Origin of the sequence: Burkholderia sp. BCC1985, assembly GCF_905339915.1 — a bacterium.
GTDB lineage: Bacteria > Pseudomonadota > Gammaproteobacteria > Burkholderiales > Burkholderiaceae > Burkholderia.
Genome location: NZ_CAJPGY010000002.1, coordinates 227,565 through 314,355, shown reverse-complemented (window position 1 = coordinate 314,355; position 86,791 = coordinate 227,565). Strand labels below are relative to the sequence as shown.

83 protein-coding genes (1 of these 83 running past the window's edge) are annotated in these 86,791 nt (G+C 67.9%); 44 read left to right on the top strand and 39 right to left on the bottom strand.

Translation table 11 applies throughout. The annotated features are described in order from the left end of the window. Positions 1-238: 238 nt before the first annotated feature. The 3 genes from U4Z31_RS03410 to U4Z31_RS03400 all read right to left on the bottom strand — a co-directional run bounded on the left by U4Z31_RS03410 (position 239) and on the right by U4Z31_RS03400 (position 2,787). Positions 239-1,078: a branched-chain amino acid ABC transporter gene (locus tag U4Z31_RS03410; protein WP_321809419.1), complete on the bottom strand. Its 840-nt coding sequence runs from the start codon at positions 1,076-1,078 to the stop codon at positions 239-241. Between the two features lie 270 nt (positions 1,079-1,348). Beyond that, a complete protein-coding gene (gene ispH, locus U4Z31_RS03405; RefSeq protein ID WP_044845600.1) occupies positions 1,349-2,329 on the bottom strand; it encodes a 4-hydroxy-3-methylbut-2-enyl diphosphate reductase in 981 nt (326 codons plus the stop codon). A 2-nt stretch (positions 2,330-2,331) separates the two neighbouring features. Then, positions 2,332-2,787 carry an FKBP-type peptidyl-prolyl cis-trans isomerase gene (locus U4Z31_RS03400; RefSeq protein WP_044845599.1) on the bottom strand — a complete coding sequence of 152 codons (456 nt, stop codon included), beginning with the start codon at positions 2,785-2,787 and terminating at the stop codon, positions 2,332-2,334. Between the two features lie 135 nt (positions 2,788-2,922). Between U4Z31_RS03400 and radC the strand changes: the two genes are divergently transcribed. The 4 genes from radC to nadB all read left to right on the top strand — a co-directional run bounded on the left by radC (position 2,923) and on the right by nadB (position 6,110). Further along, entirely contained in the window at positions 2,923-3,696 is a 774-nt protein-coding gene (gene radC / locus U4Z31_RS03395; protein WP_321809414.1) for a RadC family protein, read from the top strand. 238 nt (positions 3,697-3,934) lie between these two features. Beyond that, entirely contained in the window at positions 3,935-4,168 is a 234-nt protein-coding gene (gene rpmB, locus U4Z31_RS03390) for a 50S ribosomal protein L28 (RefSeq protein ID WP_004186391.1), read from the top strand. 17 nt (positions 4,169-4,185) lie between these two features. Continuing rightward, the gene (gene rpmG, locus U4Z31_RS03385) at positions 4,186-4,353 is read left to right on the top strand and encodes a 50S ribosomal protein L33 (RefSeq protein WP_006478046.1); all 168 of its coding nucleotides are present in this window, start codon (positions 4,186-4,188) and stop codon (positions 4,351-4,353) included. 170 nt (positions 4,354-4,523) lie between these two features. Further along, positions 4,524-6,110, top strand: a complete 1,587-nt coding sequence (gene nadB, locus U4Z31_RS03380; RefSeq protein WP_044845597.1) for an L-aspartate oxidase — start codon at positions 4,524-4,526, stop codon at positions 6,108-6,110. Positions 6,111-6,202: 92 nt separating this feature from the next. On the opposite strand, the gene nadC is transcribed toward nadB, so the two are convergent. From nadC to purN, 6 genes are all read right to left on the bottom strand, one after another. Further along, positions 6,203-7,084 carry a carboxylating nicotinate-nucleotide diphosphorylase gene (gene nadC, locus U4Z31_RS03375; protein WP_124523875.1) on the bottom strand — a complete coding sequence of 294 codons (882 nt, stop codon included), beginning with the start codon at positions 7,082-7,084 and terminating at the stop codon, positions 6,203-6,205. Next, complete coding sequence (nadA, locus tag U4Z31_RS03370; protein ID WP_044845643.1) at positions 7,081-8,217, bottom strand: quinolinate synthase NadA; 1,137 nt, start codon at positions 8,215-8,217, stop codon at positions 7,081-7,083. Before nadA ends, nadC begins: the two co-directional genes overlap by 4 nt. A gap of 304 nt (positions 8,218-8,521) precedes the next feature. Then, a complete protein-coding gene (locus U4Z31_RS03365) occupies positions 8,522-9,718 on the bottom strand; it encodes an acyl-CoA desaturase (protein WP_124523871.1) in 1,197 nt (398 codons plus the stop codon). Positions 9,719-9,940: 222 nt separating this feature from the next. Continuing rightward, entirely contained in the window at positions 9,941-11,323 is a 1,383-nt protein-coding gene (locus tag U4Z31_RS03360; protein WP_321809413.1) for a mechanosensitive ion channel family protein, read from the bottom strand. 18 nt (positions 11,324-11,341) lie between these two features. After that, positions 11,342-12,607 carry an RsmB/NOP family class I SAM-dependent RNA methyltransferase gene (locus tag U4Z31_RS03355; protein ID WP_044845593.1) on the bottom strand — a complete coding sequence of 422 codons (1,266 nt, stop codon included), beginning with the start codon at positions 12,605-12,607 and terminating at the stop codon, positions 11,342-11,344. After that, positions 12,604-13,266: a phosphoribosylglycinamide formyltransferase gene (purN, locus tag U4Z31_RS03350; protein WP_124663056.1), complete on the bottom strand. Its 663-nt coding sequence runs from the start codon at positions 13,264-13,266 to the stop codon at positions 12,604-12,606. Before purN ends, U4Z31_RS03355 begins: the two co-directional genes overlap by 4 nt. Before the next feature lie 122 nt (positions 13,267-13,388). Between purN and U4Z31_RS03345 the strand changes: the two genes are divergently transcribed. The 5 genes from U4Z31_RS03345 to dut all read left to right on the top strand — a co-directional run bounded on the left by U4Z31_RS03345 (position 13,389) and on the right by dut (position 19,605). Next, the gene (locus U4Z31_RS03345) at positions 13,389-14,381 is read left to right on the top strand and encodes a bifunctional riboflavin kinase/FAD synthetase (RefSeq protein WP_044845591.1); all 993 of its coding nucleotides are present in this window, start codon (positions 13,389-13,391) and stop codon (positions 14,379-14,381) included. Between the two features lie 102 nt (positions 14,382-14,483). Then, positions 14,484-17,321: an isoleucine--tRNA ligase gene (gene ileS / locus U4Z31_RS03340; RefSeq protein ID WP_321809412.1), complete on the top strand. Its 2,838-nt coding sequence runs from the start codon at positions 14,484-14,486 to the stop codon at positions 17,319-17,321. 2 nt (positions 17,322-17,323) lie between these two features. Next, positions 17,324-17,824 (top strand): signal peptidase II, encoded by a 501-nt coding sequence (gene lspA / locus U4Z31_RS03335; protein WP_044845589.1) that lies wholly within the window; start codon positions 17,324-17,326, stop codon positions 17,822-17,824. Between the two features lie 67 nt (positions 17,825-17,891). Next, on the top strand, positions 17,892-19,103 hold the full coding sequence (gene coaBC, locus U4Z31_RS03330; protein WP_321809411.1) for a bifunctional phosphopantothenoylcysteine decarboxylase/phosphopantothenate--cysteine ligase CoaBC: 1,212 nt from the start codon (positions 17,892-17,894) through the stop codon (positions 19,101-19,103). 55 nt (positions 19,104-19,158) lie between these two features. Next, a complete protein-coding gene (gene dut, locus U4Z31_RS03325; RefSeq protein WP_044845587.1) occupies positions 19,159-19,605 on the top strand; it encodes a dUTP diphosphatase in 447 nt (148 codons plus the stop codon). A gap of 63 nt (positions 19,606-19,668) precedes the next feature. Here the strand turns inward: dut and U4Z31_RS03320 are convergent, their stop codons facing one another. The 4 genes from U4Z31_RS03320 to clpS all read right to left on the bottom strand — a co-directional run bounded on the left by U4Z31_RS03320 (position 19,669) and on the right by clpS (position 24,686). After that, on the bottom strand, positions 19,669-20,439 hold the full coding sequence (locus U4Z31_RS03320) for a membrane protein (protein WP_044845586.1): 771 nt from the start codon (positions 20,437-20,439) through the stop codon (positions 19,669-19,671). A gap of 152 nt (positions 20,440-20,591) precedes the next feature. Further along, positions 20,592-21,971 (bottom strand): amino acid permease, encoded by a 1,380-nt coding sequence (locus U4Z31_RS03315; RefSeq protein WP_321809410.1) that lies wholly within the window; start codon positions 21,969-21,971, stop codon positions 20,592-20,594. Positions 21,972-22,074: 103 nt separating this feature from the next. Continuing rightward, on the bottom strand, positions 22,075-24,375 hold the full coding sequence (gene clpA / locus U4Z31_RS03310) for an ATP-dependent Clp protease ATP-binding subunit ClpA (RefSeq protein ID WP_044845584.1): 2,301 nt from the start codon (positions 24,373-24,375) through the stop codon (positions 22,075-22,077). After that, positions 24,372-24,686 carry an ATP-dependent Clp protease adapter ClpS gene (clpS, locus tag U4Z31_RS03305; RefSeq protein WP_006398529.1) on the bottom strand — a complete coding sequence of 105 codons (315 nt, stop codon included), beginning with the start codon at positions 24,684-24,686 and terminating at the stop codon, positions 24,372-24,374. Before clpS ends, clpA begins: the two co-directional genes overlap by 4 nt. A gap of 289 nt (positions 24,687-24,975) precedes the next feature. On the opposite strand from clpS, the gene U4Z31_RS03300 reads away from it, so the two are divergent. Further along, complete coding sequence (locus U4Z31_RS03300) at positions 24,976-25,176, top strand: hypothetical protein (RefSeq protein ID WP_185641051.1); 201 nt, start codon at positions 24,976-24,978, stop codon at positions 25,174-25,176. A 56-nt stretch (positions 25,177-25,232) separates the two neighbouring features. Continuing rightward, on the top strand, positions 25,233-25,436 hold the full coding sequence (locus U4Z31_RS03295; protein WP_004196460.1) for a cold-shock protein: 204 nt from the start codon (positions 25,233-25,235) through the stop codon (positions 25,434-25,436). A 178-nt stretch (positions 25,437-25,614) separates the two neighbouring features. Here the strand turns inward: U4Z31_RS03295 and U4Z31_RS03290 are convergent, their stop codons facing one another. Then, positions 25,615-27,213: a multicopper oxidase family protein gene (locus U4Z31_RS03290; RefSeq protein WP_321809409.1), complete on the bottom strand. Its 1,599-nt coding sequence runs from the start codon at positions 27,211-27,213 to the stop codon at positions 25,615-25,617. A gap of 693 nt (positions 27,214-27,906) precedes the next feature. On the opposite strand from U4Z31_RS03290, the gene U4Z31_RS03285 reads away from it, so the two are divergent. Next, positions 27,907-28,131, top strand: coding sequence for a hypothetical protein (locus tag U4Z31_RS03285; RefSeq protein WP_044845583.1), 225 nt, complete (start codon positions 27,907-27,909; stop codon positions 28,129-28,131). Between the two features lie 129 nt (positions 28,132-28,260). Here the strand turns inward: U4Z31_RS03285 and U4Z31_RS03280 are convergent, their stop codons facing one another. Next, positions 28,261-30,489, bottom strand: a complete 2,229-nt coding sequence (locus U4Z31_RS03280; RefSeq protein ID WP_321809408.1) for an NADP-dependent isocitrate dehydrogenase — start codon at positions 30,487-30,489, stop codon at positions 28,261-28,263. Positions 30,490-30,768: 279 nt separating this feature from the next. Further along, positions 30,769-32,025 carry an NADP-dependent isocitrate dehydrogenase gene (icd, locus tag U4Z31_RS03275; protein WP_044845581.1) on the bottom strand — a complete coding sequence of 419 codons (1,257 nt, stop codon included), beginning with the start codon at positions 32,023-32,025 and terminating at the stop codon, positions 30,769-30,771. A gap of 275 nt (positions 32,026-32,300) precedes the next feature. Here icd and U4Z31_RS03270 point away from each other — a divergent pair, with 275 nt between their 5' ends. The 5 genes from U4Z31_RS03270 (at position 32,301) to U4Z31_RS03250 (ending at position 37,571) form a co-directional block, all read left to right on the top strand. Then, positions 32,301-32,879: a pseudouridine synthase gene (locus tag U4Z31_RS03270; RefSeq protein WP_124486986.1), complete on the top strand. Its 579-nt coding sequence runs from the start codon at positions 32,301-32,303 to the stop codon at positions 32,877-32,879. 289 nt (positions 32,880-33,168) lie between these two features. Then, entirely contained in the window at positions 33,169-33,381 is a 213-nt protein-coding gene (locus U4Z31_RS03265) for a hypothetical protein (RefSeq protein WP_072465376.1), read from the top strand. 160 nt (positions 33,382-33,541) lie between these two features. Further along, positions 33,542-34,042: a DUF192 domain-containing protein gene (locus tag U4Z31_RS03260; protein ID WP_321799090.1), complete on the top strand. Its 501-nt coding sequence runs from the start codon at positions 33,542-33,544 to the stop codon at positions 34,040-34,042. A gap of 223 nt (positions 34,043-34,265) precedes the next feature. Further along, entirely contained in the window at positions 34,266-36,377 is a 2,112-nt protein-coding gene (fusA, locus tag U4Z31_RS03255; RefSeq protein ID WP_044845578.1) for an elongation factor G, read from the top strand. 177 nt (positions 36,378-36,554) lie between these two features. Continuing rightward, a complete protein-coding gene (locus U4Z31_RS03250) occupies positions 36,555-37,571 on the top strand; it encodes a HoxN/HupN/NixA family nickel/cobalt transporter (protein ID WP_321809407.1) in 1,017 nt (338 codons plus the stop codon). A gap of 772 nt (positions 37,572-38,343) precedes the next feature. Here U4Z31_RS03250 and U4Z31_RS37140 read toward each other — a convergent pair. Next, positions 38,344-39,282, bottom strand: a complete 939-nt coding sequence (locus tag U4Z31_RS37140; protein ID WP_415750260.1) for a hypothetical protein — start codon at positions 39,280-39,282, stop codon at positions 38,344-38,346. Positions 39,283-39,318: 36 nt separating this feature from the next. Then, positions 39,319-40,164, bottom strand: coding sequence for an aldo/keto reductase (locus tag U4Z31_RS03240; RefSeq protein WP_321809405.1), 846 nt, complete (start codon positions 40,162-40,164; stop codon positions 39,319-39,321). Between the two features lie 168 nt (positions 40,165-40,332). Here U4Z31_RS03240 and U4Z31_RS03235 point away from each other — a divergent pair, with 168 nt between their 5' ends. After that, positions 40,333-41,079, top strand: a complete 747-nt coding sequence (locus U4Z31_RS03235; RefSeq protein ID WP_044845577.1) for a GntR family transcriptional regulator — start codon at positions 40,333-40,335, stop codon at positions 41,077-41,079. Between the two features lie 37 nt (positions 41,080-41,116). Here the strand turns inward: U4Z31_RS03235 and U4Z31_RS03230 are convergent, their stop codons facing one another. Further along, complete coding sequence (locus U4Z31_RS03230) at positions 41,117-42,508, bottom strand: CoA transferase (RefSeq protein ID WP_321809404.1); 1,392 nt, start codon at positions 42,506-42,508, stop codon at positions 41,117-41,119. Positions 42,509-42,647: 139 nt separating this feature from the next. Here U4Z31_RS03230 and U4Z31_RS03225 point away from each other — a divergent pair, with 139 nt between their 5' ends. Beyond that, positions 42,648-43,880 (top strand): citrate/2-methylcitrate synthase, encoded by a 1,233-nt coding sequence (locus tag U4Z31_RS03225; RefSeq protein WP_321809403.1) that lies wholly within the window; start codon positions 42,648-42,650, stop codon positions 43,878-43,880. Here the strand turns inward: U4Z31_RS03225 and U4Z31_RS03220 are convergent. Then, positions 43,853-44,176 (bottom strand): DUF2917 domain-containing protein, encoded by a 324-nt coding sequence (locus U4Z31_RS03220; protein ID WP_321809402.1) that lies wholly within the window; start codon positions 44,174-44,176, stop codon positions 43,853-43,855. The two genes, U4Z31_RS03225 and U4Z31_RS03220, sit on opposite strands and share 28 nt — an antisense overlap. Positions 44,177-44,367: 191 nt before the next feature. On the opposite strand from U4Z31_RS03220, the gene mdtD reads away from it, so the two are divergent. Continuing rightward, positions 44,368-45,807 carry a multidrug transporter subunit MdtD gene (gene mdtD / locus U4Z31_RS03215; protein WP_044845573.1) on the top strand — a complete coding sequence of 480 codons (1,440 nt, stop codon included), beginning with the start codon at positions 44,368-44,370 and terminating at the stop codon, positions 45,805-45,807. Positions 45,808-45,987: 180 nt separating this feature from the next. Continuing rightward, entirely contained in the window at positions 45,988-47,262 is a 1,275-nt protein-coding gene (locus U4Z31_RS03210) for an EAL domain-containing protein (RefSeq protein ID WP_044845572.1), read from the top strand. A gap of 16 nt (positions 47,263-47,278) precedes the next feature. On the opposite strand, the gene U4Z31_RS03205 is transcribed toward U4Z31_RS03210, so the two are convergent. After that, entirely contained in the window at positions 47,279-47,893 is a 615-nt protein-coding gene (locus tag U4Z31_RS03205; RefSeq protein ID WP_321809401.1) for a class I SAM-dependent methyltransferase, read from the bottom strand. Positions 47,894-48,124: 231 nt separating this feature from the next. Further along, positions 48,125-48,649, bottom strand: coding sequence for a DUF962 domain-containing protein (locus tag U4Z31_RS03200; protein WP_044848582.1), 525 nt, complete (start codon positions 48,647-48,649; stop codon positions 48,125-48,127). 81 nt (positions 48,650-48,730) lie between these two features. Between U4Z31_RS03200 and U4Z31_RS03195 the strand changes: the two genes are divergently transcribed. Then, positions 48,731-49,438, top strand: a complete 708-nt coding sequence (locus tag U4Z31_RS03195) for a Crp/Fnr family transcriptional regulator (protein ID WP_124486977.1) — start codon at positions 48,731-48,733, stop codon at positions 49,436-49,438. A gap of 141 nt (positions 49,439-49,579) precedes the next feature. Further along, entirely contained in the window at positions 49,580-50,791 is a 1,212-nt protein-coding gene (gene chrA / locus U4Z31_RS03190; protein WP_321809400.1) for a chromate efflux transporter, read from the top strand. A 110-nt stretch (positions 50,792-50,901) separates the two neighbouring features. Here chrA and sodB read toward each other — a convergent pair whose 3' ends face one another. Further along, positions 50,902-51,480, bottom strand: coding sequence for a superoxide dismutase [Fe] (gene sodB, locus U4Z31_RS03185; RefSeq protein WP_321809399.1), 579 nt, complete (start codon positions 51,478-51,480; stop codon positions 50,902-50,904). A 241-nt stretch (positions 51,481-51,721) separates the two neighbouring features. Continuing rightward, entirely contained in the window at positions 51,722-53,104 is a 1,383-nt protein-coding gene (gene xseA / locus U4Z31_RS03180) for an exodeoxyribonuclease VII large subunit (RefSeq protein ID WP_321809398.1), read from the bottom strand. 450 nt (positions 53,105-53,554) lie between these two features. On the opposite strand from xseA, the gene lpxK reads away from it, so the two are divergent. The 4 genes from lpxK to adk all read left to right on the top strand — a co-directional run bounded on the left by lpxK (position 53,555) and on the right by adk (position 56,546). Further along, complete coding sequence (lpxK, locus tag U4Z31_RS03175) at positions 53,555-54,583, top strand: tetraacyldisaccharide 4'-kinase (RefSeq protein ID WP_124486973.1); 1,029 nt, start codon at positions 53,555-53,557, stop codon at positions 54,581-54,583. Beyond that, entirely contained in the window at positions 54,564-54,767 is a 204-nt protein-coding gene (locus U4Z31_RS03170) for a Trm112 family protein (RefSeq protein ID WP_124660841.1), read from the top strand. Before lpxK ends, U4Z31_RS03170 begins: the two co-directional genes overlap by 20 nt. 116 nt (positions 54,768-54,883) lie before the next feature. Continuing rightward, positions 54,884-55,675 (top strand): 3-deoxy-manno-octulosonate cytidylyltransferase, encoded by a 792-nt coding sequence (gene kdsB / locus U4Z31_RS03165; RefSeq protein ID WP_044848576.1) that lies wholly within the window; start codon positions 54,884-54,886, stop codon positions 55,673-55,675. Between the two features lie 208 nt (positions 55,676-55,883). Then, a complete protein-coding gene (adk, locus tag U4Z31_RS03160; protein ID WP_044848575.1) occupies positions 55,884-56,546 on the top strand; it encodes an adenylate kinase in 663 nt (220 codons plus the stop codon). 134 nt (positions 56,547-56,680) lie between these two features. Here adk and U4Z31_RS03155 read toward each other — a convergent pair whose 3' ends face one another. Continuing rightward, entirely contained in the window at positions 56,681-57,532 is an 852-nt protein-coding gene (locus U4Z31_RS03155; RefSeq protein WP_044848574.1) for a LysR substrate-binding domain-containing protein, read from the bottom strand. A gap of 113 nt (positions 57,533-57,645) precedes the next feature. Here U4Z31_RS03155 and U4Z31_RS03150 point away from each other — a divergent pair, with 113 nt between their 5' ends. Further along, entirely contained in the window at positions 57,646-58,302 is a 657-nt protein-coding gene (locus U4Z31_RS03150; protein WP_124666029.1) for an FMN-dependent NADH-azoreductase, read from the top strand. Positions 58,303-58,539: 237 nt separating this feature from the next. Continuing rightward, complete coding sequence (locus tag U4Z31_RS03145; protein WP_321809397.1) at positions 58,540-59,298, top strand: SDR family NAD(P)-dependent oxidoreductase; 759 nt, start codon at positions 58,540-58,542, stop codon at positions 59,296-59,298. Between the two features lie 80 nt (positions 59,299-59,378). Here the strand turns inward: U4Z31_RS03145 and U4Z31_RS03140 are convergent, their stop codons facing one another. Beyond that, positions 59,379-60,221 (bottom strand): SirB1 family protein, encoded by an 843-nt coding sequence (locus U4Z31_RS03140; protein WP_044848584.1) that lies wholly within the window; start codon positions 60,219-60,221, stop codon positions 59,379-59,381. Between the two features lie 8 nt (positions 60,222-60,229). Next, positions 60,230-61,780 carry a murein biosynthesis integral membrane protein MurJ gene (murJ, locus tag U4Z31_RS03135; protein ID WP_044848571.1) on the bottom strand — a complete coding sequence of 517 codons (1,551 nt, stop codon included), beginning with the start codon at positions 61,778-61,780 and terminating at the stop codon, positions 60,230-60,232. 304 nt (positions 61,781-62,084) lie between these two features. On the opposite strand from murJ, the gene rpsT reads away from it, so the two are divergent. Then, positions 62,085-62,357, top strand: coding sequence for a 30S ribosomal protein S20 (gene rpsT / locus U4Z31_RS03130; protein ID WP_006482211.1), 273 nt, complete (start codon positions 62,085-62,087; stop codon positions 62,355-62,357). A gap of 147 nt (positions 62,358-62,504) precedes the next feature. Here rpsT and U4Z31_RS03125 read toward each other — a convergent pair whose 3' ends face one another. After that, the gene (locus tag U4Z31_RS03125) at positions 62,505-62,825 is read right to left on the bottom strand and encodes a DUF3579 domain-containing protein (protein ID WP_044848570.1); all 321 of its coding nucleotides are present in this window, start codon (positions 62,823-62,825) and stop codon (positions 62,505-62,507) included. Between the two features lie 415 nt (positions 62,826-63,240). Between U4Z31_RS03125 and argF the strand changes: the two genes are divergently transcribed. After that, positions 63,241-64,170 (top strand): ornithine carbamoyltransferase, encoded by a 930-nt coding sequence (argF, locus tag U4Z31_RS03120; protein ID WP_124486968.1) that lies wholly within the window; start codon positions 63,241-63,243, stop codon positions 64,168-64,170. Positions 64,171-64,310: 140 nt separating this feature from the next. Here argF and murB read toward each other — a convergent pair whose 3' ends face one another. Next, positions 64,311-65,360 (bottom strand): UDP-N-acetylmuramate dehydrogenase, encoded by a 1,050-nt coding sequence (murB, locus tag U4Z31_RS03115; RefSeq protein ID WP_321809396.1) that lies wholly within the window; start codon positions 65,358-65,360, stop codon positions 64,311-64,313. A 136-nt stretch (positions 65,361-65,496) separates the two neighbouring features. On the opposite strand from murB, the gene U4Z31_RS03110 reads away from it, so the two are divergent. After that, a complete protein-coding gene (locus U4Z31_RS03110; RefSeq protein ID WP_014896235.1) occupies positions 65,497-65,982 on the top strand; it encodes a YajQ family cyclic di-GMP-binding protein in 486 nt (161 codons plus the stop codon). 105 nt (positions 65,983-66,087) lie between these two features. On the opposite strand, the gene plsY is transcribed toward U4Z31_RS03110, so the two are convergent. From plsY to U4Z31_RS03095, 3 genes are all read right to left on the bottom strand, one after another. Then, positions 66,088-66,726, bottom strand: coding sequence for a glycerol-3-phosphate 1-O-acyltransferase PlsY (gene plsY, locus U4Z31_RS03105; protein WP_044848567.1), 639 nt, complete (start codon positions 66,724-66,726; stop codon positions 66,088-66,090). Between the two features lie 182 nt (positions 66,727-66,908). Then, complete coding sequence (gene ybaK, locus U4Z31_RS03100; RefSeq protein ID WP_044848566.1) at positions 66,909-67,400, bottom strand: Cys-tRNA(Pro) deacylase; 492 nt, start codon at positions 67,398-67,400, stop codon at positions 66,909-66,911. A 9-nt stretch (positions 67,401-67,409) separates the two neighbouring features. Then, positions 67,410-67,754 carry a hypothetical protein gene (locus U4Z31_RS03095; protein ID WP_321809395.1) on the bottom strand — a complete coding sequence of 115 codons (345 nt, stop codon included), beginning with the start codon at positions 67,752-67,754 and terminating at the stop codon, positions 67,410-67,412. Between U4Z31_RS03095 and U4Z31_RS03090 the strand changes: the two genes are divergently transcribed. Beyond that, complete coding sequence (locus U4Z31_RS03090; protein ID WP_321809394.1) at positions 67,753-69,315, top strand: class I adenylate-forming enzyme family protein; 1,563 nt, start codon at positions 67,753-67,755, stop codon at positions 69,313-69,315. The two genes, U4Z31_RS03095 and U4Z31_RS03090, sit on opposite strands and share 2 nt — an antisense overlap. 46 nt (positions 69,316-69,361) lie before the next feature. On the opposite strand, the gene xerD is transcribed toward U4Z31_RS03090, so the two are convergent. The 3 genes from xerD to queG form a co-directional block, all read right to left on the bottom strand. Next, positions 69,362-70,330, bottom strand: a complete 969-nt coding sequence (gene xerD, locus U4Z31_RS03085) for a site-specific tyrosine recombinase XerD (protein ID WP_321809393.1) — start codon at positions 70,328-70,330, stop codon at positions 69,362-69,364. Beyond that, complete coding sequence (locus tag U4Z31_RS03080; RefSeq protein WP_124486964.1) at positions 70,330-70,797, bottom strand: methylated-DNA--[protein]-cysteine S-methyltransferase; 468 nt, start codon at positions 70,795-70,797, stop codon at positions 70,330-70,332. Before U4Z31_RS03080 ends, xerD begins: the two co-directional genes overlap by 1 nt. A 63-nt stretch (positions 70,798-70,860) precedes the next feature. After that, positions 70,861-72,096: a tRNA epoxyqueuosine(34) reductase QueG gene (gene queG, locus U4Z31_RS03075; RefSeq protein WP_044848562.1), complete on the bottom strand. Its 1,236-nt coding sequence runs from the start codon at positions 72,094-72,096 to the stop codon at positions 70,861-70,863. Between the two features lie 17 nt (positions 72,097-72,113). On the opposite strand from queG, the gene tsaE reads away from it, so the two are divergent. Next, on the top strand, positions 72,114-72,665 hold the full coding sequence (tsaE, locus tag U4Z31_RS03070; RefSeq protein ID WP_044848561.1) for a tRNA (adenosine(37)-N6)-threonylcarbamoyltransferase complex ATPase subunit type 1 TsaE: 552 nt from the start codon (positions 72,114-72,116) through the stop codon (positions 72,663-72,665). Next, complete coding sequence (locus U4Z31_RS03065; RefSeq protein WP_044848560.1) at positions 72,647-74,182, top strand: N-acetylmuramoyl-L-alanine amidase; 1,536 nt, start codon at positions 72,647-72,649, stop codon at positions 74,180-74,182. Before tsaE ends, U4Z31_RS03065 begins: the two co-directional genes overlap by 19 nt. A 45-nt stretch (positions 74,183-74,227) precedes the next feature. Here the strand turns inward: U4Z31_RS03065 and U4Z31_RS03060 are convergent, their stop codons facing one another. Further along, positions 74,228-75,106 carry an EamA family transporter gene (locus tag U4Z31_RS03060; RefSeq protein WP_185640843.1) on the bottom strand — a complete coding sequence of 293 codons (879 nt, stop codon included), beginning with the start codon at positions 75,104-75,106 and terminating at the stop codon, positions 74,228-74,230. A 252-nt stretch (positions 75,107-75,358) separates the two neighbouring features. On the opposite strand from U4Z31_RS03060, the gene U4Z31_RS03055 reads away from it, so the two are divergent. After that, positions 75,359-76,240 carry a pirin family protein gene (locus tag U4Z31_RS03055; protein ID WP_321809392.1) on the top strand — a complete coding sequence of 294 codons (882 nt, stop codon included), beginning with the start codon at positions 75,359-75,361 and terminating at the stop codon, positions 76,238-76,240. A 52-nt stretch (positions 76,241-76,292) separates the two neighbouring features. Continuing rightward, positions 76,293-77,141: a thioredoxin gene (gene trxA, locus U4Z31_RS03050; RefSeq protein ID WP_321809391.1), complete on the top strand. Its 849-nt coding sequence runs from the start codon at positions 76,293-76,295 to the stop codon at positions 77,139-77,141. A gap of 102 nt (positions 77,142-77,243) precedes the next feature. Here the strand turns inward: trxA and tcdA are convergent, their stop codons facing one another. Beyond that, complete coding sequence (gene tcdA / locus U4Z31_RS03045; RefSeq protein ID WP_321809390.1) at positions 77,244-78,101, bottom strand: tRNA cyclic N6-threonylcarbamoyladenosine(37) synthase TcdA; 858 nt, start codon at positions 78,099-78,101, stop codon at positions 77,244-77,246. Positions 78,102-78,229: 128 nt separating this feature from the next. Here tcdA and pdxH point away from each other — a divergent pair, with 128 nt between their 5' ends. The 3 genes from pdxH to U4Z31_RS03030 all read left to right on the top strand — a co-directional run bounded on the left by pdxH (position 78,230) and on the right by U4Z31_RS03030 (position 81,574). After that, on the top strand, positions 78,230-78,874 hold the full coding sequence (gene pdxH / locus U4Z31_RS03040) for a pyridoxamine 5'-phosphate oxidase (protein ID WP_044848555.1): 645 nt from the start codon (positions 78,230-78,232) through the stop codon (positions 78,872-78,874). 130 nt (positions 78,875-79,004) lie between these two features. Further along, positions 79,005-80,225 carry an SAM-dependent methyltransferase gene (locus U4Z31_RS03035; RefSeq protein ID WP_124486959.1) on the top strand — a complete coding sequence of 407 codons (1,221 nt, stop codon included), beginning with the start codon at positions 79,005-79,007 and terminating at the stop codon, positions 80,223-80,225. Positions 80,226-80,248: 23 nt separating this feature from the next. Further along, the gene (locus U4Z31_RS03030; protein WP_321809389.1) at positions 80,249-81,574 is read left to right on the top strand and encodes a DUF72 domain-containing protein; all 1,326 of its coding nucleotides are present in this window, start codon (positions 80,249-80,251) and stop codon (positions 81,572-81,574) included. Between the two features lie 45 nt (positions 81,575-81,619). Here the strand turns inward: U4Z31_RS03030 and msrA are convergent, their stop codons facing one another. Next, the gene (msrA, locus tag U4Z31_RS03025) at positions 81,620-82,180 is read right to left on the bottom strand and encodes a peptide-methionine (S)-S-oxide reductase MsrA (RefSeq protein ID WP_044844456.1); all 561 of its coding nucleotides are present in this window, start codon (positions 82,178-82,180) and stop codon (positions 81,620-81,622) included. Between the two features lie 563 nt (positions 82,181-82,743). Here msrA and U4Z31_RS03020 point away from each other — a divergent pair. The 3 genes from U4Z31_RS03020 (at position 82,744) to U4Z31_RS03010 (ending at position 85,650) form a co-directional block, all read left to right on the top strand. Next, positions 82,744-84,150 (top strand): selenium-binding protein SBP56-related protein, encoded by a 1,407-nt coding sequence (locus U4Z31_RS03020; RefSeq protein WP_044844457.1) that lies wholly within the window; start codon positions 82,744-82,746, stop codon positions 84,148-84,150. Continuing rightward, positions 84,147-84,812: a hypothetical protein gene (locus tag U4Z31_RS03015; RefSeq protein ID WP_321809388.1), complete on the top strand. Its 666-nt coding sequence runs from the start codon at positions 84,147-84,149 to the stop codon at positions 84,810-84,812. Before U4Z31_RS03020 ends, U4Z31_RS03015 begins: the two co-directional genes overlap by 4 nt. A gap of 328 nt (positions 84,813-85,140) precedes the next feature. Beyond that, positions 85,141-85,650: a flavin reductase family protein gene (locus tag U4Z31_RS03010; protein WP_044844459.1), complete on the top strand. Its 510-nt coding sequence runs from the start codon at positions 85,141-85,143 to the stop codon at positions 85,648-85,650. Here the strand turns inward: U4Z31_RS03010 and U4Z31_RS03005 are convergent. Beyond that, complete coding sequence (locus U4Z31_RS03005; RefSeq protein ID WP_044844460.1) at positions 85,637-86,137, bottom strand: Lrp/AsnC family transcriptional regulator; 501 nt, start codon at positions 86,135-86,137, stop codon at positions 85,637-85,639. The genes U4Z31_RS03010 and U4Z31_RS03005 overlap by 14 nt on opposite strands. Before the next feature lie 130 nt (positions 86,138-86,267). On the opposite strand from U4Z31_RS03005, the gene kynB reads away from it, so the two are divergent. After that, on the top strand, positions 86,268-86,791 hold the 5' portion of the coding sequence (gene kynB / locus U4Z31_RS03000; protein WP_321799151.1) for an arylformamidase. Its footprint extends 118 nt past the window's final position; only the first 524 of its 642 coding nucleotides appear in the window; the start codon lies at positions 86,268-86,270; its stop codon lies off the right edge, out of view.

Below are 86,791 nucleotides of genomic sequence, written 5' to 3'. Positions count from 1 at the left end.
GAGGATCTGCTGGACGAAAATATCCATTTAAAGCTCCTTGGCCCATGCTGCCGGAGGACGTTGCGCCCCGCGGGTAAGCGAGGAATCGCGCCTTCGCGGCGACACTGCGGGTACTAGTCGATACCGGTAAGGGTGGATCGCCCCGGCGCGCGCCGCCCGGCCTGTACGGCCGGACCTGCCGCCGGAACGGATACAGAAACGACACCGCACTGTTCCGGTGCCATCATGAGTCCCGTCGCTAAATCGTCACGACATCGAGGACGGTGTACTTGGCCTCCTTGAAGTCGTAGGGCAGCGTGCCGCAACGGCCGGTGTCCGGTTGCCCGAACGCCATGCCTTTTTCCGTCCGGGCCGGGGCGAACCCCGCGTCCGGGCAGATCAGGTTCCGCGCCGCGTCGCCCGCGGGCTCGACCACCTTGACGGCGCACATGCCGATGTCGCCAAGGGTTTGCGCTCCGATGCCGGACGCCGTCGCCTGCGGTGCAAGCGGGCCGTCCGCCGCCACCCGCGCGGCGCCCGAACCGGCATCGCGAAGGTGGCGCCCGACTTTCGTCAGGACTGCGTCGGAATCCGTGAAACGAAGCAGACCGCCCGCCGCGACGCGATGGGTCGCGGCGACACGCTGTTTCGTCGAATCGAAATGAAAGGGAATCAGTGACATCTGCACGTCGCCTGCGTTGCCCCGAAACCCGGGCGCCCGCCGTGCGGCGCGCCCTGCTGCTGCCGCATCATGGCCGGCGGCTCGTTGTCGGGCAATCAGCTTGCCCGTCGCCCGGTCGATGGCAGCGCCGCCGGCGCGTGCTGCCCGCCGTGCCGAATGCATGCCGATCTTCGGACCCTGCGCGTTGATTTCCTCGATCGCCAAACGTGCCCCGTTGTCCTTGTCACTGTCCGATTGCGCAATGCGGCACACCGACCGCGCCGCACGTCCGGTTCCGGCAGCGCGCACGTCGCTGGCCGCCGGTACTGCGGGTGCCGCAGTCTCCCTGCCCGCCTCGTCGTCGCTCTTTTTGCTACAGCCGGCAAGCATTGCAACCGGTGCGGCGACGGACATGGCGTCAGCCAACTTCACATGCATCGAGTAGGTCTCCCGCGCCTTGCCAAAACCCGATTTCAAAGCCATTCCGGCCTGAAAACGGGCGCATTGTAACTCCATTTATAGGCCGCCAATAATCCTGATTCGATGGGGTTTTCCTGCATTGCAACCAATTTTGAGAAGCGGCTACGCGCGGCGATAGCAACCGGGTTGCACCATTGCTGTGAACAATGGTTGCATCTCGTTTTCGCGACGCAAAAAAAAGCGCGCCGGGAGGCGCGCTTCGGGGGTATCGCAGGTGCGATGCGGCAATCAGGCGGCGGGCGGCAGGTTGAGCCCGCGCGGCAGCGGAAACGACACGTTTTCCTCGATGCCGTCGAGGGCGCGGACATTGCGCACGCCGAGCTCGCGCAGCCGCGCGATCACGGCCTGGGCGAGCACTTCCGGCGCCGATGCGCCGGCCGTCACGCCGATGCGGCGCTTGCCCGCGACCCAGGCCGGATCGATCTGATCGGGCGCGTCGACCATGTACGCGGCCACGCCGCGCTTCTCGGCCACTTCGCGCAGGCGGCTCGAATTCGAGCTGTTCGGGCTGCCGACGACGATCACGACGTCGCACTGCGGCGCCATGAACTTCACCGCATCCTGGCGGTTCTGCGTCGCGTAGCAGATGTCCTGCTTCTTCGGCTCGCGGATCTTCGGATACTTCGCCTTCAGCGCGCCGATGATCTCGGCCGCGTCGTCGACGGACAGCGTCGTCTGCGTGACGAGCGCGATGCGCTCGGGATCGGCGAGTGCGAGCTTCTGCACGTCCTCGACGCTTTCGACGAGATGCATGCCGCGCTCGACCTGCCCCATCGTGCCTTCGACTTCCGGGTGGCCCTTGTGGCCGATCATCACGATGTCGACGCCGTCCTGGCGCATCTTCGCCACTTCGACGTGCACCTTCGTGACGAGCGGGCAGGTTGCGTCGTAAATACGCAACCCGCGCACGTCCGCCTCGTCGCGCACGGCCTTCGACACGCCGTGCGCGCTGAAGATCACGGTGTTGCCGGCCGGCACTTCCTCGAGTTCCTCGACGAAGATCGCGCCTTTCTTCTTCAGATCCTCGACCACGTACTTGTTGTGGACGATCTCGTGACGGACGTAGATCGGCGCACCGTGCATCGCGATCGCGCGCTCGACGATCTCGATTGCGCGATCGACCCCTGCGCAGAAGCCGCGCGGCTGGGCCAGCAGGATTTCGGCATCGGCGGCGACGGTCTGCCCGGACAGCGTATCGGTGGTGCTCATGATTACAGGATTCCGATGATTTTCACTTCGAACGTGAGCGCTTGGCCCGCGAGCGGATGATTGAAGTCGAACAGCGCCGAGGTTTCGCTGACTTCCTTCAGCACCCCTGCATAGCGGCCGCCGTCCGGCGCGTTGAATTCGATCAGCTCGCCCGGCGTGAAATCGTCGCCGACCATCCCGTTCTCGCGCAGCGTCGACAGCGTCACGCGCTGGAGCATGTCGGGATTGCGGGGACCGAACCCCTGCTCGGGCGTTAGCTGAAAAGTCGAATGGTCACCGACCCTGAGCCCGAGCAGAATCTGTTCCAGCGAGGGCGCCAGTTGCCCGGCGCCGAGCAGCAGCGTGGCGGGCTTGTCGGAGAAGGTGTTGACGATGTCGGCGCCGTCGGCCAGTGCCAGCCGGTAATGCAGCGTGACATGGGAACCGGGCTTCACTTCGGATAGATCGATGATGCTCATGAATGACTCGTGTTCGTCGGCGCCCGAACTGGCCGAAAGGCCCGGCGCAAAGCCAATATTGTAAGTCACCTGAGCGCGCAAGGCTGAAAGTGCGACGACGTCGCGCACACGGCCGCCGCCAATGGAGTTTCGATCATGCCGTCATCCTCTCTCGCCGTCGCGCCGGCCGAATGCCGCGACACCGCCGACCCACCGGCCGCTGCGCCGGGCCGCGTCGTCCCGATCCGCCTGCGCAAGCGCCGCCCGGCCGACTGGCGCCCCGAGCGGCCGCGCGAACGGCTGCTGGAGCGCGGGCCCGCCGCACTGACCGACGACGAACTGATCGCGCTGCTGCTCGGCACGGGCAAGCCCGGGCACGATGTGTTCGTCACCGCCCGCGCGCTGGTCAGGCAGTTCGGCACGTTGCGCGGCCTGCTCGAGGCGACCTCCGGCGACTTCGAGATGCACCCTGGCATCGGTCCCGCGCGCTCCGCACGGCTCGTCGCGGTCACCGAGATCGCGCGGCGCATGCTGGAGGAGAAGGCGCACGCGCGCTTGCAGATCGATTCGCCCGGCGCCGTCGAGGATTGCCTGCGGCTGAAGATCGGCTCGCGCCCGCACGAAGTATTCATTGCGGTGTACCTCGACGCCCGCAACGGCCTGATCGACATGGAGGAAATCACGCGCGGCTCGCTGACGCGCATGGCCGTCTATCCGCGCGAGGTCGTGCGCCGCGCGCTGCAGCAGAACGCCGCGGCGCTGATCGTCGCGCACAATCATCCGTCGGGCGCGGTCCAGCCGAGCGCGGAGGACCGCCGCCTGACGCGGGTGCTGAAAGACGCGCTCGAACTCGTCGACGTGCGGCTGCTCGATCACGTCGTCGTCGGCACCAGCGATACATTTTCGTTCGCGCGCGCCGGTTGGCTGTAGACTGTGGCCCGGCGACCCGCCCCACGGGCGCCGCAACGACGATGCGAAATTGGGTTTGATTTTTCTGAACTTTTTCTGCTAGAATCGTCGTCTGTCTTTTTTCCAACCAGTTCTAGCCATCGAAGGGCCTTGTCTTTACAGGCTTCGGCGTTCTGAGTGCAGCCATGGATCACGTGGCAGTACGATGGAACCTTCATCGGCGATCGAACCCCGAATTTAGCGTATTAGGAGTGCTCTCATGGCACGCGTATGCCAAGTAACTGGGAAAGCGCCGATGAGCGGCAACAACGTTTCCCACGCCAACAACAAGACGAAGCGCCGCTTCCTGCCGAACCTGCAAAACCGCCGGTTCTGGGTGGAGAGCGAAAACCGCTGGGTGCGCCTGCGCGTCTCGAACGCCGGCCTGCGCCTGATCGACAAGAACGGCATCGATTCCGTGCTCGCTGACCTGCGCGCACGCGGCGAAGCCTAAGCCCAAGGAGCACAATCATGGCAAAAGGCGCACGCGACAAGATCAAGCTTGAGTCGACCGCTGGTACGGGTCACTTCTACACGACCACGAAGAACAAGCGCAACATGCCGGAAAAGATGGCGATCAAGAAGTTCGATCCCGTCGTCCGCAAGCATGTGGAATACAAAGAAACCAAGATCAAGTAATCTCCGGTTTCTGCCAGCCTGACGGCGACCGAAAAGCCCCGCACATGCGGGGCTTTTTGTTTTGCGCGGTTTCGCGCGCACGCTCGGGCCCGACGCGGTATGCTCTCCCCTTTCCGCGGCCAAAGTCGACGGAACGCACAAGATCTAAAGCGTAACGATGGAGATGCAGCATGAAATTCGACGTGGCGATCGTCGGCAGCGGCCTGGCAGGGCTGTCGGTCGCACTCAACCTGGCCAGCACGCGACGTGTCGCGCTGATCGCGAAACGTTCGATGATGGAGGGGGCAAGCGATAACGCGCAAGGCGGCATCGCGGCCGTCCTCGATTCGGCGGACAGCATCGAGAACCACGTCGACGACACGCTGGTCGCCGGCGGCGGGCTGTGCGACGAAGGCGCGACTCGCTACATCGTCGAGCATGGCCGCGAAGCGATCGAATGGCTGATCTCCCAGGGCGTGCCGTTCACGAAGGACGATGCGGCCGAACTCGGTTTCCACCTGACGCGCGAAGGCGGCCACAGCCACCGCCGGATCATCCACGCGGCCGACGCGACCGGCCATGCGGTGCTCGCGACGCTGTCCGACCGCGCACGCCAGCATCCGAACATCACGTTCTTCGAAAACCACCATGCGATCGACCTGATCACGTCGGACCGGCTCGGGCTGCCCGGGCGCCGCTGTCACGGGCTGTATGCGCTCGACGTCGACAACGACCGCACGATCACGATCGAGGCGCCGCACACGGTGCTCGCGACCGGCGGCGCCGGCAAGGTCTACCTGTACACGACGAACCCCGACACCGCGACCGGCGACGGCATCGCGATGGCGTGGCGCGCGGGCTGCCGCGTGTCGAACATGGAATTCATCCAGTTCCACCCGACCTGCCTGTTCCATCCGTATGCGAAGTCGTTCCTGATTTCGGAGGCCGTGCGCGGCGAAGGCGGCCTGCTCAAGCTGCCGGACGGCACGCGCTTCATGCCCGCACACGATCCGCGCGCGGAACTCGCGCCGCGCGACATCGTCGCGCGCGCGATCGACTTCGAGATCAAGAAGCGCGGGATCGACTGCGTGTATCTCGACATCAGCCACCAGCCGGAAGCGTTCCTGCGCGAGCACTTCCCGACGATCCATGCGCGCTGCCTCGAATTCGGCATCGACATCGCGAAGCAGCCGATTCCGGTCGTGCCGGCCGCGCACTACACGTGCGGCGGCGTCGTCACCGATCTCGCGGGGCGCACCGATCTCGCGGGCCTGTATGCGGTCGGCGAGACGTCGTATACGGGGCTGCACGGCGCGAACCGGCTCGCGAGCAATTCGCTGCTCGAATGCCTCGTGATCGGCCGCGCGGCGGCCGAGGCGATCGAAGCGGCCGGCTTCGACGCTGCAACGCCGGCCAAGCTGCCCGCATGGGACGAAAGCCGCGTGTCGGATGCGGACGAGGAAGTCGTCGTCGCGCACAACTGGGACGAACTGCGCCGGCTGATGTGGAACTATGTCGGCATCGTGCGTACCGACAAGCGTCTCGAGCGCGCGAAGCACCGCTTGTCGCTGCTGCGCGACGAGATCCACGAGTACTACGCGAACTTCCGCGTGACGCGCGACCTGCTCGAGCTGCGCAATCTCGTCGACGTCGCGACGCTGATCGTGAAGAGCGCGTACTCGCGCCGCGAAAGCCGTGGGCTGCACTACAGCCGCGACTGGCCGCACACGCTGCCGAAGGCGCTGCCGAGCGTGCTCACGCCCCGCTCGCGCCGCTGACCGGTACGCCCTTCCCGGCTGCCGCCGCACAAAAAAAGCCGCTGGCGTCATGCGCGCCAGCGGCTTTTTTCGTCAGACGGTATGTCGCGCGGTCAGTCGACGATCCGCATCGAGTAGTCGGTCGCGCGCACGTCCTTCGTCAGCGCGCCGATCGAGATACGGTCGACGCCCGTCTCCGCGAACGTGCGCACCGTATCGAAATTGACGCCGCCCGACACTTCGAGCACGGCCTTGCCGGACGCGATGCGCACTGCCTCGCGCATCATGTCGAGCGTGAAGTTGTCGAGCAGCACCGACTGCGCGCCATGCGCGAGCGCCGTATCGAGCTGCGCGAGCGTCTCGACTTCGACCTGCACCGGCACGCCTGATTCGAGCGCGAACGCCGCATCGAGCGCTTCGCCGACACCGCCGGCAGCCGCGATGTGGTTTTCCTTGATCAGGATGCCGTCGTACAGCGCCAGACGCTGGTTCTCGCCGCCGCCGACCCGCACCGCGTACTTCTGCGCGAGCCGCAGGCCCGGCAGCGTCTTGCGCGTATCGAGGATCTTCGTGCGCGTGCCTTCGACGCGATCGACGTAACGACGCGTCGCGCTCGCGACGCCCGACAGCAGCTGCAGGAAGTTCAGTCCGTTGCGCTCGGCCGTCAACAGCGCGCGCGCCGGCCCTTCGAGTTCGCAGACGGTCGAATCCGGCGCCATCCGGTCGCCTTCGCGATAGCGCCACTGCACGACGATCGACGGATCGATTCGCGCGATGACGGCCTCGAACCACGGCACGCCGCACAACACGGCTTCCTCGCGCACGATGATGCGCGCACGGCGCCGCTCGCCGGCCGGCACGAGCCGCCCGGTCTGGTCGCCGGTGCCGACGTCTTCGGCGATCGCATCGGCGACGTTGCGCGCGATCGCTTCGTCGAACGCCGCGCCGTATTGTGCGCGGACGGCTTCGAACAGCGGAGAGACTGCGCCGGTCATGCGGCCCCCACGTTCGCGAACAGTTGCTGATCGCGCTGCAGATCGCCGCTCGCTTGCACGCGCTTCTTGTGCGCCGCGGCGAAATCGAGCATCCGGTCGATCGGCAGACGCGCGCGCGCGCCGATCGCCGGATCGACGAAGATCTCGTTGTGACCGCGCTCGAGCACGTCGGCGAGGTTCGCGAGGCCGTTCATCGCCATCCACGGGCAATGCGCGCAGCTCTTGCAGGTCGCGCTGTTGCCGGCCGTGGGCGCGGCGATGAAGGTCTTGCCGGGCGCCGCGAGCTGCATCTTGTGCAGGATGCCGAGGTCGGTCGCGACGATGAAGTGCGTCGCGTCGAGCTTCACGGCGGCATCGATCAGCTGGGTCGTCGAGCCGACGACGTCCGCCTGCGCGACGACGTTTTCCGGCGACTCCGGATGCACGAGCACCTTCGCGTCCGGATATTCGGCACGCAGCAGGTCGAGCTCGATGCCCTTGAATTCGTCGTGGACGAGGCACGAACCCTGCCACAGCAGCATGTCCGCGCCGGTTTTCTTCTGGATGTAGCTGCCGAGATGGCGATCGGGTGCCCAGATGATCTTCTCGCCCCGCGCGTGCAGGTCCGCGACGATTTCGAGGCCGATCGACGACGTGACCATCCAGTCCGCGCGGGCCTTCACGGCGGCGCTGGTATTCGCGTAGACGACGACGGTGCGATCGGGATGCGCATCGCAGAACGCGGAGAATTCGTCGACCGGGCAACCGAGATCGAGCGAGCAGGTCGCGTCGAGATCGGGCATCAGTACGCGTTTGCCGGGGCTCAGGATCTTCGCGGTTTCGCCCATGAAGCGTACGCCGGCGACGACGAGCGTCTGCGCGTCGTGGTCGCGGCCGAAACGGGCCATTTCGAGCGAATCGGCGACGCAGCCGCCGGTTTCGTCCGCCAGTTCCTGCAGCTCGGCATCCACGTAGTAGTGAGCGACGAGCACGGCCTTTTCACGTGCGAGCAGCGCCTTGATGCGCGCCTTCAGCGCGGCGCGTTCTTCGGCGGACGGCGCCTCGGGCACTTTGGCCCACGCCTGGCCTACCCCACAGACGGTTCCCGCCGAGACCGGCCGGTCGTACTCGACGGGTTTGATCGTCGATTGCATCTCCATATCTCCTGTCGACCCGAGTTAGCGCTTTAGCGCTTACTCGGGTCCCATGCTTCGCGGTCGACCCGAGTTAGCGCTTTAGCACTTACTCGGGTCCCATGCTTCGCGGTCGGCCAGAGTTAACGCTTCAGCGCTTACTCCAGCCCCATCCCTACGCTCGCCCCGGAGCGGCACGTCAGCGCCGCCCCGAGCCTCATACGAATTCCGGGCTTCCAGTCGCCCTTCGAAAACCGGCCGCCCAAATGAAAAAACCCCGCCAACGCGGGGTTTGTGACGTCCTGAGATTCTAATCGATTTCGAATCAGGCGTAGCGACGCAGGCGCGTCGCGAATTCCTGCAGCGCCTTGATGCCGCTTTGTTCCGCGCGATGGCACCAATCCTGCAATTGCGCGAGCAGCTGTTCGCGCGAAGCGGTCGAGCGATCCCAGATCGCGGCCAGATCCTGGCGCAGCTGGAAGTACGTGTGCAGCTTCTGGCTGTTCGCGAAGATCTCCGGCAGCAGCTTCTTCTGCGGTTCGTCGAGGCCGTCGGCGTCCTTGTGGAACCACTTGCGCGCGCCGCGCATCAGCTGGTACTTCTCGCTCGAGCCGAGTTCCTTCAGGTGCGCGAGCTCCTGACGATAGGCACGCTTCACGGCCTTGCCGTAGCGCGCCATCACTTCGTAGCGGTTCGACAGCACGGCCTGCAGCGTTTCCTGGTCGAGCACCGTCTTCGGCTTGTTCAGGCGCGGCGTCGGTGCAACCTTCTTCACCTTCGCGAGACCGAATGCCGACATGATGCGGATGTACATCCAGCCGATGTCGAACTCGTACCACTTGTTCGACAGCTTCGCCGACGTCGCGAACGTGTGGTGGTTGTTGTGCAGCTCTTCGCCGCCGATCACGATGCCCCACGGGAACAGGTTCGTGCTCGCATCGGCCGAGTTGAAGTTGCGGTAGCCCCAGAAATGGCCGAACCCGTTCACGACACCCGCGGCCCAGAACGGAATCCAGACCATCTGCACGGCCCACACGGTCAGGCCGAGCACGCCGAACAGCGCGACGTCGATCACCATCATCAGGCTCACGCCGAGGATCGGGTACTTCGAGTACACATTGCGCTCGATCCAGTCATTCGGCGTGCCGTGGCTGAACTTGCGCATCGTTTCTTCGTTCTTCGCTTCCGCGCGATACAGTTCGGCGCCTTCGAGGAACACCTTCCAGATGCCGCGCGTCTGCGGGCTGTGCGGATCTTCCTCGGTTTCGCACTTCGCGTGGTGCTTGCGATGGATCGCGGCCCACTGGCCCGTCAGCATGCCGGTCGTCATCCACAGCCAAGCGCGGAAGAAGTGACTCGCGATCGGGTGCAGCTCCAGCGCGCGGTGCGCCTGGCAGCGGTGCAGGTAGACCGTCACGCCGATGATCGTGACGTGCGTGACGGCAAGCGCGAACAGCGCGACCTGCCACCACGAAAAGCGCAGGAGCCCGTGGGAAAGAAAATCGAGCAGGGAATTCAACAAGGCAGTTACCTGTGGTGAGAGCGATGCCGGCGCCGGCCGACGTCATAAAAATGAAAGCATACCGCGTGTAGACCGGAATTTTACTTCAACCGTTCCAAGTCTTTGTAAAAAATGAATATTCTCTTGTCTTGACGCAACGCAAACAGTCCATCGGCGGACCGGGAAAGGCGCGCGATCCGGTTCTGGCCGCAGGCCCCGCCCGATTCGCGCCGTCAGCCGCGTCTACGCGGCCGACGCCCGCCCGTCCACCGACAGGCCATCGGCCACGGGCATGCCCTCGGCGACCACGCCGGTCGCGGCGAACCCCTCCGGCAAACCGACCACGCGCACTTCGCGCTGCGGGAACGGAATCGAGATCCCGTGCTCGCCGAACAGCCGCCAGATGTTGCGGTTCACCGACGAACGCACGCCCGACGTGCCCTTCGCCGCATCCTCGATCCAGAAGCCGAGCTCCAGGTCGATCCCGTCCGCGCCGAAGCTGACCAGATACGGCGTCGGCGCCGGCTCAGCGAGCACGCGCGGCACGCCCTTCGCGGCTTCCGCGAGCACCGCGAGCGCCTGCTCGACGTCGCTGGTATAAGCAATCTGCACGGCGACCTTCGCGTAGCCGCGCGTCAGGTACGACGACTGGTTCTGCACGACGTCGGTGATCAGCTTCTCGTTCGGGATCAGCGTCTCGTTGCCGTCGAGGCCGCGCACGACCGTATAGCGCGTGCGGATCTGCGTGACGACGCCCTGGAGCCCGCCGACGCTGATCGCGTCGCCGAGTCGCAGCGAACGGTCGAGCAGGATGATGAAGCCCGACACGTAGTTGCTGGCGATCTTCTGCAGCCCGAAGCCGAGGCCGACACCGACCGCGCCGCCGAACACGCCGAGCACCGTCACGTCGATGCCGACGAGCGACAGCCCGATCAGGATCGCCGCGAACACGAGCAGCGCGCGGCCGATCCGCGACATCACGACCTTCAGGTTCGCGTCGAGCGTGGTGGCGCGCGCGAGGCGCTCCTCGAGCACCGAGCCGAGCCACATCGCGACCATCAGCGTCACGCACACCCACAGCGCGCCGGAGATCACCGACAGCAGCGTGAGGTGCGCATTCGCGACGCGAAACTGCACGCTGTCGAGCCACGCGATCACGTCGCGCTGGATCCCGAGCACCGTCAGCACCATCGCCGCCCACACGATCACCGACACGATCTTCTCGACGATCGACAGCCACGCATGCGTGTGGCCGTCGCGGGCGAACACGCGCCGCGCGAAGAAGAACAGCACGTAGATCAGCCCGATGCCGAACAGCGGCACGAGCGCGAGCGACAGCAGCGACGTCGACATGAACGGGTCGAACCCGAGCTGCGCGGCCAGCACGAACAACCCGCCGAACAGCGGGAACAGCGCGCGCTTCAGGCTCTGCGCCCCGGCGCCCGGCATCCGGCCGGCGGCGCGCCGGCGCGCGTCGATGCGGCCGTGCACGAAGCGCGCGGCCACCCATGCGAAACACAGCGCGCCGACGAGGATCGCCGCCTGCCAGATCATCACCGGCTGGTTGAAGTCGCGGATCACCGACGCGAGCCGGTGCGACAGCAGGCGGTTCTGCAGATTCTCCATCGTCCGTGCGCCCCGCCGTTACTGCGCGGCGCGCCGTTCCAGCACCGCGGCGAAGAAGCCGTCGGTCGCATGGCGGTGCGGCCACAGCGACAGGTAGTCGCCGGTCTCGAGTTCGATGCGCTGGTCGGCCAGCACCTTCTGTGCGGGCACCAGCACGAAGTCCGGATGGTCGGCGAGGAACTGCTCGACGATCGCCTCGTTTTCCGCGTCGAGCACGCTGCAGGTCGCGTACACGAGCCGGCCGCCCTTCTTCACGAGACGCGCGGCGCTCGCGAGGATCGACGCCTGCTTCGGCGTGAGTTCCTCGATCGACGTGCGCGTCTGGCGCCACTTGAGGTCGGGGTTGCGGCGCAGCGTGCCGAGGCCGCTGCACGGCGCATCGACCAGTACGCGGTCGATCTTGCCGGCGAGCCGCTTGATCTTCGCGTCGTGTTCGCTGTCGATCAGCACCGGGTTCACGTTCGACAGCCCGCTGCGCGCGAGGCGCGGCTTCAGCTTCGTGAGGCGCTTTTCCGACACGTCGAACGCATAGAGGCGCCCGGTCGAGCGCATCATCGCGCCGAGCGCGAGCGTCTTGCCGCCGGCGCCCGCGCAGAAATCGACGACCATCTCGCCGCGGCGCGGCGCGACCAGCGAGCACAGCAGCTGGCTGCCTTCGTCCTGCACCTCGATCTGGCCTTCCTCGAACAGCTTCAGGCGCGTGAGCGCCGGCTTGCCGACGACGCGCACGCCTTGCGGCGCGAACGGCGTCTCGCCCGCGTCGATGCCGTTCGCGCGCAGCGCGTCGATCACCTGGTCGCGCGTCGCCTTCTGCGCGTTGGCGCGCAAGTCGAGCGGCGCCGGGTAGTTCAGCGCGGCGGCGAGCTGCGCGAGTTCCTCTGCGTCGAAACGGGCCGACAGCGCCTGGTAGATCCAGTCGGGCAGGTTGGTGCGCACGCGCACCGGCAGGCTCGCCGGATCGATCTTCGACACGTGCTCGAGCCACGCGGCCTCGGTGTCGGACACGAACGGCTTCAGCGCATTGCGGCCGAGCGTCTGCATCAGGCCGAGCAGCGTCAGGCGCCGCGCGGGGCTGCCCGTGCCGCTCTCGGCGAGGTGCGAGAACTCCATCTTGCGGCGCAGCACCGCGAACACCGCCTCGGCGATCACGCCGCGCTCGGCGTGGCCGAGCTTCGGGTGCGCACGGAAGAACCGGCTCGTCGTCGCGTCGGCGGGGCCGGTGAACTTCAGCACCTCGGCCAGCAAGGTCTCGGTCTGGCCAATCAGGAATCCGTGCAGCTTCATACGCCCTCGCTCGTTTCGGTATGCGGTTGATCCGCGAAAATCCAGCGCGCCTCTTCCGGCGCGACCACTGCCCTGCCGTTCTCGAGGCGCAGGCGCCCCTCGACGAACCAGCGGACCGCACGCGGATACAGCACGTGCTCGACCGTCAGCACGCGCCGCGCGAGCGCGGCCGCGTCGTCGCCCGCGCGCACGGGCACCGCGCCCTGCGCGACGATCGCGCCGCTGTCGAGTTCGGGAATCACGAAATGCACGCTCGCGCCATGCAGCGCGACGCCGGCATCCAGCGCCTGCTGGTGCGTGTGGATGCCCTTGAAGCTCGGCAGCAGCGACGGGTGGATGTTCAGCAGCCGGCCCTCATATCGTCTGACGAAATCGGGCGTAAGGATGCGCATGAAGCCGGCAAGCACGACGAGATCGGGCGCGAAGCGGTCGATCTCGGCGGCGAGCGCCGCGTCGAAGCTGTCGCGGCCGTCGAACGAACGATGGTCGACCACCGCGGTCGCCACCCCGTGCGACGCGGCAAAAGCCAGGCCGGCCGCGTCGGGCCGGTTGGCGATCACGGCGGCGACCTCGGCCGGCCAGCGTTCCTGCGCGCACGCGCGGACGATGGCCTCCATGTTGCTGCCGCGACCGGAAATCAGGATCACGAGTTTTTTCATCCGCGAATTTTACCATTCGCCCCCGCGTTTCCCCCCTTCTCGGCCGCCGGGCCGCCCGAACGTTTATAATCTTCTGCTTTGCGGCATCCCACCGCCCATTCCCCGACGCTGCATCCGCTATCGTGAAAGTCTTCCGCGGCCTGCCCAACGCCGAGAGCCGCGCGCCGTGCGCGCTGACGATCGGCAACTTCGACGGTGTCCATCGCGGCCACCAGGCCCTGCTCGCGCGCGTGCGCGCGGCAGCGGACGCGCGCGGCCTGCCCGTGTGCGTGATGACCTTCGAGCCGCACCCGCGGGAATTCTTCAACCCGGCCGGCGCGCCGCCGCGCATCGCGATGCTGCGCGACAAGCTGGAAGCGCTGCGCGAGCATGGGGTCGACCGTGTCGTCGTCGAGCACTTCAACCATACGTTCGCAAGCCAGTCGCCGCAGGCGTTCGTCGAGCGCACGCTGGTGAACGGGCTGCACACGCGCTGGATGATGGTCGGCGACGATTTCTGCTACGGCGCGAAGCGCGCGGGCACCTTCGACACGCTGAAGGCGGCCGGCGAGCAGTACGGCTTCGAGGTCGAGCAGATGGGCACGGTCGCCGGCAGCGACGGCACGCGCATCTCCAGCTCGGGCGTGCGCGCCGCGCTCGCGGCGGGCGATCTCGACGCGGCCGCGCAGGCGCTCGGCCACGGCTACGCGATCAGCGGCCACGTCGCGCACGGGCTGAAGCTCGGCCGCGACCTCGGCTTCCCGACCCTGAACCTGCCGATCGCGCACAAGCGGCCGGCGCTCGCGGGCATCTTCGTCGTGCAGGTGCACGGCCTGGGCCCCGCCCCGCTGCCGGGCGTCGCGAGCCTCGGGCTGCGCCCGACCGTCGACGATTCCGGCCGCGTGCTGCTCGAAGTCCACCTGCTCGACTGGCACGGCGACGCGTACGGCAAGCTGATCCGCGTCGAATTCCTGAAGAAGCTGCGCGACGAGGCGAAGTTCGACGATCTCGAGGCGCTGTCGCGCGCGATCGCGCTGGACGTCGCGAATGCACGTGCGTACTTCGTCGAGCGCGACCGCGCGCCGGGCAGCCGCACGACCGGCTTCTCGACCTCGGCGACCGACCGAATTAGCTGATCCGGCCGGCGGCGCCCCGCGCCGCACCCTCGCGCCGCCGACCCGCGCGCATCCCCGATTCACGACGCACGAGCGTCCCCCGATTTAGATAGCGATCCCATCATGAGCAACAAGAAAGCCGATTCGAAACCGCAGGCCAAGTATCCGGTCAACCTGCTCGACACGCCGTTCCCGATGCGCGGCGACCTGCCCAAGCGCGAGCCGCAGTGGGTCAAGGAATGGGAAGAGCGCGGCATCTACGAGAAGATCCGCGCGGCCAGCCAGGGCCGGCCGAAGTTCATCCTGCACGACGGCCCCCCGTATGCGAACGGCGACATCCACCTCGGTCACGCGGTCAACAAGATCCTGAAGGACATCGTCGTCAAGTCGCGCAACATGGCCGGCTTCGACGCGCCGTACGTGCCGGGCTGGGATTGCCACGGCATGCCGATCGAGATCCAGATCGAGAAGCAGTTCGGCAAGTCGCTGCCGGCGGCCGAAGTGATGAGCAAGGCGCGCGCGTACGCGACCGAGCAGATCGAGAAGCAGAAGGTCGGCTTCAAGCGTCTCGGCGTGCTCGGCGACTGGGCGAACCCGTACAAGACGATGAACTTCGTCAACGAGGCGGAAGAAATCCGCGCGCTCGGCAAGATCATCGAGAAGGGCTATGTGTATCGCGGGCTGAAGCCGGTGAACTGGTGCTTCGACTGCGGCTCGGCACTCGCCGAGGCGGAAGTCGAGTACAAGGATCGCACCGACCCGACGATCGACGTGATGTTCGCGTTCGCGGAACCGGAAAAGACCGCGCAGGCGTTCGGCCTGCCGGCACTGCCGCGCGCCGAGGGCGGCATCGTGATCTGGACCACGACGCCGTGGACGATCCCCGCGAACCAGGCGCTGAACCTCCATCCGGAAATCGTCTACGCGCTGGTCGACACCGAGCGCGGGCTGCTGATCATCGCGGAAGAGCGTGTCGAAGCCTGCATGACCGACTTCAAGCTGACCGGCCGCGTCGTCGCGACCGCGCCGGGCGTGAAGCTCGCCAACCTGCGCTTCCACCACCCGCTCGCATCGGCCCACCCCGGCTACAAGCGCACCGCGCCCGTCTACCTCGGCGACTACGTGACGACCGACACCGGTACCGGCGTCGTGCACTCGTCGCCCGCCTACGGCATCGAGGACTTCCAGTCGTGCAAGGCGCACGGGATGACCGACTCGGACATCATCAACCCGGTGATGGGCGACGGCCGCTACATCGAATCGCTGCCGCTGTTCGGCGGCCTGTCGATCTGGGACGCGAACCCGAAGGTCGTCGACGCGCTGCGCGAGGCCGGCTCGCTGCTGCGCAGCGAGCACTACAAGCACAGCTACATGCACTGCTGGCGTCACAAGACGGCGATCATTTACCGTGCGACGTCGCAGTGGTTCGCCGGCATGGACGTGACGCCGCGCGACGGCGGCAAGACGCTGCGCGAAACCGCGCTCGAAGGCATCGACGCCACCGCGTTCTACCCGTCGTGGGGCAAGCAGCGCCTGTTCAGCATGATCGCGAACCGTCCCGACTGGACGCTGTCGCGCCAGCGCCAATGGGGTGTGCCGATGGCGTTCTTCGTGCACAAGGAAACCGGCGAGCTGCACCCGCGCACGCTCGAGCTGCTCGAGGAAGTCGCGAAGCGCGTCGAGCAGTCGGGCATCGAGGCGTGGCAGACGCTCGATCCGCGCGAGCTGATCGGCGACGACGCGAACCTGTACGAAAAGAACCGCGACACGCTCGACGTGTGGTTCGACTCGGGCACGACGCACTGGCACGTGCTGCGCGGCTCGCACAAGGATCAGCTGCAGTTCCCGGCCGACCTGTACCTCGAAGGCTCGGACCAGCACCGCGGCTGGTTCCACTCGTCGCTGCTGACCGCATCGATGATCGACGGCCGCGCGCCGTACAAGGGCCTGCTCACGCACGGCTTCACGGTCGACGGCGAAGGCCGCAAGATGAGCAAGTCGCTCGGCAACGGCATCGACCCGCATGAAGTCGCGAACCGTCTCGGCGCCGAAATCATCCGCCTGTGGATCGCGTCGACCGACTACTCGGGCGAACTCGCGATCTCCGAGGAAATCCTGAAGCGCGTGACCGAAGGCTATCGCCGCATCCGCAACACGCTGCGCTTCCTGCTCGCGAACCTGTCGGACTTCGACTTCGCGCAGCACGCGGTGCCGGTCGACGAATGGCTCGAGATCGACCGCTACGCGGTCGCGTTCTCCGCGCAACTGCAGACGGAACTGCTCGGCCACTACGAGAAGTACGAATTCCACCCGGTCGTCGCGAAGCTGCAGACGTACTGCTCGGAAGACCTCGGCGGCTTCTACCTCGACGTGCTGAAGGACCGCCTGTACACGAGCGCGGCCGATTCGCGCGCACGCCGCTCCGCGCAGACCGCGCTGTACCACCTGACGCACGGGCTGCTGCGCGTGCTCGCGCCGTTCCTGTCGTTCACCGCGGAAGAAGCGTGGAAGGTGTTCCAGCCGGCCAGCGACACCGTGTTCACGGAAACCTACTACGCGTATCCGGAAGTCGCCGGTGCGGCCGCGCTGATCGAGAAGTGGGCGCTGCTGCGCGACGTGCGCGGCAACGTGACGAAGGCGCTCGAGGAAGCCCGCACCGCGAACCGCATCGGCTCGTCGCTGCAGGCCGAAGTGGCCGTGCATGCGAGCGGCGCGCGCTACGACGCGCTGACGAGCCTCGGCGACGACCTGAAGTTCGTGCTGATCACGTCGGCGGCAACGATCGTGAAGGTCGACGACGAAGCGCAGGAAAGCGTCGACGTGGCCGCGTCGAAGTACCAGAAGTGCGAACGCTGCTGGCACTACCGCGAGGACGTCGGCGCGCACGCCGATCATCCGACGCTGTGCGGCCGCTGCTTCTCGAACCTGTTTGAAAACGGCGAAATCCGGAGCGCTGCGTAAATATGGCGAAAACCCTGTCGAAACCGGCCAGCGGCGCGCTCGCGCCCTGGCTCGGCATTTCGCTGATCGTGATCCTGTTCGACCAGCTGTCGAAGATCGCGATCCTGAAAACGTTCGCGTACGGCGCGCAGCATGCGCTGACGTCGTTCTTCAACCTCGTGCTGGTGTACAACCGCGGCGCCGCGTTCGGCTTCCTGTCGACCGCGAGCGGCTGGCAGCGCTGGGCGTTCACCGCGCTCGGCGTCGGCGCGACGCTCGTGATCTGCTTCCTGCTGAAGCGCCACGGCCACCAGCGGCTGTTCAGCGTGTCGCTCGCGCTGATCCTCGGCGGCGCGCTCGGCAACGTGATCGACCGGCTGATCTACGGCCACGTGATCGACTTTCTCGATTTCCACCTCGGCGACTGGCACTTCCCGGCGTTCAACCTCGCCGATTCCGCGATCACGATCGGCGCGGTGCTGCTGATCTACGACGAACTGCGTCGCGTGCGCGGCTCGCGCTGAGCGCGCATACTCGGTGGCGACGGCCGGCTTCGCGCCGGCCGTTCCGTTTGACCCTTGGAGGCCTGAGTTGGCACACGCAGAACTCGCAGGAAAACACCTCGTTCTCGGCCTAACGGGCGGCATCGCCTGCTACAAGATCGCCGAGCTCACCCGGCTGCTGACGAAGGCAGGCGCGACCGTACAGGTCGCGATGACCGAAGCCGCCACCCAGTTCATCACGCCCGTCACGATGCAGGCGCTGTCCGGCCGGCCCGTCTACATGAGCCAGTGGGACGCGCGCATCGGCAACAACATGGCGCACATCGACCTGTCGCGCGAAGCCGACGCGATCGTGATCGCGCCCGCGTCGACGGACTTCCTCGCGAAGCTCGCGCACGGGTTCGCGGACGACCTGCTGTCGACGCTGTGCGTCGCGCGCGACTGTCCGCTGCTCGTCGTGCCCGCGATGAACCGCCAGATGTGGCAGAACCCGGCCACGCAACGCAATGCCGCGCAACTGCGCGCCGACGGCGTGTCGGTGCTCGGCCCCGATTCGGGCGCGCAGGCGTGCGGCGAAGTCGGCGACGGCCGCATGCTCGAGCCGGAGGCGATCTATGAGGCGATCGTCGCGCACTTCGCGCCGAAGGTGCTCGCGCACCGCCGCGTGCTGATCACGGCCGGCCCGACGTTCGAGCCGCTCGATCCGGTGCGCGGGCTCACGAACCGCTCGAGCGGCAAGATGGGCTTCGCGCTCGCGCGCGCCGCGCAGCAGGCCGGCGCCGACGTGCATCTCGTCGCGGGGCCGGTCGCGCTCGACACGCCGTGGGGCGTGTACCGCCAGGACGTGCAGACCGCGCAGCAGATGTACGACGCGGTGATGCAGGCGGTAGCCGACGCCGACATCTTCATCGCGGTGGCCGCGGTCGCCGACTGGCGCGTCGATCAGCCGGCCGAGCACAAGATGAAGAAGACGGCCGACCGCAAGATGCCGGCGCTCGCGTTCGTCGAGAACCCCGACATCCTCGCGTCGGTCGCCGCGCTGCCCGATCCGCCGTATTGCGTCGGCTTCGCGGCCGAAAGCGGCGACCTCGACGTGCACGGCGACGAGAAGCGCAAGCGCAAGAACGTACCGCTCCTGGTCGGCAACCTCGGCCCGCTGACGTTCGGCCGCGACGACAACGAAGTCGTGCTGTTCGAGGCAGCCGGCCTCACGCGCCTGCCGCGCGCGCCGAAGGACGAACTCGCGCACGTGCTCGTCGCGGAAATCGCGAAGCGCCTGCCGGACAACCGCCTGATCTGATCACCCGCGCGGCGGCCCGCGCCGCCGCGCCCTTCCCGACCGATTCGACGACCGCATGAAACTCGACCTGAAGATTCTCGACGCGCGCATGCGCGACTACCTGCCCGCCTACGCGACCACCGGCAGCGCGGGCCTCGACCTGCGCGCGTGTCTCGACGCGCCCGTCACGCTGCAGCCGGGCGAAACGACGCTGGTTCCGACGGGCCTCGCGATCCACCTCGACGACCCCGGCTACGCAGCGCTGATCCTGCCGCGCTCGGGCCTCGGCCACAAGCACGGGATCGTGCTCGGCAACCTCGTCGGCCTGATCGATTCCGACTACCAGGGCCAGCTGATGGTGTCGACGTGGAACCGCGGCCAGACCGAGTTCGTGCTGAACCCGTTCGAGCGGCTCGCGCAGCTCGTGATCGTGCCGGTCGTGCAGGCGCAGTTCAACATCGTCGACGACTTCGCGCAAAGCGATCGCGGCGAAGGCGGCTTCGGCAGCACCGGCCGTCACTGAACGGCGCAACGCAAAAAGGGGCCTCGCGGCCCCTTTTCTTTCGTCGGTTCGGTCCGGCTTCGCTCACCGCTCGGCCGTCTGCGCGATCCGCGCGGGTACGAGTTCGCGGCGCCGCGCCTGCGCGATGCTCGCGTAGATCACCAGCGCAACCAGCACGCCGAGCAGCACCGCCGACGAGCCGACCGTGCCGAGCGCGAGTCCGCCCTTGGCGACCGGTTTCGTCAGCAGGTCGCCGACCGTCGCCCCGAACGGACGCGTGAGCACGAACGCCGCCCAGAACAGCAGCACGCCGGAAATGCGCGTGAAGTAGTGCGCGAGCACGATCGCCGCGAGCAGCCCGCCGATCAGCAGCGCGCCGCCGCCAAAGCCGAGGCCCGAGCTGTCCGCGAGGAAATCGCCGAGCGCGGTGCCGAGCGTGTTCGAGAACAGGATCGCGATCCAGTACAGCAGTTCGACCTTGCGCGTGCGGATCAGGTCGACCGACAGCGATTCGCCGCTCAGGCGCCACACCGTGAAGATCGCCAGCAGGATCGCGACGAGAATCGACGAGCCGGCCGCGTAGCCGAGGCCGAGCGTACGGTCCATGAAGTCGGACATCGTCGTGCCCGCCGTGCTCGTCGCGACGATCACGGCCCAGTAGATCGCCGGGCGATATTGCGTCGTCCTGAGCTGCGCGCCGAGCGTGACGAGAAAGAAACCGAACAGCAGGATCGAGCTCACCGCATAGCCGACGTTCAGCGTCATCGACAGCAGGTCGCCGCCGGTTTCGCCGAGCGTCGTCGCGCAGATCTTCATGATCCAGAACGCGAGCGTGATTTCGGGAAGTTTGTTCATTCGAACCCCTTTTACAGATAGCGCCGGGCTGGCGTGCGCCGGCCCGGATCGCGGACAGGTTCGAATGTAATCGCCGCCGGCTTAACGGAACCTTAGCGCGGCGGGCGTTGCGATGCCGCGCGGGCTGCAGCCCCACGGCGGGAACGCACGCGTCAGCGCGCGTGCTGGTGCCGATAGTGCAGCGCGTACGCGAGCGTCAGCAGCACGACGAACACGACGCCGACCACCATCGTCATCCGGAATTCGCGCGTGAACGCGGTCGTCAGCAGGATCGCGCCGACGAGCCCGGCACCGAGCAGGCTGCCGAACGGGTGCCCCCACATCCGGAACGCGAGCGCCGGCCCGCGGTACCGCGCGCGAAAGCGCAGGTGCGTGACGAAGATCATCATCCACGTGAACAGCGCGCCGAACATCGCGATCGCCATCATCACGGTAAACGCGGTGTCGGGCGACAGCGCGACCAGCACGGCCGCGACCGCGACGCCGCTGGTCGAGATCCACAGCGCCGCGCGCGGCACGCCGTTGCCGCCGAGCCGGCCGAACACCGCCGGCGCGAGCCGCGCGCGCGACAGGCTGAACATCATCCGCGTCGTCACGTAGAGCTGGCTGTTCATCGCCGACAGCGCCGCGATCAGCAGCACGAAGTTGATCACGCCGGCCGCATACGGCACGTGCGTCGCGGCCATCACTTTCACGAACGGGCTTTCGTCGGTGCCGGCCTGGGTCCAGGGCACGATCGCGAGCATCAGCGACAGCGTCAGCAGGTAGAACAGCACGAGCCGGAACACCGTCGAGCGGAACGCGCGCGTGACCGCGTGCTGCGGATCGCGCGCCTCGCCGGCCGCGATCGCGACCGCCTCGATGCTCATGTAGCTGAAGATCGCGACGATCACCGCGACCCAGGTGCCCCACGGCCCTTTCGGCATGAAGCCGCCGTGCGCGGTGTAGTTCGCGAAGCCGATGCCGGAAGCCGCCGGCGCCGACCACACGAGATACGCGCCGAGCACGATGAACACGACGATCGCCGCGATCTTCAGCAGCGAGAATGCGTATTCGACCGAGCCGTACAGCGTGACGCTCGCCAGGTTCACCGCGATCAGCAGCGCGGAGAAGCCGATCACCCAATACCAGCCGGGCACGGCCGGAAACCAGTACTTCATGAAGACGGCGATCGCGCTGATCTCGGTGCCGATCGCGAACACGACCGCGAACCAGTATGCATAGCGCACGAGAAAACCCGCGAGCGGGCCGACGTAGTGCTCGGCATACGCGCCGAACGAACCGGCCGTCGGATGCGCGACCGTCATTTCCGCGAGCGCGCCCATCAGCAGCAGCGCGATCAGCGCGCCGATCGCGTACGAAACCAGCACGCTGGGGCCGGCGAGCCCGATCGCGAACCCGCTGCCGAGGAACAGCCCCGTGCCGATCGCGCCGCCGATCGCGATCATCGCCATCTGCCCGGACGTCAGCGCATGGCGCAAGCCTTGTTCGCGCGCGACGATGTTGTCGAACGATCGTTGTTGTTGTGTCACTGCGTTACCACTCCCCTGCACCACCATCGCGCCACCGGCGCCAGATAAAACGAAACGGCGCGGAGAACTTCCCGCGCCGTTCGCATGAACCACGAATTATCGCTTATTCGACTTCGACCGCCTCTTCGTTCGGCTTGTGCGGCGGATTCGCCAGCTTGTCGAACGACAACTGCACCTTGTCGTTTTCGTCCACGTCGACCGTCACATGGCCGCCATTGACGAGCTTGCCGAACAGCAGCTCGTCGGCCAGCGCGCGACGGATCGTGTCCTGGATCAGCCGCTGCATCGGCCGCGCCCCCATCAGCGGGTCGAAGCCGTGCTTCGCGAGATGCTTGCGCAACGCGTCGGTGAAGAGCGCGTCGACCTTCTTCTCGTGCAGCTGCTCCTCGAGCTGGATCAGGAACTTGTCGACCACGCGCATGATGATTTCCTCATCGAGCGAGCGGAAGCTGATGATCGCGTCCAGACGGTTGCGGAACTCCGGCGTGAACAGGCGCTTGATGTCGGTCATCTCGTCGCCCGTTTCGCGGCGCGTCGTGAAGCCGATCGTCGCCTTCTGCATCGACTCGGCGCCCGCGTTCGTCGTCATGATGATGATGACGTTGCGGAAATCCGCCTTGCGGCCGTTGTTGTCCGTCAGCGTGCCGTGGTCCATCACCTGCAGCAGCACGTTGAAGATGTCCGGATGCGCCTTCTCGATCTCGTCGAGCAGCAGCACGCAATGCGGCTTCTTCGTGACGGCTTCGGTCAGCAAGCCGCCCTGATCGAACCCGACGTAGCCCGGCGGCGCGCCGATCAGTCGGCTCACCGCGTGACGCTCCATATATTCCGACATGTCGAAGCGGATCAGCTCGATGCCGAGCGTGAACGCGAGCTGGCGCGCCACTTCGGTCTTGCCGACGCCGGTCGGGCCGGAGAACAGGAACGCGCCGATCGGCTTGTCCATCTTGCCGAGGCCCGCACGTGCCATCTTGATCGACGCGGCAAGCGCGTCGATCGCCGGATCCTGGCCGAACACGACGCTCTTCAGGTCGCGGTCGAGCGTCTGCAGCTTGCTGCGATCGTCCTGCGACACGCTCTGCGCCGGCACGCGCGCGATCTTCGAGATGATTTCCTCGATCTCGCTCTTGCCGATCGTCTTCTTCTGCTTCGACTTCGGCAGGATGCGCTGCGCGGCACCCGCTTCGTCGATCACGTCGATCGCCTTGTCCGGCAGGTGACGGTCGGTGATGAAGCGCGCCGACAGTTCGGCCGCGGCCGACAGCGCGCCCGACGAATACTTGACGCCGTGATGCTCCTCGAAGCGCGACTTCAGCCCGCGCAGGATCGCGACCGTCTGCTCGACGGTCGGCTCCGTGACGTCGACCTTCTGGAAGCGCCGCGACAGCGCCGCGTCCTTCTCGAAGATGCCGCGATACTCGGTGAACGTGGTCGCGCCGATGCACTTGAGCGTGCCCGACGACAGCGCCGGCTTCAGCAGGTTCGACGCGTCGAGCGTGCCGCCCGATGCGGCGCCCGCGCCGATCAGCGTGTGGATTTCGTCGATGAACAGGATCGCGTGCGGCCGTTCCTTCAGCTCCTTCAGCACCGTCTTCAGACGCTGCTCGAAGTCGCCGCGATACTTGGTGCCCGCAAGCAGCGCGCCCATGTCGAGCGAATACACCTGCGCGTTCGCGAGGATGTCCGGCACTTCGCCGCGCGTGATGCGATAGGCGAGCCCTTCCGCGATCGCGGTCTTGCCGACGCCGGCCTCGCCGACGAGCAGCGGATTGTTCTTGCGGCGGCGGCACAGCACCTGCACGACGCGCTCGACCTCGGGCTCGCGGCCGATCAGCGGATCGATGCGGCCGTCCTTCGCCATCTGGTTCAGGTTCTGCGTGAACTGCGCGAGCGGGGTTTCCTTCTGCGCATTCGCGTCTTCGCTTTCCGCGTTCGCGTCGGACGACTTCGCGGCTTCGCCGCCGTTCGTCTTCGCGATGCCGTGCGAAATGAAGTTCACGACGTCCAGGCGCGTGACGCCCTGCTGCTGCAGGTAGTAGACGGCGTGCGAATCCTTCTCGCCGAAGATCGCGACCAGCACGTTCGCGCCGGTCACTTCCTTCTTGCCGTTCGACGTCGACTGGACGTGCATGATCGCGCGCTGGATCACGCGCTGGAAACCGAGCGTCGGCTGGGTATCGACATCGTCGGTGCCCGGGACGGTAGGTGTGTTGTCGTGGATGAAATTGCGCAGGTTCTGACGCAAGTCCTCGATGTTGGCCGCACACGCGCGCAACACCTCGGCTGCCGTCGGATTATCCAGCAGGGCCAGCAGCAGATGCTCGACCGTAATGAACTCATGGCGCGCCTGGCGTGCTTCCATGAACGCCATGTGCAGGCTGACTTCCAATTCCTGGGCAATCATGCTTCCTCCATCACGCACTGCAGCGGATGCCCGGCCTGCCGCGCATGGGTAACGACTTGCTCAACCTTGGTCGACGCGATGTCCCGCGTATAGACCCCACAAACCCCTCGCCCTTCGCGATGGACCTTCAGCATGATCTGCGTGGCCGTCTCGCGATCCTTCTTGAAATACTCCTGTACGACCATCACGACGAACTCCATCGGCGTGAAGTCGTCGTTCAGCAGCACCACCTTGTACATCGAAGGCGGCTTGAGCTTCTGCTGCTTGCGTTCCAGGACGGTGCTGTCCTGCTTGTCCGGGATAATCGCCATACACCCATTCTAAACAACTCGGACAGGCCCGCAATCCTGCCGTTACCCGACCGACCGGCCGGTGCCCTCCCTGGTTCCCGACGACCCGCGATCGTCTTCGCACCATACGAAAGCCGGCTGCGGTGCCGGCTTTCACGCGTGGCGCGGAACACGAACCGTCAGGGGGAAACTGCACCGGACGTCGCATCCGCGTCCAGTATCCCACAAGCCGGGACGACTCGATCGCGTGTCACTCGAGCCTGGTATATGAGCCGATTATGCGTCTTTTCAAGTCCGCGCGCTCGACGGGATGCTGCAAAGCAAAGCCGGAAAAACCCTGAAAATGGGTTCTTTACAACGTCCCTCTAAACGTCTAAAAATTCCCCTTGACACTCAAATAAAGAGCGCCAACAATCAAGCTGGCACTTTTTTCAACTCGCCGGTTGGCGAAATGAAAGAGGCCGAAGGTGAGCTTGTGAGGGGGGAACGGCTGTATTTTCCGGTCGTTTAGCTTTTCGAGCGTGCTCGTGGTAAGTAGCAGCGACTGTGTGACAGGGGAAGTAGGAAATGGCAACTGGTATCGTTAAGTGGTTCAACGACGCGAAGGGCTTCGGTTTCATCACTCCCGACGAGGGCGGTGAAGATCTGTTTGCGCACTTCTCGGCCATCAACATGCAGGGCTTCAAGACCCTGAAGGAAGGCCAGAAGGTGAGCTTCGAGGTCGTTCAAGGGCCGAAGGGCAAGCAAGCGTCGAACATCCAGGCCGCGTAAGGCACCGGATATCAGACGAAGAAACCCGGCATTGCGCCGGGTTTCTTTTTTTTCAGGCCGGCCACTCGTTAATTCGATTGGCCGGCCTTTTCGTTCAATCCCGATAATCGAACACGTATTGTCTTGTCGCACGCGCAGATCGAATGCCGTCATGCGCGTGAAACATATTCGATATCCGTTACACGACCTTCAGCGTGCCCATCATGCCGAGATCCTCGTGTTCGAGAATGTGGCAATGAAACATGCGCTCGCCGGGCATGTCTTGCGTGACGAGTAGCGTCACGGTCTCGCCGCTGCGCACGTTGACGGTATCGCGCCATGCGCGGAACGGTTCGCTCGTGCGCGTGCCGTCCGACGCGCGCTCGATCACCTGGAATTGCGTGCCATGCAAGTGGAACGGGTGATCCATGTCGGTGGCGTTGCGCAGGGTCCAGCGCTCGACGTCGCCGCGGCGGCTGGTCAGCGTCGTGCGATGCGGCGCGTAGGTCGCACCGTTGATCATGAAGCGCATCCCCGCCGGGCGGCCGTGTGCCGGCCCTTTCATCATCGCGTCCATGTCCATCTTTTCGCCGAACTCGATCGTCTTCTGCGCGACCGGCTCGCCGAGCGCGGGCACCCTGCGCAGCGTCGCGGGCAGCGCGCGCGCCGCTGCAGGCGCGAACGCGACATCGGCGAGCGCCAGCGCCGGATCCGGCGGCAGGCTGCCGTGGCCGCCGTCGTGCGACATTGCCATCTTGCGGCGGTCGTACTCGGCCGCCTGCAGCACCGCGCGTGACGCGCGGTCGCCGGCGCGCACCAGCAATTCCGCACGCTCGCCCGGCGCGAGCAGCAGCGACGTCACGCGGCGCGGCGCGTCGAACAACCCGCCGTCGGTGCCGACCTGCTCGAACGCGCGGCCATCGTCGAATGCGACGCGCAGGTAGCGCGCGCTGCATGCGTTCCACACGCGCCAGCGCTCGTCGCTCGCGACGTCGATCCGCGGCCGGCGCGCCCCGTTGACCAGCACGAACTGGCCTTCGCGGCCGTTCATCCAGTCCATCATGTCGTTCGGCGGGATCGTGCCGTCGCGCGCGAGCTTCAGGTCGGACACGAACAGGTTGCGCTCGGGCCAGCCGGCGAGCGGGTCATCGGCGGCGCGCACGATGAAGGGCCCCGCAAGCCCGCGGAATACCTGTTCGGCCGTCATCATGTGCGGATGGGGGTGATACCAGTAGGTGCCGGCGCTGCCCTTCGGCAGCGTGAAGCGGTACACATGCGACGCGCCCGGCGCGACCGGATCGGACGGATTGCCGTCCTGGTCGGGCGGCACCGGTAGCCCGTGCCAGTGGATCGTCGACGGTTGCGGCAGTTTGTTCACGAAGCGGATCTCGACCGTGTCGCCCTCGCGCACGTCGATCAGCGGGCCGACAACGGGCCCTTGCGTGTCCGTGCCGAACTGCCAGAACGTCGTCGGACGCGCACCGTGCAGCATCGGACGCGCGACCGGCTGCGCGACCAGCGTCGCGCGGAACGTGCCGGGTTCGCGGCTTTCGTTTGCCAGGATGCGCAGCGACGCGAGCGGCGTGCCGGCCGGCAGCGCATCGGCCGCGGCGAGCGCGGCCGGCGCCGGCTTCGCGTGCTGCGCGTGGTCCGCCATTCCCGACATGCCCGGCATGTCGTCCATCTGATCCATGCCGGCCATGCCCACGTGACCGGCATGCTGCGCCCATGCGGCGCGCGCAAACAGCGAAGCGGCCGCGACACCGATGGCGTGCGACAGGAAGGTTCTCCGTATCATCAATCGTTCCTCGTTATTCGTGCTGCATCGCGCGGCCGTCTCGACCTGCGCGCGTGCCGGCACGGGGAAGCGCCCGTGCGACGCGCAATCCGATGCCCGCGTCATCATAACCGCAGCACTCGGTCGAAACGCCGCGACACCGCGCGAGCGTCGATACGCCGCACGACGCGGCCGGCCCGACGATTCGCACGCCGCGCGGGCCGCGTTTTCGCTCATCGAATGACGGCCGCGGGCCCCGCTGCCCTCGCGCCGGCCGGGCCGATCGACGCCTTGCATCCCCCCGGTTTGGTCACGCCCGATCGAAGGCATTTGCTGCCGCTGCGCATCGCGTCGTCGACGCGTCGCGCGCCCTCTTTGCCTGAACCCCTCGATTTTTCACGATGTGGAACAAGTCTCTGCTTTATAAAAATTCGTGGTGCACGGCACAAATTCGCTGTTTCGCGATGCCAAAAAACATTCCGCAATACAAAACACACGAAATATCTAATTGTTTTAAAAGGAGAATTTTTGTTTCGAGAAAGCGTTCTACGCGCACCATCGAGCGCGCTCGCGGACGTAGACTTTGTTCCATGCACTGACGCTTCGCCACGACGTTCGATACGGAACCCGGCGCAAGCAGCCAGTCGGGCCACAGCCGGACGCGCCGGCGGGCGGCACACCAGAATCGCTTGTGATCAGAAAGGGAGAACGGAAATGAAGGGATTTCGCTTTGGTTCAGCGCTCGGGTCGTTCTACATCCTGCCGGCAAACGGCGGCTGGGAAGCGACGTTCGGCAACGCCTCGCTCGGCGCGTTCTCGTGCCCGGAAGTGGCAGCCGACCACATCTCCCGCGGCGACTGCGAACAGCCGTCCGAACTGGATACGGCCACGCTCGAAGTGCCGCACGAAATCGCCGAATGGGAAATCGTTCACGTCTGAATGGTACGCCTGCAACGAAAAACGCCCCGGGCGACGGGGGCATTTTCATTGTCGGCGGGACGGCGAGCCGCCAGGCCCGCCGCGTCGGCTGCCGCCGTTGCCAGGGCGCGCGCGGTGGCGCGGCCGGCGTCAGGCGACTGCGTCGACGATGCCGTTCAGCGTTGCGCTCGGGCGCATCGCCTGGCTCGTCAGCTCGACGCTCGGACGGTAGTAGCCGCCGATCGCCTGTGCCTTGCCCTGCGCGGCCGACAGTTCTTCCAGGATGCGCGCTTCGCTGTCGGACAGCGACTTCGCGACGCCTTCGAACTGCGCCTTCAGCGCGGCGTCGTCGGTCTGCTCGGCCAGCGCCTGCGCCCAGTACAGGCACAGGTAGAAGTGGCTGCCGCGGTTGTCGAGGCCGCCGACCTTGCGCGCCGGCGACTTGTTCTCGTCCAGGAACTTGCCGGTCGCCTGGTCGAGCGTCTTCGCGAGCACGAGCGCCTTCGGGTTCTGGTAAGCGTTGCCGAGGTGTTCGAGCGATGCGGCCAGCGCGAGGAATTCGCCGAGCGAATCCCAGCGCAGGAAGCCTTCCTCGACGAACTGCTGCACGTGCTTCGGTGCCGAGCCGCCCGCGCCCGTCTCGAACATCCCGCCGCCAGCCATCAGCGGCACGATCGACAGCATCTTCGCGCTGGTGCCGAGTTCCATGATCGGGAACAGGTCGGTCAGGTAGTCGCGCAGCACGTTGCCCGTGACCGAGATCGTGTCCTTGCCCGCGCGGATGCGCTCGAGCGAGAAACGCGTCGCGTCCACCGGCGTCATGATGCGGATGTCGAGGCCGTTCGTATCGTGATCCTTCAGGTAGCGTTCGACCTTCGCGATGATCTGCGCGTCGTGCGCACGTGCCGGATCGAGCCAGAACACGGCCGGCGCGCCGGTCGCGCGGGCGCGGTTCACCGCGAGCTTGACCCAGTCCTGCACCGGTGCGTCCTTGGTCTGACACATGCGCCAGACGTCGCCCGACTCGACCGCGTGCTCGAGCAGCACGTTGCCGGCTTCGTCGGTGACGCGCACGACGCCGTCGGCCGGGATCAGGAACGTCTTGTCGTGCGAACCGTATTCCTCGGCCGCCTGCGCCATCAGGCCGACGTTCGGCACGCTGCCCATCGTGACCGGGTCGAATGCGCCATGCTGCTTGCAGTCCTCGATCACGGCCTGGTAGACGCCCGCGTAGCAGCGGTCCGGAATCACGGCCTTCGCGTCGTACAGTTCACCGTCCGGGCCCCACATGCAGCCCGACTCGCGGATCATCGCCGGCATCGATGCGTCGACGATCACGTCGCTCGGCACGTGCAGGTTCGTGATGCCCTTGTCCGAGTTGACCATCGCGAGGCGCGGACGCACCGCGTACTCGGCCTTGACGTCGGCTTCGATCGCTTCGCGCGTGTCGGCCGGCAGGTCCTTCAGGCGCGCGTACAGGTCGCCGATCCCGTTGTTCGGGTTGAAGCCGGCCTGCGCCAGCACGTCCGCGTGCTTCGCGAGCGCGTCGCGGTAGAACACCGACACGAAGTGACCGAACAGGATCGGGTCCGAGACCTTCATCATGGTCGCCTTCAGGTGGACCGAGAACAGCACGTCCTGCGCCTTCGCGTCGGCGATCTGCGCTTCGATGAAGCTGCGCAGCGCCTTGCGGCTCATCACCGAGGCGTCGATGACTTCACCGGCCTTCACGGCCGTCTTTTCCTTCAGCACCTTCTTCACGCCGTCGGCCGTCGTGAGTTCGATCTTCACGCTGCCGGCATCGGCGATCAGCGCCGACTTCTCGCTGCCGTAGAAGTCGCCTTCGGTCATGTGCGCGACGTGCGCCTTCGACGTGGCCTTCCATGCGCCCATCTTGTGCGGGTGCTTGCGTGCGTAGTTCTTGACCGACAGCGGCGCGCGACGGTCGGAGTTGCCTTCGCGCAGCACCGGGTTCACCGCGCTGCCCTTGATCTTGTCGTAGCGGGCCTTGACGGCCTTCTCTTCGTCGCTCGACGGCTCTTCCGGGTAGGCCGGCAGCTTGTAGCCCTGCGCCTGCAGTTCGGCGATCGCGGCCTTGAGCTGCGGCACCGATGCGCTGATGTTCGGCAGCTTGATGATGTTCGCTTCCGGCTTCAGCGTGAGCTGGCCCAGTTCGGCCAGATCGTCGGAACCCTTCTGCTCCGGCGGCAGGACGTCGGCAAATGCCGCGATGATGCGGCCGGCGAGCGAGATGTCGCGCGTTTCGACGGCGACGCCCGACGAGCGCGTGAAGGCCTTGACGATCGGCAGCAGCGAATAGGTCGCGAGCGCGGGCGCTTCGTCGGTGAGGGTATAGATGATCTTGGGCGAAGTGGACATGGTCGATGCGTTGCTACGTGAAAATTTGGGACTGAGGAGCGCCGGCGGTAACCGGCGGGGAGCGACCGGGTCGATCGCGAAAGGGGTGTGCCGGCTAGCCGGGCGGTGGTGTTGCGAGGGCCGTCATGTTCTACCTTGCAGGGCACCCGGGCCGCATCGCGGCGCCGCGGCCCGCATGCCGGACCGCCCTGCCAACAAACCTGCCGTTCATGAAACGCCCCGGCGCCGGCAGTAGGCGCCGGGGCGGCCGGCGGTCCGCCGGCCTGCCCCGGAAGGGACTTACATGTTCTCGATCAGCACTTCGCCGAAGCCGGAGCACGACACCTGCGTCGCGCCTTCCATCAGACGCGCGAAGTCGTACGTGACGCGCTTCTGCAGGATCGACTTCTCCATCGCGGCGATGATCGTGTCGGCCGCTTCCGTCCAGCCGAGGTGGCGCAGCATCATTTCCGCCGACAGGATCTCGGAACCGGGGTTCACGTAATCCTTGCCCGCGTACTTCGGCGCCGTGCCGTGGGTCGCCTCGAACATCGCGACCGAATCCGACAGGTTCGCGCCCGGCGCGATCCCGATGCCGCCGACCTGCGCGGCCAGTGCGTCGGAGATGTAGTCGCCGTTCAGGTTCAGCGTCGCGATCACGTCGTATTCGGCCGGACGCAGCAGGATCTGCTGCAGGAACGCGTCGGCGATCGAATCCTTGATGACGATCTCGTTGCCCGTCTTCGGGTTCTTCACGCGCATCCACGGGCCGCCGTCGATCAGCTCGCCGCCGAACTCCTTCTGCGCGAGCGCATAGCCGGCGTCACGGAACAGGCCTTCCGTGAACTTCATGATGTTGCCCTTGTGCACCAGCGTGACCGACTTGCGATCGTTGTCGATCGCGTACTGGATCGCCTTGCGCACGAGACGCTCGGTGCCTTCGGTCGACACGGGCTTGACGCCGATCCCCGAGGTTTCCGGGAAGCGGATCTTCTTCACGCCCATCTCTTCCTGCAGGAACTTGATGACCTTCTTCGCCTGCTCGGAGCCCGCGGCCCATTCGATGCCCGCGTAGATGTCTTCCGAGTTCTCGCGGAAGATCACCATGTCGATCTTTTGCGGCTCGCGCACCGGCGACGGCACACCCTTGAAATACTGGACCGGGCGCAGGCAGACGTAGAGGTCGAGTTCCTGGCGCAGCGCGACGTTCAGCGAACGGATGCCGCCGCCGACCGGGGTCGTGAGCGGCCCCTTGATCGACACCACGTATTCCTTCAGCACCTGCAGCGTTTCGTCCGGCAGCCACACGTCCGGACCGTACACCTTGGTCGCCTTCTCGCCCGCGAAGATCTCCATCCAGTGAATCTTGCGCTTGCCCTTGTAGGCATGCGCGACCGCCGCGTCGACGACCTTGATCATGACCGGCGTGATATCGAAGCCCGTACCGTCGCCTTCGATGTAGGGAATGATCGGCTGATCGGAAACGTTGAGCGAGAAGTCCTTGTTGACGGTGATCTTGTCACCGCCCTCCGGAACCTTGATGTGCTGATACGGCATGATCGACTCCAGTGACGTGGCTGAGCAGGTGATGCTGGTCGAAACTGCGCGCGCGGCGAGGTGGCCTTGCCACCTTCGTGACGGCAACAGCGAGCCGCTATTCTAGCGCCCCAACTGGGGCCGGCGGCACGAAGCGCGACGCTGCGTATCAAGTCTTCCCTTATGTCTTATATAAGACAGAGGACTTGCCGTTCCGTATTATGCATTAAGATTCCGCCATTTGCCATAGACCGCCCGTCCCGCCGCCCCGCGGCACGCCGGGCGGGCGCCCCGCCATGACCCTGATCGCCCTCAACAAGCCGTTCGGCACGATTTGCCAGTTTTCCGCGCACGAGACGCGGCCGTCGCTCGGCGACTGGGTAACCACGCCCGGCGTCTACCCGGCCGGCCGGCTCGACGCGGACAGCGAGGGCCTGCTGCTGCTCACCGACGACGGCGCGCTGCAGGCGCGCATCGCCGAACCGCGCCACAAGCTCGTCAAGCGCTACTGGGCGCAGGTCGACGGCGCGCCGGGACCGGCCGACCTGAAGGCACTCGCGCGCGGCGTCGATCTCGGCGACTACGTGACGCGCCCGTGCCGCGCCGAATTCATCGAACCGCCCGAGGCGCTGTGGCCGCGCAACCCGCCGATCCGCTATCGCGCCGCGATCCCGACCACGTGGATCGAACTCGCGATCACCGAAGGCAAGAACCGGCAGGTGCGCCGGATGACGGCCGCGATCGGCTTCCCGACCTTGCGTCTCGTGCGTGTCGGCATCGGCGCGCTCGACATATTCGCGCTCGGCATTGCACCGGGCGAAACAATCGCGCTGCCGCCGCGGGCCCCGTGGGACGGTTTCGCACGCACCGAATGACGAATTCGGGACGCGCGAATTTTTCGTCATCTTTTTCGTCAACCGCCGGCGAAGATCGTGCGTTAAACCACGCAGATGCCAACCTTAGCTATCCGGCATTGGCAGCCGAACCGGTATTTCCGTGTTTGCGTCACGAAAGCGACGTTTTCTTCGAATACGATTCGGCGCCCGCAGCGCAAAGAGAAATTTCTCGAAGCGTCTGTCAACCGAAAGGTGGATGGCACCGTTAGACGACATGACTCCTATTGCCGGGTCATTTGGTTAATTAACTAAAGCTGAGGAACACAACATGAACAAACTGATCGCCGCTCTGGTCGCTGGCCTCTTCGCAACGGCAGCATTCGCACAAGCTTCGGCTCCGGAAGCTGCTTCGGCTGCTGCTCCGGCAGCTGCTTCGGCACCGGCAAAGCACGCTGCCAAGAAGCACCACGCAAAGAAGAAGCACCACGCAGCTAAGAAGGCAGCTAGCGAAGCCGAAGCACCGGCAGCTGCTTCGAACTAAGCAAGCTGTTTGTAATAACGCAGTCAAGAACACGCAGTCTTGCCGTTCTTACGGCGTTGAAAGGCAGATCACCGCGAGGCGATCTGCCTTTTTCTTTTTTGTGCCCGCCGGCGCGCTTCGCGTACCATGCGGGTCTCGTTTTCCCGATAGGAGCCCTGCTGTGCGATTCTCCCTGCGCTCGTCGCTCGGCCGCCTTGCGCGCGCCGCCGTGTTTCCCGCCGCGCTCGCCGTCCTCGCACTCGGCATGCAGACCGCCCACGCCCAGATGCCGCCCGGCGCCAAGCAGCCGGGCGAGTTCCCGCGCGTGAAGCTGCGCGCCGGCATGTACGTGATCGACGCGGCCGTCGCCGCGAACGACGCCGATCGCGAACAGGGGCTGATGTACCGGTCGCAGCTCGCGCCGAACGAAGGCATGCTGTTCGTGTTCAACGAGAACGCCGTGCACTGCTTCTGGATGAAGAACACGCTGATCCCGCTGTCGATCGCGTTCGTCCGCGCGGACGGCACGATCACCGACATCGACGAGATGAAGGCCGAGACGACCGACAACCACTGCCCGCGCAACAACGGCGTCTATGCGCTCGAAATGAGCAAGGGCTGGTTCGCGGCGAAAGGCATCAAGCCGGGCATGAAGCTCGACGGGCTGCCCAAGGCCCAGTAATCGCCATCGCCGCGGCACCGCCGCGCAACGACCGCAGCCGGCCGCCCTGCTTGTTGGGCGCCGGCTTTTTTTTCGCCGGCCGGCGGCCGCGGCCGCCTTGATACGGCGGACCTTGCCCGCATCTGCAAAAGCCACGGACAAGCGCTATGCTTTAAATCTCGCTTGTTTCAGCCCGGGCCGGCGCCGCCGTCCCGCTTACGATCCGAACCACCAGGAGGTTCACGTGCCCCGCAAAACCCCCATCGAGCGCTATCGCAATATCGGGATCAGCGCTCACATCGATGCCGGCAAGACCACGACGACCGAGCGCATCCTGTTTTACACCGGCGTGAGCCACAAGATCGGTGAAGTGCACGACGGCGCGGCCACGATGGACTGGATGGAGCAGGAGCAGGAACGCGGCATCACGATCACGTCGGCTGCGACCACGGCCTTCTGGAAAGGCATGGCCGGCAACTACCCCGAACACCGGATCAACATCATCGACACGCCCGGGCACGTCGACTTCACGATCGAGGTCGAGCGCTCGATGCGCGTGCTCGACGGCGCGTGCATGGTCTACGACTCGGTCGGCGGCGTGCAGCCGCAGTCCGAAACCGTATGGCGCCAGGCGAACAAGTACAAGGTGCCGCGCATCGCGTTCGTCAACAAGATGGACCGCATCGGCGCGGACTTCTTCCGCGTGCAGCGCCAGATCGGCGAACGCCTGAAGGGCGTCGCCGTGCCGATCCAGATTCCGATCGGCGCGGAAGATCATTTCCAGGGCGTCGTCGATCTCGTGAAGATGAAGGCGATCGTCTGGGACGACGAAAGCCAGGGCGTGAAGTTCACGTACGAGGACATCCCCGCGAATCTCGTCGAGCTCGCGCACGAATGGCGCGAGAAGATGGTCGAGGCCGCCGCGGAAGCCAGCGAGGAACTGCTCGAGAAGTACCTGCACGACCATGAATCGCTGACCGAGGACGAGATCAAGGCCGCGCTGCGCCAGCGCACGATCGCCAACGAGATCGTGCCGATGCTGTGCGGCAGCGCGTTCAAGAACAAGGGCGTGCAGGCGATGCTCGACGCGGTGATCGACTACCTGCCGTCGCCGGTCGACGTGCCGGCGATTCTCGGTCACGACTTCCACGATCCGGAGAAGCCGGCCGAACGTCACCCGAGCGACGACGAGCCGTTCTCGTCGCTCGCGTTCAAGATCATGACCGATCCGTTCGTCGGCCAGCTGATCTTCTTCCGCGTGTATTCGGGCGTCGTCGAATCGGGCGACACGGTGCTGAACGCGACGAAGGACAAGAAGGAGCGGCTCGGCCGAATCCTGCAGATGCACGCGAACGAGCGCAAGGAAATCAAGGAAGTGCGCGCGGGCGACATCGCAGCGGCAGTGGGCCTGAAGGAAGCGACGACAGGCGACACGCTGTGCGATCCGGCCAAGCCGATCATCCTCGAGAAGATGGAATTCCCGGAGCCGGTGATCTCGCAGGCCGTCGAGCCGAAGACGAAGGCCGACCAGGAGAAGATGGGCCTCGCGCTGAACCGTCTCGCGCAGGAAGATCCGTCGTTCCGCGTGCAGACCGACGAGGAATCCGGCCAGACGATCATTTCGGGGATGGGCGAGCTACACCTCGAAATCCTGGTCGACCGGATGAAGCGCGAGTTCGGCGTCGAGGCGACGGTCGGCAAGCCGCAGGTCGCGTATCGCGAAACGGTGCGCACGACGGCATCCGATGTCGAGGGCAAGTTCGTCAAGCAGTCGGGCGGGCGCGGCCAGTACGGGCACGCGGTGATCACGCTGGAGCCGAACCCCGGCAAGGGCTACGAGTTCCTCGACGAGATCAAGGGCGGCGTGATTCCGCGCGAATTCATCCCGGCCGTCGACAAGGGCATCACCGAGACGCTGAAGAGCGGCGTGCTCGCGGGCTACCCGGTGGTCGACGTGAAGGTGCACCTGACGTTCGGCTCGTACCACGACGTCGACTCGAACGAAAACGCGTTCCGGATGGCCGGCTCGATGGCGTTCAAGGAAGCGATGCGCAAGGCCAAGCCGGTGCTGCTCGAGCCGATGATGGCCGTCGAGGTCGAGACGCCCGAGGACTTCATGGGCAACGTGATGGGCGACCTGTCGAGCCGGCGCGGCATCGTGCAGGGGATGGAAGACATCGCGGGCGGCGGCGGCAAGCTGGTGCGCGCCGAGGTGCCGCTCGCGGAGATGTTCGGCTATTCGACGTCGCTGCGCTCGGCGACGCAAGGCCGTGCGACGTACACGATGGAGTTCAAGCACTACGCGGAAACGCCGGCGAACGTGTCGGAAGCCGTGATCAACGCGAAAGTGAAGTAAGCGCGGCGCGCCTGCGCACTGGTGCGCGGCAAGCACGAGCCCGTCCGGTTCCGGACGGGCTTTTTTTCGTCCGTCGAACGCAGCGATGCGACCGGCCGGCGACGTTTTTGATCGGCACGTCAGGCATTTTTTTCGCATGCCACAATGCATCGCGATTCGTCCGACGGAACCCTGCCGATGCCACGCTCCCCTGCCCTGCGCCGCCTGCTGATGCTGTATGCCGGCCTCATCGCCGCGAACGTCGCCGTCTGGCTGTGGGCACTCGCGGTGCTGCGCGACCATCCGCTGCTGCTCGGCACCGCGGCGATCGCGTACGGGCTCGGCCTGCGTCATGCGGTCGACGCCGATCACATCGCCGCGATCGACGTCGCGACGCGCAAGCTGATGCAGGACGGCCGGCGTCCGGTGACGGTCGGCCTGTTCTTCTCGCTCGGCCACTCGACGATCGTGATCGCCGCGACGCTCGGCATCGCGCTTAGCGCGTTCGCGCTGCGCGACCGCTTCGACGCATTCCGCGAGATCGGCGGCACGATCGGCACGGCCGTGTCGGCCACCTTCCTGCTCGTGCTCGCGTGCATCAACCTGGTGATCCTGCGCGACGTGTGGCGGCGCTATCGCGGCGCGCCCGATCACGCGCACGACGCCGCGCATGCACATCCTCCGGCCGGCCTCGTCGGTCGGCTGCTGCGTCCGCTGTTCCGCTTCGTGTCGAAGAGCTGGCACATGTATCCGGCCGGGGTGCTGTTCGGCCTGGGTTTCGATACTGCAACCGAAATCGCGCTGCTCGCGATCGCGGCCGCACAGGCGAGCCACGCGCTGCCGCTCTATACGGTCATGCTGTTTCCCGCGCTGTTCGCCGCCGGCATGACGCTGATCGACTCGACCGACAATGTCCTGATGATTCATGCGTACGGATGGGCGATGGACGACCCGCGGCGCAAGCTGCTCTACAACGCGAGCATCACGCTGCTGTCGGCGGCCGTCGCGCTGGCCATCGGCGGGATCGAGGCCGCCGGCCTGCTCGCCGACAAGCTGTCGTTGACGGGCCCCGTACGCGATGCGCTCGATGCACTCGGGGAACGCTTCGGCGCGATCGGTTACGGCATCGTCGCACTCTTTCTGGTCGCCTGGATCGCGTCGATCCTCTGCCATCGCTGGCCGCGCGCTGCCGACACGACGGCGCGCCAGACGTAGTCAGACGTTTCAGTTCGGAAACAAAAAGCTCACGACGACGTATCGCGCGCTGTCGCGCACTACGTGCGCGCCTTGCGCCGCGGGCATAGCCGGCCGGTGGCACGAATCTCGCAGTTAGGGATTCGCACGGCGGGCCCGCGTGCCGACTCGTGCTCGCGGCTGGCCTCTGGCGCCGGCCGGACACACGTCGGCCGCCGAAACGACACTGCATCGTTGCTGGTCCCCTGCTCCACACGTTGATGAACGCGCGTGTCGAGGCATCGCGCGCATCGGGAGGCCAATGATGAGCAGAACGAAACAACTGTCCCGCACGACGGGACGGTGCTATCGCATGACCCTGCTGGCCGCAGCCGCGATTGCGTGCTGCTGCTCGTATGCCGTCGCGCAGGACACGACAACCGTCGTTCCTGTGACCGTGCTGCCGGGTGACGGCACTTCCACCACCCCATCCGCCCAGATCGAGCAGAACGCGGCGCCTGACGCCACGTCCAGCGCGGACACCGTGATGATCTTGGCCGAAAACGCTGCGTCATGTGCGGCCAACCCGGCCGCTTGTGCGGTGCGTGTGTATGCCGGCGGCGGCAATGGCGGAAATGGCGGCCTCGGTAGCGGCGGAACGACCGGAAGCGGGAGCGCCAGCACGGGTAGCGGCGGAAACAACGGCAATGGCGCCGTCGGCCCCGCAGGCGTCGGCGGGACAACGGGCGGGACGAACGGCTCGGTTGGCTCGGGGGGCACCGGCCGCGGCGGCAATGCCTCCGGCAGCGGGGGCTCAGGCGGTGGTACTTCGGGCGGTGGTACTTCCGGAGGCGGTACTTCCGGGGGCGGTACTTCCGGAGGCGGCCATGGTGGCGGTGGCGGCTCCGGCGGTGACGGAGGCCATGGCGACGGAGGCCACGGTGACGGAGGTCACGGCGATGGAGGCCACGGCGACGGAGGTCACGGCGGTGGCGGCTCCGGCGGTGGCGGAGGCCACGGCGACGGAGGTCATGGTGGTGGCGGCTCCGGCGGTGGCGGAGGCCACGGCGACGGAGGTCACGGTGGCGGCGGCTCCGGCGGTGGCGGAGGCCACGGCGACGGAGGTCACGGTGGTGGCGGCTCCGGCGGTGGCGGAGGCCACGGCGACGGAGGTCACGGTGGTGGCGGCTCCGGCGGTGGCGGAGGCCACGGCGACGGAGGTCACGGTGGCGGCGGCTCCGGCGGTAGCGGAGGCTCCGGTAGCGGAGGCTCCGGTAGCGGAGGCTCCGGTAGCGGAGGCTCCGGTAGCGGAGGCTCCGGTGGCGGAGGTCACGGTGGTGGCGGCTCCGGTGGTGGCGGAGGCCACGGTGGCGGCGGTTCCGGCGGTGGTTCCGGTGGCGGTTCCGGCGGCGGTTCCGGCGGCGGTTCCGGCGGCGGTTCCGGCGGCGGTTCCGGCGGTGGTTCCGGCGGTGGTTCCGGCGGCGGTTCCGGCGGTGGTTCCGGTGGCGGTTCCGGCGGTGGTTCCGGCGGTGGTTCCGGCGGTGGTTCCGGCGGCGGTTCCGGCGGCGGTTCCGGCGGCGGTTCCGGCGGTGGTTCCGGCACCGGCGGCCATGGCACCGGCGGTCACGGCAACGGCGGTGGCAACGGTAATGGCAACGGTAGCGGCGGCGCTGGCAACGGTGGCGCCAACGGCGTCGGCAATGGCAATGGAAGCGGCAGTGCCGGCGGCAACGGCGGATCGTCCAGTGGCCATGGCCACTGACCGACGCGTCGCCTGCCCACGACGCGGTCAGAGCATTTCGAGCGCGCGCTTGCTGCGCGGCGGACGGAAGTACCCGTCGAGTTGCGCGCGCTCGTCATCGCTCAACACGAGATCGAGCGCGGCGCGATTGTCGCGCACGTGCTCGATCCGCGACGTCTTCGGAATTGCGAACACACCCGGCTGCGCAAGCACCCAGGCGAGTGCGACGCGCGTGACCGACACACCGCGCTGCCGCGCGATTTCATCGAGCGGAGAACGCTTCGGCAGCCGTCCGTGATCGACCGGGCTGTAGGCCATCGCCGGCATCCGGTGATCGGCGAGCCACGGCAGCAGGTCGAATTCCGGGCCGCGCCGCGCGATGTTGTAGAGAATCTGGTTGGTCGCGCACGCGCCCCCGCCCGCCTCGTCGACGAGCTCGGCCATGTCGGCCGTATCGAAGTTGCTGACGCCCCAGCGGCGGATCTTGCCCGCGCGTCGCAGCGCCTCGAACCCCTCGACGGTCTCCTCGAGCGGCACCGAACCACGCCAGTGCAGCAGGTACAGGTCGAGACGATCGGTACGCAGACGCTTGAGGCTCGCGTCGCACGCGGCGACGACGCCGCGCCGGCTCGCATGATGCGGATACACCTTGCTGACCAGGAACACGTCGTCGCGCAGGCCGGCGAGCGCCTCGCCGACGAGTGCCTCGGTCGCACCGTCGCCGTACATCTCGGCGGTATCGACCAGCGTCATTCCGAGATCGATCCCCTCGCGCAATGCGGCGATCTCGTCCGCCCGGCGCGCGGGCCGCTCGCCCATTTCCCAGGTGCCCAGGCCGAGTTTCGGAATCGTCTCGCCGTCCGGCAGGACGACCGTGGCGATCGTGTCTGTCATGCGCTCCTCGCTGCGGATTCGTGGCCGCGCACCCGCGGCCGAAGCATCAAATACGACGCATCAGTGTAGTCAATCGGTGCGGCGTCCACCTGTTACACGGCAAAAACCGGCTATAACGGCACCGCATGATGACTTAGAATGGCCGGCACCCTGATCGATACCCATTCCATGAAGGCACCCACGGACGACCGCTGGCAGGACCTGCGCCCCGACCCCGACAACGACACGCCGCTCTACCTGCAGCTCGCCCGCAAGCTCGGCGACGCGATCCACGACAATCGCTGGGCGGCCGGCGAGGCGCTGCCGTCCGAACGCGTGCTGTCCGAAGCGCTCGGCGTGTCGCGCATTACCGCGCGCAAGGCGATCGCGCTGCTCGTCGAGCAGGGCCTGATCCGCCGCACGCAAGGCGCCGGCAACTTCATCCGGCCGCGCTACGAGGATCCGCTGTCGCGGCTGTCGAGCTTCAGCGAGATGCTCGAGCGCCGCGGCTTCAAGCCGAGTTCGCAATGGCTCGAGCGCGAAATCCAGCCCGCGAATCGCGACGAAGTGATCCAGCTCGGCCTGTCGCCGGCCGCCTCCGTTACACGGCTGAAACGCCTGCGCCTCGCCGACGGCATCGTGATGGCCGTCGAGAATTCGACGTTCCCCGCCACGCTGATTCCCGATCCGCAAGCGATCGGCGGTTCGCTGTACAGCTATCTCGAAGCGCGCGGCACGCCGATCGTGCGCGCACTGCAGCATTTCCGCGCGGTCAACGCGACCGACGAGATCGCGCAACAGATGGGCATCGCGCCGCACGATGCGCTGCTGCTGATCACGCGGATCGGTTATACGGCCGACCAGCGCGCGATCGAACTCACCGATACCTACTGCCGCAACGACTACTACGACTTCGTCGTCGAACTGCGCAAGTAACGCCGGCAATACTCACGGCGTACGGCGCCGCCGGCGCTCACAGCCAGCATGCTTCGTCCGTGCCGAGCGGCACGGGCGGCCGCGTGAAGCGCGGCGGTGTCGCCGACAGGCGTTCGGCCGGACGCACGGCATCGATCGTGCCGAACGGCGACGCGCTCCGGTCGATCCGGTCGCGCACGTCGTCGAACGTGAAATCCGGCGCCCGCAGGCCGTCCGGCACCGTGCCGAACGATTGCAGCCAGCGCCCCGTCTGCGCGAGCGAGAGCCGCACGTGCCAGCTCCCTCCTTCCGTCGCACGGCGCGCGAGCGCGATCATCGCGCCGAACGCCGCGAGATAACCCGTCGCATGATCGAGCGCCTGGCATGGCAGATGGCGCGGGCCGTCCGCGTGCGCGGCGTGCTGCTCGTGCCACGCGATACCGCTCGCCGACTGCACGAGACTGTCGAAGCCACGCCGCATCGACCACGGCCCCGCGTGCCCGTATGCGGACACCGACACGCAGACGATGCCGGGCCGCAGCTCCGCCAGCGCCTGCGGCGAAAACCCGCGCGCCGCGAGCGCGCCGGGGCGATAGGCCTGCAGGAATACGTCGGCGTCGCGTGCGAGCGCGCGCAACGCGGCGACACCGCCCGCCTCGCGCAGGTCGATCCACGTCGAGCGCTTGCCGCGCCCGTTGTCGATCACGAGCGACGCGATGTTCGGCAGGTGCGGGCCGTTGACGAGCAGCGTCTGTGCACCGTGCGATGCCAGCGTGCGGCCCGCGACCGGCCCCGCGATGATGCGCGTGAGATCGAGCACGCGCACGCCCGCGAGCGGCTGGTCGGGCGCGCCGCGGCCGATCGCCTCGACGGGCGCGTCACCGATCCGCTCGATCTCGAACAGCGGCAGCGACGCGAGTGCCCGTGCCTGGTCGTGCGCCGCCCATTCGTCAGGGGTTCTGATCAATGCCGCGCACAGGCCGGCCTCGGCGAGCGCGGTATCGAGTGCCGCGCCGTCCCACGTGCGGATCGCCGCGGCCACGTCATCGCGCTGCGGGCCGCTGCCGAGCACGTCGAGAATCCCGTGCAGGTGATGCGGAAAGTTCGCATGCAGCTGGATCCAGCGCCCGTCGCGCGTGTCGTAGAAGCCCGTCACCGGATGGCGCGGCTCGGGCGGCAGGCCGTCGTCCACGCGCAGGTAGCGTTCGCTGCGAAACGCGACGAGCGCGTCGCGCATCGACACGTCGACGCGCTGCGCGACGCCCGTGCGCAGCCGGTGGCATTCGGCCGCCGCGAGCCCGGCCGCCGCGATCGTCGCCGCGGCGAGCGTGCCGACGTGGAATGCCGACGGCAGCGTCGGGTCCTGCCCCGCCACGGCCGCGCGGGCCAGTGCGCGCGGTTCGCCGTGCGCCAGTTGCCACAAGTGGGTCAATGCGAGTTCGGGGGTCATGGTGGAAGCGCGCCGTTGAGGAGACGCATTCGAGTCTAGAATTCGCGACAGGCGCGATCAATCTTGATTGCGCGAATCAACGCATAACGAATAGTTGTAGCCGGGCCGCGCTTCATGCGCCCCGACAGGAGCGATCGGCATGACGTCCCTCAGCGCGCCGGAAGCCGCCGGCATCCTCGGTGTCAGCGTGAGCACCCTTTACGCGTATGTGAGCCGCGGCCTGCTGCGCTCGCTGCCCGACGGCGCGAGCAAGCGCCGCCGCTACGACGCGGACGAGGTGCGCCTGCTCGCGCGCCGCCGCGCCGATGCAAAACGCGCGGGCGGCGTCGCCGAACGCTCGCTCGACTGGGGCGTGCCCGTGCTCGAATCGCGGATCACGCAGATCGCCGACGGGCGCCTGCACTATCGCGGCGCCGATGCGATCGCGCTCGCGAACGACGCGACGCTAGAGGAAACGGCGGCCCGCCTGTGGGATTGTCCGCCCGCACGGCTCGCTGCGGCAGCGCTTGCATCGACCGGTTTCGACACCGCGCAGTGGGAAGACTGGGCCCGCCGCTGGGCCCATCTCGCGCCGCTCGAGCGCACGCTGGTGCTGCTCCCCGCCGCGGCCGCCTCGCTGCCGCGCCTGTGGGCGCAGGGGCGCGACGCGCAGTTCGACGCGGCCACGCTGCTGCTGCGCGTGACGACGGCCGCGCTGGCCGGCATCGCACCGGGCGACGCGCCCGTGCATCGACAGCTCGCCGCCGCGTGGCGGATCCGGCGGCGCGATGAAGCCGACCTGCTGCGCCGCGCACTCGTGCTGTGCGCCGATCATGAACTGAACCCGTCGACCTTTGCGGTGCGCTGCATCGCGTCGACCGGCACCCACCTGTTCGGTGCGATCGCGGGCGGGCTCGCAGCGCTGTCGGGCCCGCGCCACGGCGGCGAGACGTTCCGCGCGGGCGCGCTGCTCGACGAAGCCGCGCGGGCCGCCGATCTCGACCGCTACCTCGCGCTGCGCGTCGCGCACGACGAACGGGCGGACGGCGCACGCACGGCGCTGTCCGGTTTCGCGCATCCGCTCTATCCCGACGGCGATCCGCGCGCACACGCGTTGCTCGACGCACTGCACGCGACGCTGCCCGCCCGGGCGCCGCTGCGCATGGCCCGCGCGCTCGCCGCGCGCGTCGAGGCGGCGACCGGCCTGCGGCCGTCGATCGATTTCGCGCTCGCGGTGCTGGAGCGCACGCTTGCGCTGCCCGACGGCGCCGCGTTCACGCTGTTCGCGGCCGGCCGCACCGCCGGCTGGATCGCGCACGCGCTCGAACAGTACGCTAGCGGCAAGCTCATCCGGCCCCGCGCGCGCTACGTCGGCAGCGACGCGGCGGCCTGAGCGCGGCCGCCGCGCCATGCGGCGAACCGCCGCCATGCGCTCGGCGCAGCCTGCACGGCCGGCGCCGCCTGCGGGCCGAACGCGAACACCGCGCCGCCCGCCGCCGCGCTGATCCAAACGCGCATGCCGGGCAGCAGCGCGAGCGTCTCACCGGCATGCAACCAGTGATCGTCGGGCCGGCCCTCGATCGTCACCCACAGACCGCCGTCCGCGACCTGCAACGCGGTGCGATCGACAATCCGCCACCGCCCGGCCGGTTCGTTGCCGTCCATCTCGTAGAGTCGCAGTTCGCGCATGGCCGCCTCCGGGTCGTGTGGGTTCGATGACGCCAGTATTTCGGACAGTGGCGAAACACGGACAGATACGCCTGCAGACACTTTCGACTGAACTGTATCGGTCCGCCGCCGGACAGGCGTCCGGACCGATCCTGCGTGGCACGGCGGCTTTGCCTACAATGGCGGCTGTCCCGCGCCACCGGTCCGTCCCCATGTTCCAACGCCCGCCCGCCGCCGCTCCCGGCGAAAAGAACCTCACCATAATGCTCTGGCTCGTTGCGACGGGCTTCTTCATGCAGACGCTCGATGCGACGATCGTCAACACGGCGCTGCCGTCGATGGCAGTGAGTCTCGGCGAATCGCCGCTGCGGATGCAGTCGGTCGTGATCGCCTACTCGCTGACGATGGCGGTGATGATTCCCGTCTCGGGCTGGCTCGCGGACACGTTCGGCACGCGGCGCGTGTTCTTCAGCGCGATCCTGGTGTTCTCGCTCGGTTCGCTGCTGTGCGCGAACGCGCATACGCTGTCGCAGCTCGTCGTGTTCCGCGTCGTGCAGGGGGTGGGCGGCGCGATGCTGCTGCCGGTCGGGCGGCTGGCCGTGCTGCGCACTTTCCCGGCCGAACGCTACCTGCCAGCACTGTCGTTCGTCGCGGTTCCCGGGCTGATCGGGCCGCTGATCGGGCCGACGCTCGGCGGCTGGCTCGTGAAGATCGCGTCGTGGCACTGGATCTTCCTGATCAACGTGCCGGTGGGCGTCGCCGGCTGCGTCGCGACCTTCTACTCGATGCCCGACGCGCGCAACCCGGCCGTCGGCCGCTTCGACCTGAAGGGCTATCTGCTGCTGACGATCGGGATGGTCGCGATCTCGCTGTCGCTCGACGGGCTCGCCGATCTCGGGATGCAGCACGCGGCCGTGCTCGTGCTGCTGATCCTGAGCCTCGCGTGCTTCGTCGCGTACGGGCTGTACGCGGTGCGCGCGCCGCAGCCGATCTTCTCGCTCGAGCTGTTCAAGATCCATACGTTCAGCGTCGGCCTGCTCGGCAACCTGTTCGCGCGGATCGGCAGCGGCGCGATGCCGTACCTGATCCCGCTGCTGCTGCAGGTGAGCCTGGGCTATTCGGCATTCGAGGCCGGGCTGATGATGCTGCCGGTCGCGGCGGCCGGGATGTTCTCGAAACGGATCATCACGCGCCTGATCACGCAGCACGGCTACCGCAAGGTGCTGCTCGCGAACACGATCATGGTCGGGGTGATGATGGCGAGCTTCGCGCTGATGCGCGACACGGTGCCGGTGTGGGTGAAGGTCGTCCATCTCGCGCTGTTCGGCGGCTTCAACTCGATGCAGTTCACCGCGATGAACACGCTGACGCTGAAGGATCTCGGCACCGGCGGCGCAAGCAGCGGCAACAGCCTGTTCTCGCTCGTGCAGATGCTGTCGATGAGCCTCGGCGTCACGGTCGCGGGCGCGCTGCTGGCCACCTTCACCGGGATGCTGCGCACGGTGACGCCGAGCAACACGCTGCCCGCGTTCCATGCGACCTTCATCTGTGTCGGGATCATCACGGCCGCGTCCGCGTGGATCTTCGCGCAACTCGCGCCCGACATCCGCGGCGGCACGCAGCACAAGACCGATCCGTCCGAACGCGCGTGACGCACGGCGCGCGCCGCCGCAATCGCCACGGCGGCGCGCCGTGCACCATGTCGGTGCAGCACGGCTGCACCGCCCGCGCCCTGCCGGCCGCGACGGCCCGCCGCACGGGGCACGATGCCGTGCATGCTTCTTGCTCGCCTATTCTGTAGGTAAACTGGCAGTCTTCCTTCGGCCGACATCATGAGCATGATCGACATCGATCCACCCGGCTTCCAGCCGCCCCGCCCCGTCGCCGGCGACGACGGGAAGCGGCGCACCGTGCTGTACGGCGCATACACCGTGTTCAGCGTGTTCCAGCCCGTTTTCTCGGTGTCGCACCGCCGCGCGATCGGCTATCACGCGTCGCTGCGCGCGCACGACGAGGACAGCCGCCAGGTCGCGTCGCACGAGGTGTTCACGCAGGCGGCGCGGCGCGGCGACCTGCTCGAGCTCGGCCGGCTCGCCGAATCGCTGCATCTCGGCAACTTCCACGCGTTCGACAGTCACGACGAATGGCTCTTCCTGAGCCTGCACCCGGCGGCGCTGATGGACACCGTCTACGGCGACGCGCTGCTCGCGAACCTGAAGGCGCTCGGCCTGCCGCCGCATCGCGTGGTGCTCGAGGTGCCCGAGCAGGCGGGCGGCGAGACGCCGCGCTATGCGGCGATCGTCGACGGGCTGCGCAAGGCCGGCTTCCTGATCGCGCTCGGCGGCTTCGGCGCGAAACATTCGAACATCGACCGCGTGTGGCACCTGCACCCCGACATCGTCACGCTCGACCGCGGGATCCTCGCGCAGGCGAGCGAACACTCGCATCTCGAGCGCGTACTGCCCGGGCTCGTGTCGCTGCTGCACGAATCCGGCCAGCTCGTGCTGATGGGCGGGCTCTCGACCGAGCGCGACGCGATGATCGCGCTCGAATGCGACGTCGATTTCGTGCAGGGGCAGTACTTCGCGGGGCCGAGCGTCGACCCCGTGCAACCGCAGGCCGCCGCAGGCTGCATGGATACGCTGTCGGCCGCGTTGCGGCTGCGCGTCGCGCAACGCGAGCGCACGCAGGCCGAACGCCTCGCGCCGTATGTCGCCGCGCTGGAGGAAGCCAGCCGGAAGCTCGTCGCGGGCGAATCGCTGATCGACGCGGCCGGCGCCGTGCTCGGGTTGCCGGAAACCGCGCGCTGCTTCCTGCTCGATGCATCGGGCCGCCAGATCGGCGACAACGTGCTCGCGCGCGGCAGCGTCTCGCAGCGGGCGAAGCGCTTCCGGCCGCTGCTGCATTCGGAAGGCGCGAGCTGGGAGCGCCGCCCCTACTTCATCCACGCGATGCGCGCGCCCGGCCGCGTGCATCTGACGCCGCCGTACCTGTCGATCAACGAAGCGCACCTGTGCGTGACCGCATCGATCGCCGCGCCGGCCGCGACCGGCATGCAGGTGCTGTGCGTCGACATCAACTGGGAAGCGGCACTCAGCCGCGAATGAGTTCGCGCGGCCGCGCTCACGCGGCGCCGTCGAGGGCGTTGGCGCGGCGCGCGATCAGCCGGTGCACGCGCTTGCCGGACGACGCGCTGACCACTTCGTGCTCGTCGATCACGTGCATGCCGGCGCCGAGCGCCGCATGCATGCGCGCCGAATCGAGCGGCGTATACAAGCGGCCGCGCTCGTCGCGCAGCGCGCCGTTGCCGGCCACCCGCCAGCTCAGGTACAACGTGCCGCCGGGCATCAGCAACCCGGCCAGCCGCGCGGCCGCCGCTGCGGCATCCGCCTGTTCGAGATGCATGACGACCGTCTCGCACAACACGTTTCGAAACGCGCCGGCCGGCACGCCGGCGAGCGCCGGCAGCGCAGCCAGCTCGAAGGTCAGCGACGGATGGCGCAAGCGCGCCTCGGCAAGCAGCGCGGCGCTCGCATCGTAGCCGCGCACGTCGAATCCGCGCGAAGCGAGCCACGCGGTGTCGCGTCCCGCACCGCAGCCGACGTCGGCCGTCGGCCCGGGCGAGAAATATTGCTCGAGCAGCGCATACATGTCGTCGGGGGCGGCCTGGTCGAGCCAGTCCTGCGCGTATTGCGCGGCATGGGCTTCGTAGGCATCGAGAGTCGGGCGATCCACCATGGCGATTGCTCCGCGTACGCGTCCTGTCGTGCGACGCACCCCGCATCTTAGCCGTTGCGCGTCGCGCGTGGGATGGCGGGCGACGCGCGGCCCCGCGCCGCTCGCAGGTCGCCGGCGCGGTCAGTTCGGCCCACGGCGCATCGCCGCGCCAGGGCCGGCCGCGACGCCGCCGCGAACCGGCCGCCGAGGGCGCAGCCGACCGCGTCCGCGCCGAACCCGCAGGGCGACGCGTCAGACATGCGAATGCGCGCCGCCGTGCACGGGCCCCGCGCGCCGCTCGACCTCGCGGCGCACGTCGCCGCGCAGGCCCGCGAAAAACGCGACTTCGGCGACGACGAACAGCGGCCCGACCATCAGCCCGACCAGATCGTCGACGAACGCGGGCTTGCGCCCCTCGAACCAGTGCCCGACGAACTGTACGATCCAGCCGACCACGAACGCGCCGATGCCGATCCCGAGCCATTGCGCGGTCGGCAGCAGCGCGAGCGTCTGCGCGGCCCACAGGCCGAGGGCGAACAGCGCAGTCATGACCGCCCCGAAGCGCAGGTCGAGGCGCAGGTAGAACACCGCGAACGCCACCGCGAGCAGCAGCGCCGGCGACAGCGCGACACCGGCCAGCGTGCCGAGCGCCGGCCGCGACAGCAGCACCTCGACCGCGAACACGATCATCGGAATGCCGACCAGATGCGTCGCGATGTTGCGCGCGTCGCGATGGTAGGCCGCATACTGGGAAAGGTGGTCTTCGAGCGTCTTCATGGTGTCTCCTGAACGATCATTGGGCGCTATGATGCGCGTCACGCCCAGGAACCTCTGTCAGCTACCCGACATCGCGTGCCCATGCCCTCGCCGCTCGCCCCGTACCTGCCGCAGATCGAAGCGCACCCGTGGTTCGCCGCGCTGCCGCCGGCGTTGCGCGACGACCTGCTCGCCCGCGCCGCGTTGCGGCACCTGCCGGCCGGCCACGCGCTGTTCCGCCGCGGCGACCCGCCATGCGGGCTGTATGCGGTGCTGGCCGGCGCCCTCACCATAGGCGCGGTCGATCCGCAGGGCAAGGAAGCGCTGCTGACGGTCGCCGAACCCGTCACGTGGTTCGGCGAGATCGCGCTGTTCGACGGCCAGCCGCGCACGCACGACGCGATCGCGCTCGACGACACGCTCCTGCTGCACGTCCCACAGCGCGCGCTGCTCGCGATTCTCGACACGACGCCGCAATACTGGCGGCAGTTCGCGCTGCTGATGGCGCAAAAGCTCCGGCTGAGCTTCCTGACCGTCGAATCGATGAGCGTGATGCCGGCCGCGCAGCGGCTTGCCGCACGGCTGCTGATGATCGCCGACGGCTACGGCGGGATCAGCGCCGGCCGCACGCGCATCCGGCTGTCGCAGGAAAAGCTCGCGGCGATGCTGTCGCTCACACGGCAGACCACCAACCAGCTGCTGAAGGCGCTGCAGGCCGACGGCGTCGTGCGGCTGCATGTCGGCGAGATCGAACTCGTCGACGTCGATGCGCTGCGCCGGGCGAGCGGGCTGCCTGACGGCACTCACTGACGGCACGCACTGACGACGCGCCGCCTCCGTCCTGACGCGCCCGTCGTGACGCCATCGAGCGATCGCCGCAACGCCGCATTCCCGCCGTCATCGCTTCGCGCTATCGTGGCGGCTCGTTCGTCCTTCTCCCCGCATACGCGCTTGAACACGTCCACCCTTACCGCCCCTTCCCGCCACGCGTGGCCTGTCTTCGTCGCGTTCCTGCGGCTCGGCCTCACGTCGTTCGGCGGGCCCGTCGCGCATCTCGGCTACTTCCGCGACGCGTTCGTCACGCGGCGCGGCTGGCTGACCGAACGCGCGTATGCCGATCTCGTCGGCCTGTGCCAGTTCCTGCCGGGGCCGGCGAGCAGCCAGGTCGGGATGGCGATCGGCCTGTCGCGCGCGGGTTATGCGGGAATGTTCGCCGCATGGCTCGGCTTCACGCTGCCGTCGGCGCTGCTGATGATGCTGTTCGCGCTCGGCATGCACGCTGCGGGCATGCCGGTCGCGGCCGGCGCGCTGCACGGGTTGCGGATCGTGTCGGTCGCGGTGATCGCGCAGGCGGTGTGGGGCATGGCGCGCACGCTGTGCCCGGATGCGCGCCGCGCCACGCTGATGGCGGTCGCGGCCTGCCTCGCGCTGCTCGTGCCGGCCCCATGGCTGCAGGTGGCCGTGATCGTCGCGGCCGGCGCGGCCGGGCTCGTACTGTTGCCGCAGCCCGAGCGCGGCGCGCACGATCCGCTGCCGCTGCACGTGTCGCATCGCGCGGGTGCGCTGTGGCTCGTGCTGTTCGCCGCATTGCTCGTCGCGTTGCCGTTCGCGGCGGGCGCGCTGCATTCGCACCCCGTCGCGGTGGCCGACGCATTCTTTCGCACCGGCGCGCTGGTGTTCGGCGGCGGGCACGTCGTGCTGCCGCTGCTGCAGGCAGCCGTCGTCGCGCCGGGCTGGGTCGGCGATTCGGCGTTCCTCGCCGGCTACGGTTTCGCGCAGGCCGTGCCGGGGCCGCTCTTCACGTTCTCGGCGTTCCTCGGTGCGTCGCTGCGCGACGCGCCGAACGGCTGGCTCGGCGGGACGATCGCGCTCGTGTCGATCTTCGCGCCGTCGTTCCTGCTCGTCGCGGGCACCGCGCCGTTCTGGGAACGCCTGCGCCGCAGCACACGCATGCAGGCCGCGCTCGCGGGCGTGAACGCGGCGGTGGTCGGGCTGCTGCTCGCCGCGCTGTATCACCCGGTGTGGAGCGAGACGATCGTGTCGCCGCGCGACTTCGCGGCGGCGCTCGTCGCGTTCGTCGCACTCGTGTTCTGGCGGGTGCCGCCGTGGGCCGTCGTGATCGCGAGCGCGGCGCTCGGCTGGTTGGCGACGACGCTCGCGTGATCCGACAAGTGCCACGCATCGATTCCCGCCCGACAAAAACAAAAAAGCCCTCGTGACGAGGGCTTTTCTTCGGGTGCCGCGCGCCGCAACGGCGCGCAGTACGCATGGACTTACGCGAAGTTCTTCGCTGCGAAGTCCCAGTTCACGATGTTCCAGAACGCTTCGACGAACTTCGGACGTGCGTTGCGGTAGTCGATGTAGTACGCGTGTTCCCACACGTCGATCGTCAGCAGCGGCTTGTCGGCCGTCGTCAGCGGCGTGGCGGCGTTGCTCGTCGACACGATGTCGAGCGAACCGTCGGCCTTCTTCACGAGCCATGCCCAGCCCGAACCGAACGTGCCGACCGCGGCCTTCGAGAACGCTTCCTTGAACGCGTCGTACGAACCCCACTTCGCGTTGATCGCGTCGCCCAGCGCGCCCGACGGTGCGCCGCCGCCGTTCGGCGACAGGCTGTTCCAGAAGAACGTGTGGTTCCAGATTTGCGCGGCGTTGTTGAAGATGCCGCCCGACGACTTCTTCACAATCTCTTCCAGCGACAGGCTTTCGAATTCCGTGCCCGGGATCAGATTGTTCAGGTTCGTCACATAAGCCTGATGATGCTTGCCGTAGTGGTACTCGATCGTCTCTTTCGAGATGGTCGGCGCGAGTGCGTCTTCAGCGTACGGGAGCGGCGGGAGCGTATGAGCCATGGCGATTCCTTCGTTGAGTATGTAGGGAGGCTGTGTTGAATGCTGCCGAGCGTCCGATTGTAGGCGAGTCCGAATATCCCCGCAAACTCACGGGCATTTATCCGCGGTATGCAGAAAATCGGCGTTCCCGCTTCATCCGGCAGGACGAGAAGACGGATGCGCAGCATCCGTTCCCGCGCCGGGCGCCGGACCCATCCGGAGCGCCGGACGCGCGACCTTCGTTCCGCTTACGCCGCCGTCGTCAGATCGTATCGGTCAGCCGCGGCTGCACGTCGGCGAGCGATACGTCGGCCGAGCCTTCGGCGAGATGCACGGTCAGGCGGCGCTGCGGTTTCAGCGCGTTCGGCGCGCGCACCGCGCGGCCGGTCTGCGTGTCGATCAGCGCCGCGTAGCCGCGCTCGAGCGTGCGCTGCGGGCTCAGCACCTCGAGCCGCGCCGCGCAGGCCGACACGCGCGCGGTATCGCGCTCGTGACGGCGCTGCAGCGCCACCGCGAGACGTTGCGACAGCCCGGCGAGTGCCTGACGCGCCTGCGCCGGGTCGGGCCGCGCGCGCTGCCAGCGCAATTGCGCGAGCGCGAAACGCGCACGCGCGTCGCGCACCGGCCGCGACGCGGCCGAGGCGAGCCGCACCGCCAGTTGCTCGACGTGGGTGCGCTGCCGCTGCAGCCGCTCGGCCGGGCTGACGAGCCGGCGCGCGAGCCAGTCGAGCTGCTGCGCGCGCTGCTCGAGCCCGCGTTCCAGGCAGCGCGCAAGCGCGCGCTGCCGGTCGGCCACCTCGCGCAACAGCAACGCGCGCTGCCGACTGGCGAGCTCGGCCGCGCCGGTCGGCGTCGGCGCGCGCAGGTCGGCCGCGAAGTCCGCGATCGTGAAATCGGTTTCGTGGCCGACGCCGCTGACGACCGGCAGTTCGCTCGCCGCGATCGCACGCGCGAGCGCTTCGTCGTTGAACGACCACAGATCCTCGATCGACCCGCCGCCGCGACAGACCAGCAGCACGTCGACCTCGCGCCGCGCGTTCGCCGCCTGCACGGCCGCGACGAGCTTCTCGGCCGAGCCCGCACCCTGCACGGGCGCCGGATAGACGATCACCGGGATGTGCGGCGCGCGGCGCGCGAGCGTGGTCAGCACGTCGCGCAGCGCGGCGGCCTGCAGCGACGTGACGATGCCGATCGCGCGCGGGTGCGCCGGCAGCGGCCGCTTGCGCTCGGGCGCGAACAGGCCTTCGGCCTCGAGCTGCGCCTTCAGCCGCAGGAACGCCTCGTACAGGCGCCCCTGGCCCGTCCGCCGCACGGCCTCGACGTTGAGCTGCACTTCGCCGCGCGGCTCGTACATCGTGACGACCGCGCGCACCTCGATCCGGTCGCCTTCGCGCGGCGTGAATTCCGCGTACTGCGCGCGACCGCGGAACATCACGCAGCGCATCTGCGCCTGCTGGTCCTTGATCGAGAAATACCAGTGGCCGCTCGCGGCGCGCGTGAAATTCGACACTTCGCCCGAAATCCACAGCAGCGGAAACGAGCGCTCGAGCATCGTCGAAATCGCGCGATTGAGCGCCGAAACGGGAATCACTTCGTCGCCGCCGCGGGTCGCGCCGGGAGCGGAAAAAGGAGAGTCGGAAAGCATGGGCGGTCGGATGAATGCTGGCGGCGACACGATAGTCCGACACGCGCGCGGCGTCCAGCGCCGGCCGCCCGCGCTGCACCATTTGGAAGGTGTCCACACTCTGGCAATCGTCCATCAAAAACGCTTCAAAACCGCGGAAAAACCCAGACGATTCCTCACAACGCATTGATTTTTATAGTTTTTTAAACCTTGCGGTTTGATTTGCCGCCGATTCGATGTCCGCCCGGCGGGCGTTTCACGCGGACAGGCCGGGAGTTTTTCACAGAGTTATCCACAGCCCGTTCCGTTCCGGCCCCATCGGGTGCGTCGCCCGGCCGCGCTTGCCGCGCCCGCGTGCGGCGCGCTAGAGTGCCGCCTTCCGAACCCCTAGCGGCATGCGCCGCCCCACGGAGAATCCGTCTTGACGAATCCGTCCCACGCCGCGGCGCACGACGCGCCGCGCCCGGCCCGATGAGCGCGCCCGGCGGCCCGCTCGCGCGGCTCGAAGCGCGCCTCACGCGCGAATGGCAGCGACGCGGCGCCCTCGCGTGGGCGCTCACGCCGTTCGCGTGCGTGTTCGGCCTGTGCGCGGCGCTGCGCCGCACGGCCTACGCGCAGGGCTGGAAGCAACCGGTCGACGTCGGCGTGCCCGTCGTCGTGGTCGGCAACGTGACCGTCGGCGGCACCGGCAAGACGCCGACCGTGATCGCGCTCGTCGACGCGCTGCGCGCGGCCGGCTTCACGCCGGGCGTCGTGTCGCGCGGCTACGGCGCGAACGTGAAGGCGCCCACCGCGGTCACGCCCGCGTCGCGCGCGAGCGCGGCCGGCGACGAACCGCTGCTGATCGCGCGCCGCACCGGCGCGCCCGTGTGGGTGTGCCCCGACCGCGTCGCGGCCGCGCAGGCGCTGCGCGCCGCGCACCCGGACGTCGACGTGATCGTCAGCGACGACGGCCTCCAGCACTACCGCCTCGCGCGCACGGTCGAGCTCGTCGTGTTCGACCACCGGCTCGGCGGCAACGGCTTCTTGCTGCCGGCCGGCCCGCTGCGCGAGCCGCTGTCGCGCCACCGCGACGCAACGCTCGTCAACGATCCGTACAGCGGCGCGCTGCCGCCGTGGCCCGACACCTATGCGCTCGCGCTCACGCCGGGCGCCGCGTGGCACCTCGACCAGCCGGCGCTGCGCCGCCCGCTGTCGCAGTTCGCGCACGAGCGCGTGCTCGCCGCGGCCGGCATCGGCGCGCCGGAACGCTTCTTCGCGACGCTGCGTGCGGCCGGCCTCGCGCCGGCGACGCGCGCGCTGCCCGACCATTACGCGTTCGCCGACAATCCGTTCGTCGACGATGCGGTCGATGCGATCCTGATCACCGAGAAGGATGCAGTAAAATTGGGCGCTTCCTGGCGCGACGCTCGGCTGTGGGTCGTCCCCGTCGAAGCCGCGCTCGATCCTCGCCTCATTGCCCTCGTTGTGGAGAAACTCCGTGGACGCTCGCCTGCTTGAAATCCTTGTGTGCCCTATCTGCAAAGGCCCGCTCCACTATGACCGCGCCGCGCAGGAGCTGATCTGCAACGCGGACAAGCTCGCGTACCCGATTCGCGACGGCATCCCCGTGATGCTCGTCGACGAAGCACGCCAGACCGTCGAAGGCACGCCGGTCGACCCCGCCGGCCCGGCCGGCAACTAAACGCCGCACCGCTGCACCGGCGCCCGGCCGCGCTTCTTCGCGGCCGCGTGCCGGCCCTGCCGGGCGGCCCGCCTTCGACGCGCCGCCCGCCCCGCTCTTCTCACCGCTCAGCCCCGATGACTCATCCGCAGCCCTTCATCGCCGTCATTCCTGCCCGGCTCGCGTCGACGCGCCTGCCGAACAAGCCGCTCGCCGATCTCGGCGGCAAGCCGATGGTCGTGCGCGTCGCCGAGCGCGCGCGCGAAGCGGGCGCGCAGCAGGTGCTCGTCGCGTCCGACGCGCAGAGCGTGCTCGACGCGGCCCGCGAGCACGGTTTCGAAGCGGTGCTGACGCGTGCCGACCATCCGTCCGGCACCGACCGGCTCGCGGAAGTCGCCGCGACGTTCGGGTGGAGCGACGACACCGTCGTCGTCAACGTGCAGGGCGACGAGCCGCTGATCGACCCGGCGCTCGTCCGCGACGTAGCGTCGCACCTCGCCGCGCACCCGGACTGCGCGATCGCGACCGCCGCGCACCCGATCCACGACGCGGCCGACGTGTTCAATCCGAACATCGTGAAGGTCGCGCTCGACGCGCGCAACGTCGCGATGTACTTCTCGCGCGCGCCGATTCCGTGGAGCCGCGATGCGTACCAGCCGCACTGGCCCGACGTCGCGGCCATGCCCGCACCGGCCTTTCCGGTCTATCGCCACATCGGACTCTACGCCTATCGCGCGCGTTTCCTGCGCACCTATCCGTCGCTCGCGCAGGCGCCGATCGAGCAGGCCGAGCAGCTCGAACAGCTGCGCGCGATGTGGCACGGCGAGCGCATCGCGGTGCTGATCACCGAGCATGCACCCGAAGCCGGCATCGATACGCCGGCCGATCTCGCACGCGTGCAGGCCCTTTTTCGGCCGGGTTCAAAATAACCCGTGGCATAATCAGGCGATTGTGCGAGCCGTCCGCGACCCGCGCGTCCTAGCTTGACCCCGCCACGGCCCGTCCCGGCAGCCGCGCGTCGCCTTTCGCCGACGCGCCGCATCAGACCGGTCCGCCGCGCGCAAGGCAAGCCCCGCGCACGCTGTCGCCGACGCTTTTGCGTCTCGCCACACGAATCTACATACCGGAGATATCACCATGCGTTTGATCCTGTTGGGTGCGCCCGGCGCGGGCAAGGGTACCCAGGCAAACTTCATCAAGGAAAAGTTCGGCATCCCGCAAATCTCGACGGGCGACATGCTGCGCGCGGCCGTCAAGGCCGGCTCGCCGCTCGGCGTCGAGGCGAAGGGCTACATGGACGCCGGCAAGCTCGTGCCGGACGCGCTGATCATCGGCCTCGTGAAGGAGCGCCTGAAGGAAGCCGACTGCGCGAACGGCTACCTGTTCGACGGCTTCCCGCGCACGATCGCGCAGGCTGACGCGATGAAGGAAGCCGGCGTCGCGATCGACTACGTGCTCGAAATCGACGTCCCGTTCTCGGAGATCGTCGAGCGCATGAGCGGCCGCCGCACGCACCCGGCATCGGGCCGCACGTACCACGTGAAGTTCAACCCGCCGAAGGTCGAGGGCAAGGACGACGTGACGGGCGAACCGCTGATCCAGCGCGACGACGACAAGGAAGAAACCGTCCTGAAGCGTCTCGAAGTGTACGAAGCGCAGACCAAGCCGCTGATCACGTACTACGGCGACTGGGCGCAGCGCGGCGAGGAAAACGGCCTGAAGGCCCCGCAGTATCGCAAGATCTCGGGCCTCGGCAGCGTGGACGAAATCCGCGAGCGTGCGTTCGACGCACTGAAGTAAGCACCGCGTCGTGCACCGCAAGCCGCCCTTTCGGGGCGGCTTTTTTTTGGTTCATCGTGGAATTTCGTGAACCGGCGACGATGCATGTGCCTCTGGCCGCGCAAATCCCAACGCTGTCGCCGCGATGAACGTGGTCACCCGTTGTGCGCGAATGCCAGCACGATCGCGTTGCCCAGTTCATCGACAACCCTGGCCGACGCGCCCGGCGCCGCGAACATCGTGAACTCGACATCGGGCAGGGCCGGCAGGCCGGCATCCGGCGGAATCGCACGCAAGCCGTGCGCAAGTTGTGTGTGCACGATCGGCGTCACCGCAAGGCCCGCGTGCGCGGCGGCGCACAGGCCGGCGCCGCTCGGGCACACGAGCACGATCCGGTAATCCACGCCCGCTCGGGCCAGTGCTGCCAGCGAGGCCTCGCGATACGGGCAGGGTTCCGGCAGCAGCGCAATCGGCACCGGTACGCCAGGCGTGAGCGACGCCCAATCCGCACCGGCCCACACGAGCGGCTCGCGCCAGAGCACGCGTCCGGCGGGCCCGCCGTGGCAGCGCCCGCCCATCACCACATCCAGTTCACCGTGATCCAGCGCCTGGAGCAGATCGCCCGGGATACCCACTCTGATGCTGAATGCGATGCGCGGGTACCGCCCGGCAAACGCCTTCATCACATGCATCAGCCTGACGTTGGCGAGGTCTTCCGACAGACCCACGCGGATCGTGCCCGCGCTCGGTTCGCGCAGCAGTTGCGCCCGCGCGTCCTGATTGAGCGCGAGGATGGCACGCGCGTAACCCAGCAGCAGCTCGCCGTCCACCGTGAGCGCGACCGAGCGCGTGGTGCGCACGAGCAGGTCACGGCCGACCTGTTTTTCTAGGCGGCGCAGATGCGCGCTGACCGCGGACTGCGTCAGATTCAGCCGGGCCGCGGCATGCGTGAACCCGCCTTCCTGGACGACGGCCACGAAGGAGCGCAGCAAAACGGTATCGAACATGAGATGTCCCGCAATACAGTGCGAATGCTACTGAGTAGCGTGATGATACTTCGTTTATATTTCGAATCGAACTATGTTCTGATGAGGGCCGTCAACCCGTCAGGAGTCGTTCCATGTCGACCTTGCTTCATATCGAATCGTCCCCGCGCAAGTCGCGGTCCGCATCACTCGACGTTGCGCACGCGTATCTGGAAGCCTGGCGCGACGCGCATCCGGTGCATCGGGTCGACGTGCTCGATCTGTGGGCGACGCAATTGCCGGAGCTCGACGGCGATGCGCTCGATGCCAAATACGCGGACTTGAGCGGCACGCCGCTCAGCGAAGGCCAGCAGCAAGCGTGGGCGGATTTCCGCCAGCTGGCGCAGCGGATGCACGACGCGGATACGCTGCTGTTCTCCGTGCCGCTGTGGAATTTTTCCATCCCGTACAAGCTCAAGCATTTCATCGACGCCGTGTCCCACCGCGGCCTCCTCTTCTCATTCGACGAGCGTGGGTTGGCGGGATTGCTGAACGGCAAGAAAGCCGTCGTGATCTATGCGAGAGGCCTCGACTATTCAAGGCAATCGAGCACGCCCGCCGAGTCGTTCGACTATCAGCGGCCGTTTCTTGAGGCGTGGCTGCGCTTCATCGGTATCACCGACATCGAATCGATCGTCGTCGAGAAAACGCTGTTTGGACCCGAAATCGATCACGCGGGCAGGGAGGCTGCGCGCGAACAGGCAGTGACGCTGGTACACGCGGCTTCAGCATCAGCTTCGGTTGACGGCTGAACTGGCCAACGGCTGGAGACCGCCGAGCGCCGACGGTCTTCCACGTGTTCGCCGGTAATCTTCGATGAACCTTTTTTCCGCCTGCGCCATCCGTTTCGTCCGACCTCGCACGACCGCGCCGGTCTCGCCGGCATCCGGCGGCGCCCCGTACAATCGATCGAATACGTGCGCCGCATGAACCGGCGCGGCGGCCGTGCCTCCGATCGACCGGCATCGGACCCAACCAAGGAGACAGTGATGGAGATTCGCGACAACGTCTTTCTGATCACGGGCGGCGCATCGGGCCTCGGCGCCGGTACGGCCCGCATGCTCGCTCAGGCCGGCGGCAAGGTCGTGCTCGCCGACCTCAACGAAGCAGCCGGCGCGGCGCTCGCGGGCGACCTCGGCGGCGTATTCGTGCGCTGCGACGTATCGAGCGAGGCCGATGCGCAGGCGGCCGTCGACGCCGCGACGCGCGCGGGCACGCTGCGCGGCCTCGTGAATTGCGCGGGCATCGCGCCCGCCGCGAAAACCGTCGGCAAGGACGGCGCGCATCCGCTCGACGTGTTCGCGAAGACGATCAACGTCAACTTGGTCGGCACCTTCAACATGATCCGGCTCGCGGCCGCCGCGATGGCCGCGACCGCGACGAACGCCGGCGGCGAACGCGGTGTGATCGTCAGCACCGCGTCGGTCGCCGCGTACGACGGGCAGATCGGCCAGGCCGCGTATGCGGCGTCGAAGGCCGGTGTCGCGGGCATGACGCTGCCGATCGCGCGCGACCTGTCGCGCCACGGCATCCGCGTGATGACGATCGCGCCCGGGCTGTTCGAGACGCCGATGCTGCTCGGCATGCCGAAGGACGTGCAGGACGCGCTCGGCGCGATGGTGCCGTTCCCGCCGCGGCTCGGCAAACCGGACGAATACGCGATGCTGGTGCGCCAGATCGTCGAGAATCCGATGCTCAACGGCGAAGTGATCCGCCTCGACGGCGCGATCCGGATGCAGCCGAAGTAAGTGCAAGCAAGCAGCTGCAAAAAAAAACGCCCGCGATGCGGGCGTGTCGACGTTCGGGGCGCCGGTGAGACTGCAACGGCTCAGTCCTCGCCGTCGCGCTGCATCCGCTGCCGCAACTCGGTCACCTGCGACTCGACGACGGTCGCGTCCTCCGCATCGGGCCGCTCGCCGAGATACTGCTCGAGATCCTCGAGCGCGGGGCGCAGGTAGTCGAGCCGCGCATACGCGAAGCCGCGGTCGCGCACTTCGTCGAGCTGTTCCGGCAGCAGGATCACAAGCCGCTGCTGGACCGCGAGCAGCCGCTGCCAGCGTTCCGTCTGCAGATAGATCGTCTTCAGGTTGCGCAGCATCCGCGCGATGATCTCGCGGCTCGTGGCCGGCTGCAGCAGCGCGCGCAACGCGCTGTCGACCGCGCCCGCCGCACGCGCGACGTAGGGCTCGAGCATCTCGACCATCTCGGCCTCGGACAGCGAATGGCCGTTGGTCGGATCGATGATCAGGTCGCCGTCCGGCAGCGTCACGCGCAGCAGGAAGTGGCCGGGGAACGACACGCCGCGCGCCGGCACGCCGATCTGCTCGGCGAGCTCCAGGTACAGCACCGACAGCGAGATCGGAATCCCGCGCCGCCGCTTCAGCACCGCGTTCAGGTGGCTGTTATCGGGGTCGTAGTAATCGTTGTGATTGCATGCGAAGCCGAGTTCGCGGAAGAAGAACTCGTTGAGCGCGGCGACGCGGTCCTTCAGGTCCGCATCGTCGGCGAGCCGGCGGCTCAGCCGCGCGGCCAGGATGTCGAGTTCGGCCAGCGTACCCTGCAGGTCGAGGTCGGGATACGCGTCCTGCGCAAGCGACAGCGCGGTTTCCGTGACGGGCAGACTGTCGTCGTCCGCCACGAGCGTGCTGAAGTAGTCGAGGACGCGGGTCATTGCGGTCGTCACTTGGCGCGCCTTCTGAAGTAAGCGTATTTGAAGCCCATCACCCACAACATACCGAAATATAGTGCAGCGAACAGCACGAGGCACGCGGCCATCAGTGCAATGCGATCGAGCGGCTGCGCACGCATGCCGGCCCAGTCGAAGTTGATCGCGCACCAGTGCATCAGGCCGGCGAGCACGAGCGCCGCGCCGATCAGCTGCACGAAGAAGCGCAGCCAGCCGGGCGACGGCTGGTAGATGCCGCGCTTGCGCAGCCCGAGGAACAGCAGCAGCGAGTTCAGGCAGGCACCGACGCCGATGCTCAGCGTGAGGCCCGCATGGCCGATCAGCGGCACGAACACGTAGTTCGAGATCTGCGTGACGATCAGCACGCCGATCGCGATCTTCACCGGCGTCTTGATGTCCTGCTTCGCGTAGAAGCCCGGCGCGAGGATCTTGATCAGGATGATGCCGACGAGACCGATCCCGTAGGTCGCGAGCGCGCGCGCGACCATCGTGACCGTATGCGCGTCGAACTTGCCGTAGTTGAACAGCGTCGCGGTGAGCGGCGTCGCGAAGAAGAACAGCGCGAGCGCGCTCGGCGCCGCGAGCAGGAACGTGACGCGCAGCCCCCAGTCGAGCAGCGCCGAATATTCATGCGAATCGGCGTCGACGTGCGCCTTCGACAGGCTCGGCAACAGGATCGTGCCGAGCGCGACGCCGAGCAGCGCGGTCGGGAACTCCATCAGGCGGTCGGCGTAGTTGATCCACGAGACCGCGCCCTGCCCGAGCCGCGACGCGATGTTGGTGTTGATGATCAGCGACAGCTGCGCGACCGACACCGCGAACGTCGCGGGCACCATCTTGGCGAGCACCCGCTTCACGCCGGGATGACGCAGCGCGCGCACCGGGTTGAGGCCGATCAGCGGCACCATGTCGATCTTCTTCAGCCCCGGCAGCTGCACGATGAACTGCAGTACGCCGCCCACGATGACGGCCCACGCGAGCGCGTAGACCGGCACCTTCAGGTGCGGCGCGACGAACACGGCCGCGGCGATGAACGCGACGTTGAGCAGCACCGGCGCGAACGCCGGCAGCGAGAAGCTCTTGTAGGTATTGAGCACGCCTGACGCGAGCGTCGTCAGCGAGATGAACACGATGTACGGGAACATGATCCGCGTCATCGTGACCGCGAGCGGGAACGCCTGCCCGTCGGTATGCAGGCCGGACGCGACCGCGAACACGACCCACGACGCGCCGGCGATCCCGACGACCGACAGCACGGCGAGCGCCCACGCGAGCACGGTCGACATCGCGTCGACGAGCGCCTTGGTCGCATCGTGCCCCTGCTGGTTCTTGAACTCGGCCAGGATCGGCACGAACGCCTGCGAGAACGCGCCTTCGGCAGACAGGCGGCGCAGCAGGTTCGGAATGCGGAAAGCGACGTAGAACGCGTCGGTGTATTGACTGGCGCCGAACGCACGGGCGATCAGCGTCTCGCGGGCCAGTCCGGTCACGCGCGACAGCAGCGTGAAGCCGCTGACCGTCAGCAGGGCTCGGAATAGATTCATGGGGCACTTATTATACGGACGTTGCGTGGCCCGGCACGGACGGATGGCGAAAAGGGCGCGCGTCGCCGGCGCCCCCGTCCGGCCGACGTCACGTTGACCTTGCCACCCGCTTGATTTTGTTGCTATAATCGCCGGTTTCTGAGCCTGTTACATGCACGGCGCCTGTCGTTTTCATGTCTCGGCCTCGGTTAAAATCACCGTTTTTTATGCGCCCCTGGGCAATCGCTCTCAGGGGACGGATCGAAAAGCAGCGCTTGGCCGTCAGGCTCCAAGCTCTGGAAACAGGACAGGATAAGGAACCGTCATGGCTAACTCCGCACAAGCACGCAAGCGCGCCCGCCAAGCCGCGAAGGCAAATTCGCACAACTCGGCGCTGCGCTCGAAATTCCGTACCGCGATCAAGTCGGTTCGCAAGGCTGTTGAAGCCGGCGACCAGGCAAAGGCTGCCGAGCTGTTCAAGGCTGCCGTGAAGACGATCGACACGATCGCCGACAAGAAGATCGTTCACAAGAACAAGGCCGCTCGCAGCAAGAGCCGCCTCGCCGCAGCCGTCAAGGGTCTGCAGGCAGCAGCGTAAATCCGGCGTGCCCGCTTCGGCGGGCGCTCCTGTTTCCTGCGATCGCAAAAAAGCCCGCCTAGGCGGGCTTTTTTGCTGTGCGTCGCCCGCACATCGCGCCGGGCGACCGCCAGGCAGGGGCGCGGCACCCGCCCTCGCCCGTCGAACTCACTTCTTCTCGTGGTAGTCCGGCAGCTCGCACGCTTCGGTGACGACGAGGTTGTTGTCCTTCGCGAAATTCAGCACGAAATCGAACGCCATCGGCTCGACGTCGCGCAGCCGGGAATCGAGGATCACGCATTTGAGGTCGCCGAGCATCGTCGGGCGCACGTACAGCGAATATTTCAGGCGCGCGTTCGGCCCGCTCGCACCGGGCCCGAAGCAGGCCATCACGCCGGCCAGACGCTCCGACCAGTCGCTCGGGCGAAACTTTTTCCCGTCTTTCGTAATGCCCTGGATGAAGAATTCGGTCGGAGGGGTTTCAGCCATGTGGTTACCCAAGTGACGGCCCGGCGATGTCCAGGCGACAGCGCCCGGATACGCGAACACAAAGCTCGAGCGGACAGCGGCACTCGCGCTCCGATATCCCGAAAAAACAGGCTGTCGAGGCGTGCCGCCGACGCGCCGCACCGGATTTGTGCAGCGCATGGCTTGTGTCCAGCAGAGCGCGAAGAGGCTTGCCTGCCGGGCTGGAGAAAACTTTTGGATTATACCGCAGCGCGGCATCGCGCGTCGTCTCGCCGCCCCTCTTCCGGCGCCTTCCAGCGTGCGCCACGATCCCAACCCGGTTTTCGTCGCGGCTCGTCAAAGCACAGAAAATCCATTATGCTGCTTTGAGTTATCCACACCCGACGGCGGCGCCGTCCGGCCGCGCGGCCGGTTCAGACCCGCCGTATTTCGTTTCATGACCGCCAAAACCATTCGTCACTACCTGCAGTTCAAGGATTTCTCGCTGGAAGACTACGAGTACGTGCTCGAACGCACGGGTATCCTGAAGCGCAAGTTCAAGAACTACGAGACCTATCACCCGCTGCACGACCGCACGCTCGCGATGATCTTCGAGAAGAGCTCGACGCGCACGCGCCTGTCGTTCGAAGCCGGCATCTTCCAGCTCGGCGGCCACGCGGTGTTCATGAGCACGCGCGACACGCAGCTCGGCCGCGGCGAGCCGGTCGAGGATTCCGCGCAGGTCATCTCGCGGATGGTCGACATCATCATGATCCGCACGTTCGAGCAGGACGTGATCACGCGCTTCGCGGAAAACTCCCGCGTGCCGGTGATCAACGGCCTGACCAACGAATACCACCCGTGCCAGGTGCTCGCCGACATCTTCACGTACTACGAGCACCGCGGCCCGATCGCCGGCAAGACGGTCGCGTGGGTCGGCGATGCGAACAACATGCTGTACACGTGGATCGAAGCCGCGCAGATCCTCGGCTTCAAGCTGCGCCTGTCGACGCCGCCGGGCTATGCGCTCGACATGAAGCTGGTGGCGCCGGACAGCGCGCCGTTCTACGAGGTGTTCGACGATCCGAACGAAGCGTGCAAGGGCGCCGATCTCGTGACGACCGACGTGTGGACGAGCATGGGCTTCGAAGCCGAGAACGAAGCGCGCAAGCAGGCGTTTGCCGACTGGTGCGTCGACGAGGAAATGATGGGGCACGCGAATCCCGACGCGCTCTTCATGCACTGCCTGCCCGCGCACCGCGGCGAGGAAGTGACGGCCGGCGTGATCGACGGCCCGCAGAGCGTCGTGTGGGACGAGGCGGAAAACCGCCTGCACGTGCAGAAGGCGCTGATGGAGTTCCTGCTGCTCGGCCGCCTCAAGCACTGACCGCCGCACGCATTACGTGCGCATTACGCGCGCGTCGCCGCCATCCGCGCGGCATGCGAAAAAAAGCGCCGATCGTCGTCGATCGGCGCTTTTTTGTTGGGTCGGACGAACGCGAATGAACCGCGCGGCGCAACACCGCGTTACAGGCACACGGGCTCGGGTTCGAGCTCGACGCCGAACCGTTCGCGCACGTCGTCCTGGATCGCGCGCGCCAGCGCGAGCACGTCGGCGCCCGTCGCGCCGCCGCGATTGACCAGCACGAGCGCCTGCCGGTCGTGCACGGCCGCCGCGCCGAGCGCGCGCCCTTTCCAGCCGCAGCGGTCAATCAGCCAGCCGGCCGCGAGCTTCACCTGCCCGTCCGGCTGCGGATACGACACGACTTCGGGTGTGCGCGCGCGCAGCGCATCGAACTGCGCGACGTCGATCACCGGATTCTTGAAGAAACTGCCCGCGTTGCCGAGCACGAGCGGATCGGGCAGCTTCGCGCGGCGAATCGCGACAACGGCGTCGAACACGTCGCGCGGGGTCGCGGCGTCCGGCGCGATGCCGCGTGCGTCGAGCTCGCGCGTGACGTCCGCGTAGCCGAGCCGCGGCGTCCAGCGCTTGGGCAGCCGGAACGTCACGGCGACGATCGCGAAGCGGCCGCGCCCTTCCCGCTTGAAGAAGCTGTCGCGATAGCCGAACCCGCAGCGCGCGGCGTCGAAGCGCTCGCTGCGCCCCGTCGCGAGCTCGACGGCGACCAGCGAGTCGAAATAGGTCTTCATCTCGAGGCCGTACGCGCCGATGTTCTGGATCGGCGCGGCGCCGACGGTGCCCGGAATCAGTGCAAGGTTCTCGAGGCCCGGCATCCCGTGCTCGAGCGTCCACGCGACGAACGCGTGCCAGGTCTCGCCGCCGCCGGCCTCGACGTACCATGCGTCGTCGTCCTCGCGCACGACGCGACGGCCGGCGATCTCGTCGAGCAGCACGACGCCGTCGAAATCGCGCGTGAACACGACGTTGCTGCCGCCGCCGAGCACGAGCTGCGGCAGCGATGCGACGCGCGGGTCGCGGTGCAGCGCCTCGAACTGCGCCGCATGCGTGACGCGCGCGGCAAAGCGCGCCTTCGCGGCAATGCCGAACGTGTTGTGCGCGGCGAGCGGATGGTCGGGGAGCAGCGACAGGGCGGAATCGTCAGGAGGCATCGGCATTCGCGTTCACGTCCGCCGGGCGGGCAGACAGCCGGCCTTGGGCAAACGGAGGGGCATCGGTAAAATGGCAAACAGTCCGCAATTATAGCGAGTGCCCGCGCGCGAGCCGGGCGCCCGCATCTCAAGGGAGAATGCCATGCCATCGTTCGACGTCGTTTCCGAAGCGAACATGATCGAAGTGAAGAACGCCATCGAGCAGTCGAACAAGGAAATTTCGACGCGCTTCGACTTCAAGGGCTCCGACGCGCGCGTCGAGCAGAAGGAGCGCGAGCTGACGCTGTTCGCCGACGACGATTTCAAGCTCGGCCAGGTCAAGGACGTGCTGATCAACAAGCTCGCGAAGCGCAACGTCGACGTGCGCTTCCTCGACTACGGCAAGGTCGAGAAGATCGGCGGCGACAAGGTCAAGCAGGTCGTCACCGTGAAGAAGGGCGTGACGGGCGACCTCGCGAAGAAGATCGTCAGGCTCGTGAAAGACAGCAAGATCAAGGTGCAGGCGAGCATCCAGGGCGATGCGGTGCGCGTGGCCGGCACGAAGCGCGACGACCTGCAGAGCGTGATCGCGATGCTGCGCAAGGACGTGACCGACACCCCGCTCGACTTCAACAACTTCCGCGACTGATCGACGCGGTCGGCCGCGCCGTCAAGCGCGCCGTCGAACAGTCACGCCGCGCCGCCGGCCCCGCATGCGGGGCGCCCCGGCGGGCGGCGGCGGCAATCCCCTTCCTCAGGCCTTCCCGCCGTCCTGCGCGCCGCCGTCGGACGCCGCCTTCTTCTTGTCGCCGATCCGGCTTTCCTGCCCCGCCAGCAGCTTCGAGATATTGCCGCGGTGACGCCACACGAGCAGCACGCTCATCGCGAGCACGGCCCACGCGACCGGGTTGTGGCCGGTGCCGAACAGGAACACGTCGAACACCGGTGCGAACACGGCCGCCACCAGCGCCGCGAGCGACGAATAGCGGAAGAAGAACGCGACGATCAGCCAGGTCAGCGCGGTCGCGAGGCCGAGCACCGGGTGCACGGCGAGCAGCACGCCGGCCGCTGTCGCGACGCCCTTGCCACCCTGGAAGCGGAAGAACACCGGATAGAGGTGGCCGAGGAACACGGCGATCGCGACCCACGCGACGGCGACGTCGGACAGCCCGAAGTGCCGCGCGAGCCAGACGGCGAACCAGCCCTTGAACGCGTCGCCGACGAGCGTCAGGATCGCGGCCTTCTTGTTGCCGCTGCGCAGCACGTTGGTCGCGCCGGGATTCTTCGACCCGTACGAACGGGGATCGGCCAGGCCCATCGCGGCGCTGACGACGACGGCGAACGACACCGAACCGATCAGGTAGGCAACAAGTGCGGCGAGCAGGATCTGCATGCGGAAAACTCTTCTTTCAACGTATCGGTAAAGGGACGGCCGGGCGCGGCGGGCCGGCCCGTCGGGGCAGGCGCCGCCGCGGCGAACCGCCGGCAGGCCGCGGCAGCCGGCCGTGCGGGCCGACCGGCCGAAACGGCGCCCATTCTACCGAACGAGCGCGGCCTGCCACGAAGGTGAAACCCTCAGTCGACGCTCGCGCACTGCACGGGCGTCGCGCCGAGCAGCGTCGTGAGTACCGCCGGCGCGAGGCTGACGAGATAGCCGCGGCGGCCGCCGTTCAGGTAGATCGTCGGCAATTCGAGGATGGTCGACTCGACGTACACGGGCATCGTCTTGCGCGTGCCGAACGGCGACGTGCCGCCGACCAGATAGCCGGAATGGCGGTTCGCGACGTCGGGCTTGCACGGCTCGACGCGCTTCGCGCCGATCTGCCGCGCGAGGTTCTTGGTCGACACCGTGCGGTCGCCGTGCATCAGCACGATCAGCGGCTTCGCGTGCTCGTCCTCCATCACGAGCGTCTTCACGACGCTGTGCTCGTCGACGCCGAGCTGGCGCGCCGACTCGCCGGTGCCGCCGTGCTCGACGTAATCGTACGGATGCTCGCCGAACGCGACGCCGTGGCGGCGCAGCAGCTGGGTCGCGGGTGTCTCGGACACGTGTCTGGATTTGCTCATGGCGGCATTTTAATGGCGAACGACCGGCGGGCGGGCGGCGTTGCGGCCATCGCATGCATCGCACGCCATTGCACACGAGCACATCACGCCTTCGCCTTCGCCTTCGCCTTCGCCTTCGCCTTCGCCTTCGCCTTCGCGACAGCGTACCGGGCGCCGGCGGTATACTCGCGGCCCTTTTGTCCCGGGCGAGCGCAGCCGCAGCCGCGTCGAGCCGATCCGCGCCGCACCGGCATCATTGCGGACATCGCGAACCGCTATTGCCCGATTGACCGATTGTGGCGCGCCCGCCGTCATGGCACGATCGTTCGCAAAACTCGCCGCGCCGCCGCCCGGCCCTTCTTCTGGAGACGCCATGTCCTCGCCTGTCCGCTCATCCGCGCCGCTCGACGTCGCGGCACTGCTCGCCGCGCTGCCCGGCCGCATCGCCGACGTGCCCGCCCGCTGGGCCGCGCAAGCACCCGCGCACCCGGCCCTGATCGAGGACGCGCGCCGCCTGTCGTACGGCGAGCTGGCGCGGGCCGTCGATGCGGCCGCCGAGCGGCTCGCGCGCCTCGGCGTGCGCGGCGGCGATCGCGTGATGATCGTCGCGGAAAACAGCGTCGCGCAGATCGTGCTGCTGTTCGCGGCCGCGCGCGTCGACGCTTGGGCGCTCGTGTCGAACGCGCGGCTGTCGGCCGGCGAGCTCGATGCGGTCGCCGCGCACGCGCGGCCGAAGCTGATCGCGTTCGCGACGGAAGCATCGCCCGATGCGCGCACGCACGCTGCACGCCACGACGCGACGCCCGCCGACGCGCTGCCGGTCGACATCGGCGCGTGGTCGTACCGCGTCGACGCGAGCGCGCCCGACGAGCCGGTGTCACCCGATGGCGCCGCGCAGTGCGCGGCGCTGATCTACACGACCGGCACGACGGGTACGCCGAAAGGCGTGATGCTGTCGCACCGCAACCTGCTGTTCATTGCGGCGACGTCGAGCGCGCTGCGCGGCGTGTCGCCCGACGACGTCGTCTATACGGTGCTGCCCGTGTCGCACGTGTACGGGCTCGCGTCGGTCTGCCTCGGCAGCCTGTACGCGGGGGCGACGCTGCGGCTCGCGCCGCGTTTCGCGCCGGAGGCCGTGCGCGTCGCGCTCGCCGACGAAGGCGTGACGATCTTCCAGGGCGTGCCCGCGATGCACGCGAAACTGCTCGAGCACCTGCACACGCACGCGCACGCATGGCGCGCGCCGCAGCTGCGCTTCGCGTATTCGGGCGGCTCGCCGCTCGACGCCGACCTGAAGGCGCGCGTCGAGCGCGTATACGGCGTGCCGCTGCACAACGGCTACGGCATGACCGAGAGCAGCCCGACGATCACGCAGACGCCGCTCGACGCACCGCGTACCGACTGCTCGGTCGGCGTGCCGATCCCGGGCGTCGAGATGCGGATCGTCGCACCGGACGGCACCGACGTCCCGCCGGGCGAAGTGGGCGAAATCCGCGTGCGCGGGCCGAACGTGATGCTCGGCTACTACCGCAACGCGGACGCGACGCGCGCGGCCGTGTCGCCGGACGGCTGGCTCAGCACCGGCGATCTCGCGCGCCAGGCAGCGGACGGCTCGGTGACGATCGCGGGCCGCAGCAAGGAGCTGATCATCCGCTCGGGCTTCAACGTGTATCCGGTCGAGGTCGAACAGGTGCTGAACGCGCACCCGGACGTCGTGCAGGCGGCCGTCGTCGGCCGTGCGGTCGAGGGCAACGAGGAAGTGCTCGCGTTCGTCGAGCTGGTGCCGGGCGCGGCCGCGACCGAGGCCGCGCTGCAGGCGTGGTGCGCGGAACGACTCGCGCCGTACAAGCGCCCCGCGCGCATCCGCGTGCTCGATGCGCTGCCCGCCGCATCGACGGGCAAGGTGCTGAAGCACAAGCTGCGCGAACTCGCGTGACGCGCGGCGCCGGCCGCATCCCGCGCGTGGGCCGGCGCGCGCCGCGCTAGCCGCGCGGGTGGTGTTGCGCGTGCAGCGTCTTCAGCCGCTCGCGCGCGACGTGCGTGTAGATCTGCGTGGTCGAGATGTCGCTGTGGCCGAGCAGCAGCTGCACGACCCGCAGGTCGGCGCCGTGGTTCAGCAGGTGCGTCGCGAACGCGTGCCGCAGCGTATGCGGCGACAGGTGCGCGCGCACATCGGCCTGCTGCGCGTGGCGCTTGATGATGTTCCAGAACTGCTGGCGGGTCATCCCGTCGCCGCGCGCGGTCACGAACAGCGCGTCGGCCGCGCGCGCGCCGAGCAACGCGGGCCGCGCGTCGCGCAGATAGCGTTCGATCCAGCCGTGCGCGACTTCGCCGAACGGCACGAGCCGTTCCTTCGAACCCTTGCCCATCACCCGCACGACACCCTCGTTGAGCCCGACCTCGACGGTCTTCAGCGTGACGAGCTCGCTCACGCGCAGCCCGCTCGCATACATCAGCTCGAGCATCGTGCGATCGCGCAGGCCGAGCGGCGTGCCGATGTCGGGCGCACCGAGCAGCGCTTCGACCTGCGCCTCGGACAGCGTCGACGGAAACCGCGCGGCCTGCTTCGCCGACGTGATCCGCAGCGTCGGGTCCGCGCTCGCGTGACGCTCGCGCACGGCCCAGCCGTAATAGCGCCGGAACACCGACAGCCGCCGGTTCGACGATGTTGCCTTGCCGTCGCTGCGCGCGGCGATGTAGCCCGTCACCATCGCTTCGTCGGCCGAGTCGAGCGACGTGTCGTGCGTCGCGGCCAGCCATTGCGAAAACAGCGCCAGGTCGCGCCGGTACGCATCGAGCGTGTTGCGCGCGAGCCCGTGCTCGAGCCACAGCGCATCGCAGAACACGTCGATCGACGCGCGGCTCGCGAGCAGCGCGGGCGATGCGGCCGCCGCGCCATCGCTGGCGTCGGATGCGGAATCGGAATCGGGGGAAAGCAACGGTTCGCTCATCAGTACGGCACGCCTTCATGCGCCAGCAGCCAGCGCTTCACTTTCTGGTAATAGCCATTGTCGTCGTGATTCGCGAAACCGCCGAGGCCGCCGGCCGCGACGACGCGATGACACGGGATCACGAGCGGGAAATAGTTCGCGCCGCACGCCTGGCCGACCGCGCGCGGCGCGCTGCCGATCCGCTTCGCGACCTGCCCGTAGGTCAGCACCGTGCCCGGCGGAATGTCGCTGATCACGTTCCACACGCGGTGCTGGAATGCACTGCCGACGTCGGCAAGCGGCAGGTCGAAGCGCGCCGACGCACGCTCGAAATAACGTTCGATCTGCTCGACCGCGCGCTTCGCGAGCGGCGAATCCGGATCGACCGACTTGACCGACTCGGGCAGATAGACGATCTCGCGCACCACCGCGGCATCGGTGCGGATGCCGACCTTGCCGAACGGCGCGTCGATGACTGCGTTGAACATGAACTTCTCCTGACCGGTGAAACACGCGGCGCCGCCGCGCGCCGACGACACTTTACGCCGCCTTCATGCGGCACGCAGCGCCCATTCGACATGCTCGCGCACGACCGGCGACGGATCGTCGGCCCGTGCGCGCAACGCGGCGACGATCGCGGTGCGCGCTTCGGGTGCGAGCCGATCGGCCGGCGCGCGCAACGCATTGCCGAGCCCGACCGCGAGATTGCGCAGCCAGCTTTCGTAACCGATGCGCCGGATCGCGCTGCCCTGCATCCGCGTGTCGAACGCATCGGCGTCCCACGCGAACAGCTCGACGAGCGTCGCGCGGTCGAGCCCGTGCCGCACGTCGAAATCGGCGACGGGCGCGGCCTGCGCGAACTTGTTCCACGGACACACGAGCTGGCAGTCGTCGCAACCGTACACGCGGTTGCCGATCAGCGGCCGCAGCGGCTCCGGAATGCTGCCTTTCAGTTCGATCGTCAGGTACGAGATGCAGCGGCGCGCGTCGACGCGATACGGTTCGACGATCGCGCCCGTCGGGCACGCGCCGATGCAGCGCGTGCAGCTGCCGCAGTGCGCGCCGGGCGTCTCGGGCGCGCGCTCGGGCGCCGTTTGCGCGTCGGTCGGCAGCGGCACGTCGACGTAGATTTCGCCGAGGAAGAACAGCGAACCCGCGTCGCGCTGCAGCAACAGCGTGTGCTTGCCGCGCCAGCCGACCCCGGCCTTCTGCGCGAGCTCGACCTCGAGCACCGGCGCCGAATCGGTGAACACGCGGTAGCCGAATGCGCCGATCTCGCGCTCGATGCGCTCCGCGAGCGTCTGCAGCCGGTTGCGCAGCACCTTGTGATAGTCGCGGCCGCGTGCGTAGATCGACACGACGGCCGCCTGCGGATCGTCGAGACGCGCGCGCTCGCGTGCGCGCCAGTCGTGCGGCGCGAGCGCGCCGGATGACGCATCGGGCGCGTCGGCGGCGAGCGTTTCGGCCGGCAGATAGGCGAGCCGCGCGGAAATCACGCGTCGCGTACCGGCCACAAGTTCGGCCGGCCGCGCGCGTTTCATCCCGTGTTTCGCCATATAATCCATTTCGCCGTGGTACCCGGCTTCCAGCCAGGCGGCGAGGCCTGCTTCGGCATCCGAGAGATCGGTATCGCTGATGCCTATCGCCCCGAAACCCAATTCGCGCCCCCACGCCCTGATGCGCGCGGCGAGCGCAGTCAACGTCGCATCATCGAGCGCGCACGGCGCCGCGCCTTCGGCACGAGTCGAAGGCCTGTCGGATGCGGCGAGTTCCGGTAATCGGTTCATCGCACTATTTTACGAGAATGCCAGCCACGTCCCATACGCCTCATGCCGACACGCTGCCCGCCCCGCTCGCGGAGCGCGTGATCGCACTCGCCGACGAAGCGGCGACCGAGGCCTTCGGCACCCGCTTCGCGCACGCGCTCGACGCGGCGCGCAGCGAACTCGCCCATGCACACGCGTTCAACGGGCTGCAGATCCAGCTGATCGGCGACCTCGGCGCGGGCAAGACGACCCTCGTGCGCGCGATCCTGCGCGGCCTCGGCCACCCGGGGCGCGTGCGCAGCCCGACCTACACGCTCGTCGAACCGTACGCGTTCGCGCGCGACGACGGGGAACTTGAGGTCTATCACTTCGATCTGTATCGATTCAACGATCCGGCCGAATGGTCCGATGCAGGCTTTCGCGAGTATTTCAATTCCAGCGCGATCTGCCTCGTCGAATGGCCGCAGCAGGCGGGCCCCCTGCTCGGCGTGCCCGATCTGGTTTTCTCGCTCGACGTGGATGGCGACGGCCGCGCCCTCACCGTCCGTGCGTACAGCGCTTCAGGAAAGGCATGTCTCGAAAGATGTTGATCAAACCGTTCCGCTCGATCGAATCGGCGGCCACCGCCACGCACAACTGGCGGCGCCGCCAGATCCTGTGCGCGGGCGCGTCGACGCTGGTGCTCGGCCTCGTCGCACCGCGCCTCGCGCACGCGTCGTCGGTGCTCGGCGTGCGTGTATGGCCCGCGCGCGATTACACGCGCGTCACGATCGAATCCGACCAGCCGCTGCAAAATAGCCAACAGCTGCTGCAGGGTCCCGACCGGCTCGTCGTCGACCTGAACGGGCTCGATCTCGACCAGGCGCTGCGCGACCTCGTGTCGAAGATTGCGCCGAACGATCCGCAGATCCAGTCGGTGCGCGTCGGCCAGTATCAGCCGCACGTGGTGCGGATGGTGTTCGACCTGAAAGGCTCGGTGAAGCCGCAGGTGTTCACGCTGCCGCCGGTCGGCACCTACAAGTACAGGCTCGTGTTCGACCTGTATCCGGCCGTCGCGCCCGATCCGCTGACCGACCTGATCGCGCAGACGGAACGCAAGGAACAGGCGCTCAACGACACCGCGCGCGCGCAGCAGGTGCAGCCGCCGAGCGCGCTGAACGGGCCGGCGACGCCGCCCGTCGCGGGCAACGACAACAGCGACGCGTTCTTCCAGCGCTTCGCGCAGAACACGCCGGCCGCACCGCGCACGCCGCCGGCCGCCGCGACGCCGTCCTCGCCTGCCACGCCCGCGAAGCCGGCCGTCAAGCCGCCGCCCGTCATCGCGCGCCGCGACGACAGCGAGGACGACGGCGACACCTACAAGTTCACCGCGCCGAAATCCGGCAAGGGCGGCACCGTGCGCCTGCTGACGGTCGCGATCGACCCGGGCCACGGCGGCGAGGATCCGGGCGCGATCGGCGGCGGCGGCACGTACGAGAAACACGTCGCGCTCGACATCGCGAAGAAGCTGCGGGCGAAGATCGACGGCGCGCCGAACATGCGCGCGATGATGACGCGCGACGCCGACTTCTTCGTGCCGCTGAACGTGCGCGTGCAGAAGGCGCGCCGCGTCGGCGCGGACCTGTTCGTGTCGATCCACGCCGATGCGTTCACGACGCCGTCCGCGCGCGGCTCGTCGGTGTTCGCGCTGTCCGACCACGGCGCGTCGAGCGCCGCGGCGCGCTGGCTCGCGAACAAGGAGAACTCGTCCGACCTGATCGGCGGCATCAACATCAAGACGCAGGACGCGGCAGTCAGCCGCGCGCTGTTCGACATGTCGACGACCGCGCAGATCCGCGATTCGCTGCGCTACGGCAACTACGTGCTGAAGGAAGTCGGCGGCATCAACAAGCTGCACAAGGGCTCGGTCGAGCAGGCCGGGTTCGCGGTGCTGAAGGCGCCCGACATTCCGTCGATCCTCGTCGAGACGGCGTTCATCAGCAATCCGGAAGAGGAAAGCCGGCTGAACGACGACAGCTATCGCGACCAGATGGCCGACGCGATCTTCCGCGGTATCAAGCGTTACTTCGCCGCGAATCCGCCGCTCGCGAAGAGCCGGATGGCCTGACCGGCCACCCTTCCCCGCCGCCGGCACGCGCTGCGTGCCGGCGCGTCACGACGCTGCGAAGCGGCGCGCGAGCTTCCCGCCGAACACGTTCACCGCGAGCCCGCCCATCACGAGCGCGGCGCCGATCAGCTGCGCGTCCGTCAGATGCTCGTCGAGCAGCAGCGCCGACGACGCGAGCCCGACGATCGGCACCAGCAGCGAGAACTGCGCGACCTGGGCGGCCGGATAACGCGACATCAGGCGGCTCCACAAGCCGTAGCCGAGCAGCGTCGCGACGAACGCGAGATAGACGACCGCGAAGATCGACGCGCCGTTCAGCCCGAGCAGCGCGGCCTCGATCCGCTGCGGCCCCTCGAACCACAGCGACAGCAGGAAGAACGGCACCGGCGGCACGAGGCTCGCCCACACGACGAGCGACACCAGGTTGGCCTTGCCCAGCTTCTTCGTGACGATATTGCCGAACGCCCACATCGCGGCCGAGCAGAGGGTCAGCAGGAAGCCCGCGAGCGTCATCGCGCGGCCGCCCTGCGCAGCGATCACGACGAGTCCGGCCGCGGCGACCGCGAGCCCGACCAGGCTCTGGACGCGCAGCCGCTCGCCGAGGAACAGCATCGCGAACACCAGCGTGAAGAATGCCTGCGACTGCAGCACGAGCGACGCGAGGCCGGCCGGCATGCCGACGTACATGCCGGTAAACAGGAGCACGAACTGGCCGAGCTGGATCGTCGCGCCGTACAGGATCAGCATGCGCCACGGAATCTGCGGCCGGCGCACGAAGAACACCGCGGGCACCGCGGCGAGCGTGAAGCGCAGCGCGCCGAGCAGCATCGGCGGCATGCCGTGCAGGCCGACCTTGATCACGACGAAGTTCACGCCCCACGCCAGGATCACGACCAGCGCGAGCAGCAAGTCCTTCGGGGCCATCATCGGCGTCTCCTCGATTTTGTCGGATGGTTTCCTGAACGCCGCTCAGTCTACCGAATTTCGCCGCGCGACCCGATACCCGCGCGGCGCACATGGAATCGGCGCCAGGCACGGCGCCGTGGCCGCGCCGCACGACGCGTGCCTGCCCCGCGGCCGCATCGCGCGGCGGACATCCGGCTGCCCGTTGCACGCGTGGCCGCCGTGCCGCCAGTACAATGACCGGCATTCCTGCCGTTCCCCACGAGGCCCGCCATGACCGATCCGATCAAAGCCCTGCTGAAGCCGCACATCCGCGACATCGGCAACCTGCAGGTGCGCCGCACGCTGCCCGCGCTCGCCGCACGCCTCGTCGGCCCGTTCATCTTCTTCGATCACATGGGGCCCGCGACGCTGCCGGCCGGCACCGGTCTCGACGTGCGCCCGCATCCGCATATCGGGCTCGCCACCGTCACCTACCTGTTCGACGGCGCGATCCTGCACCGCGACAGCCTCGGCTCGCTGCAGGAGATCGTGCCGGGCGACGTGAACTGGATGACGGCCGGCCGCGGCATCGTCCACTCGGAGCGCACGCCCGACGCGCAGCGCGCGAGCGGCCACACGGTGCACGGGATCCAGACCTGGGTCGCGCTGCCGGTTGCCCACGAGACCACCGAGCCGTCGTTCGAGCACCATGCGGCCGACACGCTGCCCAAGCGCGACGAGCACGGCGTGTCGCTCACGGTGATCGCCGGCGACGCGTTCGGCCTGCGCTCGCCCGTCACGACGTTCTCGCGCACGCTGTACGTCGCCGCCGAATTCGTGGCCGGCGGCCGCCTCGAACTCGACGCGTCGCACGAGGAACGCGCGGTCTACGTGGTCGACGGCGACCTGTCGATCGACGGCACGCCGGTGCCGGCCGAGCAGATGGCCGTGCTCGCACCGGGCGCCACCGTCACGCTCGCGAGCGGCAACGGCGCGCGCGCGATGCTGCTGGGCGGCGCCAAGATCGACGGCGAGCGCTTCATCGAATGGAACTTCGTCGCCAGCAGCCGCGACGCGATCGAGCGCGCGAAACGGGCGTGGACGAACCAGGAAATGGGCAAGGTGCCCGGCGAAACCGAGTGGATTCCGCTGCCCGAGTCGAAGCCGCGTTGAAAAAGGGGCGCGCCGCCCCCATCCTGACGACATTCGAACCGAAGAGAACGACATGGACACCACGCTTGCCACTTTCGAGAAAGACGTCATCGAGGCGTCGCTGGACACGCCCGTGCTGGTCGACTTCTGGGCGCCGTGGTGCGGCCCCTGCAAGACGCTCGGTCCGCTGCTCGAAAAGCTCGAAGCCGACTACGAAGGCCGCTGGAAGCTCGCGAAGGTGAACGTGGACGAGAACCAGGAGCTCGCCGCGCACTTCCAGACGCGCAGCATTCCGCACGTGATCGCGTTCGCCGACGGGCGCCCCGTCGACCAGTTCATCGGCGTGCTGCCGGAAGGCCAGTTGCGCGCGTTCCTCGACCGGCTGCTGCCCGCGCCCGACGAAGCCGAGCGCCGCGCCGCACAATACGCGATCGCCGAATCGCGCTACGACGATGCGATCACCCACCTCGAAGCGGCGCTCGCGCTGAACCCCGGCTTCGACGACGCGCGGCTCGACCTGATCGAACTGCTGCTCGCGAACAACCAGGTGGACGCCGCACGCGCCGAGGCCGAACGCCTGTCGCCGCAGACCGTGCAGGGCAGCGATCCGCGCTACCAGGCGATCAAGACCCGTTTCGATGCGCTCGACGCGACGGCCGACCTGCCGCCGACCGACGCGCTCGAGGCGCGCATCGCGGCGAACCCAGCCGATCTCGACGCACGCTTCGACCTCGCGCAGAGCCTGATCGCGCGCCGCGCGTACGAAGGCGCGCTCGAGCAGTTGCTGGAAATCGTGCTGCGCGACCGCGCGTATGGCGACGACCTCGGCCGCCGCACGATGATCTCGGTGTTCGAGCTGGCGGGCGATCGCCCGGAACTCGTCGCCGCGTGGCGGCGCAAGCTGAGCATGGCGCTCAACTGACGAACGACCGGCCGGGCCGCGGCGGCCTGGCCGAATCGCCTTATCGCGCGCGGCGGGTCCGCCGCGTCGCAACATTCCTCTGCGCGTCGATCGACGCCCCGATCAACCCGCGGCCCGCGCCGCGATCGCCCGCAACGCATGCGCGGCGGCCGCGAAACCGAAGCTCGCGGTCACGCACACGCTCGAACCGAACCCCGCGCAGTTGAGCCCCGCGACATGCGCGGCGGTCGACGGCTCCGCGCCATCCTCGATGTCGCACGCGGCCGCTTCCGGATAGATCAGCGGCTCGTCCGAATACACGGCGCTGACCTTGAAGCGTGCCTTCGGCCCGCGCGGAAAGCCGTGCTGCTTGCGCAACTGCGCACGCACCTTCGAGAGCAGCGGATCCTGGATCGTCAGCGCGAGATCGTCGATGCGGATGCGCGTCGGGTCGAGCTGCCCGCCTGCGCCGCCGACCGTGACGAGCGGCTGCCCTTTCTCGACGCACCACGCGATCAGCGCGACCTTCGTGCGCACGCTGTCGATCGCGTCGATCACGTAGTCGAAGCCGCCGCCGAGCAGCGCGTCGAAGGTGTCGGGTTCCGCGAAATCCTCGATCCGGTTCACGCGGCACGCGGGATCGATCAGCGCGATCCGCTCGGCCATCGCGTCGACCTTCGGCTTGCCGTAATTGCCGTCGAGCGCGTGGATCTGCCGGTTCGTATTGCTTTCGGCGACGTTGTCGAGATCGATCAGCGTCAGCGTGCCGATCGCGCTGCGCGCGAGCGCCTCGGCCGTCCACGACCCGACGCCGCCGATGCCGATCACGGCCACGTGCGCGCCCTCGAACGCGGCGAGCGCCGGGGCGCCGTACAGCCGCGCGATGCCGCCGAAGCGGCGCTCGCGATCCACGTCAAGCTGGATTGTCGGGGTCGGGGTAAGATCAGAGGAACTGAGCGGGGCGGTGTCGGCAGCGGACATGGCAGCAAGGAAAACGTAAGTCGAGCAGCCCTCTATTTTGCCTGAACTCCCCGCCGGCACGCGCCACTGTGCACGCACGATTCTCGCGCGTTCGCTATACTGGCCCCAGATTGAAGCGTTTGCATAACATGACGACTCTCGCCGATCTCCGCATCAACTATTCGCGTGCTTCGCTCGACGAAGCCGATGCCGCCCCCGACCCCTTCGCCCAGTTCGATCGCTGGTTCAAGGAGGCGCTCGCCGCCAAGCTCCCCGAGCCCAACACGATGACGCTCGCCACCGTCGGCGACGACGGCCGGCCGTCGGCACGCATCGTGCTCATCAAGGCTGTCGACGAACGCGGGTTCGTCTTCTTTACCAATTACGAAAGCCGCAAGGGGCGCGACCTCGCCGCCCATCCTTATGCGGCACTGCTGTTCTACTGGATCGAGCTCGAGCGCCAGGTGCGCATCGAGGGCCGGATCGAAAAGACCAGCGCCGACGAAAGCGACCGCTATTTCGCGTCGCGCCCGCTCGGCTCGCGCATCGGTGCGTGGGCGTCCGAGCAGAGCGCCGTGATCGACAGCCGCGCGACGCTCGAAGCGCGCGAGAAGGACGTGGCCGAACGCTACGGCGAGAACCCGCCGCGCCCGCCGCACTGGGGCGGCTATCGCGTCGTGCCCGACGCGATCGAGTTCTGGCAGGGCCGCCCGTCGCGGCTGCACGACCGCCTGCTCTATACGCGCGACGCCGCTGCGGCGTCGGGCTGGACGATCTCGCGCCTGTCGCCGTAAGCCGAACCGCGGCCGCGGTGCCGCTCGCCGGTCGTGTCTCGTGTTGCATCCGGGCGCCCGCCTCGCAGGAGGCGGGCGCCGGTCAAGATACTTGGCTGTATTCGATTCAACGAACAAACGGAGAATCCAAATGTTCTGGGAAAAGAAGCTGGCACAGTGGGCGGACGAAGTACGGGCGAAAGCGAACATACCGGCGCGCCTCGTGCTGTGGAACGGCGATCAACTCGATTTCGGCACCTTCAGCGCGCCGCAGGTCACGCTGAAGGTCAACAGCGCGTCGGCGCTGCCGCTCCTGCTCGAACCGAGCCTCGACAATCTCGGCGAGGCGTACGTGAAGGGCAAGATCGACATCGAAGGCCGGCTGTCGGACATCATCAACATCAGCTATTCGCTCGCGCGCAGCACGGTCACCAGCGCGAGCAAGCTCGCGCGCGTGAAGCGCTACTTCAATCACACGAAGAACACCGACCGGAAGGCGATCCAGTATCACTACGACGTCTCGAACGAGTTCTACCAGCTGTGGCTCGACGAGAACATGGTGTACTCGTGCGCGTACTTCGAGAACGGCGACGAGGATCTCGCGACCGCGCAGATCAAGAAGATCGACCACATCCTGACCAAGATCCAGCTCGAGCCCGGCCAGCGCCTGCTCGACATCGGCTGCGGCTGGGGCGCGCTCGTGCTGCGCGCCGCCCAGAAGTTCGGCGCGACGTGCCTGGGCGTGACGCTGTCGCAGAACCAGTTCGATCTCGCGACCGCGCGCGTGAAGGCCGCCGGGCTCGAGGACAAGATCGAGATCCGCCTGCAGGACTACCGCGAGATCGACGGGCAGTTCGACCGCATCACGAGCGTCGGGATGTTCGAGCACGTCGGCCGCAAGAACCTGCCGCTCTATTTCTCGCGCGTGCACGACCTGCTGACCGACGACGGCATCGCGATGAACCACGGGATCACGTCGACCGACGCGGAAAGCGGCGAAACGGCGCTCGGCGGCGGCGAATTCATCGACCGCTACGTGTTCCCGGACGGCGAGCTGCCGCACATCAGCCTCGCGCTCGAAGCGGCGCAGCGCGGCGGGCTCGAGGCGATTGACGTCGAAAGCCTGCGGCGGCACTATGCGCGCACGCTCGACATCTGGACCGAGAACTTCGAGGCGAAGGCGGACCAGGCGCGCGCGCTCGTCGACGACGAGAAATTCCGCATCTGGCGCGTGTACCTCGCCGGTTGCGCGTATGCGTTCGAACACGACGACGTGTCGATCTTCCAGATCGTGTGCCGCAAGGCCGGACGCAGCGCGAAAACGCTGCCGTGGTCGCGGCGCTACATGTACGAACACACGCTGCCGCGCTAGGCGGCACTTCACGCTGGGCATGCATGGGTGACGGCAGGACGCGGCGCAACACGGCGCCGCAACGACAGCAGCGCGACGAACCGGACGGATCGCACGCCGACGGGCAGTTCGACCTGTTCGGCGGCGCGTCGCCCGACGGCGCACGCGCGGCTGCGCCCGCGGACGCCGACAACGCTGCAGGTGCCGGCGCACGCGTGACGCCGGACGAACACGACACTGCGCGGCCGGCAAAGTCGCCCGCGCGCCCCGGCCGTGCATCGCCCCGCCCTTGCGCCGACCAGGAGCCGGTGGAACCGCCCCCCGCCTCCGGCCTGCTGTGGGACGAACCGTCTCCACCGGCCGCGCCGCCGAAGAAAAGCCGGCGCCGGCGCGGCGTGCCGCCCGCCCCGGTTTCCGCGGAAGTCGCCGCCGCCGCGGCCGCGCTGCCGCCCAATGTGCGGCTCGGCACGTCGTCGTGGTATTTCCCCGGCTGGGACGGCATCGTCTACGACGGCGATTTCGCGCAGACGAAGCTGTCGCGCGAGGGGCTCGAGGCGTACGGCGCGCATCCGCTGCTGAAGAGCGTGAGCCTCGACCGCTCGTTCTACGGGCCGCTGTCGGTGGCCGATTACCTGCGCTACGCGCAACAGGTGCCGGACGACTTCCGCTTCGTCGTGAAGGCGCCGGCGTCCGTCACCGACGCGGTCGTGCGCGGCAGGCGCGGCGAGCCGTCGGGCCCGAACCCGACCTTCCTCGACGCGCAGCTCGCCACCCGGGAATTCGTGCAGCCGTGCCTCGAAGGGCTCGGCCGGAAGGCCGGCGTGCTGGTGTTCCAGTTCTCGCCGATGCCCGATCAACTGCTCGCCGAGCCGGCCGCGCTGATCGACCGGCTGTCGGCATTCTTCGCGGCATTGCCGCCGCTGCCGCCGGACGCCGACGGCACGCGCTACGCGATCGAGATCCGCGACGCGAGCCTGCTCACGCCGCGCTTCATCCGCGCGCTCGCGGCGCTCGGCGTGCGCTACTGCGTCGGCCTGCACGCGCGGATGCCCGACCCGCTGCGCCAGGCGGCCGCGCTCGCGCTGCTCGACGGCGATGCGCCGGGCCCGCTGATCGTGCGCTGGAGCCTGCATGGCGGGTTCAAGTACGAACAGGCGAAAGCGAAATACGAGCCGTTCGACAAGCTCGTCGACGAGGACCCGGCCACGCGCGCGGCGCTCGCCGAGCTGGCCGCGCGCTACGCGCTGGCCGGACAGCCGGTGATCATCACGATCAACAACAAGGCGGAAGGCTCCGCGCCGCTGTCGTGCCTCGCGCTCGCGCGCGAGATCGCCGCCGCGTGCGCGCACTGGCGCAGCGAGGCGGCGTAGGGGGCGCGGCGCGGGTGCCCGCGCCGCTTGCGGCTGACGCGTCGATTACGCGCCGCGCTGCGACTTCAGCCGGTGCGAGAACTTCTGGCGGAATTTCGCGAGCTTCGGCCCGATCACGACCGAGCAGTAGCCCTGCCCCGGATTGCGTGCGTAATAGTTCTGATGATAGTCCTCGGCCGGCCAGTAGTTGCCGTCGAGCGGCACGACCTGCGTGACGATCGGCTGCCCGAACACCTGCTCGCGCTCCAGTTCGCGGATCACGTCGAGCGCGACGTCGCGCTGCGCGTCGGAATGCGTGAACACGACCGACCGGTATTGCGTGCCGACGTCGTTGCCCTGCCGGTTCAGCTGGGTCGGATCGTGCGTCGCGAAGAAGATCTCGAGGATCTCGCGATAACCGATGCGCGCCGGATCGAACGTCACGTTCACGACCTCCGCGTGGCCGGTGTCGCCGTCGCAGACGTCGCGATAGCCGGGATTGCGCGTATGGCCGCCCGCATAGCCCGACTGGACGGCCGTCACGCCGTCGACGTCCAGAAACACGGCCTCCGTGCACCAGAAGCACCCGCCGCCCACAGTCGCGGTTTCAAGCATCTCGTTCACCATGAAATCAGTACCTCGTTGAAGACGGCGGCCGGCACGCAGGCGCGTGCCGGCGCCGCCGGTCCTTATCGTCGCTGCCCGGTTGCCCGGCGCGCAGCGGCAGCGTTCAAGTATCTCACTCGCGCGCGAATCCGGCAGAACCGCATGCGCGCCGCGCGCCACCGGCTGCGCGTTTCTCGACTACACTTAGGCACGCTTCGCCGCGACGGCACACCGTCCGGCTGCACGCAGCGTCCGATGCATGCCCGCCCTGATGCCAACAACATCTGCCGGAACATCGATATGCACGCCTCAGCAGAAATCGCCCGCATGACGGGCCCGGCCGCCGGTACCCCGCGCGCCGTCGCCTTCACCGCACCCTCGCGTCACCGTGCGCCCGTTGCGCCGCCTGCGCGACGATCCGGCGCGCCGCGTTTCCCCGCTTTCCCGACCTGATGCACCGCACCGCGCGTCCTGCAATCGCGCGCCACCGCAGGGGCATTCCCGTCACGCAACCTGTTCGACCCGCACGCCCGCAGTGAACGGCCGTGCGCCCGTGATCCGATACAACCGAGAGAGGCACCACGATGAGCATGCGGCCTGACCCGACCTTTCACGCTTCGCCGGAACTTGCGATGCAGGCGCCGGCGGAAGAGTTTGCCTATACGTTGTTGCTGAGCCCCGATTTTTCCAGGCCCGACGCGCTCGCCGTGATCGACGTGAAACCCGGCTCGGCGACCTACGGCAAGATCGTGCACACGGTGACGATGCCGAACACCGGCGACGAATTCCACCACTTCGGCTGGAATGCATGCTCGTCGTCGCTGTCGCCGCTGACCGGCCACGCGTTTCTCGAGCGCCGCTTCCTGATCATCCCGGGCCTGCGCTCGTCGCGGATCTACGTGATCGACACGAAGCCGCACCCGACGCAGGCGCGCATCCACAAGATCATCGAGCCCGGCGAGGTGTTCGCGAAGACCGGCTATTCGCGGCCGCACACGGTTCATTGCGGCCCCGAGGGCATCTACGTGAGCACGCTCGGCGGCGCGGGCCCGGACGGCACCGACGGCGCGCCCGGCATCTTCATCATGGACTGCGAGACCTTCGACGTGCTCGGCCGCTGGGAAATCGACCGCGGCCCGCAGGACAAGCATTACGACTTCTGGTGGAACCTGCCGCGCGACTACATGGTGTCGAGCGAATGGGCGCTGCCGCCGCAATTCGAGAACGGCATCGTGCCGGAAGACCTGCTCGCGAACCGCTACGGCCACCGGCTGCATTTCTGGGACCTGCGCGCGCGGCGCAACGTGCAGACGATCGATCTCGGCGCGCAGCACCAGATGGCGCTCGAAGTGCGGCCCGCGCACGATCCGGTGCGCGAATACGGGTTCGTCGGCGTCGTGGTCGACACGACCAATCTCGAAGGATCGATCTGGACCTGGTGGCGCGAGGACGGCCAGTTCCATGTGGAGAAGACCGCGACGATCCCGCCCGAGCCGGCCGCCGCCGACGAACTGCCGCCGCTGCTCCAGGGATTCGGCGCGGTGCCGCCGCTCGTGACCGACATCGACCTGTCGCTCGACGACCGTTTCCTGTACGTATCGTGCTGGGGCACGGGCGAGATGCGTCAGTACGACGTGTCGGATCCGCGTCACCCCGTGCTCGCCGGGTCGGTGCGCATCGGCGGGATCGTGCGCCGCGCGCCGCACTCGAGCGGCCGCGCGTTCGCCGGCGGCCCGCAGATGGTGGAAATCAGCCGCGACGGCCGGCGCGTGTACTGGACCAACTCGCTCTACTCGACGTGGGACGACCAGTTCTATCCGGACGGCGTGCCGGCCGCGCAGGTGCTCGCGCATGCGGGGCCGGACGGCGGGCTGACGCTCGCCGACGACTACTGGGTCGAGTTCCCCGACGGCTATCGCGCGCACCAGATCCGGCTGGAAGGCGGCGACTGCTCGACCGACTCGTTCTGCTATCCGTCGGTCAAGCGTTGAGCGCCGGCCTCTCCGCGCCGCTCGCGCTGTGGGCGGCCGTGCTCGCGAGCGGCGTCTATCACGGGCTCAATCCGGCGATGGGCTGGCCGCTCGCGGTGTCGAACGCGTTGATGACGCGCCGCGGCGGCGCGCTCGTCGCGGCGCTCGGCTATCTCGCGCTCGGCCATGCGCTCGCGGTATTCATGGTGATGCTGCCGTTCGGGCTGCTCGCCGCGCTGCTCGCGTGGCAGACGGCGATCCGGATCGGCGCGAGCGCGCTCGTGATCGGCTTCGGTGCGGTGCTGCTGATCCGGCGGCGCCACCCGCGTGCGCTCGCGCGGATTCCGCCCGCGCGGCTCGGGCTGTGGTCGTTCGCGGTCGCGCTCGCGCACGGCGCCGGGCTGATGCTGGTGCCGATCTATCTGGGGCTTTGCGGGCTCGACACGGACGCCGGCGATCGCGCGGCGGCCACGCTCGTCGACGCGCATCTCGGGATGGCGCTCGTCGTCGCGGCCGTGCACGCGGCCGCGATGATCGGCACGGGCGGCGTGCTCGCGTGGCTCGTGTACCGCTATCTCGGGCTGAAGTTCGTCGCGCGGAGCTGGTTCAACCTCGATGCGGTGTGGGCGTCGAGCCTGATCCTGACGGGTGTGCTGTCGCTCGGGCTGGCGGCGGCGCGGTAGCGCACGCGCGATGGCTGCCGCGGCGGTCGCGCGTGATGCATGGCGTGGCGGAGGGCCTGCCGCATGGGCAGGCCACCGACCGCACGCGATAAAACGCGCCGGAAACGCCGCCGCCGGCCCGATCGCGGCGCCGCGCGACAGTGTTCGCTACCTCACGCCGGCCCCGCAATGCACCGTCCGCACGGGCCCGGCGGTCGCGATTCCGCTAAAATCGCGCCATGCGCACCACTTCCCGACCGACCGCCCTGGCCTTGCCGCCTTTCGTCCGCCGCGCCTCCCGCACCCGCCGCGCGCCGCGCCTGTCCGTTTCGATCCGGATGGCCGCCCGATGAAGCATGCCACCCCGCCCGATTTCGACTCGGCCGCCTTTCGCCAGGCGCTCGGCCAGTTCGCGACCGGCGTCACGGTCATCACGACGCGTGCGCCGTCCGGGCAGCTGATCGGCATCACCGCGAGCTCGTTCAACTCGGTGTCGCTCGATCCGCCGCTCGTGCTGTGGAGCCTCGCGCACAAATCGGCGTCGACGCCGGTGTTCCGCAGCAACAGCCATTACGTGGTGAACGTGCTCGCGGCGTCGCAGCTCGACCTGTGCAAGCGCTTCTCGACCTACAAGGGCGACCGCTTCGAAGGGATCGCGCACGCGGCCGGCAACTCGGGCATGCCGGTGCTCGACGGTGCGCTCGCGTGGTTCGAATGCCACAACCGCAGCCGCTACGACGAAGGCGACCATGTGATCTTCGTCGGCGAAGTGGAACGCTGCGGCGTGCGTGCCGTGTCGGATGCCGCTCCGCCGCTCGTGTTCCACGGCGGCGGCTTCCACGGCCTCACACCGCTTTGATCGCCCCCATGCGCGCCAGCCCGACCGGCGCGCCCGCTTCGTCCTTCAGCGTCTGCAGCACGATGTTCGAACGGATGTCCATCACGCCCGGCGCCTTGTAGAGCCGGTTCAGCACGAAATCCGAATAGTGCTTGAGGTTGTGTGCGAGCACGCGCAGCAGGTAGTGGCTCTCGCCCGTCACGACGAACGCGCCGACCACCTCCGGCCATTCGCGCAGCGCCTCCGCGAAGCGCTCGTGCCATTGATTCTCTTCGTTGCGCATCGACACCTGCACGAACGCCTCGAGCTCGAAGCCGAGCTTCTCGCGGCTCAGGCACGCGCGATAGTGCTCGATCACGCCCTGCTCCTCGAGCAGGCGCATCCGGCGCAGACAGGCGGATGGCGAAAGCGAGATGCGCTCCGCCAGATCGAGATTGCTGATTCTGCCCTCTTCCTGCAGGACCGCCAGAATCCGGCAGTCGGTGGCATCGAGCGTGATCGCGTGCATTTTTGGTCCCCGTTTTCCCTCTGAGTCGAATTATCTGCCAATCGGGCGGATTGTCCATGTTTATTTCGCAAGCACTTTCTGCGAGCGTCCACCTATCATTCGAAGCATCGATTCACCGACTCGTCATGCCATGGACACACTCTGGGACATCTCGCCGCCCGTCAGCCCCGCCACCCCCGTGTGGCCGGGCGACACGCCGGTTTCCGTCGAACGCGTATGGCGGATGGAGGCCGGCTCGCCGGTCAACGTCGCGCGCCTGACGCTGTCGCCGCATACCGGCGCGCACTGCGACGCGCCGCTTCACTACGACGCCGACGGCGCGCCGATCGGCGCGGTGCCGCTCGACACCTATCTCGGCCCGTGCCGCGTGATCCACTGCATCGGCGCGTCGCCGGTCGTGCGCCCGGCCGACCTCGAGGCCGCGCTCGCCGGCGTGCCGCCGCGCGTGCTGCTGCGCACCTATGCGCGCGCCAGCGTCGCGCAATGGGACAGCAGCTTCTGCGCGGTCGCGCCCGAGACCGTCGACCTGCTCGCCGCGCACGGCGTCAAGCTGATCGGCATCGATACGCCGTCGCTCGACCCGCAGGAATCGAAGACCATGGATGCGCATCACCGCGTGCGCACGCACCGGATGGCGATCCTCGAAGGGATCGT

Bases quoted from the DNA above. Each gene is read 5' to 3' on its own strand.
- U4Z31_RS03410 (WP_321809419.1), bottom strand. From the start codon at position 1,078: ATGCATGTGAAGTTGGCTGACGCCATGTCCGTCGCCGCACCGGTTGCA.
- ispH (WP_044845600.1), bottom strand. From the start codon at position 2,329: ATGAGCACCACCGATACGCTGTCCGGGCAGACCGTCGCCGCCGATGCC.
- U4Z31_RS03400 (WP_044845599.1), bottom strand. From the start codon at position 2,787: ATGAGCATCATCGATCTATCCGAAGTGAAGCCCGGTTCCCATGTCACG.
- radC (WP_321809414.1), top strand. From the start codon at position 2,923: ATGCCGTCATCCTCTCTCGCCGTCGCGCCGGCCGAATGCCGCGACACC.
- rpmB (WP_004186391.1), top strand. From the start codon at position 3,935: ATGGCACGCGTATGCCAAGTAACTGGGAAAGCGCCGATGAGCGGCAAC.
- rpmG (WP_006478046.1), top strand. From the start codon at position 4,186: ATGGCAAAAGGCGCACGCGACAAGATCAAGCTTGAGTCGACCGCTGGT.
- nadB (WP_044845597.1), top strand. From the start codon at position 4,524: ATGAAATTCGACGTGGCGATCGTCGGCAGCGGCCTGGCAGGGCTGTCG.
- nadC (WP_124523875.1), bottom strand. From the start codon at position 7,084: ATGACCGGCGCAGTCTCTCCGCTGTTCGAAGCCGTCCGCGCACAATAC.
- nadA (WP_044845643.1), bottom strand. From the start codon at position 8,217: ATGCAATCGACGATCAAACCCGTCGAGTACGACCGGCCGGTCTCGGCG.
- U4Z31_RS03360 (WP_321809413.1), bottom strand. From the start codon at position 11,323: ATGGAGAATCTGCAGAACCGCCTGCTGTCGCACCGGCTCGCGTCGGTG.
- U4Z31_RS03355 (WP_044845593.1), bottom strand. From the start codon at position 12,607: ATGAAGCTGCACGGATTCCTGATTGGCCAGACCGAGACCTTGCTGGCC.
- purN (WP_124663056.1), bottom strand. From the start codon at position 13,266: ATGAAAAAACTCGTGATCCTGATTTCCGGTCGCGGCAGCAACATGGAG.
- ileS (WP_321809412.1), top strand. From the start codon at position 14,484: ATGAGCAACAAGAAAGCCGATTCGAAACCGCAGGCCAAGTATCCGGTC.
- lspA (WP_044845589.1), top strand. From the start codon at position 17,324: ATGGCGAAAACCCTGTCGAAACCGGCCAGCGGCGCGCTCGCGCCCTGG.
- dut (WP_044845587.1), top strand. From the start codon at position 19,159: ATGAAACTCGACCTGAAGATTCTCGACGCGCGCATGCGCGACTACCTG.
- U4Z31_RS03320 (WP_044845586.1), bottom strand. From the start codon at position 20,439: ATGAACAAACTTCCCGAAATCACGCTCGCGTTCTGGATCATGAAGATC.
- clpA (WP_044845584.1), bottom strand. From the start codon at position 24,375: ATGATTGCCCAGGAATTGGAAGTCAGCCTGCACATGGCGTTCATGGAA.
- clpS (WP_006398529.1), bottom strand. From the start codon at position 24,686: ATGGCGATTATCCCGGACAAGCAGGACAGCACCGTCCTGGAACGCAAG.
- U4Z31_RS03300 (WP_185641051.1), top strand. From the start codon at position 24,976: ATGCTGCAAAGCAAAGCCGGAAAAACCCTGAAAATGGGTTCTTTACAA.
- U4Z31_RS03295 (WP_004196460.1), top strand. From the start codon at position 25,233: ATGGCAACTGGTATCGTTAAGTGGTTCAACGACGCGAAGGGCTTCGGT.
- U4Z31_RS03290 (WP_321809409.1), bottom strand. From the start codon at position 27,213: ATGATACGGAGAACCTTCCTGTCGCACGCCATCGGTGTCGCGGCCGCT.
- U4Z31_RS03285 (WP_044845583.1), top strand. From the start codon at position 27,907: ATGAAGGGATTTCGCTTTGGTTCAGCGCTCGGGTCGTTCTACATCCTG.
- U4Z31_RS03280 (WP_321809408.1), bottom strand. From the start codon at position 30,489: ATGTCCACTTCGCCCAAGATCATCTATACCCTCACCGACGAAGCGCCC.
- icd (WP_044845581.1), bottom strand. From the start codon at position 32,025: ATGCCGTATCAGCACATCAAGGTTCCGGAGGGCGGTGACAAGATCACC.
- U4Z31_RS03270 (WP_124486986.1), top strand. From the start codon at position 32,301: ATGACCCTGATCGCCCTCAACAAGCCGTTCGGCACGATTTGCCAGTTT.
- U4Z31_RS03265 (WP_072465376.1), top strand. From the start codon at position 33,169: ATGAACAAACTGATCGCCGCTCTGGTCGCTGGCCTCTTCGCAACGGCA.
- U4Z31_RS03250 (WP_321809407.1), top strand. From the start codon at position 36,555: ATGCCACGCTCCCCTGCCCTGCGCCGCCTGCTGATGCTGTATGCCGGC.
- U4Z31_RS37140 (WP_415750260.1), bottom strand. From the start codon at position 39,282: ATGGCCACTGGACGATCCGCCGTTGCCGCCGGCACTGCCGCTTCCATT.
- U4Z31_RS03240 (WP_321809405.1), bottom strand. From the start codon at position 40,164: ATGACAGACACGATCGCCACGGTCGTCCTGCCGGACGGCGAGACGATT.
- U4Z31_RS03235 (WP_044845577.1), top strand. From the start codon at position 40,333: ATGAAGGCACCCACGGACGACCGCTGGCAGGACCTGCGCCCCGACCCC.
- U4Z31_RS03230 (WP_321809404.1), bottom strand. From the start codon at position 42,508: ATGACCCCCGAACTCGCATTGACCCACTTGTGGCAACTGGCGCACGGC.
- U4Z31_RS03225 (WP_321809403.1), top strand. From the start codon at position 42,648: ATGACGTCCCTCAGCGCGCCGGAAGCCGCCGGCATCCTCGGTGTCAGC.
- U4Z31_RS03220 (WP_321809402.1), bottom strand. From the start codon at position 44,176: ATGCGCGAACTGCGACTCTACGAGATGGACGGCAACGAACCGGCCGGG.
- mdtD (WP_044845573.1), top strand. From the start codon at position 44,368: ATGTTCCAACGCCCGCCCGCCGCCGCTCCCGGCGAAAAGAACCTCACC.
- U4Z31_RS03210 (WP_044845572.1), top strand. From the start codon at position 45,988: ATGAGCATGATCGACATCGATCCACCCGGCTTCCAGCCGCCCCGCCCC.
- U4Z31_RS03205 (WP_321809401.1), bottom strand. From the start codon at position 47,893: ATGGTGGATCGCCCGACTCTCGATGCCTACGAAGCCCATGCCGCGCAA.
- U4Z31_RS03200 (WP_044848582.1), bottom strand. From the start codon at position 48,649: ATGAAGACGCTCGAAGACCACCTTTCCCAGTATGCGGCCTACCATCGC.
- U4Z31_RS03195 (WP_124486977.1), top strand. From the start codon at position 48,731: ATGCCCTCGCCGCTCGCCCCGTACCTGCCGCAGATCGAAGCGCACCCG.
- sodB (WP_321809399.1), bottom strand. From the start codon at position 51,480: ATGGCTCATACGCTCCCGCCGCTCCCGTACGCTGAAGACGCACTCGCG.
- xseA (WP_321809398.1), bottom strand. From the start codon at position 53,104: ATGCTTTCCGACTCTCCTTTTTCCGCTCCCGGCGCGACCCGCGGCGGC.
- lpxK (WP_124486973.1), top strand. From the start codon at position 53,555: ATGAGCGCGCCCGGCGGCCCGCTCGCGCGGCTCGAAGCGCGCCTCACG.
- kdsB (WP_044848576.1), top strand. From the start codon at position 54,884: ATGACTCATCCGCAGCCCTTCATCGCCGTCATTCCTGCCCGGCTCGCG.
- adk (WP_044848575.1), top strand. From the start codon at position 55,884: ATGCGTTTGATCCTGTTGGGTGCGCCCGGCGCGGGCAAGGGTACCCAG.
- U4Z31_RS03155 (WP_044848574.1), bottom strand. From the start codon at position 57,532: ATGTTCGATACCGTTTTGCTGCGCTCCTTCGTGGCCGTCGTCCAGGAA.
- U4Z31_RS03150 (WP_124666029.1), top strand. From the start codon at position 57,646: ATGTCGACCTTGCTTCATATCGAATCGTCCCCGCGCAAGTCGCGGTCC.
- U4Z31_RS03145 (WP_321809397.1), top strand. From the start codon at position 58,540: ATGGAGATTCGCGACAACGTCTTTCTGATCACGGGCGGCGCATCGGGC.
- U4Z31_RS03140 (WP_044848584.1), bottom strand. From the start codon at position 60,221: ATGACCCGCGTCCTCGACTACTTCAGCACGCTCGTGGCGGACGACGAC.
- murJ (WP_044848571.1), bottom strand. From the start codon at position 61,780: ATGAATCTATTCCGAGCCCTGCTGACGGTCAGCGGCTTCACGCTGCTG.
- rpsT (WP_006482211.1), top strand. From the start codon at position 62,085: ATGGCTAACTCCGCACAAGCACGCAAGCGCGCCCGCCAAGCCGCGAAG.
- U4Z31_RS03125 (WP_044848570.1), bottom strand. From the start codon at position 62,825: ATGGCTGAAACCCCTCCGACCGAATTCTTCATCCAGGGCATTACGAAA.
- argF (WP_124486968.1), top strand. From the start codon at position 63,241: ATGACCGCCAAAACCATTCGTCACTACCTGCAGTTCAAGGATTTCTCG.
- murB (WP_321809396.1), bottom strand. From the start codon at position 65,360: ATGCCGATGCCTCCTGACGATTCCGCCCTGTCGCTGCTCCCCGACCAT.
- U4Z31_RS03110 (WP_014896235.1), top strand. From the start codon at position 65,497: ATGCCATCGTTCGACGTCGTTTCCGAAGCGAACATGATCGAAGTGAAG.
- plsY (WP_044848567.1), bottom strand. From the start codon at position 66,726: ATGCAGATCCTGCTCGCCGCACTTGTTGCCTACCTGATCGGTTCGGTG.
- ybaK (WP_044848566.1), bottom strand. From the start codon at position 67,400: ATGAGCAAATCCAGACACGTGTCCGAGACACCCGCGACCCAGCTGCTG.
- U4Z31_RS03090 (WP_321809394.1), top strand. From the start codon at position 67,753: ATGTCCTCGCCTGTCCGCTCATCCGCGCCGCTCGACGTCGCGGCACTG.
- U4Z31_RS03095 (WP_321809395.1), bottom strand. From the start codon at position 67,754: ATGGCGTCTCCAGAAGAAGGGCCGGGCGGCGGCGCGGCGAGTTTTGCG.
- xerD (WP_321809393.1), bottom strand. From the start codon at position 70,330: ATGAGCGAACCGTTGCTTTCCCCCGATTCCGATTCCGCATCCGACGCC.
- U4Z31_RS03080 (WP_124486964.1), bottom strand. From the start codon at position 70,797: ATGTTCAACGCAGTCATCGACGCGCCGTTCGGCAAGGTCGGCATCCGC.
- queG (WP_044848562.1), bottom strand. From the start codon at position 72,096: ATGAACCGATTACCGGAACTCGCCGCATCCGACAGGCCTTCGACTCGT.
- tsaE (WP_044848561.1), top strand. From the start codon at position 72,114: ATGCCAGCCACGTCCCATACGCCTCATGCCGACACGCTGCCCGCCCCG.
- U4Z31_RS03065 (WP_044848560.1), top strand. From the start codon at position 72,647: ATGTCTCGAAAGATGTTGATCAAACCGTTCCGCTCGATCGAATCGGCG.
- U4Z31_RS03060 (WP_185640843.1), bottom strand. From the start codon at position 75,106: ATGGCCCCGAAGGACTTGCTGCTCGCGCTGGTCGTGATCCTGGCGTGG.
- U4Z31_RS03055 (WP_321809392.1), top strand. From the start codon at position 75,359: ATGACCGATCCGATCAAAGCCCTGCTGAAGCCGCACATCCGCGACATC.
- trxA (WP_321809391.1), top strand. From the start codon at position 76,293: ATGGACACCACGCTTGCCACTTTCGAGAAAGACGTCATCGAGGCGTCG.
- tcdA (WP_321809390.1), bottom strand. From the start codon at position 78,101: ATGTCCGCTGCCGACACCGCCCCGCTCAGTTCCTCTGATCTTACCCCG.
- pdxH (WP_044848555.1), top strand. From the start codon at position 78,230: ATGACGACTCTCGCCGATCTCCGCATCAACTATTCGCGTGCTTCGCTC.
- U4Z31_RS03035 (WP_124486959.1), top strand. From the start codon at position 79,005: ATGTTCTGGGAAAAGAAGCTGGCACAGTGGGCGGACGAAGTACGGGCG.
- U4Z31_RS03030 (WP_321809389.1), top strand. From the start codon at position 80,249: ATGGGTGACGGCAGGACGCGGCGCAACACGGCGCCGCAACGACAGCAG.
- msrA (WP_044844456.1), bottom strand. From the start codon at position 82,180: ATGGTGAACGAGATGCTTGAAACCGCGACTGTGGGCGGCGGGTGCTTC.
- U4Z31_RS03020 (WP_044844457.1), top strand. From the start codon at position 82,744: ATGAGCATGCGGCCTGACCCGACCTTTCACGCTTCGCCGGAACTTGCG.
- U4Z31_RS03010 (WP_044844459.1), top strand. From the start codon at position 85,141: ATGAAGCATGCCACCCCGCCCGATTTCGACTCGGCCGCCTTTCGCCAG.
- U4Z31_RS03005 (WP_044844460.1), bottom strand. From the start codon at position 86,137: ATGCACGCGATCACGCTCGATGCCACCGACTGCCGGATTCTGGCGGTC.